Source organism: Paenibacillus oryzae (genome assembly GCF_001675045.1).
In the GTDB taxonomy this organism is placed as follows: domain Bacteria; phylum Bacillota; class Bacilli; order Paenibacillales; family Paenibacillaceae; genus Pristimantibacillus; species Pristimantibacillus oryzae.
In genome coordinates this window covers 1-115343 of the sequence record NZ_LYPA01000065.1, presented here as the reverse complement: position 1 = coordinate 115343, position 115343 = coordinate 1, and the positions used below count along the sequence as shown (strand labels likewise).

Sequence of the window (115343 nt, the reverse complement as noted above, 5' to 3'; positions counted from 1 at the left end):
TTTTTTCGCGTACCAATCGCCTACTTATTTGACCGCTTATTACAGCGCCGAAGGCAAATCCTTTACTCACCGGCAGGGTCAGCTGACCGCGCTAGGCTACGGAGTTGTTGTTCTTCTATTGACCGCCGCCTGCGTGCCTTATTGGAAATGGCTAGGACTCATCTCATAACCAATCGTTCAGCGGCGCCTGTCTGCCTTCTCCATCTGAGGGCCTGACAGGCGTCTTGAGCTTTCCGGCCAATGCTTCATTACAAGTTTAGGACAGCCTCTTTGTCGCTTTATGGCGCACTGCCTGCCATCCGGTAAAGATTGACATCATAGCTAAAGCTATTTTATAATTTACATACCAACCGTCGGTATATATTTAAAAAAGGATGGAGATATTATGGCCCGAAATAAATATCCCGAGCAAACGCTGGAGCAAATCCTGAAGGTTTCAACCTTGATTTTTACGGAAAAAGGCTATGAGAAAACAAGCATTCAAGACATTATAGATGCATTGGGCATGTCCAAGGGGGCTGTTTACCATCACTTCCGGTCAAAGGAGGATATCCTGAAGGCTGTCATGGACAAGGAGCTGGGCCGTGCGGAGCAGTTGCTTGCCAGACTCATTGCAGAGACGGAAGCCCCTAACGCCCGGGAGAAGCTGATTCGGATTCTGGAGCAGATGATTCTCGATTCCGGCTTGCAGCAGCAATCTATGGACCATATTTTAAGCGCACAAATCAAAAACCCGCAGTTTGTGCTGGAGGGGTTAAAAAAAGGAGTGCAGAGGGACGCCATAATTATTGCCGAGCTGATGCTGCAAGGAAAACAGGACGGCTCGCTCCAGGTTGAGCAGCCTCTGGAATGCGCCGAGGTTTTTCTTCTGTTGACCAACATCTGGATCAACCCGTTGCTTTTTGAGCGAAATCGAGAGGAAACGGTCAGCCGTCTTCATTTTGTACAGCACATGATGAAGGGACTGGGAGCGGACATTGTTAGCGATCTTCTGATCCAAAGCATTACAGAGCGGCATGCGCAGGCCGACAGCTACCGGAACACTAATCAGCAAATAAATCTGTGAAATTGAAACATAAACAATTCAAAATGACGGGAGCGAGATGGAATGACAACAACAGCCCGGAATGGACTTTTCAAGGAAATGGTAATTAAAGAGCCTGTAACAGACCTCAATCTGAACTGGTTGACGGGAAATGTGGCGTTGCTGCCAAGCGAGGATGAAAACATCTGCGTGCGCCAGTGGGCGGATACTCTTTTGGGAGAGCAAAAGCTTATGAGGCTGTCTGTAGCCGGTAACCGCTTGACTATTGCAGACGGAAGGAAAAAGGGCTTCCCGCTTGGTTTTAATGTGGGCCGCACCCGATTGGAAATCACGCTGCCCGCCAGGCAGCTCCATTCAATAACGATTGTGTTGACAGGAAGCAAGCTGCTTGCGGAGCATCTAAACGTCCTTCATTGCCAATGCACCCTCACAACTGGAAGCGCGGTATTATCCGGTAAGGCTGATGAGCTGGAGCTTTCTGCTACAGGCTCCACTATTAGCGGCAGCCAACTGGAGGCAACTAAGCTAAACTACCGTTCAGTTTCAACCAAAACAGATCTGTCGGGGCAGTTCCGCCATTTCGATGCAGGCGTAACGGGAAGAAGCCTGCACCTGACATGCCTGACAATGCCGGAAAGCGCCAAGCTACATTCGACCGCCGCCAAATCGGTGATTGCATTACCAGACGATGCTGGTTTTGAAGCGCTGATTGCTGCCTATTCGGGGAGATTTACGCATGCTTATGCTTCTGATGGGATCAAACAGGACAAAAAACGTGTGCTTTATCAAAGCGGAGGCAGCCCGATCCGTATAGGAATTCGCGGCGGCCATGTCCATTTACAGCCTTTAGGGCGTGTCTGAATCCTCTGAGAGTCGGTACGAGTTGACCACGAACGGCTTTTGAGACACGTCCTAGCTTAAGCGGTTTTGCCAATGCAAACAAATCGTAAACAGGGGAGCGGTGTATTGGGCAGAGACGTCATAGCCCATCTGCTGTACCAAGCCTTTGACTACGGCAAGGCCTAGTCCTGTATTCTGGCCGCTGCGTTCCCTGTTGGATGTGTAGGCGCGCTCAAACAAATAAGGAACGTCCTCCGGCTGAAGGACGGCGGTTTCGTTAGAAATCACCGTCACCCAAACGCCGTCCTTCATCCCCTGAAACACATGCAATTTATTTTGACCGTGCTTCACTACATTTTGCAGAAGGTTCATATAGATACGCGTTACGACTTCTTCATCCGCCATTATATAATGACTGGTTTCCTGAAGGTCAACCTTGACATTAAACCCCCCGGCTACAAAATCGGTATAAAAATCAGCCAAAACGCGCTTCAGCAAAAGCTGCAGGTCTACTCGCTGCATCAGCACGGGATAATCTCCCGTTTCAATCCGCGACAAATCATAGAAGCCGGCAATCAACGCGCGCAAAGCCTCGCAGCGTTTTTTCACCACGTTCAAATAATCAGCAGACTCCTCGGCATGTATCCCTTCCTCACGCAGAAGCTCGATATAGCCCAGCATCGATGTCAGCGGCGTTCTCAAGTCATGCGTAATGTCGGCGATTTGCTTGCGAATTTGCTCTTCCTTCCGTTCGTGCAAGATCCGTTCCGATTGTCTGGAAGCAAGCAGTCGGTTCACTTCCTCCAGCAATTCCTCCAGATGTTTGTCCGGGTAATGGAAACGAAGCTGTCGATTGGTCTGAGGATCAGGCTGAAGCTCGCGAAGCTGCTTGACTGCATGCTTAAGCGATCTTCGGAGCATGAAGTATAAAGCGGCGAACAGGAGCGCCGCTCCGGCGAATAAGGCGGCAGCCATTCCTGTCACGCCCCTTTCTGGAATCATTTGAATTCTTTAACCTCTACCTGTCTATAGCTGAGCAAAAACGCTGCAAACATATACACAAGCCCTAACGCCCAGCAGAGGAGGTATCCGTTCTGCTGCTGCCAAAGCTTATCATTAAGAGCGGCAAAAGGAAACAACGGGACTTTGTTAACAAAAGCTATTAAAACGGGCTCGATATTGGCATACATATAATAAAATTCGGGCAATAGCACCATAAGAAAAATATAAACGAGGGCATGCATCATGATTTTCCCTGACAAGAAGCAAATACAATGTGATACCGTTACAGCTGCCAGCACAAGCGGCAGCACACCGAGCATTGAAGCATTAAACGACGCGTAGCTGCCGCTTCCGGTATTAGGCAGCAACGTAAATACGCTAATCGTCAGTGTAAGATAAGTCAATAACCCGGCTACAATTAAAAACAACACCGACAATAGCCATTTGCTTATAAAAATAGTTTTACGCGATAATCCAAATGAAATCATATTTTTAAAAGTACCGTCTGAAAAATCGTCCATTTGAATTAAACTTACCATGATGGGAGTAATAAAAATGAGGATGCTCCAGGCGTTTTGCGCAAATCTGAATACAAATTGAGTATTTGTATAATTCTCCGAGTTAGCTGACAAGGTCATAATGGTCATCATTAATGGCACGAGCAGACAAAGGCTTAAAAAGAGATACATTGATTTTTTTCGCGATAGACGGTACAATTCGCTTTTCAAATAATTCATCATTTTGAGCTCCCTCCAATCAGAGTTAAAAAATAATCCTCCAGACTGGATCGCTTAGATTCTAAGCCATGAACAGAAATTGAATGGTCGGCAAGCACTCGCACAATTTCATCCGCTCTGCCGTGCATATTGAAAATATGAATAGATTTATCGGGCTGGACACTGAAGGAAATCCCTTTGATTTGCCGCTCTAGTACAACAACCGCACGCGCTTCCTCATCAGCCACAAGACGCAGAAACGGACTACAGGCCTCCTCAAGCTGCTTGGCCGTCATTTTTTTTACAATTTTCCCCTCATCGATAAAGGCATACGTTGTCGCCAGATGCTGAAGCTCCGCCAGCACGTGGCAGGATATTAACATAGTGATGTGTTTCTCCCGGTTTAATTTCAATAGCAGCTCCCGAATTTCCACTATTCCCACAGGGTCGAGACCGTTAAGCGGCTCATCCAGCACCAGAAAATCGGGATGATTCATTAAAGCAAGAGCAAGGCCAAGCCGCTGCTTCATCCCTAACGAAAAGTCCTTAAATTTTTTTGCGCCGGTTTGCTCCAAACCAACCTCCAGCAAAGCGTTTTGAGGCGCTTCCTTGCCGGGAATGCCTCGCTGAATCCGGTAATATTCCAGATTTTGCAATGCGGTCATATCCCGATAAAAACAAGGCGTTTCCACGATTGCGCCGATTCGCTGCCTGGCCTGACGCAATCCCTGCGCCGTTGTTGCCGAAAACAGCTTTAATTCCCCCGCATCAGTCAAAGCTTGCCCGGTAATTAATTTCAGCAATGTCGTTTTACCTGCGCCGTTTTTTCCGACAAGACCCAAAATTTCGCCTCTGGCGATGGACAGGTCGGCTGGATGAAGCGCGGTAAAGGAGCGATACGATTTGGACAATGCTTTTGCAGCCATAATTTCAATAGTTGACATAATAGAATCACCTCTTGCCTTCACTTTATCGGATCGGCCGGCAGGAAGTCTTTAACAAAGCGTAAGGAAACTTAAAGAAAGTGTAAAGTGCGTATGCAAAACCAGCTTTTTAAGCTACGTCATTTTAAAAGCTATGCCATTTTAAAACCGATTCCCCATACTGTATCAATATAGGCTCGCTCCGGCTCCAATCTGGAAAGCTTGTTTCTCAGATTGCTAATATGTACATTAATGGTGTTGTCCTCCACCGCATATCTTTCGTTCCAGACTGCCTGATATAAATCCTCGCGTGTAAACACTTTTCCCGGCGAGCGTACCAGAATAGCAAGCAGCTCAAACTCCTTGGCCGTTAATTGCAGCGGCTTCCCATTAACGGCGGCGCTGCGGGCAGCGAGGTCGAGGGATAAATGATGATAGCTTAGCTGTTCTCCGGCATTGGAAAAGCCGCCGTTATTGCGCCGTCTAAGCTGAGCCTCAACACGTGCCAGCACTTCTTCTTTATCAAAAGGCTTCGTTATGTAATCATCGGCCCCGCTTTTGATGATATCAACTTTTTCCTTCACAGCCGTTTTGGCAGAAATAACGATAACAGGCACAAAGGAGCGCTCGCGAATCTCCTTGATTAATTGCTCACCCGACATTCCGGGCAGCATCAAATCCAGAAGAACCAAATCATAAGCTTTCATGTTCAAAAGCAAGCGGGCCTCGCTGCCGGAATACGCTGGTTCAGCCTCATAGCCTTGTTTGTGGAGCAGCTTGCACAACAGCCTGCTAATGTCCTGGTCGTCTTCAACGACCAACAGATTAAACGCCATCCTTATCGCCCTCCTGGTCGATAACATTTTAAGAAAAACGAAAGCTATTCATCCAACTATTTTGCATGTATCATATGTTATATAATTTAGCAGTCTATGAAAAGGGATATGTGCAATGAAAATACAGCATGATCGTTACAAAAGAAAAATTGCATTATTTTTAATCGTTGCTTGTTTGGCGCTTTTGGCGCTTACGTTTATCAAGCTTTTTCTGACCTATATCTCTACTCAGCAAGCCACGCAAATTACAATTGCAAAGCAATATACCGCTATTGCCGAAAATATCGCCAAGGAACTGGACAAGGAAGCCTACGCGCAGTTTATGCAAGACCCCGACTCAGGTCAAAACCGGGAAGAAATCAAGCGATATTTGGAAACCTATCGTCATTCCATCAACGCCCTGTACGTCTATACGCTAGAGCTGGATGAAACCGACGTAGCCAAAATTACTATAGCCTCCTTGCCGGAAGGCGTAGCCGATCTCCCCTATGGCTACCCCTGCACGGTGCCAGGCAAGCAAGTGATTCAAGCCAAAAAAGGCGGCTCTTATTATACGGAAGTGCTGGTCGACGAGACGCATGGCATTTATATGTCGGTAGGCGTGCCCTTTTCCGATAACACCGGGCAGCCGATGGGCGTTTTGGGAATCGACATTGATGTCAGTGAATTAGACAATATTTCCAAGCAAGTTGTAAAAAGCAATAAAGAGGTATTTTTCCTGGACGTCATCTTTATTATCCTCCTATTGCTCATTATTTTCATGCTTCACAGATGGTATAAATCCAGCCTCAAGCGAGACCTGAAGGAATCCGAAACGATGTATATATCCGAGCTGGAAAAGGTGATCTCCGCCATCAAGTCCGGCCGGCATGATTTGATGAACCATTTTCAAGTCGTAAACGGGTTAATTAGCCTGAAAATGTATGACAAAGCAGCCGATTATATGTCGCAGCTGAAATATGACGCGAAAACGCTGGACCTTTCCTTGCGCGTTGGAAATCCTGTTTTGCTTATTCTCTTCAACAGCAAGTGGCAGCTGGCCCAATCCAAAAATATCGAGCTCTTATTCGAAACGGAGCCTAATGATTATAACCGGATTGAAACGATGGATTTGGTCAAAATATTTTCCAATTTGCTGGATAACGCAATTGAAGCTACGGAGCATTATATGGGTGATCAACCCAAGCAAATCAAAGTGATTTGTAAAAAGCTAGGCTCCAAATACAGGCTTGCTGTTGAAAATCCGGCTTTTATTTCGGCAAAGGACCAAAAAAGTATTTTCCAGCAGGGATATACGACGAAGGAAAACCAACACGCGCTGCGCGGCAACGGCTTAACCATCGTCACCAGAACGGTGGAAAAATACCGGGGCGAAATCCATTTCAGCTACAATGATGAAATGGTAACGGTTAAGATCACACTGTAGTGTAGTATACGATAAAAGGGAATGCATCCGTAAAAAGGGGCTATCCGAAAAGAGAGCCCCTACTTGCTTAACGGATGACTGCCTTAACACATCATCTTGTCTATCATGAACTACTGAGTTATGCTATTCTCACCGCGTTTCTTCCGCAATACGTTTTGACATGACATGCTCTATGGCTGCGTTTAACCATTCCTCTTCTTCCGGTGTGAAAGGAGATGCCTCTGCAAATCCTTGCTCCTCATAATAATGCAAAGTTCGAATGGATAGTCCCGTTTTCTGCGATAATTGTCCTACTGACAATTTTTCTTCATTGTTCACGAATAACATCCTCCCAAGCGAAAAAATTAAGGAAATGGTTTCCTTTTTCTATTTTATTGCCTAACGCTGCGTGAGGCGCAAGCACTAATAAGAAGAAGTGAGCTAAACAAGACAATCTTACTTCATTTCATATATAATAAATTACCAAAGACCAAAACTTTGGACATGCCCAACCCACTTACACATGCGAGGTGCACACATTATTATGGCAACCATCTACGATTTTACAGTGACCAAACCCGGAGGGGAGCGTTTTCCTCTCTATCAATTTGAAGGAAAACCCGTCCTGATCGTCAATACGGCAAGCAAATGCAAATATACCCATCAATTTGATGATCTGCAAAAGCTGTATGATCGCTACAAGGAGCAAGGATTGCACGTTATCGGATTTCCTTGCAACCAATTTGCAAAGCAGGAGCCTGGAAGCAGCGAAGAAGCCGCTGCCTTTTGCCAGCTCAATTACGGCGTCAAGTTCCCGATGTTTGCCAAAATTGATGTAAACGGCAATACCGCACATCCGTTGTTTGATTTTCTGAAGCAGGCCGGCCCCTTTGCCGGTTTCGATGAATCCGATGTACAGGCCAAGCTGCTCAAGCTGATGATCTCCGATAACACGCCGGAATGGCTGCATGGCGATGCGATTAAATGGAATTTCACCAAATTTCTTATTGATGGCGAAGGACGTGTTGTCCAACGCTTTGAGCCGATTGCATCAATAGACGAAATTCAGTCCGGTATCGAAGCGCTTCTATAACAGAACATGTAAAATTTTATACGAAAGAACAAAAAAACAGCCGCAAAATCTGACTTACAATCAGAACGCGGCTGCTTTTATTTGCTCCTTGACGGGAATTATCCCGTTCGCACAAGCAACTTTATTTGCGAAATTTATCTCTTTGGTAGAGTTTACCTCATTGGAACTGTTACCTCATTGGTACTGTTTACCTCATCGGCGCAAAGTGGCTAATTTTGGAGAGAATAGCCTCCGTCCGCTCCAGTGTCTCTGGCGAGAGAACCAAATCAATGGCTTTGCTGTTTTCTTCAACTTGAGCCGGACGGCTGGACCCGATAATGGCAGAGCTTACAGCAGGCTGACGCAGGATCCAGGCCAGCGCAAACTGGGACAAGGTTGTTCCAAGCTCCGCCGCCAGCTCCGACAGCTCCGCCGTGCAGTTCAGCACATCCTCGCGCAAATAGCTGTTAATGACCCAATTGGTTTGGTCATTGGCTGCCCGCGTGCCTGCCGGAATGCCTTGACCCGGCTTATATTTCCCGGTCAATACCCCCTGAGCCAACGGAGAAAATACAACCAGCCCTAGCCCCTCCTGCTGGCATTGTCCAATAACGCCTTCTTTTTCAATGTAACGCTCAAACATATTGTAAATCGGCTGATTGGAAACAAGCGGACGCAAATTCAAGCGTTGGCTGATTCCCGATGCTTCTGCAATTTGCGCCGCGGACCACTCGCTGACGCCGCTATACAAAATTTTACCTTGCGCCTGCAAATCATCCAACGCCCGCAAGGTTTCGTCGATTGGCGTTTCGTTATCAAACCGGTGGCATTGGTAAAGGTCGATATAATCCGTGCCAAGCCGCTTCAAGCTGGCTTCGCATTGCTCCATAATGTGCTTGCGCGACAGCCCGCGATCATTAGGCCCTGGTCCCTGCGGGAAAAACAGCTTTGTTGCCAGCACATAGCTGCTGCGTGGGTATTCTTTGAGCGCGCCCCCCATCACCGCTTCGGCTCCTGGATAGGAGTTGGACGTATCAAAAAAATTTATGCCCAAATCATACGCCTTGACGATGCAAGCCTTCGCATCCTCCTCGGACGTTGCCGAGCCGTAGGTCAGCCAGCTCCCCAATCCAATTTCGCTCACCTTAAGTCCGCTTTTGCCCAATTTTCTGTATTTCAAATCCTTCACTCCTTTAGAGGTTGTTCAAAAAGTCCACTTCCCATTACGGAACATGCCTAGCGGCATGGCCGGCGGCGAATATGGCATTCAGCCGAAACTTCCGTTGCTCACTTAGCTCCCACTAAGCTCCGCTACTCAGTTTCTAGCTTCATCCCATCTTCTTGGTACTGGAAAGCGAACTTTTTGAACTTCATTTTGATGAGGTTGTTCAAAAAGTACGCTTCCCATTACGGAGCATGACTAGCGTCTTGGCCGGCGGCGAATATGGCATTCAGCCGAAATCTCCGGTCCTCTCGTAGCTTCCACTACGCTCCGGTCCTCGATTTCTAGCTTCATGCCATTTTCTTGGTACTGGAAAGCGAACTTTTTGAACTTCATTTTGATGTGGTGGTTCAAAAAGTGAAAACGCTCTATTGCTCCCTTTAAGCATAATTGTTAAAGTTAACTTTAAGTCAAGCTTCAGGGGCCAATTATTTTTAAAGCAGCGCTTTTCATTAAGAAAGGGAGTTACTCATGGACTATTCAATCAAGCAAGTTGCGGCACGGACGAATTTGCCGGCTTCCACGCTGCGCTATTATGATAAAAGCGGTTTAATGCCTCTCTTGAAAAAAACGGAATACGGCACGCGCAAATATTCGGAAATGGACATCTGCTGGCTGGAGCTGGTCTGTTGCCTCAAGGACAGCGGCATGTCGCTGGATGACATTAAAGCCTTTATGCTGTTATGCCTGGAAGGCTCGTCAACCAGCGAGCAGCGAAGAGAGATGCTTGAGCAGCACCGCAGCAGCATTCTGAAGCAAATTGAAGTACTGAATTGCAGTCTAGGCACCATCAACTACAAGCTGGAGCATTACAATGAAATTGGCATCTTTCATATTGATACCAAGTAATTGATACCAAGTAATGAACCGCTGTCAGCCTGCTATGCACGCTTCATTGTAAGCCTTTGTTATGGGGTGTAGGTCAGGAAGACACCTCGGTCGCCAACAATGTAATATTGTTTTCCGTCCCACAAAACGCCGTTTAAGTTCTGGTAAGTTCCGGACTCTAGCCGTGTCCAGCTTTTGCCGTCCTTGGACTGTATGATTAAGCCGCCCGAGCCTACAGCCACAAACTCCTTGTTGCCATATATCAAGGCATTGATTCTAAAGTTGCCGGAGTGTACGTGATCCATCTGCAAGACGTATTTGCCCCGGGCCAGCTCATAAGCGGAATACAGCGTATATTGGGCTTCCTTCCACTTGTTTTTCCCATCCAGATAGCTCAAGCCGATTAACCAATTCGACTTCACGAGTTCCTCCTTGCTTAAATCGGTTGAGCTGGCTGTATTGCTGCCGCTTAATTCTTTCGATTTGACGGTAATTCCGTTTCCGCTTGCCTTTAAAACAGAGTTATCCAGCCGTTGGCCTTTGCTTGTGCCGGATGTGCTCCATTTGCCGGTTGCCGTATCAAAAGTATGGACATTCCCATCCTTGAATCGGGCAACTATGCTGCCCCCCTTCCATTTGACATCATACGGGACGTTAAACGCCTCCAGTGGAGAATGTTGGAGGCTGCCCGACTCCGGATAATAAACGGCTTCTGCCGAAAAATTGATGGCATTGTACTTATAGAAGGTAATCAGCGCAAAATCCTTGCCGTTAAAAGCGGCATCTTCAATCGTATCACTGCTTGAAATCCGGTTGACTGCTCCGTCTGTATCTGTAGATTGAAAAGAACTCCATTTGGTTCCATCACTCGACACAAACAAATTCCCATTGGTTCCATAAGTAAAATAAAGACCCTTTTCATACTTGATGCCCTTCAGATTGCCTCCCGCAATCATAGCCACATCTTTAATGCTGGCCTTATCAAAATCCTTCAGGTCCGATGAATACAGGATAGTGCCATAATCCCCGACCGTGATGTACTGCTTTCCATCCCAAATCGTTTTGTTCAGCTTCGTTCGATTGGAGGTTTGAGAAAGAGCTAGTTGAGAGTCTGAATCTCCCGAGCCTGCAAAAGGATATGAAAGCGTCCAGGCCGTGCCATTAGACGATACAGCAATGGCTCCATCAAACATCGACATCACATAGGAGCCATTCATATAATCAACGGAGCGAACTCCATCTATGCCAAAATCTATCACTTTTTTCGCTTTGCCAATGTCGACGTTGGACTGAATTCCCGTAACAAGCATGCTGCCTGCATGAGGATATGGGCCTTCGCGCATTGCGATGCCAAGCACGTATCCTTTGGGCCCAATTGCTGCGTCCTGAACGCTTTCTAGCGGCAGTTCAGTCCAACTTTTCAGATTTTTGCTAGTAAAAATCGTCTCATCCGAAAATAAATAATATACTCCCTTTATGTATTTCAATTTTCTTGCGGAGTCAAACAAGTAATCGCTGATTTGAGCAGTCGACCAAGTGACGCCATCGAGAGAGGTCGAAATGAGAGGAAGCTTTGTTTGAGAAATTCTATTAGAATCCTCCAGGTAATAATTAGAAAATTCCGTATGCATCACAAATTGTTTGCCATCCCAGATGATGCTTGTGCTGGTTGTTATATAATCCTGGTCAAATTCCGGAACATAGCTGCTGCCTTTTAAAATAGATACCGTTTTGCTGCTTAGCGTAAACTTCTGCTTTTTCCAGGCCACTCCGTCCTTCGAGGTTAGAACCGTCTGATCATCGCCAACTGCAACAAAAAGGCCATTGCCATAGGCAATAGCTTGCAGCATCCCTTTTACCCCGCTTTTTGCGAATGCCCAATCCATGCCATTTTTTGAATGAAGAATAGTCCCGTCTTCGCCGACCGCAACATATTGGCCATTGGCGTAAATAACATCCTGCAAATGACTTCCGAAAAATGTGGATTTACTTTGGAAGGAAATTTTATTTTGCTGCTTTGCCTGCAAGGTCTGAAAAGGAACTGCGATCATTAAACATAAAGCTGCAACGAGCATAATCGTAATTTTTCTGTACATGAAGTTCAACCTTTCCTAGCATGTTTTTCTGAAGGGTTTTCCTAATTAGTCCGATAGATCAATAGATTCATATACGAGCCTATTCTTCAATTTCAACAATGATATTAACAATAGAAGCATCGTGATTTTTAATGCGAAGCGGTGCTGTAAAAGCAGAAATAAGCTTTTTCCCAATCAATGGAGCCGGGTTTATATCCTCATATATGAGCATTGTCGGTTCTTCGTACCTTTCATGATCCAAAAATGCATGATGGACAAAATATCCATTGCTTTTGGCTTCAGTCAAATTTTCTATGCTTAACGTGTCGATGGCTACTGCTTTGCATTTGGGCAGCTTTTTACGGATAAATTCTGCAGCTTCTGGTGAAACGGCTGGAAAATGATTTCCGTATTTTTCGAAATCCGTTTCCCGGTATTGCCAATAACCTGTATTGAATATCAAAATATCCGCATCATGCAAGTCCTTATATTCCATCAGTTTTTCAACCGTGATGAAGCCGTTTGGGCCAAGCGGACAATCAATTAATAATGGCCTTTTATAGATAAAATCCTCAATCGGGATGGCATCGATTCCTTTACCATTGTTCATATGATGCCATGGAGCATCAACATGAGTGCCGGCATGGAGATAGATGCTCAATACGCTTCCGTTCCAGTCATCTCCCTTGTCCAATCTCTCTCTTGGCTCCAGCTTCACTTCTGGCAATCCTGGATACACAGGCATTCCTTCATAAATCGGATAAGCAATTTCAACGTATTTTTTCATAAATGTGCTCCTAAATTTTAGAGATCAAAAGATATCCTTTTTCCATACTTGTTTAGTCCTCTCTGGAATATGGTACCAGATAGCTTAAGCATTTAATAGAGCTGCTACCTTTCTGAGTTGTAGAAGCTGTACGTATCAGGCGTCACTTTTAATTCTCCTTCCCCTCCAGTATACAGATCGCATGATGTGTATCCGGAATAGGGAATAGGCGAACAGAACGATAAAAAACAAAAACAACAGCGGATGAACCGCAAAAATGCACCCGTTGAAATTGCCGCAGCGGCTGGCAAACCGCAGCGTTTGCACCGTGTAGAGCCCGTACAATGCCGAACTTACAAGAATGGGAAAAATAGCCCCGCCAATGCTGGCAGCGACCAATGAGTTTAAGCTGGCGAAGCTGCCGGAAATCCACAGGATGCTCATTAGCATGACTAGAGGATGAGTTGCCTTGGAGCCAAGCGCAAAGCTTTTGCACCAGCCCTGAACAAGAGTGCGCAGTCCCTCCGGATACATACGAAAGCAAATAATGGACTTCCCGCCAAAACAGCGAACCGGCAGGCCCTCGGCCAAAAAGGCTTGCCCAAGAGCCAAATCGTCCATAATAGCCTCCTGAATCAAGCCATGCCCGCCCGCGAGCATATAGTCATCCCGATTGCATAACAGGCAAGGACCGAATGAACCGGCAGGCCTCAAGCGTTGGCCAGCGGGCGTAAATACGTTCATCCCCGCAATAACAATAATGTTGAAAATGGCTGACAGCTGCTCATATGCCTGTCCGACGATATGGTAGGGCTGCAGGGAAAAAATACCGCGGGCCCCTTCCTTTTGATAAGCATTAAGCAGACGCAGCAAACTGTCAGGCTCGACAAAAAAGGTATCAGCATCCAGGAAGAGCAGCCACTCCCCCTTTGCATGCTGGGCGCCTTGCCAGCATGCTGCGGATTTTCCGAAGCCGTTGCGGCCAGGCATGGGGGAGAGGACCTCCGCGCCATACGCTCGGGCGATGTCTGCTGTCCGATCGGTGGAATGGTCGTCTACGACAATAACCTCGAAATCGCGTACATGCCGATACTGCAGCTGCAAGGAATCCAGCAGCGGCTTGATTCTCCCTTCCTCGTTGCGCGCCGGAATAACGATTGATAGCAATGGCAACTCCTCGCCCCTGTGCGACAGCCGCGAAGGCACGGGCAAGGACCAGAACATCATCGTGCCTGCAGCCAGACCGATAAGGCCAACAATAACCTGTATCATGGGTAAATAAGCTTATTCTTCATGGCAGTTAGCTCCCCTTTAGCCTTTATTGTCCGTTTCAGAATTCGTTCAATACGCGCGCGATTATAGCGTTGCGCTACGATGAAGGGCAGGTTAAACAGCACAGCATACAGCACCATTACCCAGCCAGCCCATGCCGGGTTCCACAGAAAAAACAGCGGCGCTGGCAGGATAGAAAGCCAATGCGTCAGCTCTGCACGCTTGGTCTCCGCAGCAAAAATCCCCAATTCCTCCATGCTTGTACCAGGCAGCGTCCGCTTGGCATAACCTCTCTTCAGAATCAGGCTTCCATCAAGCAGCCGCCCCTTCCATCCCTTGACGAGAAACCACCGGCTCCATAGTTCTCCCTGCCGCTCCCAGCCCCAGATACGGAACCATGAGTAGGTCTTAACAAAAAAAGCCAATGGAATGGCAAAACAAAGCAGCGCAATTAATACATGAAAAAAAGCCCAGGCTGCAATATTCAATAAAACGGGCTCTATTACAGACTTCAGAATCGCAACTGATATGAAGCCGTCATGCGCGTTCACGGGCTTGATCCCTTTGCACAATTTTGTCACGTACCAGTTGGCCGCTCAGAACAACCATAGGCATGCCTGCACCCGGATTAACCGTCCCCCCGACAAAATACAAATTATCGTACCGCTCGCTTTGCTTCGGATGCTTGAAGCCCTTGTTTTTCTTGCGGTCGGACAAGGTTCCGTAGATTGCGCCACGATCCGAGCCATAAACGCGTCTAATATCCTCAGGCGTCCATACGTCCTTGTAGACCAGATTGGCGCGCAAATCCTTCATCCCCATCCTCTCCAGCTTTACGAGGACGCGTTCAGCAAATGCCGCATAGTCCCGCTCCTCCAGAGGCGTATCCTGAATATAAGGAATATGTGGTAGCACTTTTATATTTTCGCAGCCCGGAGGCGCTTGCTCCGGATCTGTCTTATTCACATTCACCAGATAAATGACCGGGTCCTCCGGAAGCTCGTAGCGGTGAAAGATGCTGTCCATCGACTGCTTCAACTGAGCGCCAAAGAAAAAATTATGATGCGCCAGCTGCGGATAGCTCTTTTTTACGCCCAAATGCATGACCAGGCCGGAGCTTGCAGGCTCGTACCGGCGCTTTAATTTGCGAATATATGCTTCTTCCTCCCCTAGCAATTGCTCATAGAACGGAATGACCTCCATATTGGAGACGTAATAATCGGCAGACAAGATGGTTCCGTCCTCTAGCACAGCCTCCTTGATAACGCGATTCTCCTTGCGTATACATACAATGCGCTGCCCTTTATGGATGGAGACGCCCGCTTCGCGCGCAAGCCGCTCCAGCGCCAGCGCAAGGCGATGCAAACCTCCGGGCACGTACCATAAGCCCTGGTCGTGCTGCATATAAACAAGCATATTTAGCAACGCAGGAGCATCATACGGCGAAGAACCGACGTATTTGACAAAATAGGACAACATGTCACGAAACTGCGGGTCGCTGATCCGCTTTTCGATGGCGCGATGTACGGTCGAAAACAAGTCGAAACCTCTGATAACGCCTAACAGCCCATTATATCTGGTTATCTCTCTCGTATTGTCAGCTCCATGCCGAAAGTAGCCTATCTCTGTCGCCTCATATTGCCTTCTGGCATATTGCAGCAGGCTTTTGTATTGTTGAATATCGCGCTCATTCAAAGAAGAATTGCGCGCTTGCATATCTGTCAGGTTCTCATACAGATCAATATGTGTACCGCAGGGAAAGAAAGAACGCCATTGATGCGACAGCCTTTGGATGGATACGTAATCCGCCATATTTTTGCCGCTGCCGGCAAATAATTTTTCGAACAGGAAAGGCATCGTCAGAATGGACGGGCCCAGGTCAAAGCCGAATCCGTTCTCCTCCAGCCGATTAAGCTTTCCTCCCAAATGCTGGTTCCTTTCATACAAGGAAACGCTGTATCCGCTTTGAGCCAGAGAGATCGCCGCCGACAATCCTCCCAATCCGCCTCCAATGACAATGACACGTTTAGTAGTTCGCAAGCTTTACACCGCCTTTTAAAAAATGGAAATTTTCATAGCTATATAAGCTCAACTAATGATTATAGGCAGGAGTCCGCCGTGGGAATGGTTCTTTTTCTGCCTCCAGCCTATTTGTATAGCAACTGAGCATCCCAGAGTGCAGTTATAATACAGCTTGTCTATGAATCCTCTTTTTTATACCCGCGAATAAAATAGAATGAAAATAGTAACTGCTGCTGTTAAATACAAAAACCCCGCACTTGCAATAATCAGTTTCATCAACCGATTATTGCAAATACGGGGTGTTATTTTGAAGACGGGCTTCAAGCTTCAAGCTTTACGGACTTCAAGCTTTGTGGTTTTAGTTATTGAAAGAAGCAATGGTTTATTGCTTCAACTCGCGCTCGATCTTGCGGAATACCTCGTAGCTGCGGCGCGCCGCCTCCGATATCGCCATCGGATGGAAGCCGTGCACCTCGGCATACAGCGTGTCGTGCAGCGGCTCCGTCCAGGATTTCGGCAGCGCCGCCGCGCCTAGCTTGGCGCCCATAATAGAGCCTACTGTCGCGCCGTTGCAGTCGGTATCCATGCCGCCGTAGACGGATGTAACGACCGCTTTTTCAAAATCGTCGCCGCCGTAAATGAGGGATGCGGCAACCAAAGCTGCGTTGTTGTTGGTATGCACAGCATCATAATGCTTGTACGTATCCCAAATCGCACTCACCAGCTCGCGCTGGCTTCCGGCCTTTTCCGCAATGTCCACGGCCCTGCGAACATCAGCAGCTAGGCGGCTGGTGGACGGAATTTCGCTGAGCCCTATTTCTACGATTTTGCGAGTGTCAGTCTCAACGAAGGCAGCTGCAATCATTGCCGCAACAAACATTTCTCCATAAATGCCGTTTTTGACATGGGAGAAGGAGGCGTCCCGCCAGCCAAGCTCTGCCGCAAGTTCCGGCCGGCCAGCAACGCCATACGCCAGACCGTCCGCCCGGATTTGTGCGCCGATCCACTCGCGATACGGGTTCATATGCATACGCACACGTTCCTGGCGGGTTGGCCAATCAGCAGGCTTTTCTCCGTTCAGATGGGAGGTTTCATGAGCAAAATTGAGATAGGATTGCGTTTCAGCGGTACACACCTGGCTGTAAGTCAGATGCTTATGCCACAGCTTGCCAATATCCCAGGAATCAAAATTCAGCCCCTTCTGCTCCAGCAGAAGCAGACCCAGCACGGTATAGCGGATATCGTCATCGCTTTCCATGTACTGGATGGTTTCGCTTGTGCTCATAGGGGACCAATCATTCAGTCCAAGACCATATTGCTCTCTTGCCGTGGATTCGCCAGGCGTATAGCCCTTGATCGGCCATGCTCCCGCGCCGCGAAACCAAAGCTCGATGTTTTCCCAGCCAGGGCGGCCGTCCTGCCCGTACAGATAAGGCTGGAACTCCAGCGGCTTGCCAAGCGCGCAGCCCACGGAGCGGCCAAGCCAAGCGCCGTAAAACTTATCCTTCCACTGCTCGTCGGTCCAATCTGCCGCCAGCGTTCTCGGGCCCTCGGGACGCAGCTCCCGAATAGCTTCCAAATCAGAAGGCTCCCGATAAGGGAAGTCTGCTCTAACCTCCAGCGAACACAATTCGTTATAGATATCCAGCAGCGCAGTCTCATCGTCCCCTGCCGCCGCCAGCTTTTGTGAAAAACCTTCTGTATTGCAGCCCTCTTCGCCCCGTTGAATGATTTCAAAACGGATAATTTCAGATAGCTTGTCCCAACCCGCCATTGTCAAACCTTCGCTTTCCGGGCCGCCGCATTACGGTCGTGGAAGTCGAGCGCGTCGAAGATCAGCTCCATAAAAGCATCCCGATTAACGTCCGTCAGCACCCTTACATTGTTAACCCCTTCCGTTACCTTGCGGCGGTCGGCTACCGTCATGCCTCTTGTTGCTCTGCCGCTTGTTTCAATCTCGACATGATAGCATTGACCCGTGAACAAATCCGGGCGCAGCAGCCAGCCGATCGCGCAAGGGTCGTGCAGGGAGCTTCCCTCGTAGCCCAGCTTGCGGCTGTAAATGGAATAGAAGTCCAGCAGCTCGCCCACCATATGCGATACCTCGCCGCGCTCCTTTAGCGCCTTGATTTCATCCTGGAAAATAGGCGCTTTATCCGTTACGTCCAGTCCGCTCATCGTAATGGGAATACCGGATTCATAAACGATGCGCGCCGCCTCGGGATCGACATAAATGTTAAATTCGGCTGTGGACGTTACATTTCCATAGCCGATTCCTCCGCCCATCAGCGATATCTCCTCAATATTGGCTGCAACATCCGGAAAAGCTCTAAGCAGCAATGCGATATTAGTCAGGGGGCCAATCGGCACAAGCGTAATTTTTTTGTCCGACGACCGGATAATGTCCGCCATTAATTCAATCGCATGTTTTTCCACCGGCTTAAACCGTGAAGGCGGGAGGTCCGGGCCGTCCATGCCGGAATCGCCATGTGCTTCCTCACCTGTAACAAGCTGTCCCAGAAGCGGACCGGCGGCGCCTTTGGCGACCGGAATGTCGGCATCGATAAAGCTAAGCAGCTTCAGCGCATTGTCCGTAATTTTGTCCAGCACCTGGTTGCCGCCAACCGTCGTGATGGCTTTAACCTCCAAATGCTGAGGATTGGCCAGCGCCAGCAAAATGGCAATGGCGTCGTCATGTCCGGGATCGCAGTCTATAATAATTGGTTTAGTCATATCCCTCTATCATCCCTTCTCCTTGAGCTTTTTGCCCCGCATGCGTGATTCGCTTACCGCATAGATAACAAGACCAATGACGGTCGTTACATATGGCAAGGTGCCGATCAGCTCAGCCGGAATTTTGAGCACTTGCAGCGCATTGGCCAAGGCATCCGCCGTGCCGAATAAAAGCGAGGTGAGCGTTGTGCCAACCGTTGTGCTTCGTCCCATGGATTCCGCGGCTATGGCGATCCAGCCCCGTCCCGCAATCATGTCCCGCGTAAAGAGCGACAGGTATCCCATCGACATATAAGCTCCGCCAAGCCCTGCAAAAAAGCCGCTCAGCAGGAGCGCCGTATACTGCACCTTCACAACGCTTACGCCAACGGACTGGGCAGCTTGCGGATTTTCTCCGACCGAGCGGATGCGCAGGCCAAGCGGCGTTCTTTTTAGAAGATAATAAACAACAAACACGGCCAGGATGGACATATAGGTCAAAACGTTATGGCCGGACAAAATAGGACCCAGCACCGGGATATCCTTAAGCAGCGGGATATCGAGCGTCGGCAAAACCTTGCTGGGGAGAGAGGTTGAGGAACCTTTGTCTCCTGACAGCAAATAAAGGATAAATACCGTTCCGCCGGAGGCGAACATATTGATGGCCACGCCGCCGAGAATGATATGGGTTTTGAATTTCAGCGTAAAAAAAGCGAGGACGCCCGCTATCAGCGTGCCAGCCATAACCGCACCGGTCAAACCGAGCCACGCGCTGCCCGTATAGGCGCTGGCGATAACGCCCGTAAGCGCGGCTACCAGCATGATGCCCTCCAGGCCGATGTTGATAATGCCCGCCCGGTTGGAGATGAGCGCGCCCAATGCAGCGAACAGAATCGGTGTCGTAACCCGTAGCACCGAAAAAGCAAACTCCGTTGTAAAAATAACATCGAATAAGCTAGACATTGCGCTGTGCCTCCTTCAGCAGCATCCGGTTTTTCCAGAACTTCAGGAACTGCTCCGCCGAAATGAGCAAAATGATGATGGCCTGAACGATCGAAATCATTTCGGCAGGCACATCGGAGAAACGAGCCATCTGGTCGGCTCCGATCCGGATGTAAGCCAGGAATAAAGCGGCTCCGATGACGGAGAAGGGATTATTTTTGGCCAGCATCGCCACTAAAGCGCCGTCCAGGCCGTAGCCGGGAAGCGCAGACCATTGAAAGCGGCTGTACATGCCAAGCACCTCAACAGAGCCGCCCATGCCTGCGATAAAGCCGGCGATCAAATGAACGAGGATAATGACCTTGGCCGTTTTCATGCCGGAATATTGGGCAAACTCCCGATTGGCTCCCGTCATGCGGATTTCATAACCCCATTTTGTCTTGTACAAAAAGAAATGGGCGGCCACAATAAGGACCAGCACGATAATCAGCCCCGTATGAATCCGGGTGCCGGGAAGCAGCTTGGTCAGCATCGCCGTCTGCTCGAACTTGAAGGAAACGGCCGCAAACGCCTGAGCGTCGCGAAGCTTGTAATTGAGAATATACAATCCGATGCCGAACAAAATATTGTTGAACATAAGCGAGCTGACCAGCTCGTTGACATTCCACTTCGCCTTCAATATGCCGGGTATGGCGGAGAGCAAGGCCCCGACCAGCGAGCCGGCCAAAATAGCGACAAAGGGATGCATAAAGCTGTTCAGCGTCAGGTGGATAGCCAGCGTTGCCGCTATAACGCCCGAGAAATAAAACAACCCTTCCGCGCCCAGGTTAAACAAATTCGCCTTAAACAAAAGAGAAACGGCCAGACCGGTAAACATAAGCGGAATCGCCATTTCGATCACATTGCCGATATGGCCTTTGGTGTTAAGCGGCTCCCACAAAAAAATGCGGATGCTTTCCAGCGGCTGCTCGCTGACCAGGGAAATAATAATAAAGGCTAGAAACAGGGCAATCAAAATGACCGCTGCCGTTCGCACAACTTCAAAATATTTTACCTTCATGACTCTACGGCCCTCCTGATCTGTCCGTCGTCCTGACGCTGAAGCCCCAGCATGTACAAACCGAGCTCTTCCTCGGTAACCTTCGACGGCTCCTCCAGATATGCAACGATTTGGCCTTCATACATAACGAGCAAGCTGTCGCTTAACTCCAGAATCTCGTTTAAATCCGCCGAAATCAGCAAAACGCCGCTTCCGTTATCGCGCAGCTCAATAAGCTTCTGGTGGATGAATTGGGCAGCGCCAACATCAACGCCGCGCGTCGGCTGCTCAGCGATAAGCAGGTCCGGCGAGGTTGAGCACTCCCGGGCTACAACAACCTTCTGCATATTGCCGCCCGACAGCATGCCGATCGGCTGGGCCGGACCGGAGCAGCGAACGCGGAAATCCTCAATCAGCTTTGCCGCCAGCTTGCCGATGGTTTTTCCTTTAAGGAAGAGGCCGCTGTTCATTTCCTTTGAACGGTATTGCGTCGAAATCAGATTGTCGGAAATGCTGGCTTCCTTGGCAGCTCCCTGGCGCATCCGGTCCTCCGGTATATAGGAAACGCCAAGTGATCGAATCCTCCCGATATCATACCCTTGAATAACTGTTCCTTTAACCGCGATGCTTCCCCTGCGTACAGACAGACGGCCCGTCAAGGCTTCAACAAGCTGGGTTTGTCCGTTCCCCTCTACGCCGGCGATCCCTACGATTTCTCCGCTCCGCACCTTGAAGGCCACGTTTTCCAGCAGCGCCTTGCCCGTTTCATCCGACAGTGAAAGTTCGTTGACGGACAAAATATCAGATCCGTACGGCTTGCTTATTTTATCGTATTTGAGCACAACGTCGCGGCCCACCATCAGCTTGGAAATGTCCTGCTCCGACACATCCCTGGTCAAGAAAACGCCTTCGCTTTTGCCTGCGCGCATAATCGTGATCCGGTCGCAAATGGCTTTGACTTCCTTGAGCTTATGGGAAATAAATACGATGGTATGCCCCTGCTCCTTCAGCTGCTTCAGCTCCCGGAACAGCTCTTCGGTTTCCTGCGGCGTCAAAACAGCGGTTGGCTCGTCCAAAATAAGAATTTTGGCGCCGCGAAGCAATGCCTTCAAAATTTCGATTTTTTGCTTCATGCCGACGCTAAGGTCCTCAACCTTGGCTTTTGGATTCACATGGAGGTTGTATTTTTTGCTCATTTCCTCGGTCATGCGCACCGCTTCGCTATAATTGATGCCAACACCTTTTTTCGGCTCCATGCCAAGCACCATATTTTCAGCAACCGTAAAAGAGGGCACCAGCATAAAGTGCTGATGGACCATCCCGATGCCCTTGTCAATCGCATCCTGCGGCGACGTCAGCTTCAGAGGTTCGCCTCGCAAAAAAATCTCGCCTTCGCTTGGCGCTTCCATGCCAAACATCATTTTCATCAGCGTTGATTTTCCAGCCCCGTTTTCGCCTACGATAGCATGAATTTCACCCTCCGAAAGTGAAAATTGCACCTTTTGATTGGCCACAACCCCGTTAGGATACACCTTCGTTATATTTTTCATTTCGAGCAGCTGACTGGTCATCTCATTCCAGCTCCTTACCTTTTATCGCCTGCAGCAGCCTCAAGACAGAGACAGTTGGCACTCCCCCCGGAGAGCCGGGGGGAAGGAGCCAACTGTAAGTGGTTGTTCAAAAAGTCTGCTTTTAATGTGAGTCTTAATGGCAGCTTAAGGCTTAACCGCGTTGCGGATCGCTTCAACCTGCGACGTTTCCATGCCCATAGCGTTATCTACTTTGATTTCTTTTTTGGCAAGCTTTTGCTTGATATCCTCGATTTGCTTCTGCATATCTTCGGAGAAGGTGGATTTGTAGATATCATTTTCAGCAATGCCCACGCCGTCTTGATCGAAGCTCATGACTTGGCGAGTTCCGAACTGAAGCGTGCCTTCTTGTGTTTTTTTGACAGCGCCAAGAATGGCCGTGTCGATCTTTTTAATGGCGGATGTGATGATCAGATTAGCTTTGTCTTTATCCGTTTCCTGAATGAGAGCGCCTTGGTCGGAGTCAACGCCGATTGCATAACGCGTTTTTTCCTTCGCCGCTTCAAAGATGCCAAGTCCGGTTGCGCCAGCTACGTTAAAAATAACGTCTACGCCAGAGTTGTATTGAATAAGGGACAGCTCCTTGCCTTTAGCCGGGTTCACAAAGTCGCCCGCATACGAAACAGCTACCTTGATATTAGGATCAACATATTGCGCGCCTTGGATGTAGCCTACGAGGAACGCGTTAATGCCGGGAATGTCCATGCCGCCCACAAAGCCGATGACGTTTTCCGGATTTGCGTTAGGCAGATCCGATTGGGTCGCCAGCGCCGCTACCGCGCCTGCAAGGAAGGAAACCTCGTTAGTGGAATACGTCATTGCGTAAACATTGGCAGGCGCTTCCTCGATATCGGTATCGTAGTTGATGAACTTTTTGTCCGGGTACATTTCAGCCGTTGCGTTGAAAATTTCCGTAATTTCCGAACCGCCGGAAATAATGATGTCCCAATCCTGAGCCGCGATATCCTGGTAGGTTGGCTCCCATTTGGTTTTGTCGGTTCCCATCTCGATAACTTTTGTTTCTGCATTCAGTTCCGTTTTCACCAGGTTCAGGCCTTTGTTTGCCGCGTCGAAAAAGGACTTGTCGCCAAGCGTTCCCGCGATCAGAAGAACAACCTTAAGCTTGTCCCCGCCGTCAGTACCGCCGCCCGTGTTTTCGTTTTTAGTACCCGTGCCGGAGTTGCTTCCGCAAGCTGCCAGTACCAGCAGCATTGCCGTCATAAGGACAGCCAACATGCTTTTTTTCATTGTGTGAATCCCCCGTTCGTTTGATGTTTTTCTGCTTGTGCGCCCGTTGCCGCTTCGTTGATGGATTACGTCCCTTGTCCGGTATGTCCTGTTGTCCAGATTATTGGAATTTTTGGATATCTGACCAGAGGCACTTCCATACCGTTACTTGAGATGATACGATCATATCAAATAACCTATCAAAAAATTATCTCAATTCGGCCATCTTTTTATACGATTCGGCTACAGGAGGATTAACGTGAACCGGTTACTGTATCTGTCTAATGACATACATGAGATCCATACGAACATCCCCCCTCATCAGCACGAGTGTTACGAGCTGGTCTATTATGTCCGGGGCGGCGGCTCAACCGTCATTGCCGGCCGCAAATATCTATTTAGCGAACGCACCTTCGCCGTTATTCCATCACGGCATATTCATAGTGAGATTCACCAGCTCGAAAGCGAAGTATTGTTCATCGGTTTTTTGACCCATGAGGTTTCCTTAAACGGTCTCGGAGGCGTCTACAACGACGATGAAGACAAAACAATTCTGAAGCAGCTGCTGCGGATCAAGGAGCTTTTTTACCTGCGGCGGAATATCGAGCCTTCCCTGCTGGATGCTTCGCTGGGCGAGCTGCTCCCTTGCGTTCAGGAGTTGGTTGGAAGACGCAAGACTCCGCATCCTTCGGAGGATCGCATCAGCTACGTGCGGCAATATATGGACGATCACTACAGGCAAAAGCTGACCGTAGACATGCTGGCAGGCATGTCAGGTTACAGCTATGACCGTTTTCGCCACTTGTTTAAGGAGCGCTACGATATTGCTCCTCTTCAGTATATTTTGCTAAAAAGGTTAAAATATGCAAAGCTGCTGCTTGCCAACACGCAAATGCATATCTCTGAAATCGCAGCCAGCTCGGGCTTTGCAACCGATGCCCAGTTCTGCAGCATCTTCAAGCGCGAGATCGGCTGCACGCCCAGAGCATACCGGAAGGGCAGCCGGCTGTAAGACGTGCTCGAACGACTTCGAGATAAAAAGAAGGGGCCGCCCAATAGTCAATCTGCACTCTCTATACGATAATTTTCGTCTTTTTTGCATTTTCGGACGAGCGCTTGATGATGCCGCTAAGCGGCCGCTTGAGCACGAGGGAAATAAAAAAACTGATGGCGATAAAGCCGAGCAGAACCAGCACATCCTTAAGCGCTGTTGTCCACAAAATGCCGCCGACTGCTTCGCGCAGCAAGCTGATTGCATACGTAAAGGGCATAAACGGATTCAGCGCCTGGAAAAACGGCGAAGTCATGCTGATTGGAAAGGTGCCTCCCGAGCTGGAAAATTGAAACACCATAAAAATAATCGCTATCCCCTTGCCGGCGTTGCCAAATACGGAAAGCAGCATGTACATCAGGGAAACAAATACGATGCTGACGAGCATCGCAAACCCTACAAACCACAGCTTGTCCGCAACATAGGTTCCTACTATAAAAAAATCACCCAGCGTTACACATAATGCCTGCAACAGGCCAATTGTTATAAAGGTGGCAAGACGCCCCAAATACATCTGATAGCCTCGATACCTTTCATCTGAATTGTCCACTTCTGAACGCAGCATTGAAATAAGCAGAGTTGCCCCAACCCAAAGCGACAACACGCCGTAAAATGGCGACATCGCCGAGCCATAGTTTGGTATGGGATACAGTTGATTTTCTTTAATAAGCACGGGGCTGGCTAAAAACTGACTTTCCTTCTCAATATCGCTGCGCAGCAGCTTGCCGAGCTCGGCAAAGGTGTTGTCAGCCTTCACCTCGCGCAGCTTATCCGCCGCTTTATGAATGGCTGCTTCCAGCTGCGGCAGGTCATTGCGGACAAGTCCTGCCACATGCTGCACGTTGTCCATAAGTTCCGGGAGGTGATACTGGATGAAATCCGCAAGCTTCCCCAGCTCTTTTTCCGCTTCTGGCCAATCGTTTCGAATATAAGCTGCCGCCGCATCGATTTTTTTGCCGATATCCGGCAGTTCATTGCGAACAAATGGCGCCGCCCTGTTAATGGCATTTACGAATGATTCCGTTTTGCTTTGCAAAACAGTCGCTATTTCATGCACGTTAGTGCGAATGCCTGGCAGCTCTGACTGAATGCGTATCAGTTCCTGCTGCCCAAAGGCCAGCCCTTCTTGTGCGCCCTTTAGCAGCTCTGCTATATCCGGAAGCTTGCTCTTGGCTGACTGCAGAGCATCGGAGGAAGCCGCTCCAAGCTGCAGCAGCTTGCCCAAGCCTTCAGTGATTGCAGGGGCAAAATCGCTATCGTAATGCTCCAGAACGTAACCAAGCTCGCTGCTTACCCGCATGGTTAAAGAATGGAGCCGCGCTGCAATTTCTTCTGGCGGAGCAGTTTCACGACTTCTTGTCTCCTTAACGATGCCAAGCAATTGAATTTGATCATTCACCGCTTCGGAAAGTCCATTTAGCCGTTGAATCATTTTGGCCAGCCACTCGTCCTGCACATGCTTATTGATCGTCTGCAGCACATTCGACGTATTGCCCAGAATTCCCGCTGCCGTGCCAAGCCGCTCGGAGAGCGCTTGAATTTCCGCCACCGTCGGAAGTTTGCTAAGGTCCGTTTCCTGCAGCCTTGCTGTCACCAGTTTGACAGCATCAACCATTTGCTTGACCAGAAGCAGGTTTTGCTTCAATGTCGGGCTAATATTGTAGAATGCATCCTGACTCGACGCTAAAAAATCGTTTAGCCCATCCGCAAATTCAATTGCGCCTTTGCCCAAGGCATCAAGTTTAGGCAGCTGCTCCTCAGCCGTCGCCACAATGCCAAGAGCCGTATTACTTTTCTCTAGCGCGTCGTCGATTATCTCTCCAACATGGTCAAAATTGGCATCGACCTCTTGAATGAGCTGTGCTGCCTTTTGGATTTCGGGAAGCTTCTCCTGAATGACTATTATTTCCATCGCAACATCGCTAATTTTCGGCCAATGTTGCTGCAGCTTTAATACATATCCCGCAGCATTATTAATTTCTGAAAGCTTCTGCTGGAGCTGTAGTATTTTTTGCGCCTTCTCGTTTATTTCCGGCAGCTTGCTTTGTATTTCAAGCACCTTTTGTCCAGCCGCTTCGATTTGGGGCAGATGGCCCTCCAGACTAAAAATACCGTTTTCTACCTTGCGGATGGTCGGCAGCTCTGCTTCAATGGCTATGTCCGCTTCTTTCAGCTTGGTCAACACGGCTTCGCTGACCGCTTCTATGAAGCCTTCATTAATTTGCTTCGTGATCGCAGAAACGCCCGAGCCGGTAATTTTGGGCGCTATGGCATTCACCTTTTCATTAACGGTATAGATGACCTCCGGCCGCTCGATTTTACCTTCGATAATTCCGGCTATTTTGACGGAGAAGTCGGCTGGTATAAGCAAGCTGGCATAATAGCTCCCTTTTTGAACACCCTCCCGCGCTTTTTCTTCACTTACAAACGTCCAGCCCAGCTTATTGTTTTTATGAAGGCTTACTTCCAATTCCTCACCGATGTTAATTGTTTTGTCCTGAACGGCCGCTCCTGTATCAAGACTCGTGACCGCAATTTTAATTCCTTGCGTGTTTTTGTAAGGGTCCCATACCGACTTAATATTGACCCAATCGTACACGCCCGGAAGCAAAATGATCGCTGCTATAAGAAAAATGCCGGTAGGCACTCGTAAAATATGGAACCAATCCGCTTTATAAATGTTCCAGATGTTAATCATGTGAAGGCCGCCTTTGCTGTTTCATAGGTTAGCTTTCGGCCTCTAAACACTAGCATAGCGCTAATCAGACCGTAGTTTAGCATGAACAGGAAACAGAAGAAATATTACGGCCCTGATCCAAAAAAAAGATGACCCCCTCATCGAGAGTCATCCAGTTTGCTAGCTATTCTTCAATTTTTCTGACAGGCGTCCTCCCGGCGGGAGTATTTTATCTGTCCTGTATTGCTCTATTCTTTGATTTTGAGCCAAATTTCCATGCTGGATGCCTCAGGAGTTGTCTCTGCATACAATTCGATCATCATTGGCTCTGTAGCAATGCCGTGGCTTTGGAGCCATACGCCAAACATGTAATCGCGAGCCTTCATCAATGCGCTTGTCGCCAATTGATGAAAATTTTCGGCCTCGAAGCTGCAAATGATATAACGGCCGCTCGGCATCTCCCATTTTTCCAATGGCTCAACTATTCCCGCTGCGCTTTGAATTAGCATTTCAGCCCCGACAAAATAGGTAAAACAACCGTCCGTTTTCCCCGGCAAAGACACTCCGGCTTCCCGCCCGTCCATTTCCAGACTAGTCAATGATGGTTTTAGCTTATGAAATTGCTGCCATAACTCACCTAACAAATCTACGCCTTGTCCGTCTCCTACCGGATGCTGAATGCTCAGACCGCAGAAAATGCGGGCTGCTTCCAGATGATTTTGGCTTACCTCCAATGTGATTCCGTCGGCTATTAACGGCATGTTTTCGTCAACAATCTGGTAGGTCATCGAAAGATTCGGCTTATGAAAATGAGCCAGCTGACGCGGATTGGAGCGGTAACTCTCCGGCGTCATGCCGTAGACCGACTTAAACGCCCGGGTAAAGGTTTCGTGATTTTCAAATCCGAATCGATAGGCCGCATCCTTGATCCGACTCTCCCGGTTATGGATCAAGTAATCGGCAGCATTGGCAAGCCGCCTTAGTTTTATATATTCCATGACGGTTTTGCCGACAAGACGATTAAACAATCTCTGAAAATAAAATGGCGATAAATAAGCGATTCCGGCTAATTCCTCCATTTCAATTTTGTCCGTTAAATGCTCCTCCATATACTGGATTGAACGTTGTACGGATTCCCATGCTCTCATAGGTCAGCACCTCCATGCCTCCTATTCTACTAAGTAATGGCAACAAGAGCTTTGACGCACAGTGCCTTTTTCTCATAAAAAGTGACCATTTTTTGTATTTTAATAGTTTGACATCCAAAAAAAAATGGGACTGCCTGAAAAGTCTGTTACGGTGAATAATGATTGGGAAATGCCGGTACCTTCAGAAAAAGGGCCCTCAACACACCCTTTCCCATCCGATCCTCTCTATTGAATCATTAATCGTTCCGCTTGACTTTTCGGACAGCCCCGCCGTTTTTTATGACTATCATGTTATTGGTTAAAGCTCCGGCAACTCGCTTGTCACACGAATGCCTGCAACCCGGCCGGCGCAGCCCATCTCGCCTTTGGCCTGGAAAGCAACCGTTACTTTCCCCTTGCCTTCCGTCAACTCAAGCGGAATGGCGTAAGCAACGTAGAAAACCCCGCCGCTTTTGTTAAAATGAATCGTTTGCTCCGCAATCTCCACACCGTCTACCGAGATGCCAAACCTGCGGTTATAGTGCTTATGGTCATGCCAGAAGCCGGAATGGTCTCCGCCCCAATAGGCAACACACAAGTAGTTGCTTCCTGCTTTGTTCACCGCCATCCGATAGCTGAAATACGCATCCTCCACGCCAAAGGCTTGCCGCCACATGACCATCCGGTTGCTGCTGTCGGCAAAGTGTCCGTTGTACATTTCCTCCAAACAATTGCCTTGAAGTTCATGCCCGATTTCGTCCTGCTGGCCGTCCGGCTCCACGCTGTCGATCGTTATATCGTTGAGCAGCTTGAGGAAGGGATCTCCTTCGTCGTTCAGCTTCCAATAGATGTTGTAGAATTCGTGGTGAATGGCATAAAACGGAACAAGCTCCACTGCCTGCCCATGCGAAGCCACTTCTTTCGCTATTTCAAACGTAAGCGTTGCTTCGTCCTTGGCGGAAATCCAGCTTTGGATGTCCTCAATGTCCGTCCACAATACCGGCACATCAGCCGTTGCCGGATTCAGCTTCGTTTCATCGACGATGGTATCCTCCGGCAGTCCCTCCTTGCCGAAGCGGCCCGCCAGCAGGACGGGGCCATAGAAAAAGGCGATGTTGCTTGCGTTATCCCGCGCCGTATATTTACGGAGCTTCATCGGAAGCGTGATGTCGAGCCGGTCTCCTGCCTTCCATTCCCGCTCGATGGTCAAATAACCCGGCTCCGCCGACGCATACCGGCTTCCGTCGCTTGCTTCTACCGTCATTTCTCCCGCCAGCCAGGACGGTACACGCAGCTTAAGCACAGCTTTGCCCTCTCCGCTGACAATGGTTAGTGTCGAAGAAGCGGAATAAGGGAAGTTTGTTTCCTGCTTCAGCGTGAAGCCTTGCGTCTTCCATTCCACCTGCGAAGGCATATACAAATTCACATAAAGGCTGCTGCCATCCTCCATGTAAATGCCCTCGCCGTATTTAGCCGGGTTTTCCATTCCCGTTCCCGTGCAGCACCACCATGCGGTGTCATGCGTACCGTAAATCCGGTAATGGCCTTGCAGCGTAGACGTAAAATACGTCTTGTGGCCCGTACAAGGGTCTTGCGTGCCCAAAATGTGGTTATATAGCGCATTTTCGAAATAGTCCATATATTTGCTGTCCGGCTTCCATAGAAACAGCTTTTGGGTCAAGTCCAGCATATTGTAGGTAAAGCAGGCCTCCGCCGTTTTGATACCTAGACTTTCCATGCCCGGCGCTTCGAAATGCTCCGAGATGCTGCTTCCGCCAAAAGCATAAGAGCGCTTCTCCACGACCGTATTCCAGAAAAAACGCGCCGCCGTCTGATATTCGCTCCTGGCAGGGTCTGCGTTGTAAATTTCAGCCGCTCCCGTTACCTTCGGGATTTGCGTATTGGCATGGAAGCCTTGCAGCTCATCCCGCTCCTGCTCCAGCGGATTCAGAACAAGCTTGTGGGTGAAGCGAACCGCAGTCCTCAAATAATCGGCTTTGCCTGTTATCGTATAGAGCTGGGCAAAAACCTCATTCATACCGCCATGCTCGCATTGCAGCATGGCTTGCAGCACATCGTCCGTCATGGAATCCAGCCCCGCAACTGCCCAGGCGGCAAACCGGTCCACCGTTTCCAGCGCTTCCTGATTGCCAGTTAAGCGATAGGCGTCGATCAGCCCTTTATATATTTTATGCACGCTGTACCACGGCACCCAATAGTCGCCCATATTAAAGCCGCCAATGCCCGCTTTCCCGGCAAAAGCATCACTAAACGCTTTTTCCTTCAAGCCGCCAATATAACCTCTGCCGGTTTTGCGCTGAATCGCTGCAAGCTCGCCAACCGCATATTGAAGTGTGTTTTTCAGTGTTTCATTGCCTGATGCCGCATACGCCGCGGCAAGAGCCGACATGTAATGGCCCAAGGAATGGCCGCTGATGCTTCTGGCCTCCCAGCCTTCGTACCGCGCTTTTTTGCCCAATAACCCGTGGGCTTCCCAGCATGGCGCAAGAAACCGATCGATATCGAGCGACAGCAAATATTGCTCTCCAATTGCTTGAGAATCCTTGAACATCCCCGCAGTTAAGCTCACATCGCCAAGCGGCACAAAACGTCTAAGCTCGTTTTCCATCCTCTGCTCCCCTTCACTGTGGACCATTTTGAGCGGTTGATGTCCTATCGGCACATCCCGCCCTTGTCTACCTTCATCCTATCAGATATGATAAAAAATAATCAGACGTATAATCCTACAAAAGGTGGATAAATCGGTCTATATGAATAAGCAGCCGGAGCATTACCTGTGCGGAAAATTTATATCGGAGGGCAACTGGAGCCATATGAGGCGCAGCGGCATGCCTTACGAAATCATTGTTATGCTTGAAGGGGAAATGTTTATTGCCGAGGACAACGAGCGCTATCATGTAAAAGCTGATGATATGCTGCTGCTGCGCTCTGGGCGTACGCATTACGGCTATGAAAAAAGCTATAGGCGCGTCAGCTTTTTTTGGGTGCACTTCAACATGGAGGAGGGGCCCTTCATAGACCTGCCCTCCCATGCCACGCTGAAGCTGCCATCCAGCGTTAATCAGCTGTTCAAGCAGCTGCTGCATGTATCAACCTTTTCCGGAGATGAAGCGGATGCGGCTTTGCTATTACTTCTGTCCGAGCTGAAGCGCCAAGCGGGAGGAGCCTACAGGCCCCATAGCGCCACCGTCGATCAAATTTGCAGATGGGTGGATATCCACCTGAACCAGGACATCAATGTACAAAAGGTTGCTGAAGAATTCAACTTCAACAAGGAATACATCTCCAAAATGGTCAAACGCGAAAAAGGCGTTGGCCTCAAAACCTACATTCTAAACGGCCGTATGGACCGCGCCAGACAGCTGCTGCTGAACACGCATAGAAGCGTGAAGGAAATCGCCGTAGAATGCGGCTTTTCAGACTACAAGCTGTTTCTGCGCCGCTTCAGGCAATACGAAGGCGTTACGCCTTCCCAATACCGCAACCGTTTATACTCGGTTCCGCTGAATAATTGAAGCTTCAGCGGCCGACGATTCGGGTAATTTGCTAAACGAGATGCCCTACCAGATGCGCATCCAGATGCACTTCCAGATGCACAACCAGGCTACACAGGCGGAATAAATGACAAGCTGAACTCACTGATTACACAGGCGGGGTTAAACATACACAACATGTAGAAGTTGTACGATTAATCGTACAAAATCAACGGCTACTGCGCCCATGGATGCCGCTTTGTACGATTAATCGTACAACCCCATTATACCGGCAAATGTCTTATGGGTTATTGCGTTTCCTTTTGGGCCTTGTGAATGACAAACGAAACCGAGGTGCCATTGCCCGGGCTGCTTTTGATGAGCAGCCCGACTCCAAACTGGCGTTTCAGACGGAGGTCCGTGTTGAGCAATCCCACGCCGGAGCCTTCTCCAAAGCCGCCGGAAGGCAGCGGACCGGATAAGCTTTTGCTCATCCCAACGCCGTCATCCTCCACTGTAATTCGAACCAGTTTCCCTTCTTCGGCCCCTTCTTCGGCAACCCGAATCGTAACCGTTCCGCCTCTTCCGCGTTCCATAATTCCGTGCTTAATCGCGTTTTCGACCAGCGGCTGAATAGTAAGAGGCGGCACATGCAGCCCGAGGCAATCCTCTGCCTCCACCTCCCACTCCACTGAAAGCCTGTCCTCAAAGCGTTCCTGCTCAATATAGAGGTAAGACCGGACTATGCCAAGCTCCTCCTCAATCGGCACCAGCTCATTTACATGATACGTCCTGAATTTATGCCTCAGCACCTGACTCAGCTCATCCAGCATACGGCGCATGCGCTCTGTATCAATTTCGCTAAGAGCGGATATTGCATTTAAGGCATTAAACAGAAAGTGAGGCTGGATTTGCGCTTGCAGCCAGGCGGCTTCCATTCCAAGCTTTTCTCTGACAGACTGCTTCACCTCTGTTAACATACGAACTCTGGACCGAAGCTCTGTCGCCTCCACAGGCTTGCTTACATAATCGTTGGCTCCCGACCGGAATCCCTCCTGTATATCCTCGGGCCGGGTTCTTGCGGTGAGCAGGAGTACGGGAAGCTCTGCCAGCGAGTAACGCTCCCTTATTTTCCGAGTCAGCTCGTAACCCGACATTTGGGGCATCATCACATCTGAAATAACCAAATCCCACTCCTGCTTCTCCAAAGCCTCAAGCGCCTGATCCGCGCTCCCGACTGAATCTACCTCGTAGCACTCCCCTGACAGCAGCGTTTCCAAAACGCTCCGATTAACCGGATCATCGTCAACAACCAGAACCCGCGGCTGATTGAAAAGCAAAGCTTTATCCGATTCAGGTGAAAAAACTACGGGCTGAGCCATAGCATCTGCCTCATGCGGGAGAACGGCTTCGTTCGTTGACGTCACAGCAGCCTCTGCCATAGCTGCCTCTGTAGCGGCCAGCATCCACAAGTCAGCTTCTTCCCGCTTCTCCGGATTAGCCATCGGCAAGGAAAAGCGGAAGTTGGAGCCTTTTCCGGCCGTTGATGACGCCTCAAGCCTGCCTCCATGCAGCTCTGCCAGCTGCTTGCTGATGCTTAAACCCAAACCAAATCCGCCCTCCACCATGGATTGACCGGAAGCCCCTTGCTCGTAGGGCTCAAAAATCCGTCGAACCGTTTCTTCATTCATGCCGATACCGGTATCCGTGACTTCAATATATACACGGCCCTGGCGCAAATCGGCTTGTATCGCTATTTCACCAGCACCTGTAAATTTGGCTGCATTATGTACGAGATTAAAAATAATCTGAACAACACGGTTTTCATCCCCCCAGACCTGCGGCATATGATCAGGTATACGATTTTCAAGACGAACCTCCTTGCTTTCTGTCATATACCGGACCATATCAAAAATACCTGCGGCGAGAGATTGAATATAAAAGGCCTTCATATGCAGCTTGGGCATGCCTTCCTTCAGTTGCATAGCGTCCAGCAGATCATTCAGCATAAAGGACATGCGGCGTCCAACGGTCAGAACAGTACCCAGATCCTTGACGCTTTTATCGCCAAGCTTCCCCCTTTCCCGCTCCAAAACCGCTTGGGATATATTCAAAATACCATGCAGCGGATTGCGAAGCTCATGCGACGTATTAGCCAGGAACTCGTCCTTTTGTTTGTCGGCTCGCTGCAGCTTGACGGCCAGCCGGCGTGTTTCGAAGTGAATGTTCAAATATTTTTTGAACCAGACCGTAACAAACCCGCCTATCGCAAAAATGAGGTCAAACGGATAATAGATCACCTTGATGCCCGTCAGCAGCATAATCGTCCACCAAATCAAATGGCTGGCTACGGCAAGCACGGAAAACAATACAGGAAGATTATCCATCATTTCCCGCTTAGCGCTTTTAAAAATCGTTTTTATAATCAGAGCAAAAGATAAAATCACCAATGGAGAGCTTATTGCCTGCAGCAGTATGTTTTCGCGGACCGATGCAAAAAGACTCAGTCCGGCACCAGCTATGCATAAGCCGTACAGAATCGGCAGCCGCTTTCGCAATGGCGGGGCCAACTGGTCGGCAAAGCAGACAAAGGATAAGGCAACAGCCGCAAAAGTAAAGAGGAGAAGCAGCTTAAAGCTCAAATCATAGGGAACAAGAAACCATGCCTGCGCCAGCTTTTCTTCACTGGAGAGTACAAGTATCGCCATTAAAAGCAGGGAAAGCATAGAATAATAGAGCAGTCGTTTTTCCCGATTGCCTAACAGATAAAGCAAAAAGGCATAGGCGCCATGCATTAGCAGCGCAAAAGAAACGATCAGCTGCATGGATACAGACAGCTGAACCTCTCTTGCAATCGCCGGCTCCAATCCAAACTTGATAGAGCGAATAATGCCGCTCGAGCGGGGATCGCGATAATTCGCCGCTTGAATGACGATTTCGATTTCGCTTTTTCCCTCAGCCGTAAAAGAAGCGGTATATGGAATATTCCATGGATGATACAATTGTTCATCCGTTGCGGGTTTTCCGGATTGCATGAGCATCTGACCGTTGACATAGAGCTCGGAGGAGCTGCGCACGCTGGGAACGAGCAAGCTGTAATTCATAGGATTTTCTTCGTTCAACAGCACACGCAAGCGATAGGTTCCGTATCCATACGCTTGGTTAGCTTTTTTAGCCTCCTCATTCATCACATCGTTCCACCCGCCAGGTACCTGGAGCAGATGCGGTCCGGTATTCGGGACATCTTTATATTCGCCATACTTGAAGGATTGCGGATAAAATTCCCATTCGCCGTCCAACGACACTGTGTGGAAAGAGGTAATTTCCTCATCGCGCAAATCCAGCACGCCGTTTATCGCCAATGGCTGCTCCGTGCTGGAAAAAGCGGCAATCCAAAGAAGGCGCAAGGCAATAAGAAGCGCGCTAAAAATAACAACGGCCGCCAGCACCGTCCACGTTTTTTTTCGAGATGTCCCGGGCATATCAATCAGACCTTTCAACAGTCATAAAAAGATTCAAAGAGCTAAGGAAAATAGTGTTAAGACAATATTTACTCCTTCTATTATATAAAGGATAAAACAAAAAAAAGCCAGCACAGTTATGAATAGCGCATCGGTCAAAAAGCCGATGCAAATGATAATTTGTATCAAATAGAAATTATTCCAAAATTATCCCCTTTGTGATATACTGATATCAAAATCAATTTAAAACTTAATTATTGCGGTTTAACATGCTGTTTCCTGAATCCAGGAAGCAGCATGTTGCATTTTAAGGGCCGTAATAGTAAAAGTCATTCTCATTCAGAAGGAAGTGCATGATCATGTTCACCAGTCATCAGGATGTGTCGTCTTCGAATGACAAAGCCAGCTTAGAAACAACCTTTCATAGCTGGAAAGCACGCTACGGCGAGCTCGCCGCAGCACTGATTGGAGGCGGGTTAACGGCTATAGGGTGGCTGTTGGAGCAACGGCTGTATAGCGTGGCCGTCAGCTTCTTCATCCTCTCTTATGCGGTTGGCGGATACGCTAAAGCCAAGGAAGGCCTGAATACCCTCGTTCATGAAAGGGACTTGGATGTCAATCTGCTGATGTTTGCAGCAGCCATCGGAGCCGCGGCCATAGGATATTGGACGGAAGGAGCCATACTCATTTTTATCTTTTCGCTTAGCGGCGCATTAGAAACGTTGACTATTGAACGGAGCTCGAGAGATATCTCGGCATTGATGGATATGAAGCCGGAGAAGGCTATCCGCTGCCTGGAGGGCGCCCAAGAGACCGTGCCCATTCAGGAATTGCGTATTGACGATATCATAATCATCAAAAATGGCGAGCGGATTCCCGCCGATGGAATAGTAATGGAAGGGACGTCTTCAGTGAATCAAGCCTCCATTACAGGAGAAAGCATCCCCGTCGATAAGGCTGCCGGCGATCCTGTTTTTGCGGGCACTTTAAACGGTGAAGGCGCTTTGTATGTTAAAGTAACGGCCTCAAGCGAGTCTACTTTATTTGCCAAAATTATTCGGCTGGTACAGGATGCGCAAAGCGAAATGCCGAAGGCAGAGCGCTTTATGCAGCGCTTTGAACGTATATATGCCCGTGCGGTTATAGGGATAACCTCTTCCTTAATTGTACTCCCCCCCTGGCTTCTCGGCTGGAGCTGGACAGATGCCTTGTACAAGGCGATGGTATTTCTTGTGGTGGCATCTCCCTGTGCATTAGTCGCATCCATTATGCCCGTTATGCTTTCCGCAATATCCAATGGAGCGCGTAAAGGGCTTTTATTCAAAGGAGGAGCGCATCTCGAAAGCATAAGCTCGGTCAAGGCCATTGCACTCGACAAGACAGGCACGTTGACAATAGGAAAACCGGCAGTCACTGACATTATAGCGTTTGCACCGCTTAACAAGGATGAGCTTTTGAAAATAGCGGCTTCTATTGAAACGATGTCTACACATCCGCTGGCGCGCGCTATTGTAGATGAAGCGGAAAGCAAAGGGATTAGGCTGGAGCGCTGCTTGGACTTTCAGGCCATGACAGGGCGAGGCGTCCAAGGAAATGTTCTGGAACAAACTTGGACGATTGGCAAACCGTCTTTATTCGAAAAAGAAGCCAGACAGCAAGGCATATTTGAAGAAATTGAGAAGCTTCAGCAAGGCAATACGGTTGTTGTTATTGGGCAGGCCGGAACAGTGATTGGCGCTATTGCTCTGCAAGACCGGATACGGCCTGAGGCAGCTCCTATGGTTGAAAAGCTAAAAACACTGGGAGTTTCTGTTGTAATGCTGACTGGAGATCAGAAGCTGACGGCAGACTTAATAGCTTCTCAAGCAGGAATTGGAAGGATTTACGCAGAATTGCTACCCGAGGAAAAATTAAGAATTGTAAAGCAGCTTAAAAACGATTACGGAAGCGTAGCAATGATCGGAGATGGAGTGAATGATGCTCCAGCATTGGCAACTGCCACTGTAGGGATTGCAATGGGAGGCGCGGGGTCTGACGCTGCGCTTGAGACAGCGGATCTTGTTTTAATGAACGATGATTTACTGAAGATAAGCTTTGCGATTGAATTGGGCAGGCGCATGAAGAAAGTTATTAAGCAAAATATCATTTTTGCGGCAGTAGTCATCCTGTTCTTAATTGCCTCGAACTTTATTTCCGGTATTCCGCTGCCGCTGGGAGTGTTAGGACATGAAGGAAGTACGATACTGGTCATTTTAAACGGCTTGCGGTTATTGCGTTAAACAAAAATGTCAAAATACGGGGCATTACCTGGGATGGCGGAGGGCATCTCGCGTCGAGCCGTGCAAGGAGGAAGGCAAGTGGTTCGCTGGGGAAAATGGAACACGCTGCGCAATCAAATTTTTTTGGGCCTAGTGCTTGTTATGTATATTATTTTGGCGTTAATCAGCATTTTCATGTTTGACCGGGTATCCATCATGCTCCAGCGCAATGCGGAAAAACATATCCAGCAAACAGCCGCCCAAGCCTCCGGGCAGCTAGCCGTCCTGCTCAAGCAGGTGGATATGCTGACAACGCAGGTTGCGACTGACGCAACCGTACAGTCCTTGCTGTACAGCGAGGTGCAGGGCGAACGAATCAGCTTTAATACCAGGCAGTCCCTCCAGCAGGTAGTGCGCAAATATGAAGCCTACATAACGGGGGTCCGTTCAATGGAGCTTTATACGGCAGATTACCGGAGCCTGGTTCCGTTGTTTGACGTAGACTCGACCGAGCGTGTATCCGGCGGCTGGATCGGAAAAGTGAATCAGGCGCAAGGCCGGCTCGTCTGGCTTGGCATTGACCCTCTCGATGCGGATACGGTCATTGCCATGAGACAGGTCAGGCTTATGGATCACTCCTTTGCCCACGGCGGCTATGTGTTTGTACGAATGGAACGAAGCTATTTTTCGCTATCGGAGCAGGCAATAAATGCCGAAGGCGGCCCTCAGGAAAAAATGGGACTGTTTGATCAGGCCAATCAAAGCATTTTTTCCACGTTTGATGCCTCCATCCAGCCTCAGCGGGTGCTTAACCATGAAGGGGAAGGCATCGAGCTTAACGGAGAGCAATATATTGTGATCAAAAACCGTTCCGCATTAACAGGCTGGTCCCTCGTTATGTTGACGCCTGTAAATTATGCAAAGGAAGGCATTCCTGTATTGCGCACTATTATTGTTGCGGCAGGGCTGGCGGGCGGCCTTCTTGCGCTTGTATTGAGCTTTGCGTTGTCTACCATGATTACGCGCCCTGTCCTGAACCTGATTCGGGTGATGCGGGGAGCGAAATTAGGAAATCTGAAGCACAATGATGTAAAACCTGCCACTGTTGAGCTGCAGGAGCTCCATTATACCTACAACGGACTCATCGATTATTTGAATGAGCTGATCGAGGTGGTATACCAGAAGGAAATTATTCAAAGCCGAACAGAGCTGAAAGCACTGCAGGCGCAGATCAACCCCCACTTTCTTTTTAATACGCTGGAAGCCTTTTATTGGGCATTGGAGGAGAAGGGCGAGGAGGAATTGGCGCAAACAGTCATTGCCATGTCGGATTTATTCCGCTATGTGATCCATAAAAGCGAAGGCGATGAATGGGTTACGATTGAAGATGAGTTCGAGCATGCCGCCCGCTACTTAAAAATAATGAAAATGCGCTTGCTGGACCGTTTGCTATGGAGCATTCAGCTTGATGAAACCTGCCGCCATGTTCCGCTTCCAAAGCTGCTGGTTCAGCCTTTAGTCGAAAATGCCATTTTGCACGGCGTGGAGCAGCGGCATGGGGACGGAATGGTGAGGCTGGAGGCCCGCCCTTCCTCCAGCCCCGGCTGCGTTATCATTACGATAGCCGATAATGGACCAGGCATGTCCTCCGACAAGCTGGAGAGGCTCCATTTTGCATTGAAGAATGGCCGAATGTCCTCACCAAAGGGCAATGGGGTTGGCATAGCCAATGTGGAGCGCAGATTGCATCTTTATTTTGGCGGCGAATCAAAAGGGCTGAATATTCAAAGCCAGGAAGGAAAGGGCGCAACCATCTCATTTGAAATTCAGGATACCTCTGAAGCATCGGATATCAAGAAGGAGGCTGGAGCATGAAGCATATTCTAGTTGTTGACGATGAGCCGCGAACCCGCGAAGGGGTTTCAAAAACGTTACGAATGTGGGCGTCGGGAGAATACGAGATTACAACGGCGCAAAGCGGCAAGGAAGCGCTCTTGTGGCTGGATCAGCATGACGCATGCTTGCTGCTCACCGATATACGCATGCCCGAAATGAACGGCCTTGAGCTGGCCGAGCAGATTACCAAGCTTCCCCATCCGCCCGTCATTATTATTTTGTCGGGATATTCCGATTTCGAATATGCGCGAAGCGCCTTAAAGTTTGGCGTAGTTGATTATTTACTGAAGCCAATTGAAAAAAACAAGCTGATTCAGGCGGTTGAGCATGCGCTCGAAAAGGAAGCCCGGAATGAACAAATTGATAAAATGCAAAAGCTGATTGATTTCCGGCTGCTTCAAGCTTCCCAGCATAACAACCTGTACAATCCCCATGTGAAAAAGGCGCTGGCCTACATTGAAGAGCACTTCCACAAGCAAATCTCCCTGCAGCAGGTTGCCGACCATTTACCGATTAATGCAAGCTATTTCAGCGTGTTGTTTAAGGAGCAGACGGGTATGACGTTTAGCGATTATTTAACCCGGCATCGAATCCAGCATGCCAAGGGACTGCTGACATCAACAAGCCTGACGGTTACGGAAATTGCCGAGCAGGTCGGCTATCAGACCGCAAAATATTTTATTAAAGTATTTCGCATGCTTGAACAAACAAGTCCCAGTCAATACAGACAGCAATGGCTGCAGGATGGGCAAAAAATCCAATAAAAGTGGTATCACTTCCAATGAGGATGACCTTATGGCAACGCGATTGCCTTGTTACACTTTCAGTAAGCGGTTTCAAATCCGTGATGCCTATACTGAAAGGGGATGTTTGAAGGGATGGCAAGTAAAAAACGGAGTATACTGCTCGCGGCAATGTGCCTGGCCTTATTAGCGGCCGGCTGCGCCAAAGGCGAAAATGAAGGCGGAACCAAAGGAGGTTCCGGAGATTCCGGCGGCAAGGTCACCATCAATTTTATGCATCTGTGGCCTGAAGGCGTATCGGCGGGACAAAACAAAATTGTCAATCAGATCATCAACGACTATCAAAACGAACATTCCAATATTACGATCAAGCAGCAGGTGCTGGACAATGAGCAATATAAAAACAAGCTGAAGGTGCTCTCCTCCTCCAATGAATTGCCCGATGTAGGCGTTACATGGGCAGCCGGCTTTTTGCAGCCCTATGTAGAGGGCAATTTGTTTATGCCGCTTGACGAATTGCTTGGCGGCGAACTCAAGGACAAGTTTGTAGCCGGAACAACCGAGGCTTACGCGATTGACGGCAAAACCTATGCGCTGCCGCTTGAATTCAACATTGCTCCTATTTATTACAATAAAGCTATTTTTGAAAAGTATGACTTAAAGGCGCCTCAAACCTACGAGGAGCTCAAAGCCGTTATCAAAACCTTGTCCGAAAATGACATAGCGCCAATTGCGCTGGGCAATAAGGATCGCTGGACCGGCTCGTTATGGTATATGTATTTGGCGGATCGCATTGCCGGACAACAAACGCTGGCTGATGCAATCAGCGGCTCCGGCTCCTTTCAGGATGAAGGACTGGTTCAGGCTGCAAGGGAAATGCAGTCGCTTGTAGACAGCAATGCCTTTATTAAAGGCTTTAACGGCTTATCCAATGAAGAAGGAAAAGCTGAATTTCTGAATGGCAAAGCGGCCATGTATTTAATGGGCACTTGGGAGCTGCCTAACTTCACGACCAACGACGACATTCCCAAGGAGTTCCGGGATAATGTCGGGTTTTTCAAATTCCCTACCGTCGAAGGCGGGAAAGGCGATATCAACAGCTGGGTTGGCGGACCCGGGGTTGGCTTGTTCGTCGCTCAAAACTCGGAGGTTCAACAGGAGGCCAAAGCCTTTGTCGAATATTTTGTAAACAAATGGGGAGAGCAATCCGTAACGGGAGCAGGCGTCATACCGGCTACCAAGGTAGATACATCGTCGCTTGGTTTGCCTCCGCTTTATATCGACCTGTTCACCGAAATGAACAAAGCCAGCAGCGTCACGCTATTTGCTGATGTGCAGATGGCAGCCAGCGCGGCGGAAACCCATTTGAACATGATCCAGGCCTTATTCGAAAAAGCTGTCACGCCGGAGGAATTTTCGGAGAAGCACAGCCAGGCCGTTGCCGACTCCAAATAGCCTTTGCATACACGACCTGACGAGAGGAGCCGAAAAAAGTGGACAAAGTGATGTCCAATAAAGGAATCATTGCCTTGTACGTGCTGCCTGCCCTGCTTGTTGTTTTAACGATTATTTATATTCCGATCGCTTTGACAGCCTATTACGGGTTAAACAAATGGAACGGAATCGGGCAGCCTTCATTTATCGGATTGGACAATTATACAAAATTGCTTGGAGACGCAGCTTTCTGGGGGAGTGCCTGGCACTCCCTCCTGCTTGCTGTTTTTTCAACATTAAGCCTGCTTCTTTACCTTGCCGTAGCTATGGTGCTGGCATCAAAAATCAGGGGCGCCAATCTGTTTCGCAAAATCTACCTGATTCCGATGCTGCTCTCCTCTATTGCCATTGCACAGCTATGGCTGCGGATGTACCATCCTACCAACGGAATTGTAAATACGCTGCTGGAGACGCTTGGCTTTAGCGATCCGCCCGCCTGGCTGTCGGAGCCAAAGCTTGTGCTGTTTGCGCTGTTTGTCCCGATTCTGTGGCAATATGCGGGCTTTTACATTTTGATTTATTATGCCGCGATCAAAAACATTCCGGCCCAGATGGAGGAAGCAGCCAAAATCGATGGCGCAAGCAGTCTGCAAATCGCCTGGAAAATCAAGCTGCCTCTCATTATGGAGGTTGTTAAGGTAACGGTTGTGCTTGCCGTTGTTGGCTCTTTAAAATATTTCGACCTGATCTACGTCATGACCGATGGCGGTCCATTCGGCTCCAGCGAGGTTATGGCCTCTTACATGTATAAGATTGCGTTTCGCACCTTCGATTTCGGCTACGGCAGCGCGATCAGCTTTTTCCTGCTGATCATTTGTTTGGCCGCAACCTGGGTGATTCGCAGATTTACAGCAACAAAGGACCCGATTGAATATTCATAAGGGGGAAGCCTAGTGTTACCAAAAGCAGCAACGCCATCTGTCAAGCCAAGGCCGGCGGCAGGCTTCAGACCAATCGGCTTTAGTCTGCTTTATGCCGTCCTGATTCTGGTTGCCGCTCTTCAGCTGCTGCCGCTTGTATGGCTGTTCTTTTTTTCGCTTAAAAACAATCAGGAAGTTTTTAATTTGCCTCCCCTCTCCTTGCCCGTTCAATTCCGCTGGGAAAATTACCAGAAGGTTTGGGAGGCAGGCAACATTAATGTCTATTTTTTTAACAGCGTATGGATTACGCTAGCCGCAACCGCGCTGACGATCATGCTTGGCGGACTGGCTACTTTTGCAATTACCCGCATGAAGTGGAGGCTAAGCTCCTTTGTATTGGGGCTGTTTATGGTGGCTATTATGATTCCCGTTCATTCCACCTTGATCCAGCTCTTCAGCATGTTTAACAAAGCGGGCTTGACGGACCATCCCTTATCGCTGATCTTGTCCTATGTCGCCTTTAATTTGCCGATCACGATTATGATTATGCTCGGCTTTTATTATGCGCTGCCAAAGGAAGTCGAAGAAGCAGCCATTATGGATGGCTGCTCCATTCACCGGTTGTTTTTTCAAATCGTGCTGCCCATGACCAGCTCGGTTATTGCCACAACAGCCATCATCAATATGATTTATAACTGGAACGAATTTATATTCGTCAACACCTTTATCAGCTCGGATTCGCTAAAAACGCTGACGGTAGGCGTACAAAATTTCGTCGGTCAATATACGACGGATTGGGGCTCCATTGGAGCAACGCTGGTCATCAGCATTTTGCCTATCCTAGTTATGTTCCTGTTCCTGAGCAATCAGATTATGGAGGGCATTACAGCCGGCTCTGTAAAAGGGTGAATAAGCATCTACCCCTTTTCAGGATAAGCGGCTGCACTCCTCCTCCACGACCAGGCCACCACTGGAATAAGCAGCAAGGCCATCAAACCTCCGGCAAGGGAAAGCATGGAATAACCAACGCCTGCCATAACCATGCCGGACAAAGCGCCGCCAGATGCGCCTGCCAATGCAATCAGCACATCGACCGTGCCTTGCGTCTTCGCGCGAACCTTAGGCGTTGTGGCGTCGATAATGGCTGCCGTGCCGCTAATCAGGCCAAAGTTCCAGCCTAAGCCGAGCAGCGCCAGCGCCACAATGAGCAGGCCCATGGATTCGCCTGGCGCAATAGCTGCGGTCAAACCCGCCAGCAGCAGCGTTACGCCGGATGCGTAGGACATAAACGTACGGCCGAGCTTGTCCACCAGCACGCCGGTCAGCAGGGAAGGCAAATACATGCACGCAACATGAATGCCGATTACCAGACCCGCATCGCCAAGACCATGGCCATGCTGCTTCATATGGACGGGCGTCATAACCATAATACCGACCATAACGATTTGGGTAAGCACCATAACCGTTGCTCCCACAATAAGTCCTGTTCGGTTACGGACGCTCTCAGGATGGCTTGCCTCTTCCTTCGCCTGAGGATTTTTGCCGCCTTTCATCTGCGTGCTTTTAGTCAGGCTTTCCTCTTCGGCTATCGCCTTGGCGACTATAAAGGGATCAGGCTGCAGAAAAAGCAGCAGCACGAGGCCCGCTATCAAATAAGCGGCCGCAGCCAGAACAAACGGCCCCGACAAAGCAGGAAGACCGATGGAGGTCGCCATGCGGCCGGTCGGCTCCACCAGGTTGGGACCCGCCACCGCGCCAATCGTTGTAAAGACCATCGCTATGCTGATTGCTTTAGCCCGCTGGCTCGGCTTCGCCAGGTCCGTACCTGCGTACCGGGCTTGCAGATTGGTAGCTGTGCCCGCGCCATACACCAGCAGGGACGCAAACAGCAGCGCGATTTGCCCCCAAAGCGCAGCAAACACAACGCCAAGCGCTCCGGCTCCGCCCGCGATAAATCCGGCGGCCAGCCCGACCCTGCGTCCAAACCGCTGGGACAGCCTGCCCACAATAAGCGCCGCCGCCGCGGAGCCAAGCGTAAACAAGGCGGCGGGAAGGCCGGATAGGCTGTCGTTGCCCAGCATGTCCTGCGCCAGCAGCGCACCGACGGTAATCCCGGCAGCCAGCCCCGCTCCTCCGAAGATTTGCGAGGCGACAACAATCCATAACGTTTTTTTATACAGCCGGCGCTGCTTTTCTGGCGATTTTACGTACTCATTCACTCTATCAGAGCGGCTTTTTTGCCGTTGAGGAGAAAGTGATGGTTGATTATTCATATGCGTCCTCCTTCTCGGCACCCATGCCGCTGTCCAAATCATCTCCCATGCAATATCTGAATTATAGACATATACATCCTCACTCATCAATCCCTCAAATCAGGGATTCCTATTCCAATCCTTTAAGAGATTCGATCATATCGATTCGGGACACTTTGCGTCTGAGCATCAAGTTGGCAGCTATGGTAAGGCAGTACGCCGCCAGGGCAGCCATTAATACGATGCCAATGTTCAACTGGTCCGGAATTTGCTGATGCGTGCTCGATAATGCTTTGACAACCAGCTCATACACATAGCCGCAAATTGGAAACGCCACTAGCACTGCCAGCGTTGTTATGATTACATTTTCAGAAAAGATAAGCCGGTAGATTTTGCTCTTGTAATAGCCCAATACTTTGAGCGTTGCGAGCTCCCGGTTTCTCTCGAAGATGTTAATGGACGATATGGTGTAGATGGCGCCAAACGAAAGAATGACCGCACATATGATAAACATAATAAAAACGAAGCTGTTTTGCTGCAAAATGTAACGGGCTTCCTTTCGAAGATCATCCGTATCATAAATCGAAACAACATCTTGATTCTGCTGAAAATAGCTCCTGACGCTTTCCAATTGTGCCGAAGGATCGGCTTTGACCAGAAGCGTAGTTGGCTTGTAGGCCACTCCAAAGCTGGACAAATAATCCGGCGTGACATAAAAGGAAGGGGTGGAATATTGGGTAGAAATTTGCAGCACCTTCATCTCGACGGCCTTATCGCCCATTTCGGCCCCCGAAAACACAATTTGAATGGTGTCGCCTGCGGCAATATTATAATGATCGGCATAAGATTTCGGGACAAACACGCCCTGATCATTCAGATAAAGAGGATTATCTTTTTCATCATAAAAATGAACAAGGCCGTTATCCTTCTCTGTTACAACTAACGAGGCTTTTTCGGTTTGGTCTCCCGCTTTCAAAGCAATGGGCATTACAGACAGGGCGTAATGGCTCTTGATGCCGGCAGGCAGCTCCGCTTCATTCAGGGCTTCCTCCGTCTTGTAATCGACCCTCAAATCATAGGTATAAACCTGCTGAAATTGTCCCGCAACCTTTTGCAGCGACGCTTGAGTGCCAAATGCCGTAATTAACAAAATGGTACTGACCATTACGCCAACCGAGCTTGCCAGCACTTTACGTTTATTCAAAAAAATATTGCGAAAAACAAGCTTATAGCTATATGGCAAACGACTCCATAATCCCGGAATTCTTTCGATTATTATAGCCTTCATTGATTTTGGCGGTTTAGGACGCATAGCTTGAGCTGCTCGTTCCTTCAGCAATTTTCTGCCGCTTAAATAACATGCAAGCACCCCGAACAGACTGGATACGATAATGGGCGGCACTATTAAATGATAGGTCAAGGCAAACTGAATGCCTGGCAGCGAATAAGACCTGGCATTCGACATCTCGATGTAGGGAACAAAAACCAAAGCGGAAACAACATAACCCGCGATTGCCCCCACGATGCCGACCAACACGGGATAACCCATATAGTGAAGCATGATGCTGCTATTTTTTACGCCTAACGCCTTCATAATGCCAACCTGATTTCGCTGGGATTCAATCATTCGGGACATCGCTAAAAACAAGATAATGGCTTCTATCAAAAAGAGAACAAGCGGAATCACTTTACTCATTAGCCCATTGTTATGAAGCGTCTCCTTCAGAAGCGAATAACTGAACAAGCTTTCCTTACTCTCCTGCCCCAGATAGGAAAGCCCCGCAGACTGCTCCTCAATGGACCGCCCTAGCTGGTGTATATCGTAGCCTTCCTTGGCATCCACAACTAATTCATTGTAAAATAATCGCCCCGCAATCTCAGCGATGCTCTCTTCTGCAACATAAGCCACTCCATAGTTTTTATGATCCTGTGTACTATTTTTTTTAGTATGCTCCACATTTTCGCCCAAGCCGCTAATCGTAAACTTCAGTTCCTTGTTATTGACCTGGATGACGACTTTATCTCCGATTGTATAGTGATGCTCTTTAGCATAACGGGAATCCAATACAATCCCGTCTTTGCTTGCCGGAGGATTCCCTTCAATCATAGCCAGCGTATTAATGTCATTGTTAGCTGGAATGGAGTGGAGCTTCAAGGTAGTCTGGTAACCTTCAAAAGCCTCCGAAGCGTCGATGGTATACCGTCCTTCGAGCTTTTGAATCCCCTCCATATGACGTAGCTTTGCAATCTCCTCCAGAGAGATTTCACGATAGAAGATATTCAAATCGCTTAAATTATGCTCTTCAAAATAAGCCTCTGTATAAGTGCTCAAATTATTGCTTAGCGTAGCTAGTCCTGTGTAGAAAAAGGACCCTACGGCGATAACCAGCACAAAAGAAAGAAACTGTCCCGCCGATTGTTTAATATCCCGGAGTAATTTGTAAAAAAGCTTCATGCTTACCACTCAATCCTTTCAGCGCGTTGCCTGTTTTCATTGATTGTAATGCTTTCAATCTTACCGCTTTTAACTTTGATAATTTTGTCAGCCATTTCGGCGATTGCCGAATTGTGAGTGACCAGAACGATGCATTTATTCATCTCGGTATTCAAGTCCTCCAGAAGCTTCAGCACCGCCTTGCCTGTTACATAATCCAATGCCCCGGTTGGTTCGTCGCAGAGCAGCAGCAGCGGATTTTTGGCAACGGCTCTCGCAATCGCCACCCGCTGCTGCTCGCCCCCGGAGAGCTGGGAAGGAAAGTTTTTGATCCGGCTGTTTAAGCCTACCTTCTTCAAAATATCCCTGGCATCCAGATGATCCTTGCATACCTCGGCGGCAAACTCGACGTTTTCCAATGCGTTCAAGTTGGGAATCAAATTGTAGAACTGAAAGACGAAACCAATCTTTTCGCCGCGATAACGGGTTAATTTCCGCTCATTCAGCTTCGTGATGTCTTGCCTGCCAACAAATACTTGGCCCGTGGAGGCCGTATCCATTCCGCCCAGTATATTCAGAATCGTGCTTTTGCCCGCTCCGCTTGCTCCCAAAATGACAACGAATTCCCCCTCCGATATGGAGAAGTCGACGCCATCCAGCGCCTTAATCGATACCTCGCCCACTTTATACTCTTTTGTCACGTTTTTGAATTCAATCAGCTTATTCATGTTTTCCATCTCCTCATCCAAGTATGTCGGTATGTCACTCATGTAGCATACTGTAATACACATATTTCCCCCTGTCAATATTCTTTTCCGGTCTATATTTCTTGTATTAACTGCTATTGACAATTGATTTCTCATCTATTATGGTATGTTAGGTGAGTAACATACTAATAGGACGAATGGTGGAGCTATGACCATTACTTTCGATGAAAATATACCGATTTTTCAGCAGGTCGCTTATATAATCGAGGATGACATTCTGAACGGCACGTTCCGCGTGGACGAGCAGATTCTTTCCGTTGCCCAGTTTTCTCAGCTGTTTCAGATCAATCCGGCAACCGTCGTTAAAGGAATCGGCCTGCTTGTAAATGAAGGGATTGTATATAAAAAAAGAGGGCTTGGCATGTTTGTATCGGCCGATGCAAAGGTGAAAATCCAGCAGAAGCGGAAGGAACGCTTCCATAAGGAAATGCTGGCCGATCTGCTAAGCGAAGCCGACAAGCTTGGGCTGACAACCGATGAAATCATAAACATGATCAAACAGCTGAGAAAGGACTGAAACCCGTGAGTATAGCTTTGGCTTGCGACAATATAACCAAATCTTACGGTGCAACCACTGCATTGCGGAATTTGAGCTTACAGCTGGAGGAAGGTGCCATCTATGGCCTGCTCGGACGTAATGGCGCCGGTAAAACCACATTGCTTAACACCATCGCCGGTGGAATCGGAGCAGATTCTGGCACGATCGAGGTTTATGGGAGGAAGCTGAGCAAAAGAGAGCAGCCGAATGCCTGCTGTTATGTCCGCGCCGAGTTTTCCCATTTCGGGGGAGCGCGGGTTATTGAGGTTTTGCAGATAGCAGCCGCTGTTTATCCCCATTGGGATTGGGATTACGCAAGGGAGCTGCTCAAGCTATTTCTGATTGACCCTGGACAAAAAATACGCCAGCTTTCAAGCGGCACCCGCTCTCTGATTGGCAATATAATCGGATTGGCAAGCCGGGCGCCGCTAACCTTATATGATGAGCCGGTGCTGGGGCTGGACGTATTGATGAGAGAACGATTTTATAAAGCGCTGATGGAGGATTACGCCAATCATCCGCGCACGATTCTGTTATCTACACATTTAATTGATGAAATCGCCCCTATTGTTGAGAAAATCTGCATCCTGGAAGCAGGCTCCCTCCTTTTGCAGGAAAACATGGAGCAAATTCGCATGTCCGCCTATCTCATTCGGGGAAATTCGGAGGCTGTCGCTTCTTTTACAAGCGGCAAGCGTGTTATATATCAAGAGGCGTATGGACGGGGTATGCTTGCGGCCATCTATGAAAAGCTGGATGACCAAAAAACGCGGTTTGCCAAAGAGCAAGGGCTTTCGATTGAAACGTTAAGTCTTCAGAAGCTATTCCTGTATTTGATTGAAGGGGGGCTCTGAAATGAGGACTTTAGCCTTTCATTTAAAAGCCACGTACATGCAGCTCAAGATTTATATATGGTTTATTTTGGGCATTATTGTGCTAGGTACGATTACCGAGCTTTTTATTATCTTGTTTTCGGATATCCCCGATATTACCAATCTTTCAAAAGCCAATATGCTCATTATTCTGCTGCCGCTGACAGCCATCGTTTTGCCGCTTAGCTACTACAAACGAATCGCGCATTTGGGCGTAAACCGGGCTCAGTATTTTTTAGGCTTGCACGCCGTCTATGCTACCTGGGCGTTTGCCGTTGCATTAATCAACTCGATGTGGAATTTTGTGCAAATGAATGTATTTCAAAATAACGATCAGACCGTAGAGCTCGTCAAAGCCTTTCATTGGAACGACTTCGGTTTTGCAGGCTCGTTCCTTTATCAGTTCGTTTTTTACCTGATGGCGATGGCGCTTCTCAGTATGCTGGTTTCGGGATACGCCAACCCTGTAGGATGGCTGTTGTCCGCTCTGCTGATTGCAGCTATTCCCGTCGGAACTGCAATTCCTTCATTGCGCATCCATGTCGTCTCTTTTTTTCAACATTTGCTATTTAACGATTTGCTTCTGCTGGGGGTTTGGTTCAATATTTTGCTTTATTTTGCTTTTGTAGCAGGCGGCTGGCTGTTTACGAGGGTGCGTACGTATTAAAAAATGAACATTGAATTGTTTTTTGCAAAACCGGTACCTGCCGGAAAAGGGTGTCTTGGAAGCTCAAAACTCGCCTTCAAGACACCCTTTTCCCTACCATTTACAGACAAGTTGGATAATAGATTAACCCGGCAATGATGGCAGCAACATGGTTTTGCGGCTGTGCTTCATTTGATACATGGAATGATCCGCAAACTTGATCAGCTCTTCCGTTGTTTTACCGTCCAAGGGATAACGGCTGAGGCCTACGCTCATATTGATGGATAACTGCTCTCCCTCATACTCCAGCCTGTTGCATTCCGACATCTCTTCCAACTGATTGGCAAGCTCAGCAAAATCGTCCCCTTGAGATGCAGGCATAAACAAAACAAATTCATCCCCGCCAAGTCTTGCCGCAAGTCCGGATTCTCCGGCAAAATTGCAGATTAGGTTCGCAACATGCTGCAGCATTGTATCTCCAGCCTCATGACCGTAATAATCATTGATAAGCTTAAAATCATCCAGATCAATTAACAAAACAACGAGCTCATTGCCATTTTTACGACATTCGTCAGTTGCAAGATTAAGCCGTTCATAGAAATGGCGCCGGTTCGACAGTCCCGTCAACGGATCATGATAAGCCATAAATGCCATCTTCCTCAAATATTCCTTCTTAATTGTAATATCCCAAATCAGAAAGATCATATGGGGTTCGTTGTTAACCGTGACATAATCCCCATTAATCATTACATCTATTACGCTGTCGCCATTGGAAAGCACTATTTCCAGGTCACGGATTTCAGCCCGCTCCTGCAATTTCTCGGCAAGCGGTTGCCCGTGTAACAAAGCAAGATTTGCAGAATCAAGATTAACTTTGTCAAACATACGTCTGGCGCTTGGATTTGCTTCCTTAATATCGCCCGACATGGAAACCAGCAGGATAGGCTGAGGGCTCAGCTGAAATATTTTTTCGTAGCGATGACTCGGAAAATTCAGAAATTCATACCTTTGCATGGTCAATCGCAGGATGAAGCACCAGATTAAGCCGGCGTACAAATAGGAATAGGGAGGAATGACTTCGCCAAACCGGAAGTAACCGAATACAACTACCCATAAAAAAGTCAGGAAGCTGCCGTACTCCAGCCATCGGAATATGCCATAATGATCGTTAAGGGCGGCACGTCCTTTTCTCTTGCGTACAACACGAAGCCATACAATGGGAATCAAGCTCAAAATAAGGCTGGCTGTGAGGGTGCCATAATAGGCCTCATTGGCTACCGGCCACTTCCATAGACCGGTATCAACAAACTGTTGGGCGGAAATGAGCTTCCCGCTGCTGAGGAATCCTGCCGGAATTGCCAGCAGTAAAATGTGAAACAAATAAGGATACCACGGCTTTGGAAGCCGCTTATCCAAGCCCATCAATTTGGCAAGCAAATGAAACCCCAAACCGGGAATCGCAATCCCGATATTGGCAAACCAAAAGGCAGATAGCGCAGGGCTATACTCTATAGGCAGCAGATACCTAATATACTCCTCCATAAATAGAAGAAAATAGCAAAAAATCGTAAGACTGACCAAAATATGCTCGCTCTTCTTCGGATTTCGCAATAACACATCGGCGCCCATATAGAAAAAGACCAGCATAGGTATCCAATAAAAGACAACAGACATCCAAACTTCTGAGGGGCTCAAGGTTGTTATCTCCTTCGCAGCTTGCTCACATTTTGTCCATATCTGTTTTTATTTTAACATGTCCGCAATTTATGTCGAGAGCCGGATAAAAAGTCCTATAAAAAATGAAAAAATAATACATGTTCAATGAAGCTTTTGGCTTAATACAAAAGCAAGATGTGTTTCAGCCAGACGGGTATGCCGATAGAAGGTTGATCTGCTCATATGGAAAAAAGCAGCTAGTTCATTTTTATTCTGCTGCTTGCGTATGTAGCTTTCCAGCAACAGTTCTCTCTGTATTTGCGTCAATGGTTCAGCCAGAGAAGCATCATTCAGAATATCCAGCACCGCTGTCCTTACGTTTTTGGGGGGTATTCCTAGACGCTGAATAACTGGAAGCTTAGCCAGCAGCTCCGGTTCAAGCAGGTGTTCAAGAATGGACCTCATATCGTTTCTGTTAATTAGCCGATTCGGCTGATCCTCATATGGAAGAGATGTCTTCATAGCAGCACCCTCTTGACCAATGATTCGATAAACCCATTTGTTAAAGGTCGCTTGCCTGAAATCCAGCTCCCAAAGCGTCAATTCTCTCTTTCCGGATACCGTTATTTTTCCTAGCTCTATAAATCCAAGCTCCGACAATAAAACGTTTAGCTGTCCATCGCCCGATGCAACCAATCCACGCAGTCCGCTAGCCATATCAATCAGCCATTGCTGCATCAGCAGCGCTCCTAACTCCTCGGCGCGATATAACGATTGCTCCGGATCAACAGCAGACAACAGCACAAATAAGGTGTCTGACATTTCTTTTGGCAGCCGGGATAAAGCAGCATATTCCTGTCTTAAAATTGCCTTGCACTGCGGCACATAACGCTCCAGCAGCGGCAAGCTTTCAGTATGCAGCCATATCCCCGCGCTAAAGGCTAATGGATTCCCTAAATCATCCCGCACTACAAGAAGCCCTTCTGGAAAGGATTGTGCAATATCCTCCAGCAAAGCCGGATAGTCGGCTGCATTAACCAGTTCCGATTGCCAATCGTTCTTTTTTAAGGAAGCTATTAAAAAATGAAGCAGGCTGCTCAAGTCCCCGGGGCGAAACTCCTCTCGCTTGCCCGGTCTCAAAGCAGAGCCGAAGCTCGCATAGGCATGAGTCGTTGGCAAAAACTCACGGAAGAGCTCAAGAGTATGAGCAGCCAGCCTCATTTGCAATTCATGATCCGCGAGTTGGAAGCGCTCCGCAAGCAGATGAAGCACCTTGCTCCTGACAAGCTGGAATTGCACGGGATGCTTCCGGGCAAACTCTTCCCGCAATAGTCTTGCAACGACATGATGCAATGAAACACCGTGTTGCGTAGCTCTGATAAAAGACAAGGAGGCGAGTCTGTTAAAATCACACTCCTCAAGCGGATACTCCAATAAGGCATTCAGCATTCCCTGATCGGCTACGGGCAGCAGGGAAAGCATCGTTAAACCGTTGTATAGGGTTGGCGATGCGGTCTCGCGAAGAAACTCCGCGCTTAATAGTGACGGAAGCTCGCGCCACATCCCCTCGCTCTTTCCTTGAGAGGAAAGTAAAAGATCAACGGCTAACGCCAAGGCAAGCGGATGTCCCTCCGTCATATCCGCTATCTTCTTTTTCCTTTCCTCGGAAAATTCAGTTCCGGCCAAATAGTGATGAACCTGGGAACGTGTAAAACCATCCAGCGGCAGCTTTTTAATGCGTGACCAAGAGGGATTGGTCTGCCATTTTAGAGAAAGCTCCTTACGTGAGGCGCAGATCAGCAGCACATTGGCAGATTGAAGCTTCGGCAGAAAGCTTGAAAGAAGCCAGCCCTCCAGCAAATTCATATTTTCGCAATTATCAATCAGCAAAACGGTGCGTTGCCTGGATAATTCCGATAAAAGATAAGACAGCAGTACTGTCCCATCCTCTCTCTTTCTTCCGTATTCTGTCTCCAGACTCATTCCCAGAGTGGTCAAAAATGCCCCTGAGGTTGTTAATCCGACCTCCCCGTCAAGCCACAGCACACATGGCGCATAACCTCTGGCGACCTTGGCCATCTCAAGCAGCAATGTCGTTTTGCCGATTCCTCCGATGCCTGAAATGTAGAAAAGCTCCGTCTTCGATTCAGAATCTTTCAGCCAGTCGGCTACATCCTTTATTTCCGTCTCAAACCCTATTATCCGTCTTTTAAATTGTACATTCATCGGCAGTCTCTCACCTCATTACCAGTTGTACAATAGGCCGTTTCATATTGCAAGAAGAGAACTGAATGGCAAACGGCACAAAAAAGCTTTCAAAACCACCTGTAAGCGGTTTTGAAAGCTTCCTCTTGCTTAATCAATTGATGAATGTCAAGTGACGCAGCAGCCTTGCCAGCAAAACTGCGCTTTGCGCTCGCGTAGCATAGCTCCGCGGAGAAAAGCTCCCATCTCCCACACCCTCTATTATGCCCGCTGCCAGAAGCTGAGCCATTGCGGCTTTGGCCCATTCGGACATAGCTGCGTGGTCGCTAAACACCTCCAGCTCTGACAAATCCGGCTTCGAAAGCTCGCCAGCCGTATATTCAATGGCTCTTGCCAGCATGACCGCCATCTGCTCTCGTGTAACGATAACATGGGGTCTAAACGTACCGTCATCATAGCCTTGAATCAGGCCAGCCGCATTGGCCGCGTTGATTGCTCCCCCAAACTGTTTATATTCCGGAAACATTTCCGTATCTGAAAAGGAAGACAATGTCGGAAGTTCCTCGAGGCCCAGCGCACGTACAAGCATGGCGGCAAATTCGGCACGGGTTATTCCTCGGTCCGGTTGAAAATCAGGCATATCCCCCGCGTCTACAATAAGTTTGCTCCCCAGAAGCTCAATGTCGTTTCGCGCCCAATGCTCCTGAATATCTGTAAAGACAGGCTTGTAATGAAGCACGGTAAACCACCCGCTTGTTGCTGTATAGAGAGTTGCGCTGTCCGTTCCCCATAAGGAAGGTACAAAATACGGACGCCCGGCGTGGTCCACTCGTACAACAACGGAGAATTTTTTCCGAATATCGGCAGTTATCGGAATGCTCTGCTCCAGATAATGTCCGTTTTTCAATGTGATTGCTTTACCATCTCTATAGAAAGAGAAGCCTACGGGCTCCGTCAGCATAGTAAAGCCCTGCAGCGCCAATGCCGATTCCAGCTCGTTTCGAGCAGCCTCCGGTAACCGGCTTATAGCTGCCGTTATCGTCGAATGTTCTGAACTATCCTTCAGAGCAGGCATAGGCAAGCTGCTGCTTGCGCCATTGACGCTCACGCGAATGAGATGATCCGGCTTGAATTGATAAAAGACATAGAGCGCTTCTGCTGGAAAATCGACCTTTATAACGGGTGATTCCGTGCCAATGTTAATGATCAAGTCGCCCGGTACATCAAGCCTCGATTCAATCAGGTCCTTGTCCAGCAAAACCCGCAAAACCGACTGTCCGCCCTCTCTTTCGCTCAGGCTGGCAGCTTTGACAGGATGCCCGTTAATAGAAACGGATACCGTATCCTTATTAGTGTCAACAGCCGGCGGAGCAAGCCACACCGTCGTTGATCCGGGAGCCTGGACAGGGATCAGTTCAACACTATCCAGTTGGATTGTTTCACCAGCTTTGATCCCAATAGTTGCGGAATAAGGCTTATAGCCAGCAGCCTTCACAACCAGCTCATATTTTCCTGGCGCTACATTTGCCAGCTCGAATTTCCCCATATTGTCGGTTTCTGTATTAAGCGCTCCCAACTGTATTTCCGCACCTGAGAGCGGTTCCGCTCCTGCTCCAAGCACTGTTCCAGCAAGTCCCCCCACAATCGGGGGAGTTGTCTGCACCTTTATTGTTGCCGAGGCTGTATAACCTCCATCCTCCGAGACAGCCGTAACAACTGCCATCCCCTCCGACAGGGGCAAAATCTCTCCGTTCTGCATCACGGAGGCAATTTCCGGATGACTTGAGCTCCATATAACGTTCTGATTTGTAGCATCCTCAGGCTCCGCAACCACCGTTAGTCTTCCTGGCGGGCCGTCCTTGACAAGCAATAATTCAGCTGGTTCAAGCGATATTGAACTCACAAAACGAACCTGCTGTATATGCGATTCAACAAGCTGGATACTGCTCCACGACTGAACTTGTCCATTCTCATTGCTTACGAAGAGCTGTAAAAATTGTCCGGCTTTAACGCCAGTTATATCAGCGCCAGGCAAATACGGCCCGGCATCGGCAGGCAACTCATCTCCCAGCAGCGGTCTGCTCCCAGGACCTGCACCCAAGCAATAAGCAAAGGAATACGCTGGATTATCCATATCCGCTACGGCTTTTGTTGAACCAAACATGGTGCCGGGACCAATTGATAAGCCTGCAATATCCGGGGCTGCTTCATCAACATGAAGCTGTAAAGCAACGCTTGCCGTTTTAGCACCTGCATCCGTTGCTGTAAGCTCAACCTGATAAAGGCCGCCCTGCAAAGGAATGCCTTGTATTACGCCCTCGTCCATGAGCGCCAGCCCAGGAGGAAGCCCTTCGGCGCTCCAGCTCAAGCCCGATCCTGCTCCATCTCTTGCTTCCAGTGTAAACAAATAAGGAATATCCCTTATTGCGCGCGGTAGTTCACGCGTCAATAGATCAGGACGCAAATAGGGATAGCCATCATTTACGTCAGCATGAATTGCCCATATTTCAGAAAAACTCCAGTCGGCTCCATAATAGCTTTCCTCCTTCATTTCGGAGGATGTAAGCCCTGTCAGCCCTGGAAAGTCCCCGCTGTGCCCTGCACCGTTAAGTTGTCCCGTTGTTAGAAGATCAAAAAACGAAGATTTAATGGAGCCGCTGGCGCTTGTTCCACTAAATGCCATTATGCCAACAAGTCCTCCAAGACTGCTAGAAAAGGAAGCTCCCGCAGATGAAACAAAGCTTGTTGAATAACTATTGGCAATCGTTCCATAAACGACCTGTCCGGCCAAGCCGCCTGCATAATTAAACATATTGCTTTCAGGATAGGTGACATCGCCAGTTGAATATGAATTTTGAATCAGACCGGCGCCTTGAGAGCCAATTAACCCGCCCACATGCTGATTCGGCGATACGCCGCCCTTGACTGAAACGGATGAATAAGAACCGCTAATGAGCGAATCTGAAAGAGCTATACCGACCAGCCCGCCCGTTACACTTGCATCCATAGAGTCTCCGCCTGTTACGCTGCCTTGGACATTGGAGGAGATAACACTCCCGCCGTTTAAATAACCCACCAATGCTCCAGTATATTTTCCGCCTCTGTAGACCTGCGCTGTAACACTCAAATTTTGAATGACGCCGGTCACGACTCCGAAGAAGCCCACCGAGGTCAAGGACCCTGCAGTAATGGAGACGCCTGTAATTTGATGTCCCCGACCATCAAAAACACCGCTGAAGGGAGCGCTATCGCTACCTAGCGGCACCCATTGATAGCCCGATAAATCAATGTCGCCGGTCAACCGGATTTGCCGGTCCAGATAATCCTCACCATTCCGAGTCACATAATTTAACTCCTCGGCCGTTCCAACCAAAACCTGACCTTCCAGCTCTGCAGGACGAGCGCCCTCGGCTGCTTTTGCTACAAAAATGCCCGCAGGGAAGCAGCCCAGCATCATTGAAAATAAAAGCAGCGCCGCAAGCCTCCTTTTCACTGACCAACTACACATTCTGAATTTCTCCTTTGGACCGTTACCTTCATAACGGATGATGGACACTCCAGAATAGTGTAATATAGCGAGCGAGGAATGGGTGTCTCACATTTGTTTCAACCTTTGCATCATTCAGCCCCTTCTGATCCGCCCAACGTTTCGATTCATAAGATGCCGGACAATTGAGCTAAAAATGGCTCTTTTGAGCGGGCCCAAGCCTTGCCGGTGTTGATTGAAAAAGTCGTCGGCGCTATCGAACAGGCCAAAGTCGCGCTCGATGCCCTCCTTTTGCACATACGTATCGTTTTCGTTCCAAAAAATCGCCGGATTTTGAAAATTGTCCGTTGCAACGCCGTACCCGCAAAATGAACCCGTACACTGTTTAAATTTTTGCTGGAGCTTGTTCAGATAAGAAAGATCCAGAATAAACCCTTCAATATTCAGCCATTTGCCCTGGTACTTCACTTCCACCCAGCTATGCAATATTTCACGGGGCGACAGAAGATAATACCAGCCCGTCATCGCTCCCTTCTGCAAGCTTTTGTGGATCGTAAAGCCATGCATGCGGCAAGGCACGCCTACAGCTCTTAGCAAGGCCATAAACAATACGCCCTTGGTGTTGCATTGGCCATAACCATCCTTTAATACCTCTGATGCGGGAATATCGTCCGCCCTGTTGTATCCGAACAAAATTTCGTCGCGGACGTAGTTGTATATGCCAAGGATTTGCTCCTTAACGGGCAGGCGATCCCACCCCCGGCTTTTGATCAATATCTGAATAGCGGAATCAGAATAGTTCAGCAGGTTCGTTTCCTTTGTGTATGCTTTCATATCAAGCACCTCCTGCAATTATTGTACAATTTCATGCAGGCAGGAAACTTGCAAAAAGTCGCTGTCTTTACGAATATCCTTTGCGGTCATACCCAGCAGCCGTTTGCTTGCGTTGGCAAAATGGGATGGGCTGTCGAAGCCGGCCGACATCGCCGCATCGGTAATGCTGACCCCTCTAAAAATGAGGTAACAGGCCTTCTGAAGCTTGTGCAGCAAAATATAGCCGCTGAGCGATATACCCGTGTTTTCCTTGAAAAGATGGGATAAACGGCTGTCGGACAAGCCGATTTGCCCCGCATACAGGCCTACGGAATGCTCGGAGCCGGTACAATCTTTAATAAGCTGGATCAGCTCTCCGACTCGCTCATCCGCAATGACTGGTTGAATATAGTGTACATTCAGCTGCTCCAAAAGCTGCTCCAAAAATGTCAGATAGCTTGTTCCGTCCTCAATGTCTGACAGATGCTTTACAGCAAAACCGGCGGCGGCTTTTGCCAGCTCAGGCGGAATCAGTCCGTATTTGTTCGGCCCAATGATCTCCTTAAAGCTTGCCGCCAAATCAGAGGTGCTGTCCATCAGCAGCATCAGCAGCGGATGGCCCGCCCCGCCGAGGCGATGTACAACATTGGATTGAAGAACAATGCCGCAGCAGCTTATGGGCTGTCCCTCAACCTCTATTTGGAAAGCGGAGTCTAAGGATATAGCCGCCTGAACAAAAGAATGAGCATGCTCCTCCGCATCAATGACATCGGATACCACCATAAGGTGATGCTCCGCTCCGTATAGCTTCATCATATTTGCTCTGCCTCGTTTCTGCGTTTAAAAATGGGTCCAGGCCATCTCGTGCTGCACGACAAAAACCTCAAAGCCGGAAGCCGCCAAAAACGCGTTGGCCGCATGACAATCGGCGTCAACATTCAATATGCTGATTCTGGGCGCTTCCGTTGCGCCGGCCAGCCAATCAAGCAAGCTGTTGCCAATGCCACGGCGCCGGTAATCGGGATGTACAGCCATTTGGGGAATTTCTCCCGATCCCGGCGCCATAATGGCGTAACCAACAACGGCATCCCGATCAAAAACTGCGGCGTAACGGAAAATGCCGGGAATTGCGTTGATGGCTCCAGAATCATTTTGCCACGACGGCACAAAATCGCGAAAGGCCTTAAAGCGCTCCGGATCAAAGCGTTCCACCTCGCGGATTACCCAGGCATTAGACTCTGGTTCCTTTTTACTCCGCTCCTTCCGGTAACAGTTCAGCAGCCGTTTCTTGTGGAAGCCGTGCTTTGAATACAACGCAATTGCCGGGGAGTTGTCAGCCAGCACCTCCAGCAAATAACGGCTGATGGAATCGGCACGCAGCTTGGCGGTTACAAGGCGCAGCAGCTCGCTAGTCAGGCCTTGTCTGCGAAATTCTGGCACAACACCCGTACCCAGATTATAGGCTGTCCTTTCCCCGCTTCTGCTCCTCAGTCCGTTCAGCACGATTCCCGCCAGCTGCTCGCCGTTGAAGGCCCCGAACGAGATGTTTTCATCGTAGCCCCTTCTTATAAGCATTTCTTTAAATCTGTCCAGCGGCATATCCATCTTCACTTGATAATCGGCAAAAACGCCAAGAAAGGCTTCATGCAACGCCTCAATGCGGGTTCCCTTAAGCAAACGGTATGTAATCATGACTTCACTCTCCCTGACAGCGATAGATTTATTACTTTCATATTACACGACAAGCCGTCATAGAGCTGCAAAAAAACAATAAAGCCTCCGCTTCCCCACTTGGCTTACCTAAAAAAAGACAGCCTTGCGGCTGTCGGCTTTCCTTTATCGCTGCTCAAAGGTGAAGGAAGCAAAGCTTGCGCTCCCTTGCCCCGTAAAGGTAAAATACAAAGCATTTATTCCATCCGGTATGACGATATCGGCGGCATATGTCTTCCAGACATTGGAGAAGTGAATCGGGATTTTGCCAAGCGCTGGCCCATCCCAGGCCGTCCTCACCTCAAACTCCCCATGTGCGTAACCGCGCGATTTGATGCTGACTCTTGAAATACCGTTGCAGTCAAAATATTTGAAGCCGGCGGTCGCGGAATGCTTCATATTGGCAATATACCCGATCTCCTCGTCTCCGTCCTTGCCGTCCTGCGTTATTTTGGGGAACTGGTTGTTCATCCAGGAGGCGCTGAAGTCGGTATATACCGATTCCTCATCGCAGAACAAGTTGCATGCCAGATAAGCCGGATATTCGCCCAAGCCTTCAAGCGGGCCGTCATTAGGGCCGCATGAGGTCAATTCAACCTGCGGAATGGTTCCGTCCGGCAAAATTTCAATTTTCTCAAGGCAGCCTTGACGGCTGAAGTTGGTTCCATTGGTATGCCGATGATAGAAGATATACCATTGCCCCCCAATTTCAATGATGCTGCCGTGATTATTCCCCCCGTAAAACATTGGCTTCGCAGCAGGCTTATAGGAGTCGATATGCATATCGCAGTTGCTGACAATGACGCCGCCGTATTTAAAATCCCGGGTAGGATGCTTGCTGGTTGCGTAACATAGCTCATGCATCGAAATGGAGGAATAGATCAAATAATACGTATCTCCATGCTTCCTTATGGACGGCGCTTCAAAAAACTCGTAGCCCTCAAAGCCGCTTCCTTCGCTGTAAGGCTCGCTTGGCACAACAATAACGGGGGCTTCGATAATCGTCAGCATATCGGGACCAAGCACCGTTGCCATCGCCCCGCTGCGCGACCGGTCTCCTCTGGAGCAAAAGCCGGTATACAGATAGGTGCGATCCCCCTCGCGCAATACGCCAGGGTCAAATTGGGGCTCATCTCCTTCGCGATTGCCCAGGCGCGTTCCGTCCGGGTATTGAACGTAGCCATAAAACTGATAGTCTCCCGCAGGCGTATCGCATACCGCCACCGAAACAATGGAGCGTTTGCTGTCTACATAATACAAGTAGTATCGTCCATCCCCGCCTTGTGCCACATCCGGGGCATACAGGCAGCTATCCCGGTCCTCATTGTTTTCTACGTCCTCCGCCCTCAGAATAACTCCTTCATAGCGCCAATCCGCCAAATCATCAACCGGGGCCGACCAGCAGACATAGTCATTCAGGCAATACGCATAACCGTTAAAGCGATCATGGGAGCCGTATACGTAAACCCGATCGCCAAAAACATAAGGCTCTCCATCGGGAATGTATTCCCAGGAGGGCAAATAAGGATTTAAGCCTTGTTTTTTCATTTTCATTTCTCCTCGTCATTTTACTCGCGTTTTATCCAACCTCGACCTCAATGGACAATTCGCATAGCTCTGCTTTAAGGTCATATTCCCCGATTACGTCAAACACCGGCTCGCCCTTGGCATTAAAATGAACCCGGTGCATGGCGGTGCATCTCCTGCCGGATTTGACGAGCTCCTGTTCGCCGTGGTAAAGCATCATCACTTCACCGTCCGCATCCCGGAAAAAGGAGTTGTGTCCGGGACCGTACACTCCATTGGCGGAATAATACGAAAGCACTGGCGTACCTGCCTTCCTCCATGCGCCCGCGTCCAAAAAGTCGCCTCCGCGCGGAATGCTCAGCAGCCCGACCGCATAGGTGTAGCCGCCTGCAGCGCCGCCGGAATAGGCAATATAGACATGATCCTCCGTAATAAGCGGATACGGCCCTTCATTATTGATCGTGCCCTGAATATTTTCCCAGCCGAACAGCGGTCTTGTGAGCAGAACAGGCTCGCTGGTCAATACGGCGGGATTGTTTTCCTCTATTGTTGCGATATAAATCATGGACCCCGTATCCAATGGCGTGCCGATGCCTTTCCGATAAGACCATAGGACGCATGAAACGCCGTCCGCTTTAAAGTAGGTCATGTCCAGCGTAATGCCGTCTTCGGCCAGGAAAGAACCATCCCGCCGCTTGACGCGAACCGGCTCCTCCCAATCCGGAGGATTGCTGATCGCGCCCCCCTTTTTCAGCTTCATCATATGGCATTGAGGTCCCCATTGCCTGCCGCCTACCGCAAACAGGATGTATAGCTCGCCTCCGATCCAATGGAACTCCGGAGCCCAAAACGTTTGAATAAACCCTTTTTCCTCATTAATGTCCAAAATTAATGCTTCGTTGTATCCGGGCTCAAACAGCCCTTCAATAGAAGGGGACTCACGCACATAAAAGCCGATATTGTTATTGTTGTCGTTTGTAGCCAAATAGTAATAAGTATCCTCCCACAGCATAATAACGGGATCGGCAAACCCTGACGCCAGCGGAAAAGGGTATTTTTTGTGCAGCGCCCTTCCCTTTACCGTATACGTGCCGGGCGTTGAGAAGTCGACATGGCCGCTTTCCCATAATACTCGTTTTGCTGCTGTAGAGCCGTCGGAATAAACTGCGGTTGCCATCACCTCATCCACTTCCTGCTGCGATGCGGCTTTAACGGCAGCGGGCGCATAAAGCTCCGTATTGCGCAGCGGCGTCCAAAAAGCGCAAAACCTCTGCCAGCAGTCGCTTTCCACTGTTAAGCAATTACCGGGATAAATGCCCTCAAGATCGCTAACCGTTGGTGCAGCTTGAAGCTCCTCTGCCGGGACGGGCGCAGACATGCCCTCCGGCTGAAGCAAATCGGTTATACAGGACCTATAAGCCTGTCCGTCGCTGCCCCTCCACAGAATTTCGTAGAGCTGTTCGTCAGGTAAATAAGCGCAAGCTGCCTCCCGAACAAATAAATGGGGATGCAATCGCACCAAGCCGTGGCAGGTAAAATCAATTAAATCGTCTGAGGTCCACAAAATCAGGCATCCCTTGCTTTCCTCGTCATCCTTTCCTTCCGCCGCAACCCTAACCGCAATAATGCCAAACCCGCCGGATGATGTGCGGAACAGATAAGGGTGGGTTACGCCTTTTTCCAAGATAACGTTGCGCTCGTCCACCGTGGCTTCCGGAAACAAAATGCCGTAATTCCGGTTTACGGGAACAAACTGCCCATCCTTACCGCTATAGGCAAAATGAATGCTGTTGCTTAACGAAGACGTATAATCGCCGTTTGGTTTTCGGGTATAAACCAATATTCGTTGCTCGCTGCTCCTTGTCATAGCGCTTAATGCTCCTTTCATATATGTATACGTTTTCACCAACTAATTCCAAGTCTACCCCTCTGTATCGGCGTCCACAACCCTACATATTGCATAAAATCATTTGTTTATTTCAAACAATACTAGGGCAAAACAAAAAGCCCCAGGAATGCTCATGCAGCATCATTCCTGGGGCCTCTCGTTTAAAGTTACAAATAAACCTCCTTACCCGTTGCTGCCGATTCATAGAGGGCTTCCAAAATACGAGTCACTACGAAGGCTTGCTCCGGCTTGACCAGCGGCTCCGTATTATGAATAACGGCCTCCAGCCATTGCCGCGCCTCCTTCGCTCCGGGATCATTTGCTCCAGCTCCAAAATAAGCAATGCCAGGGCCGCCGGCCGCCTTGGTCTCCATTTGCTTTCCAAACTGGATGTTGTTAAATACCAGCTCGCCTGTATAGTCCGCCCCCTGCTTCATCTCTGCTCCGCCATTTGTGCCATAAAGCGATGCCTTTGCTTCCTTCACATCCGTCGTGTTTAACGCCCAAGAGCTTTCGAGGAAAATGGTTGCGCCATTCTCCATCTTGATGAGGCCAAACGCAGAATCCTCGACCTCCAGCTCCTCCGGCTTCCATGGACCAAACATATTGCCCTCCGGCTTATCCCTCAGCTTGGAGAAAACCGAACCGCTGACGGACCTGGGCTTGTAATTGTCCATAAACCATAATGTTAAATCCAGCGCATGGGTGCCGATATCAATCAGGCAGCCGCCGCCTTGCTGCTCTTTGTCCGCAAATACGCCCCATGTCGGCAGAGCCCGCCTTCTGATCGCATGGGCCTTCGCCATATACACCTCGCCCAAGGCGCCCTCCCGGCAAGCGCGATGCAGAGTCTGCGAATCGTCATTCCAGCGGTTTTGGTAGCCGATGGTCAGCTTTTTGCCTGTTCGCTCGGCGGCATCCAGCATTTTTTGGGCTTCCGCCGAGTTGATCGCCATCGGCTTTTCGCACATGACATGTTTGCCCGCCTCCAATGCGTCGACGGTTATGAAGGAGTGCTGCAAATTAGGCGTCAGCACATGAACAATATCAATGGAGCCATCCTCCAGCAGTTCCTTGTAGCTGGTATACGTTTTGGCGTTTTCTGCGCCAAACTGCTGCGCCGCCTTTTCCGCCTGCTCCGGGATAATGTCGCAGAACGCAACCATATCCACCAAATCGCTATTTTGTTTAAGGGACGGCATATGCTTCTGAAAAGCGATGCCTCCGCAGCCTATAATGCCTGCTTTTAATTTCTCCATGGTCGATAATCCCCCTAAATGAATTTTTGCAAATACGCTAGATCATTACGAACGCTGGCAAGCTTATCCGCAGAATCCCCTTCATTTTCAACCAGCGCATAGCTGACATGTCCAAGCTCCTTGATCCGCTCGTATATTGGGGCAAAATCAAAATCACCCGTTCCCAGATCAACAAAATCCGAAGGCGCAATATATTTTCGGTAAAGCTCCATGAAGCCAAGCCCCTCGTCGCCGTTTGCCTTAACGGCTTCAAATAAATTAAGCGAGCCGGATAATTGCTTGTTGTAATCCTTTTGATGAATCATATCGCAGCGGCCGCCTACCCGCTCCATAACCGAAACAGGATCAACGCCGGCCCGCATTACCCACACAAGGTCAAGCTCGAATTTCAGATGTTTGGGATCGGTATGCTGAGCAAGAAGCTCAAACAAGGTGGTATCGCCAACCGTTTTGAATTCATGGGCATGATTATGCAGATACAATTGGAAGCCGCGCCGCGCTAGCTTGCCGCCAAGCTGCTCCAGCTGCTCGGCCAGACGCAGCGTGCTGTCGCGGTCGTCCATCCATACCGACGGAAGCACAAGCGACATGCAGCCTAGCTGCTCGTAATAGTCCATTAGCCCATCCCAGGAGTGGGCAAGCAAATCTTCGCCCGGCATAGGCCCTTCGTGGGCAGCGACAGCCTTAAGGCCGGATGCCGCAAGCTCGGCGGCAACCTCCCTGGCGGGAAATTCATCGCTGAATCGCGACATTTTGACCATATTAAAACCAAGCATCTCCAGATGGGTGTAGCCCGCTTCCGCAAGCTGGCGCAGGGTCCCGTAATAATCCTGGGCCAGCTGCTTATAGACCGAATAAATATTAATGCCTGCCGTAATGCTCATGCGGGATCATCTCCTATAATTTTTATTTATTGGCTGCAGCCCACTCATCCAGCTGCTTCTGTTTCTCGGCCACTATTTTGTCCATACCTGCCGATTTAAGCTTTGCGATGTATTCAGGCAAATAGCTTTCGGGGTCAAGCGTGCCGTTTTCCAGCCCGATCTTGAATTGATCCTTCACGTTTTGAACAGCCGCCACCTCCGTTTTGACGGGGTCCGCCGTAAAGCTGAAGCCAAGCGCTTTCGATTTCACTGCTGAATTATTGAATTCATCCAGCTTTGTCCACAGGTCCGCGCTATCCCCCTCCCAAATATGGGAGAGCAATTGATTGCCCCACATCCAGCCATGAGTCGGGTTGTAGGTAGCGTTGGAGGAATCCACGCCTGCGGGGAAGCCGATAATATTGCCCTCCTTTACTTCGTAGTGCTTGCCTTTAATGCCGTAGTCGATCAGGTTAACAAGCTCGGCATCCGAATACAGCAGGTTCAGGAACATCATCGCGCGTTCGGGGTCCTTCGAGTTTCTGGCAATGCCAAACATGATGTTGGCAATAGATGATGTTGTCGAGATAGCCGGAGAAATACGCGCCGCAACTAGCGGCGTGCCAGCAAGCAGCGACTCCTTGCTCTCATAGCCGGGTTTCATATGAGCCATAAAGGCAAACGCCTTGTTCGCTTTGATCAATTGCTCGGAGGTTGTTTGATTCGTCGAAATATCTTTAGGGATAAAGCCCGCATTGTACCAGTCTCTCGCTTTTTTCACCAGGCTTGCATATTCCGGCGTTTCATACCAGTTGACTACCTTCAGCTCGCCGTCGAAGCCAACCAATACGCCGTTTTCGTCGCCCAGCGGGTCGATAACGCTGCCCACGATGGATTGAATAACCGAAAAGCTTGGTCCCTCCGGCAAAACAGCCGCCATTCCCGGCTCATTGTCTTTAATGGTCTGGAAAACTGCAGTCATATCATCCAGCGACTTGATAGCATCTACATCAATCTGGTATTTGTCTACAATATCCTTGCGCATCACCAGGCCATAATCCGCCGCCCAGTCCCGCACGCTTGGAACCGCATAAATTTTTCCGCCGGAGGAGCCAGCCTTAATAACGTCTCCGCCAACAACCTTCTGAATATCTGCTCCGTATTTCTCCAGCAGCTCGTCCAATTCCACCAATTGGCCTTTAGCCGCTTGCGTGCCAAAGTTAAGCCCCGTGCTGGTTACAAGAATATCCAGCGGCTCATTGCCGGCCAGCATCAGGTTCATCTGCTGCTGCCAGGCCCCGATATCAATCGGCAAAAATTTAACGGTTGCATTGATTTTGGCTTGCGTAATTTTGTTGACCTCGGCCTGAACCTCGGGCAAATCCTTGATTTGACCAATGCTCAGAAAAGCCACCGTCAATTCATAAGGCTTTAGCTCCGCCGTTTGACCCGCTGCTCCATCCGTATTGCCCGTCGAGCCGGCATTCGATGGTTGACCTTCGCTATTGCCGCCGCATGCCGCAAGGACCAGAATAACCGCCAGCAGCACCGCTATCATTCCGTTTGTCCGTTTATTCATCTCTGCAACCTCCCTGTTTTGTAAGCATCTATGCTAACCGGCTATATGCCGTGTATAGCAAACATTTGCAGTCATCAGCCTTTTACCGCGCCAATAACAAGCCCTTTGACAAAATACTTTTGGAAAAAAGGGTACGCGCATAACAGAGGCACAACGCCGATAACAGCCATGGCCATCCTAACCGTCTCCAAAGGTATGGACGCGTTTGATACTTCGCCCGCATTAAGCGTTGAGGCATTGTTCTGAATAAATTGAGCGTTGAGCAAAATCCGGTTGAGCAGGTTTTGCAAGCTGAACAGCTTGCTGTCCGTAATATAAATCAGTCCGTTAAACCAGTCATTCCAATAACCGATCGTTTGCATTAGGCCAATCGTTGCAAGAATCGGCAGCGACAGCGGCAATATCATTCTGAAGAAAATTTTAAATTCACCGGCGCCGTCTATGGAAGCGGATTCAATAATATCATGCGGTATGGAATTCTGAAAAAACGTTCGCATAATGAGGACAAAAAAACCATTTGTCAGCAATCCGGGAATGATAAGCGCCAGCAGTGAGTTTTTCATATCGAATACTTGGGTGTAAATGATATAGGTCGGCACAAGTCCGCCGTTGAACAGCATCGTAAAAAAGACGTAAAAGGCCAGCTGCTTGCGCATCGGCATATCCCTGCGCGACATGGGGTAAGAAAGCAGCGCCGAGATGGATAAACCAACAAAGGTTCCGATAAGCGTCACCAAAATCGTAATGCCATAAGAGCGGGCAATGTTATCAATATCGCTCCATAAAAAGCGGTAGGCTTCAAGGCTCCATTGGCTTGGCATCAAGGAGTAGCCCTCCTTGACGATGGAGGCCTCGCTTGTAAAGGAGGTTGTCAGCAGGAGCGCAAAAGGCATGAGGCACATCAGCGCAAGGATGATAAAAAAAGCATGAATGCAGATTTGAAATAGGTTGTCCTTTCTACTTGCCATGGCTATCCCCTCCTAAAACAACGCATTGTCGCGATTTCGCTTGCTTACTACATAGTTGGACAGCAGCACTAGCACAAACCCAACAATAGATTGGTACAAGCCGGCTGCAGAGGACATCCCGATATCGCCAAGATTGATAAGCGCGCGGTACACGTACGTATCAACCACATTTGTTGTTGATAGCAGCTCCCCCGTATTTAGCGGTACTTGATAGAATAAACCAAAATCCGAGTAGAAAATACGTCCGATTTGCAGCAGCGTCATAATGGTAATAACCGGCATAATGAGCGGAATCATAATATGGGTGATTTGACGCCATTTTCCCGCTCCATCAATGGTAGCGGCCTCGTAATATTCCGGATCAATGCCGATAATGGCGGCCAGATAGATGATGCAGAGATAACCGGCGTTTTTCCAAATGTTCACGATAACCAGAATGACCGGCCAATGCTTCGGCTCGCTGTACCAGGACACAGGGTCGATTCCAAGCATCGGAAGAATTTGCTTGTTGATAAAGCCCGTCTCGCCGCTCAGCATGGCAAGCGCCAAATAACCAACGATAACCATTGAAATCAAATAAGGAATGAGAACAATGCTTTGATAAAAACGTGCGGCTACTTTTTTCTTGACCTCGTTTAGCAAAATCGCAATGCCAACCGCAATAATCAAATTCAAAATAATAAAGGTGATGTTGTACAGAAGCGTATTGCGGGTAATGATCCACGCATCCTCCGTTTTGAACAGATATTCAAAGTTTTTAAAGCCGATCCAGTCGCTGGCCAAAATACCTTTTGCAAAGTTGACGTCCTTGAAGGCAATCATTAAACCCAGCATCGGCAAATAGTTGTTGATAAACAAATAGATGACTCCGGGTATGATCATGATGAATAATGGCGCAAACCGCTTCAGCTTTTTCAAAACCGGACTCCGTGCCTTCCTTGCTTCCCTGCTGCGCTCCACTTGCTTGGCGGCTGCTGCGCTTGCCGTTGTTTCCATTGCGCTTCCCCCTTTCGCCTCTTGTATCCTTATCTTAGTTTTTTGCGGGGAAACGCACTACCACTATACCGACTTCTTCGTTGTCATCTTCCGACATCTTGAAGGAGAGATGAAAAGAAAAATAAATAAATCGGGAGTAAAAATGAATTAATACTTACATTTTTATAGTATATATATTATAATTAGTTTATAGGGAATAGATTGAAAGGGGCTGGAACTATGAGCTTTCCAAAACAGGATGCTTTTGAATTTGGTATTTATACATTGGGAGACCACCTTCCCAACCCGATTAACGGAGAACGAATCAGCGCGCAGGAGCGAATTAAACAAATTATCGAAATGGCCAAGCTTGCCGAGCAAGCAGGCGTTGATTTTTTTAGCGTTGGCGAAAGCCATCAGGAATATTTTGCAACGCAGGCTCATACGGTTGTGCTCGCAGCAATCGCGCAGGCAACCAGCAAAATCAAAATAGGCAGCTCCTCGACCATTATCAGTACACTGGACCCGGTTCGGTTGTACGAGGATTTTGCGACAATAGATTTAATTTCCGAAGGGCGGGCCGAAATTATTGCTGGCCGTGCTTCGCGCGTCGGCTTGTACAAGCTGTTAGGCTATAACCTGAACAACTACGAGGAATTGTTTGACGAAAAGTTTGAATTGCTGCTCAAAATAAATGCGCAAGAGGTCGTCAACTGGAGCGGAGAATTCCGCAAGCCGTTAAAGGACGCCCACATCCTTCCACGTCCAGCTGCTGGGAAAATTCCAATTTGGCGCGCTGTTGGGGGAACGACAGCAAGCGCCATTCAAGCGGGAAAAACAGGAGTGCCCATGTTTATGGCTCATCTTGGGGGAGCGGCAACCAGCTTCAAACGGACGATTGACGCTTACCGGGAGGCTGCAGACGAAGCCGGCTTTGATTCGGCGAAGCTGCCGGTGGCAACAGCAGGCTTTTTCTATGGGGCAGAAACGACACAGCAGGCTTTGCAGGAATATTATCCCCATATCAATGAGGGAATGAAGCTGACCAATGGCCGGGGCTTTCCAAAGCAGCATTTTGCACAAGGCATGGATAACCGCGATATTCTGAATGTTGGCAGCCCGCAGCAAATTATTGAAAAGCTGCTCTACCAGCATGAGCTGTTTGGCAACCAGCGTTATACGGGTCAATTGGATTTTGGCGGGGTTCCTTTCGATAAAATTATGAAAAACATCGACATTATCGGTACAGAAATTATTCCCGCATTGCGGAAATACACTTCGGATAAGGAGCGCTAATTATGAAAATCACGTTGCTTGTTGGCACAACTATTGGCTCTAAAACAAATATTGCCTTGCAATTAATGAAACAATATGTGGAGAAGCAATTTGCAGAGGATGATGTTCAATTACTCTCTTTAGCTGATTATCAAATCCAATTTAGCGATGGACGCAATTATTTGGAATATGAAGGCGATACAGGCTATGTCGCGCAGGAATTGATGGACTCTGACGTCATCATCATTGGCACGCCTATTTTTCAGGCCTCCTTGCCTGGCACGCTCAAAAATATTTTTGATCTGTTGCCCCAGCAGGCCTTGCTTGGCAAAGTAGTCGGAATTATCGTAACCGCAGGCTCCGGCAAGCACTATCTGGTTGCCGAGCAGCAGCTTAAGCCCATCTTGTCATATATGAAGGCCCAGCTTGTGCAAACCTATGTATTCATTGAGGAAAAGGATTTTCAGCAAAAAACGATTGTGAACGACGACGTTTTATTCCGAATGGAGCGGCTTGCGGAGGATGTGAAAATGCAGGTTGACGCCCAGCTTGCTATTCAGGCCAAAAAGGATGCGGAATATGGCTTCTAACGGACAAGTCCGATCAAAGTCCGCCATGATGTGAAAAAGCCCCCTTTGGGCAAACAGGTGAAATTTCAAAGCCTGCTTGCTTGCAAAGGGGATCTTTTTACTCAGAGCAAAGAATTCCGGTGCTTCTTGGAAGCTTGGAAGCTAATATAAAATATCCAGTCCTTTGTAGATCAAGTTTTCATTTTCCGACTCTTTTCTCCAGGCTTGCAAATTTTCATTATTGCCCCACTTTTTTGGGGCAATATGAATAGCCCTCCGCTCAGCCTTAGCTTCGGAATTTGTGCCCTGGATATCGGAAACCATAATACGGTATATTGACTTACTGCTAAAACGTTTTTTGATGAAGCCGCCGGTATTCCTGCGGACCAACGGAGGTTGCTTTTTTGAACATTTTTGAAAAATGAGAATAGTTGCCGTAGCCCAGCTCATAAGCAATGGTTGTAATGGCCACCTCGGTCTTGGCAAGCATCTGCTTGGCAAGCGCCACCCGCTCCTGCAGCACGTATTCAGAAATCGTCAGCCCTGTATCCTTTTTGAATAGCCGCGCCAAATAATCGGGATGCAGGCAAACATGGCTTGCAATATCCTCGCGGGATAAATCCTCGCTCATATGTTTGGCAATATATTGCTTCGCCTTATCTACAACGGTCTGGGTTTCGTCCATGACGGACAGATTGCCGCTGACCTCCTTGATCAGCATCTCTATCCACTCCAGCAAGTCGGTAATGGACCGGGTAACCGCATCTCCCCGTTTCATCAGCATCGCCGCGGAAAAAACCTGATGCGCCCGCAGCCCCTTGGCATGCAGCACCTGATGCGTCATTTGTAAAAAATCTTCGTAGAAGCTTCGCATCCAGCGGGCGTCCGCCTGGCCCGTCTGCTTGACTTCTTCCAAATACGCTTCAATCTCCTGAAGCATTTCCTTGCCGCAGCCAAGCTTAAACATCTCTCCCCAGCCGCTCATTACGGGGAGAGGCGCCATATCCGGGCACTCGCCGCTATGGGTCAATGCTATCCGTTCATTGGTCCGCGTCACATTATGCGACTCCAGCTCGACAAGCTGCTCGTACATGCTGCATATTTCCTCAATCGGCGCTCCATTGCCCATATAGCAGCAGAGGTCGCAGAAAAAATACCGGTTGCATTCTTTAATATAATGATCAAGCTTTTCCTTCAGCTTTCCGCCTTCCCCCTCGTCACATGGGAGGAGCGCCAGCAGCGCCCCGCTTCGGACCTGAACCACTCTCCCGAGCCCGGACTTGTCGAGAATCATTTCCTCGAAGGAGTTGCGCAGCGCATACTCCATAATTTTCTCCTCGCGCAAGGTCAGCTCCTTATGCCAGCGCTGGACGCTAATAAGCACAGGCGTATATTGCGGCAGCTCCTCATAGGCAAGATTATGCTTCAATAACGCTTCACGAACAGCGGCTTTCGTAGAGGGGATGGAATGATTAAGCAAATCCTGCCAGAAACGCTCCATAAACATCGGCTGATACGCTTCCCACAGCCGATAATAATGCTCGTACGTATCCGCAAAATGCAGCTTCTCGCGCTCAAGCTCGGCCTTGGCCAGCTTATCCAACACGCGCTTGACCGTACTCTCCAGCTCGGAGTAACGAACGGGCTTGAGCATATAGTCGCAGCTGCCCAGTTGAATCGCCTTTTGAGCATAGGAAAAGTCGGCATGACAGGTCAGAAACATAGCTTCCGTATCGGGGCAGTGAATGTTAACCCAATGCAAAAGCTCGAAGCCATTCCCTTGCGGCATTTCAATATCGCAAATAAGGACATCGATTTTGCTGTCGCTCATAATCTCCTTGGCAGTGCGGATATTATACGCCTCATGCACAACCGAAATGCCAAGCGTTTCCCATTCGACGCCTGCCTTAATGCCTCTCACTGCGTGCCGCTCGTCATCTACAATCAACAGCTGTCTCATTGCTTTCGTCCCCCTGTCTCCTCTGCTTGCACCGGAAGCCACATTTCCACGACTGCGCCATGGCCGGAGCTGCCGCTAAACGTTATGCGGGCAGCATCATGATAAAGAAGACCAAGCCGCTGCTTTACATTCTGAATCCCGATTTGATCGCCGGTTTCATTGCTTAGCTCCATATCTCTGCGAAGGAGCGCCAGTACCTGCGGCGGGAAGCCTTGTCCCGTATCCTCTATGCGGATATACAGCGTATGCTCATTATCTGCTTGCGCAGTAACGGCAATATGAACCTGCGTATCCGTATTGACGGCATGCTTGATGGAATTTTCGACGAATGACTGAATGATTAACGGTGGAATCGGTATTTTGCCAAGACGTTCATCCGCATGAAAGGCAAAGGTCAGATCGCCGGGAAAACGCATTTCCTGAATGCGCAAATAATTCATCGTATGAGCAAGCTCATCGGATAAAGCAACAAAGGACAAGTTGCTGCGGAACATAAACCGGAAATATTGGACTAGACAATGCGTCATTTCCTGAATGAGGCGATAGTCCTTCACCTGCGCCAGGTTATATACAATGTTTAGTGAATTGAGAAAAAAATGCGGGTTGATTTGCAGCTGCAAATGCTTGAGCTGGGCCTTTTTGTAATTGAGCTGCTCCCGCAGCACATTAACCTTAAGCTCCTGAATTTGCGTAAGCATGCGGTTGAACGAAACATTCATCAGTTCAAATTCATAGGTGGAGGAAGATTTGGTAATCCGGATATCCAGATTGCCGTCTTCGGCCCGGCGCATCGCCATAATGATGCGGTTGACCGGAACAAGCACCAGCTTGCGCAGCAGCAATAAAATGACGGGCAAAATGATAATGGCCCCGAAGGATATGAGGGAAACGATTCTGCGCAAAAAAGGGAGCTTTTGCAGCACGACGCTATCGGGAATGAGGGCGACAAGGCCAAAGCGGCCGCGCGAGGATTGTTCGCCAACGGCGATAAACTGGTCGTTGCTTCCCGTTAGCTGATAGCCTTCGCTGCCGCTGCCCGGTTCAATGGATATATCGCTATTCATCGCCGTTTCAACAATCGGCTTCATCTGATCATCCGTCAAAAAAGCGCTCCCGTTTTCCCCGAGGTCGATTAAATGCAGCGGCACCATCAATTGCTCCACATTACCCATTGCGCCAATATAAATGTCCCCGTATTGAAGAACATAGGTCAAGTAATCGACGCCAGCCATTTGCCGAACGAACCATTCCTTCTGCAGCGGCTTGCCGGGAAGCTTGATCGTATGGACAATATCCTTCTCCAGCGCAGTTTGGATATTATAATCAGGGGCAACCCCGAACACGGTCATCAAATCATCGTTTTGGGGCGAATACATAAAAAACATATCCATCGACTTGTAATTGGGCAGTTCATTTCTCAATTGATTTCTTAGCTGGATTTTCTCAAAGGTATAGCGGTCGGCATTTTGCTCGCGCGGCAGCTCCAGCACCAGCAGCCCCGTCTCCGTCGCCGCAATATTGTACAGATATTTCTCCACTTCCTCCAGATTGCGGTCAATTTGACCCATATAAAGAATAATCAGATTTTTATTGGACTGGGCCACCTGGTTGCGGACGACATTAATCGCATATAAATTGTTATAAATCATAAAGGAGAAAATAGGAATAACAAGCAACATAAAACCAAAAATAAGCTTAAAGCGGAGTGTGCGATAAAAAGACGGATGTCTGAATCTCATGCCTGGCCCCTCTCCTCTGCCGCTTGCTTTATCAAAGTATATTATGTTCTGTAAGCGGTTTCAACTAGTTTGTCAGTTGTTGCTTTCAACTTATTCGACAGTTTTTGTTAGATTATAGGAACCTTATGACTATGGAAACCTGCTTGATGTTCTCTTAAAATGGAGCTATGTAAGTTGAACAAGTGGGCATGGCAGCAACACGTTTGTAAGCGCATCCATAGAATTCTGATTAGCGTGCCCATATACGCTAAATCCAGAGAGGAGAATTTGCATTGCTTAGAATGGTTACAGTGGAGCATGGACAAGTTCAGGGGCTGCCAGCTGCAGACCCGCGCATTACCAGCTTTAAGGGGATTCCTTTTGCCGCGCCGCCCACAGGCAAAAATCGTTGGCGCGCCCCGCAGCCGTTATCCAACTGGAGCGGAGTGTTGAAGGCGTTTGATTTTGCCCCAACCTCCATGCAGCCTAAAACGGTCATTGACGACAACAATATTTACACGCGGGAGTGGTCCGTTGATCCCGACCTTCCCATGAACGAGGATTGTCTGTATCTGAACGTTTGGACGCCGGCAAAACAAGCGGATGAGAAGCTGCCCGTTTTTGTCTGGTATTTTGGCGGAGGGCTGCAGGTCGGCCACACGGCCGAGATGGAATTTGACGGTGAACGGATTGCACGGAGAGGCATTGTAGTGGTGACAATTAACTATCGCCTGAATGCCTTTGGTTTTCTGTGTCATCCGGAGATCACAGCCGAAGCTCCGCATGCCCCAGCCAACTTCGGGCATCTTGATCAGCAGGCCGGCACCCGTTGGGTAAAAGAAAATATTGCCGCCTTTGGCGGCGACCCTGACCGCATCACGATTGGCGGCCAATCGGCTGGCGGAGGAAGCGTGCTTAGCCATCTGACCTCTCCCCAAAATAAAGCCTTGTTCCAGCGCGCCGTTATTATGAGCGGCATTGCAAACGAGCTATACCCGAAGGTATTCGTGCCAGCCGTACGCAAGGAATTGAAGGATGCCGAGCAGGAAGGGATGGAGTTTTTCCGTTTCTTAGGGGTATCCTCTCTTGACGAGGCCCGGGAGCTTGACGCCGAATATCTGCGCGACAAAGCGCTGGAATACAAGGGCTTCTGGGGGACGGTGATCGACGGTCAATTCTGTATAGGCGATCCCTTCACCCGCTTTATAGAAAGTAAACGAGAGCTTGTCCCCGTTATGCTGGGACATACCTCATCTGAATTTTGGACCCGGCCCGTTGCGGGAATGATGGAGGAGCTGCGAGAGATGGCGGGGGAGCTGTTTGGCGAGGATGCTCCTGCCTTCCTGAAGCTTTGCGAAGCCGATAAAGGGAATCTGGAGCACGCCTTGCAGCTGGCGTCCGTGCGTATGATTCAGCATGCCATCCTGTTAGCAATTACCGCCAACAGCAGCGCTCCCTCCCCGTCGCCGCTGTATTATTACAATTTTGACGCCGAAATTCCGGGATGGGACAATCCCGGTACCTTCCACTCCGTCGATTTGTGGTTTTTCTTTGAAACACTGGCCAAATGCTGGCGGCCCTTTGTGGGCAAGCATTACGATATTGCCCGCATCATGTGCAATTATTTGTCCAATTTTATTGCAACAGGCGATCCCAACGGGCAAGATGCCAACGGGAAAGCTATGCCGCATTGGATGCCCTGTACAACGGAGCAGCCGTATTTGATGGAATTCGGAGATCAGGCCGGGCTGCAGAGAGCAGACGGAAATCCGCTGCTGGCGTTTCTGGTACAGCACTACTTCGGGAAACCCGCTATCGCCGCTTCTCAAAGATGAGCAGCCGGGTTTAGCGGTACGTTCTATGGAAAGCCTCATATAGTCAGCCATACGTTTCTCTTTGCGCAAGATATGTTTGACCGGGACATATTGAGATAAGGAAGGGGGGAGAAACGGATGAATCAAATTTTCTATGTGGAATGCGATGCAACGCATGCCGGCAATTTTGTTTTTGACATTCCTCAAGGGCATCAATGCTGGCTGCTTGTCATAACCAAAACGCCGGCCCAATTTTGGGTCAACGGAGAGCTCAGGCTTTACCCTGCCCACAGCGCGGTCCTTTATCGGGCGCATCAGAAAATTTATTATCGGGCCTGCGGGGATGAATATATCAATAACTGGATTCGTTTTGAGTCCAACGAACCTTTTGTCGCCAAAACCACCCTGCCGTTTGGCATCCCCTTTGCCCTGGACGACCCGGATTATTGCCATGCCTTGTTCAAGCTGCTTATTATTGAGCATAACTTCAATCGGGACTACAAGGAGGCTTCCATTGATTATCTGCTGAATACGTTATTCAACAAGCTCCTTGAATCCTATTTTCATGAAGGCTTCAACGCTCAATACTACACCTTGCTTAAGCTTCGGGCAGCCATCCAGAGCAATCCGGTCGATGAATGGTCCGTAACAAAGATGGCGGACTTCCTTCGCATCAGTCCCGGCTATTTGCAAATTTTATACAAAAAAACGTTTGGCATCTCACCTATGGAGGATGTCATCAACTGCCGGATCAAGCTGGCAAAAGAATATTTGCTGCAGGGCTCCCACAGCATCGCTGAAATCGCTTTTCAATGCGGCTACCAGCATGTGGAGCATTTCTGCCGCCAATTTAAAAAGGTCACCGGCAGCACGCCGCGAAAATACCAGCTGCATACCGGAAACTTCATAGGCAAATGCTCCGGGCTGCAAGGCTAGAAGCTGCTCCTGCTTAAGGCATGGAGCAAAAGGCACAAGCAGCTTCGATGCCGCCATAGCTTACACTGCGCGACCGATTGCTAGCCCGCAGCAAAAAACAGGGGCTATCCGAAAAGTCACGTGAAACGAATAACTATTCAGCAGAGAGGACCGGAGGGGAAAGGGTGTCTTGAGGGCGAGTTTTTTTGTCGGCTTTTATCCACTAAAAAACAGGATCAAAATAAAGCCGACAAAAATGTTTGAGCTTCCAAGACACCTTTTCCTGCAGGTACCGGTTTTGCTGAATAGTTATTCACGGAAATAGACTTTTCGGACAGCCCCTGTTCGCCATCAAATTCGGCTTTGCTTATTCCTTTTTATTTGCTTGCAACGGCTTCAGCGCGCAATTTGATAATTTTTTGTGCTCGGCCCGAATCCGTTTCAAAGACGTCAGCCCAGCCTAAACCTTCAACGTCGCTTTTCATTTTTTCCCACAGCTGGTCAAACTCGTCTTGATTTTTGGCAAAAATCATTCTCCAGGACGTGTTTTTCACATAATCCGATATTTGACTGCGTTTGTTTTTAATTTCAGATGAATCGCTGCCCAAGCTGGTGTTAATGTTAGGCACGATGTCGATCATATTGTTTTTGATATAGTAGTCGGTTGGATTTGTTGCATTATAGGCCTTCTGCCAATCCGTTGTGAGGGTCGTCTTGTTCGCTTCTATTGTAGCGCTCCAATAGTTGTTGTTGTAGAACTCTCCCGTATCCGGGTCAAAGACAAAATCGCTCATGATCATGCTGTTGATTTTGCTTTGTCCGTCCTGGTAGCCGCCGCCCCCGTATTCATCCGGCACCGGCGTATTGTTCTGGAAGGCCGTTTGCCCGACCTCGGTCAGCCTGAATTTGCCATCCTCCGTCTTTTCATAGTTGAAGCCCTCAAAGCCGTTTGTATAATAGCGCATCCCTTCCGGAGAGACGATCCAGTCCAGAAACTCGATAATCCGATCAGGGTCCTTAGCCTTGGAGCCGATGGCGAACACTCTTCCGCTTCCGTAATAGGCATCGCTGTTCTGAAGAATTCGCGTATCCGCTATTGGCACAGCAACGTTGCCATCGCCGTTCCGCCCTCTTTCAATCGTGTTATAAAACCCTCTTTGCCATGAATACCACAGCAGCAAAACCTGCTTGTTGGTCAATTTCTCCGCTACCTTGTTCCAATCCTGCGAAGGAGAATCGGGATCCACCAGGCCCATCTGGTTGGCCTTGAAGTAGAACTGCAAAATCTTTTTGTACATGCTGTTGTCATCAATGAGCGGAACAATATCGCCCTTGGCGTTAAGCTGGATCGTCGTTGTGCCCGTCGGATGCTCAAAGCCGTACCAGTTGCCCAGCCAGCGCACATTTTCCATGCTCCCGCCGTCCCAGTCCTTCCACAGCGTAATCGGAACAATCGGCTTGCCGTCCGGCGTTGCGGGATATTTCTCCTGCATTTGCTTCAGCGCGTCCAGCAGATCATCGAGATTGTTAAGCTTGGGAGCCCCGATGCCTGAATAATAGTCCCATGGCATGATCGGACTTGAATACGGAATTTCCTCTGAAAAGGTTGTTGGAGACGTATCGGCCGTAAATGTCGGCAAGGCATAAATTTTCCCGTCCGGATTGATGGCTTCAAACGCCGCATTAAAGGGCTTGAAGTGATTATCCACGTATTGGGACAAATACTTCGTATTTTTAATCCGGTCCGTAAGATCCATTATCATCCCTGCGGGAAGCAGCTCCTCCAGCTGGCTGTTGTCGATGATGAGGAGATCGCCCAGATCGCCTGCCGCCGTTCTCGTTTTGTACAGCTGATCGCCGGCGACCTGCGGGGCCAGAATGTTCAGCGTAAGATTAAACTTGTCCTTCACAAGCTTCCCGTACCAGCCCGTCTGCTCTCCCTGATAGTTCGCGGCATTGTTGAACACGGTAATGCTAAGCGGCTTGCGCTCTTCCGTACCGCTAGTCCCAGGCGACTCGCTTTGTCCGGTCGGCGGGGGGTCATTTTTGGAGCCGGTCGTACAACTGCTAAGCACCGCGGCAATCCCCAGATAACAAGCCAACACGAGCAACAACGGCTTCTTTATTGCTTTTCTGCTCATTCTCAATCCCCCAGTTTTCGTTAATGTATTATAACGACGCGCCTTAGGGCATGTCTTCACACCCTAGCCTTTGACTGCGCCGATCATAATCCCTTTGACAAAAAAGCGCTGAAATATCGGGTACACCAGCAAAATAGGCGCTACCACAATAATGGTGACCGTCATGCGAATCGAGGTTGTTGTTTGCTTGGTCGCCAAGCTTGCCATAGCGGTTGAGCCGGCATTTTGCAAATTGACCATAGTTGATAACGAGCTGGCCTGATTGATGTAGTTGTACAGAATAAACTGCAAGCTGTACAAATTACTGTCCGTCACGAGCAGGAGCGTGTCCTGAAAGGCATTCCACTGGTCTACCGCCGCAAAGATAGCAACCGTTGCCAGTATCGGCTTGCAGATCGGCAGCATAACCTTGAAAAATAACGTCAAAAGCCCGGCCCCGTCGATGCTTGCCGCATGCTGGAGCTCCTTGGGCGTGGATTCAACAAACGTTTTGACCAAAATGATAAAAAACGGTGCAACGATTGTTGGGAGCACATAGGCCAAAAAGTTGTTCGTCAAATTCAGGGTTCTCATGGTGAGGTACCACGGGATGATGCCCGCATTAAAAAACATCGTAATAACGGTAAAGCGATACCAGAATTTTCGCCTCCACATATCCTCCTGCGTAAACATAAAGCCGAGAAAGGCGGAGGCTCCCACCGTCAGCGATGTGCCGATTACAGTTCTGCCGACGGATATGACGGCCGCATTGAGCAAGCCCGGTATTTTGAACACATCCAGATAATTTTGAAAATGAATGCCTTTGGGGTAAAAGATGATGTCCCCTCTGGCGCTAATATCATTGGCGCTTATTGTATTGATGATGATGGAGTAAAACGGAAAGACGCAGATGAAGGCAAACAGGGAAAACATCATATAGATCAGTACGGAAATCATTTTGTCGGTCATGCTGGTCTGAAATTTGGCCTCCCTGGCCGGCCGCCCGGTGCGAATCGTTTCAGTTGGCGCCAGCTCCGTTGATTTATCGCTCATACGATGCTCTCCCCTCTTAACAATTTGGACAGCCCGTTTACGGAAAAGAGCAGCACAACGCTAATCAGGCTTTTGAGCATGCTGATCGCCACGGAAACGGAGTAGCTTCCGCCGCTCATCGCAAGGTTGAACACATACAAATCAAGAACCTGGATCGTCTCCTTGTTAAAGGCATTCTGAAACACGAAATATTGCTCCAGACCGTTATTCAGGAAGCTGGCAATTTGAAGCATCAGCAGGACAAAATAGGTCGGAAGCATGCTTGGAAGCACAACATGGCGTATGATTTGCATGCGCGTTGCACCGTCAACATGCGCCGCTTCATATAAGGAATCGTCAATTCCCATAATTGCCGCGATGTACAGGATCGCCGCCCAGCCGAGCGTCTTCCAGGTAATCCACATCCACATCGTAATCCACACATGATCGGACTTCTGAAGGAACAGAATCGGAGAGTCGGTAGCACCCAGCTGACTCAACAAACCGTTAATGATGCCTTCGCTGGAGAACATGGTAAATGCCAGAGAATAAACAAGCACCCAGCTAATAAAGTTCGGCAAGGTTGTAACCGTCTGAATAAATTTCCGGAAGCGCACCGCCTTGATCTCCGTCAAAAAGATGGCAAAAATCATCGGAAGCCAGGAAAACAGCAGACTTAAACCGCTCATTCCAAACGTATTTTTGATGACTTGCAGCAATTGATCAATTTTCACCTTATTTTCAACCAGGGAATGAAACCACTTGAAACCAACAAACGGCGACTGGGACAGAGGAATGGGGGGCGTGTAGTCGAAGAAGGCATAAATCCACCCATACAGCGGGAAATAAGCAAAAACAGCCAATGACAACATAAAGGGAGCAATATAGAGAAATTTTACGAAAGACGAGCTTTTTATGCCGTGTTTTTGAGGGCGCACCTTATCACTCCTCCGTTATTTGATAGCGCTTTCAGTAGCATGAAGCTATCATAAGGCATCAAAAATCGCAAAACAATGACCTATCCGCATGTCTTATTGATCTATTCTTATTTCTATGCAGCGACCAAAATAAAAAATGTCCGAGAATGCGTGAAAGCGCATTTTCGGACATAAGCAAAACGGTAAATCCACAGCCTTTACCTCATTTTCAACACAAAAAAATAATCTCTATAGCGTGCGCTGCCTATCAAGCATCCTCCTCGGGCACCCCCAACGCTTTGTTCCTTTCCTTGAAGATACTGTTATGCGAGGAGACGCGCGCCGTCTCCCAGGCCTCGGGGTCCGTATACTTCTTGGCACTGTTGACAGCCAGCACCGCATCATTAAATGCGCCTGCGATCAGATGGATCCGTTGCTCAATTCGCCTTTGCCAGCAAATAGAGAAAATAAGGCACGCTAATGACCGTAATAACGATTCCTGTTGGCACATCTCCGCCCAGACTGATCGTACGCGTAATCGTGTCTGCTGCAATTACAATCAAGCCTCCTGCCAGGCTGGACGCAGGTACGAGCAGCCTATGGTCGGGACCAACAAGCTTCCGAGCCATATGAGGTGCGATCAGACCAACAAAAAAGAAGCTTCCGCCCACGGCAACGGTTCCCGAAGACAACGCCACTGCCGCGATAGACAAGCCAAGAAATGCAGGTTTTATCGCAAGTCCAAGTCCTTTTGCTATCTGATTTCCGAGATGAAGCAGATTCAATTTGCGCGCGTTGTAATAAATATAACCCAGCAGCGCCGCTACCCATGGAGACAATACAGACAGATAGCGCCAGTCGTCCCCCCACAAGCTTCCTGCCATCCAGCGCAGCATAAAGTTTAACTGCGTTTCATCAAGCCTGAGTGTTAAATAGGTCGTGAGAGCACTATAGCCGCTTCCAAGCGCCACGCCGGTCAATATTAGCCCGATTGGCGACATCTCTCGTCCACGTCGATACGAGAACAGAAAAATAAGGGCTGCAGCGATAATGCCACCAGTAAAGGCAAGCAGCGGAAGCATAATATAGGAGCGTGCGCCAAGCGAAGCGATATAAACAACAAAAATTAATACAAACAACCCTGACCCGGAGCTAATCCCGAGCGTACCGGGACTTGCCATATCATTGCGCAGCAGGCTTTGCATGACCACACCGACCGCTCCCATGCCTAGCCCAACCAATATTGCCAGCAAAATGCGAGGCAATCGAAAATTAAACACAATCAGGTTTTGGTTATCCGTTCCTTTGCCCAAAAAAACATGAAAAACCTCCAACGGGCTGAGATTCATTTTGCCCGAATTAAGACTGATGATGGAAATAATGATAATAAGTGCAGACAATACGGAAATAATCGTTATGCCTCTTCGCAAGGTATAGCATTTTCCGTTCATTCAAACTCCCTCCTTTGCTTGCGCGCCAGAAGGAGGAAGTAAGGCACACCGATGATAGATAAAACAATACCAATTGGAGTTTCATATGGCTTATTGATTATACGACCTATCAGGTCGGCCGAAACAGTCAGCAATGCGCCGTATACTGCAGAGGCAGGAATAATGTAGCGATAATCGACCCCAACCATATAACGAACAATATGAGGCGTAATCAATCCGATAAAGCCAAGGGGTCCGGCGATTACAACGGCAAGTCCTGTCAGTACAAGCACTACAAGCGTAGACAACCCCTTAACCAAGCCGGTGCGAATGCCAAGTCCGTCGGCCACATCATTGCCCAGACTTAGAACTGTAATGGAGGGGGACAATGCCAGCGCCAGAAACAAACCGCCAACAAATATGGGAGATACCAGAAGCAGTTCCATCCATTGAGCGCCTGTCGTGCTGCCCGCCGTCCAATAGGCAAGCGCTTTGCCCAGATCATAGTTAATCGCCAAATATTGACTGAGCGCGCCAAACAACATGGAAATGGACAAACCTGCAAGCACAAGCCGCTGCGGTGTCATCCCCCGTCTGCCAAGTGAAGCAATAAAATAGGTCATTCCCGTTGCAATCGCTGCGCCAAAGCAAGCAAAAATCATAACCTTCCAATAGTCGGAGCCCGGAAAAAAGGCTAGACTAAAAGCAATAGCGAATGCTGCGCCGGAGCTCACACCCATCAAGCCGGAATCTGCCAGAGGATTGCGCGTTGTTCCCTGCATAATTGCCCCGCATACAGCGAGACTGCAGCCAACGACCAAATCGGCTGCTGTACGCGGGAGGCGAAGTGTATGAATGATTTGATGTTCCATTAGAGCAGGATTATATCGAGCAATAGCCTCCCATACGGTAGCCAATTGCATATCGGCAGCACCGAAGCTGATCGATGCTACCGAAACCAAAACCGTTAATCCAAGCCCAATCGCCATGTATAGAATAAAGAGGTTTGCGCCATGGCGTTTTTGCACTGGCTCAATTCCCATTATCGCTTCCTTCCCTCTTGTTCATAAAGATTGATTATTGTGCAAGCAAGGAGCGGAGCAGTCTATTCAACTGCGCGCAATAATGCTTCTGTTACATATTTGATTTGAGCCGCCGCAGAATAAATGTCACTGTAATAGCTAAAGCCAAAATCGATGTCAATGATTCGATTATTTTGTACAGCCGGAAGTGCATTCCAGATCGCATCTCCGGATAAGTCCGGCATGTCGTCGAAGACATTTCGGATAATAAAATCTCCGGTATATTGATTCAATATTTCAAAGGAAATTAATTCACTATAGGAGTCCTTGTCTATAATATATTTTTGTATAGCCTCGGTAGGCTTTAAGCCCAGTGAAGCATAAACGATGCCTCCCGTGCCGTATTTACCGCCGTGAACATCCATCGCCCGATCTGCCCCGCCTTCAAACACAGATACGGTATAATTCTCGAAGCCGGCCTGAGATAGCTTAGCCTTTGCCTCTTCCAGAGTAACATCCTACGATTTAATGGCTTCAGCAGCCTCCTCCTGACGATTAAGCACTTCCCCGATAAAGGTAAGCCTCTCATCCTGGGTCAATTCCCCTTGTGGAATATAAACCGTAGGTGCAATACCTGAAAACTTCTCTACATGATCCTCGTCAATTACAAGTATTAAGTCAGGCTCCAGCAGCATAATGCTTTCGCCCTCCCACTCAGGAAACCACCCCAGGCCAGTAGATTCCTCTACCAGTTCTGAAAAAGCAGCACCCTCGTAAACATCCGATATTCCAACCGGCATAATCCCCATTGCAACGACATCGCCCATCAAATATTGAACAACAACACGCTGTGGCTTCGCCGGAACCTCAACATCTCCCTTTGTTGTTTTGACAATTCTCGTTTGAGACTCAACAACATCCGTCCCTTGGGTTTGCTGAGTCAACGCAGGCGAATTTGCCGGAGAAGGACTTGCCGTCCCTCCAGTATTAACCGAAGCGTTTGACGTACACGCTGATAATATCAGCATCAAACTTATTGCTGCCGCTACGATCATTTCCTTGCCTCTTATCTGTCCAAACATGCCTAACTCCCCGTCTCTGTGAGTTTTCGCCGGATTTTCCAGCTCCCTCTCATTGTAGGGATATCGATAATCATTATCAATATCACAACCGTGCATGGAAGATATCTTTTTGTTCCGGAACTCACTCGGGGTTATACGATAATACTTTTTAAACGATCGAATCAGATTTAACTCCTCGGTCATGCCGCACCCCAATGCAACCTCCTTAATCGTTGCATTGGTATAAAGCAAAAGGCGGCGTGCCGCTTCAAGCCGCTTTATTGTAAGATACTCCTGCAGGCTCATACCCACCCGCTTCTTGAATAGCCTTGTTAATTGCCCTCGACTAATGGCAAATCTTTCGGCAATCTCCTCAAACAGCATAGGCTTCATGTAATAGTCATCCAGATAACGTCTGGTGGAGACCACAGGATCGGGCTGAAGAAAAATATTGTCGCCCTTTTTCAGATCCTTATACACCTCACGAATCAGCAGATAAAATAAGCCTTTAGCATGCAGGTGTTCCAGCGACGTCCTGTGCTGCCAGCTGTTCACCATTTGCTGAAACATATCAAGGAGCCTGAGCGGGTTGCCGGGTGTATATGCAAACAGCTGCACAAAAGGATTGGCCAGCTCCAGCCGCTGCTGCAATTCCTTGTTCCATAAGGAGGGGCGCTCCGCTTTATAAAACACCATAAAAACCTTTGCTACCGCTTCAGAAGGGGAAATGCTCAGGTTTGTCCCTTTCCCGCCATGAAGCACACCGAAACGCCCCATTATCATAACAGTCCCATTTAGCTCCACTTGGGCCTGCACGCCACAGAAGAAAATCAGCATACTGCTGGGCATGCGATAATTGGTTAGGGTCTGCCCCGGCTCGTAATGCTGATACCGAACATCTGTTAATTTAATTGCAGAACGTGTCCATAAATAAGACAGCTCGTCTATCCGGTCTGGTGTAAACGTATACGCAGGATCATTTTCCTGAAACACCTGCCATCCACTCCTTCACAATCGGTTTACTTTGTATGATAAATACATTGCTTATGATTATCAATATCATTTACATCCAAAGTTCCGCACAGTGATTCCCGATTTAGCCGATATCGCCAGTTTGTCTGCAATACGCCAGCGTCCAGATTGTATAGTTTGGCATTAAGCGTACCTAGCATAAATGGCGAGTGGCTCGCTATAATAAACTGGCTGTCCAAATAACGTGCAAGCTCGTTAATTTGCTCTGCCAGCCTGATTTGGTTTTGCGGAGAAAGCGACGTTTCCGGTTCGTCCAATAAATACAATCGGCCGGGAAGCAAAGGATTGCTCCAGCTTCTCCGCCTCGGCTCTGCCCATCCCTTGCTTCATCTCCTCATAGCGTAAGCCCTCGCGAAGCACATCTGCCTGCTGGATTTTTTTTGATTTCGTACAAAATATCCTCAGACTTGATATACTGGCTGCCTTCCGGCAGCTTTCTGATATCATGCTCCCTTTCATCTCGCCCCAGCGCATAGCTGCTTTCATCCAGGAAAAGCTGCACATAAGGGCTGTGACCAATAGCCGTCATTTTTTCAGCCCCTGTTATGTCCAGCTTGTTGGCAATCAAGTTCAGCAACGTTGATTTGCCAGAGCCATTGCTGCCGTACAATACCGTAATCTTGTCAAAAAATAAATAGTCTCTTATTGGGTTTATTCATTAACCGTCCAAATGTCCAGAGCCAACAGGCGAACCGCCTCATGCTCATGCTTGCGATACGCCCGTAAGCGTTCGGCGCAAGCCGGATTCCATAATAACAGCTTTCCTGCCGCCTGCAGTAAAGGAAGGGCTACATACTGAGCCTCAAAAGGCGTCTGGGCCTTCAGATGATCAACGATGCCCAGAAGCTCCTCAGGCTTCCACAATCCCTTGCTCGCATCTATAGCTTGAATAATAAATTTATAGGCATAATTCAATAAATGCGGTTTCCCTTGTACGATCTGTATCACTTGCTCTAAAGGGTCAATTGCCGTATCAGCTCTATTCCAGTCAATCATGGCCAGATGCAATTTAATAACAGCCGGCTTCATCGATTCCCTCCGGGCCAACGCACCAATCATGCCTTCATATAAAGGCAGCAGTCTTTGCCTTGTATGCTGCGGCAATGAAACCGCCTTGTCTATTACTTCTAATAACCGCTGACGATACGGAAGATCCCTCTCGCCGCACGCGTTCCATTGCAAGTCCTCTTCCTTTTCGGCCAAGCTTTTGCATAAACCAATTAACGCCTCATTTATCGCGCCGTCTCGGCAAGCAAACATCAGGGTATACAGTGCCGCCTTCCAACTGACGCTGTTGCCCATATCCATAATGGCTTTGCCCGCAGAGCCGGCAAGCAAAGCTTCATTTCCATCCGCCCATAGCTGCAATGCCTGGAAAGCTTCTACAGCGACTTCCCCGTCGGCACGGCCCGCTATTTCTGCAATCCATTGCGCATAGCGCGGCCGATCCTTAACAGGAAGCTCGCCCGGCTTCTGGTAAAGCAAGCTTTTTACAATATCCCGCTCCGGCGACAAAGCCATTTCCTTTAAAATATCCCAGCTTCGCTCATCATCAAGCCATTGCCTGGCTGCATGACCTATCGCAATGGCAACATCCTTGTGGACGTTTGGTTTCTTAGATTCACGCAGCAGAAGTCCCATGCCCTCACTACTTTTAAAAGCACCCAGCAGACGAATGGCTTCTTTTCTGACGGTTATTTTCAGCTTGTCCCTGTCCAGAAGGCTTTCAAGCATAGAGGCCGCTTGATCCGGCTTCACTCGGCGCAAGCACCGGGGAATGGCATACATCGCTACGCGAGCACGGTCGCTATCCAGATTGTTCAGCAGGATAGGCAGTGCCTTTTCCGGCTGTTCCCCTAAGGAGCAGGCATGCAGCGCCGCCTCGGCAATCTGCACCTCCCCATCTTTTGTCAGCTTCGTCAACTGATCAGAAAGATAGTCCGGCATTTTTGCCAGGCTTTTCATTGCCGCAGAACGCTCATAAACATTACGTTTGACATCCAGTGCGACTTTTTCCAGCAGGACGGCCAGCGCTTTTTGCTGGCGGGGCAGCCAGCGGTAAAAGCCATCCGATGCAGGAACAAGATAAATGGTTTTCCCTGAAAGATGCCGTCCTTTAATAATGGCCCCTGAAATGAACGGGTCCAGCCATTCCTGACGCTTTTGATGCAAATGCGTAAATACCTCATGAAAAAAAATGAAGGAGGGGTCTTTGTCCAGCAGCTCCTTTACCCGTTCATCGCGTGTTTTGCGCGGAGCAAGCCAATAATGAACGGCCTGCGACGGCACCGTTTTTGCTTGCAGCAGCTCCTTTAACAACTCTTGAAGCTTGGGGAGCCGTTCTATGGATTTGCCAAACGATCCCGCCATCCGCAGGATGTAGGTGTAGCTCTCCCGTTTGTTGGCTTCCATGCCCAGAGCATAAAGCTCATCCGCCAGAAGATTCAGCGCATGATCCGGCACGCTTTCCCAGTCCATGGTGCGCAGCATAAACTGTCCATCCCGCATTGCCATTCGGGTAAATGTCCGCAGCGCAAATTGAAATAGACGGCCCTCTGGCTGCATGGCATGATAACGAAGCAGGATAAAGGCCAGATTCTCGATAGATGTTCGGGTCCCGTAGGAGGTATCCCTTGCTTCAATGACACTGTCCGCAAGCAAGGTCAACTTATCAATATGTTCTTCCGTAAATAGCGGAGCAGGGCAATTTGCAAGCTCGGCCATAACCGTATTGCGCACGGGGTCCTGATCGTTTTTAATCCGCGTCAAAAAATGTAACGTTTCATCCATTCCGCTTCGGGATAAAATAGTGCTTCGAATAAGTAGGGCATAAGCCGCTGCGCGCTCCTCCGCCCCGGATACCGCTGCAGCGCCCTCCAACGTAGCACGGACATGAGCAATTCCTCGTCTCGCTGTTATTTCCAGCTTGCTTTCCCGACGTTCCTGTATCTCCCGCAAACCCAGCATTCGCTCGGCCTCCCGATCGCGCAAGCCATGCGGCAAAACATCCAGCAGAAGCGTCGGGAATATCCGCTTACTACGGTCTTCCTCCTTGTAGGCCGCTTCAAAAACCGCTCCGCGCCAGGACGGCGCTAGAGTATCCAGCACCTTTGCAACATGGGAAGGCTGCTGAGCCATCAAGGAAGTTAAATCAGCCCATTGCTGTATGGAAAATAGCTTCCTTCTTTTCAAGACGCCTGCCGGCACGCCATGATTCAGCAAATCGCCTCGTGCTTCCTCAATCGTGAGCAGCATCAAGACTTCATCGGGGCTGGTTTCCATCAGAATGCCCAGACGAGATCTCAAGACAGGATGAAGCTGGTTGGTTGGACCAAGCTTCAATGCACACTCCAAAACAATCCTTGGCCTTAGTGTGCATAATATCTCTATCGCGGTTGCAAATCTCCACCATACATCAGCCTTTTCCCGATGCGATGCCTGTTGCAATGTATCCTGAAAATGAGCCGCTACGATATCCGGATAACGCTGCGTAATCATTTTCCAATTATGTAGCGCATAGCTCAGCTCTGGAAGGCGAAGACGAACCGTTTCCTCCCTGCATGCGGGGAGCAGTGTTGCGGCCTCATGTCCTCCATAGCGTGCAAGCACAAGCGGCAGCAGCCGCTCGGCCCAGTCCTGCCGGTGGACGATTACAATGCTCCGCAGCAATTGACGGCGGCATTCATGGGACAGAGAATCAAGCTGTGCTTCAATGGGGAAATCAGAACCGCCGTCACCGATAACCTCCGGCAGAAGTCTGGCTGCCCGGCTCCTTACCCCAGCCTTCTCATGACTCAAAGCTAACAAAATAGCTTGAGCATCACTGGTTACACTCGCGCCGGTTAAAGCCAAATGCCCCTCATAGGCGCTACCGCTATCCAGAAGGAGTACCAGCAGGTTCCGATACGCTTTATCTCCCTTATGCTCACGACCCCAAGCCGCCATTTGTTTCATTCTGTCAGAATATCCTATCGAGTCAAGAACCGCCAATATCCGTTTAATATCCAATGAATCTTTGCGAAATAGCACGTTTCCCTCTCCTCTCCCTTCATGAAGGACGACTCCATCCTGCACGAGCCTTATCTCTTTGAGGTAAAGTCCCCCTGTTCAGGCATGATTCTATCAAAATTAAACCCTTCAATCGTGCTGGACGCTTCATCCAGCATATCCAGTATAGCTTCGATTTCAGTCTGGTCTTCGGCCCCGGGAGCTGTGACGGACTCATAACGAATCATAACGGGCAATTCGATCCAGCCCTCCAGCATATCCCATAAAGCATCCAGATTATTCCCGTACCATGCCGGAAAAGCCAACTGCTTCGCTAGCTGCTGATGCAGCTGCTCTGCATTAGCTATCGCTGCACCATAAATCGCAATCTCTTTCATGATATGCCTCCGCCTCCGTCCCGATCCACTCTTGTAAAGGTTTTATAATGATCCCTTGTCATATAAATCAATCCATCATTGGAGTAAAGAATACGGTCTGCGCCTCTTGTTCCTCCGTCATAATGGATATCCGCTTCATACCATATTCGCCGCTCTGCCTTGGGCAATCGCCCTTCACGGTTCTGAAATACATCTCCGCCAATGGATGCGCCTGGAGCCACGTCATGCAAATTGCCCTTTTGCGCAATCCATCCCCGTTTTCGGGCCTCGGACTTCGTTAAATAATGGTCAGGCAAACGCTGGTGCTCCATAAGAAACAACGCGACTTCTCTAAACTCCCGAAGATCATTCCCCGCCTGCTCCAATGTCTGAAACTCATCGCTAAATAAATCAGCATCCGCTGTAGACGTGTCTATAGACGGAGAAGCTTGCGGGCTCAACAGGTCGCTGCAGCCTGCCAAAGCAACCGAGATGACAAGCAGTCCAATCCAGATGAAGCTCAACCATCTTCTTTTGGTATGTCTCATGCTTCTAAACCAACCCTCTTTCAGCTATCCAAATGAGGCATATCTTGTTATCCGCCCCTCAAATCATCATCTTAATAAACTAATCTCTCACTACCCAGCACTGTCTTGTTTTGCACGGGGTTTCCGGTGAGGTATACCCTCTTTAAATTCGCCAGCGAAACTAGAGGATCAACGCTCGCAATCGCGTTATTTTCCACATGCAGCACCTCCAGCTTTTGAAAGCCGCTCGTAAAATCCAGACTTTGTATGGAGCTGTCCTGCAGCGTAAAGGAACGCAAACCCGTCAGGCCGGCAAGGTAAGGCGTCACTCGATCGAGGTTTTGCACACTTTCGTTGTTCACCAAATAATACGATGCATCTATCGTCAAATGCTCAAGCGTATCATTTTTAAACGGCTTTTCGTCTTGCATGGAAAACGTGCATTTCAAGCAGCTCAAGGCTGTCACGTTCTTCAATTGGAATAAAGCATAGGTATCCTCGTAAAATGATGTTTCACTAGCATGGATAGTTCGTAAAGCTGGAAGCTGATTTAACGCCTCAACCTGAACCATCGAACCGCTGCCGACTAAAGAAAGCTCCGTAAGCTTTGGAAATTTCGTCAGCTCCATGCCATCTACCCCGCCGCTACCCAGATGCAGGGTCAGCGAATGTACCGCAGGCCCTTGAAAGGCAGAAACAAATGCGCCCGGCAGCTCGGCCACTCGAACAAGAGGAAGCGTAAGCGCAGGCACATTTTCGTAGTAACCCGAAATAAACAATTGCGACAACGAGGTCAAGCTATTGATGGCATCCAATGATTCCAGCGAACCGACGCTTGACAGCCTTAATGTGGTGAGTGAAGCCTTATCCCTCAACGCCTCAAGACTAACGATATCAACGCGGGTCATATCCAGCGTGTTCAGGTTGGGCATGTTTTTAACAAAATCAATCGACTTCAGGTTGGAAACTCCGTCAAAAGTCAGCTCGCGCAGCCCGCTAAGCGCAAAAAGGCTGCTGAAATCTGTTGCTTCACTGCTCATAATAGCCAGCGATTCCAGTGAATTAAACGAAGATACCCACTTCAAATCATCCACCGTACCAATGGAGAGCGATCGCAAAGGAAGCTGCTGCAGCAGATGAAAATCCGTTACGTCCTCTCCGACATACGTAATCGCCAAGGAGCGCAAATTTGAAAACTTCAACAGCATATTAAGCTCCGCGTTGCTGCGAATTTGTGTCGTCAGCTCCAGCAGCTTGGACGGATCTCCAAAATAGTTGGAAAAAGAGGAAAACGATTCGTTAAATCCCGCCGAATACCCCTTCAAGCCTTCCATATGGCTGAAGCTGACATTTTGGGCTTGGGATATATCGTATTCACCCTTCAAATCCAGCATCGTTAATCCGCGAAACGCTTCAAAGTCTTTTTGCTCGATTTTCTGCGTATTAAGCAGCTTGTCTTCAATGGTATAATTCAGCATTTGGGCTTGCTCATTTGTGAATGGATCATCAAAGCTATAGGTAAAATGCCATTGGTAATCCCTTTTATCTGCGGACAGATAACGAATGCTGGCCAGCTCTTCCTCCGTCGGCGCGGCTTCAACTTTTCCGAAAATATCCTTCAGAAAAAATTGCAGCACCTCGCTTTCAGGCTCCGAACGGACTGAATAGGCAACGCCGGGCTTTGACGTATTGCCCGATTGATTCGCCAGCCATAAGAAACAAAACAGTGCAGCAAATACAATTAAAAGATATATGGTTACAGATCCTTTCGGCTTTGGTCTTGCTGGCGCTGCTGCCCTGGCCGGGGCAGTCCCATGATAATGATGAACCGACTGATCGACATAATACACATTGTTTTCCTTCAACAAAAGCTCCGTTTCGCAAAATGGACATTTAAACATTTTTTCATTTTTATGCTGTATTTGCCCGTTGCAATTGGGACAGATCAATTTTATAAAAGCCACTGGACACCCTCCGCATCTATCCGGTTGTTTGACATGATATACGTATCGTTAATATAAAAGGTAGCATTTTAAAATGGGGACGGCAACAGCAGAACGGCCTATCAGTTATTGAGGCAGTAGCCGCATTAGCCCTGCGTTTAACCGATGTTAACAAGCTGCAACAAGATTTAACAAGCGGCATCAAGCGGCATCAAGCGGTATCAAGCAAAACAAGCTCAAGCGCTGGTCAGGAAAGCCTGCGCTTGAGCTTGTTTTGTTTTTTCGGGGCTTTTGTGGCTCTGTGGTTCTGTTGTTCTGTTGTTCTGTTGTTCTGTTGTTCTGTGGTTTTGGGCTTTTGTGGTTCTGTGGTTCTGTAATTCTGGTTTTGTGATTCTGGTTCTGTGATTCTGTGGTTTTGTCGTTTTGTGGTTTTGTGGTTTTGTGGTTTTGGGCTTTTGTGTTTTTGGGTTGGGTCTTTGGGCTTTTGTGGTTTTGTAATAAAAGAGGCTTTGACGTGATCCGTCTTTTGCCGGACATCCATGACCGTTACAGCGCGAAATAGTTGACTTTTCCTTGAGCAACGGTCATCCGTGTCCTTTACAGTACCAAAATGGTGTATACGGACGCGATTTTGAGGGAGGACGGACGCCAATGTCCGTTACAAATTGAATTTCAGCCAAAAGTAGCTTCTAAAGGTCATTTTTGTCCGTAAGAATGAAGCCCCGCAGTGTTCCTGCGTGGTTACAGTGTTCCTGCGTGGTTAATGGTTGGCGCATGCGAAACAAGCCTGCCGCCTACCCCTTGAAAAAATCCCGCCAAGGGTCGTTGCCGCCAAGTCTGCGCAGCGCGTCCGCCATATTTATGCCGTCGGGGGGAATCGTGTCGAGCTCCTCCCATGCAATAGGCATGGACACGCTGGCTCCCTCCCTTGCCCGGACGGAATAAGGTGCAATGCTTGTAGCGCCTCTGCCGTTCCGTATCCAGTCGATAAATATTTTATCGACGCGTTTGGCTTTTCTGACATTGCTGGTGTAACGGTCGGGCCACTTCTGCTCCATCACCTGCGCCACGGTTTTGGCAAAATCGTTAAAGGCCTCCCACTCCATAACCGGCCTAAACGGAACGACGACATGGTATCCCTTGCCCCCGCTTGTTTTCAGATAGGACTTCAGCGACAGCTCCGACAGGATACTTTTTATATCCTTTGCGCCTTGTCTTATTCTGTCCAGCTCCATCCCTTCATCCGGGTCCAGATCAAACACCATAATATCCGGCTTTTCCAGCTCGTCGATGGTACTGCCCCAGGTATGAAATTCTAGCGTTCCCATCTGCGCTTCATGAATTAAACCGGCAGTATCCTCAATATAAAAATAATCCTCCATTTTTCCGCTGCTGTTCGTCACAGGAAAGGGGATAACGCCTTTACTGCCCGGCCCGGGATGTTTTTTGTAAAAGCAGTTCTCTGACACGCCTTTGGGACAACGAACGCTTGTAACAATTCTGCGGCTTACATAAGGCAGCATCCGTTCGGAAATCGCCGCATAATAGCGGATAACCTCCTCTTTTGTCACTAGAGGGCTCTGGAAAAGTACCTTGCCGGGATTGCTGATTTTCACTCCTTCGATGACCACGCTTGCTGCCTTGGCTGACGTTTTGGTCGTTGTGGCCGGGTTAGCTATTGATGCGGCTGGCTTGCCCAATGCCTTGACTGTTCCTGATGTTGGTCTGGTTGTTGCTGATTGCGAATGGACTGTTTCTGGCGATGGTTTCACTGTTTCTGACAGTAGCTTGGCTGTTGTCGAAGCTTTCCCGCTCGTCGTGGTTGGCCCGCTCGTCGTCGTTGTCATGGGCATCTCCGCTCCTTCGTCAAACTCGGGCTGCCAATCACCCTCTGCGCTTTCCCGTTTTATAGTCTTAGGGTTTTTATCCCCTCTTAGCCCTTTGAAGCTGGCTTGCCTCAAATGGCCGTCCCTGGTCCATTCGGCAAATTTGATTTCCGCCACGAGATTGGGTTCAAGCCAGGTGAGTTTTTCCTTTGGCGCCGGCTTTGGCGCGGTGCCAAAGGGAGAAGCCTCTCTGCTGAGGCTCGCAAACTTACTTTCCAGCGCTCTCATCCCCGCTTCGCTTATGCCGGTTCCTGCACGTCCCGCATAGATCAGCTCGTCGCCCTCATAGACGCCTAGAAGGAGCGAGCTGACCCCGCTCTTTTTTTTGTCCGTCAGAACATAGCCGCCTAACAAATTCCTGTCTTCTCTCGCATTTCAGCTTGATCCAGTTTTGGTTGCGGCTGCCGCTATATTCCGAGTCGGCTTTTTGCCAATAATCCCTTCCATTCCCGCTTCACAGGCTGCGGCAAAGCTTTCCTTTCCGTTTCCCGCTATATGGCGGCTATAGTGGAGATTGCCCGGAGCATGCTCCAGCAGCTTCTCCAGCATTTCCTTACGCTCGATCAAGCGGCGGCCCCGAAGATCAATGCCGTCCAGCGCAAGCAGATCAAAAACAATATAGGTCAAGCTTTGCTTGCCGGATTTTTTCATATAGCTCTGCAAAGCCTGGAAATCCGTCCTGCCCAGCTCGTCCGTAATGGCAACCTCTCCATCCAGTATCATGGCCCTGCCTTCGGCAAGCTCCGCAAGAGAGGCGGCGACGGCGTGAAATCTTTCTGTTAAATCGTTGCCGTTTCTGGTTACCAGCCGGACATTGTTTCCTTCCACAAACGCCACGATCCGATAGCCGTCGTATTTCAGCTCGTAAAGCCACTCCCCGTTGACCGGAACCGAATGCACAAGCCTGGCGAGCTGTACCTCCACTTTGCTGAAGGGATTCCTTGTTATTTTGTCACTTTCGCCCCGTGCGATTTCATCCATAGATCGTCCGCTTCTGATGCTGGTGCTATACGCCGATATCCCGTCTTCATCTTTTATATACTCGTCCCTTTCCTTGATCAGGAGCCAATTATCCTTGTCCTCGCCGGGCTTTGGCTTCAAGCGGATCAATACCCAACGCCCCTTCAGCCGCCGTCCCATCAAAACAAACTTCAGCTCGCCCTTATAAAGCCCCTTCTCCACATTGCCCTGCGGCTCCCAAAAGCCCTCATCCCATAACATTACGACTCCGCCGCCGTATTGTCCTTTTGGAATCGTGCCTTCAAAATTGCGGTATTCCAGAGGATGATCCTCCACCATAACGGCAAGGCGCTTATCGCGTGTATTGTAGGAGGGACCCTTGGGCACTGCCCAGCTTAACAGCACGCCTCTCCACTCCAGCCGCAAATCGTAGTGCTCTCTTCTTGCCATATGGTGCTGAACAACAAATCTCAGCGCTTCCCCCGAAAGCTCTCCATTGCCTTCAGGCTCCAACGTTTTGTCAAAATTTCTTTTTTGATTGTACGCCTTCAGTTTTTCAGCCATGCCACCACGCCGTTTCTTTGTTCATGTTATCAAGCCGACAATTGCTCCTGACAGGAATTCTTGCATGGTTATTGTTTCCAAGTCCGGCAGTATTGTATTCCGGAATGGCTGATCGCCGGCTTTATAGCTTGGCTTGCTGCGGCTGGACAGGCTTAAGCTCCTTTCTCCTCCATTTCCCATGAATAAGCAGATGCGCGGCCAAACCCGCCACCAGACCCCAGAAGGCGCCGCCAACGCCAAGCAGGGTGACATTTGCGGCAGTTGCCAAAAAAGTGATCAATGCCGTCTCGCGTCCCTTCGGCTCGGTCAAGGCATTTGCAAGACTGCCGCCAATGGCGCCAATCAGCGCCAGCCCCGCCAGCGTGGCGACAAAGGCGGACGGCAGAACTAAAAACAGAGCTGCCAGCGTCACTCCAAAAATACCAACAATCATATAAAATACGCCGCAGGCAATCCCTGCAATATAACGCTTGGAGCTATCCTCATGCGCGTCCTTGCCGGTGCAAATCGCCGCTGTAATTGCCGCTACATTAAAAGCATGCGAGCCAAAAGGCGCCATCAGAAGCGAGCCTAAGCCTGTTACGGTCAAAATGGGATTGGCGCTCGTTTTGAAGCCGTCATTGCGCAAAACAAGCATGCCCGGCATATATTGGCCGGTAAGCGTAATGATGAACAGCGGCAGCGCTACGCCCAATAGCGCATGCAGCGTAAACTCCGGAACAACAAGCTGAGGCGATGCCAAAGCCAGGTTGATAGAGCTGAAGTCCGCTTCGCCCATAACGAGCAAATAAAGGATCCCAATAACCAAAATACCTACAATCGCATAACGGGATGTAAAGCGTCTCAGCACGATATAGGCTCCAAACAAAACAAGAACAAGCAGAGGTTCTACTTTTGCTCCTTCAAAAGCTGATATGCCAAACTGCAACAATATGCCGCCCAATAATCCCGAAGCAATGCCCGATGGAATAAGGCGTACCAGCCGCTCGAACATGCCGGATAATCCCAACGCTATAAAAGCGGCGGCGGAAATCATGTAAGCGCCAATTGCTTCGGGGTAAGGCGTAACAGCCAGCGCCGATACCAGAAAGGCTACACCCGGCGTTGACCATGCCGTAATAATCGGCTCGCGATATCGCATGCTCAGCCAAATCCCGGTTATGCCAACTCCGATGGAAATCGACCAAATCCACGAGGCTGTCATTTCCGGGCTTAAGCCGGCAACCTTCGCAGCTTGAAATACAAGAATAAACGTGCCTCCATAATTGACTATGACCGATATTAAGGCGGCTATTGTGGGGGATATAAGATCGCGCCCGCGTATTGAAAAAGCTCTGTTCTTCATTGCTGTTCTCCCTTTCTCGTAAATTAAACATGACCAGAACAGCATATCAAGCATTGGATTGTTTATATACATCCATAATTTAAATTTCGAACAATCCAAAAATCGTACAGCAAAAAGCCCGGATACCAAACGGCATCGGGCTCTCTGCTGAATCATTATTCGTACCGCTTGACTTTTCGGACAGCACCTTTACCTACTTCTTACTCCATTCAGTAGCGCCTGGGATTCTTGCGGCGGCTTTATTCCTGCGGACATGGATGACCATTAGGAGCTGTTTTCGACGGAAAATCAATGTGTAGTGGACATTGACGTCCGTAACCCCTCAAAATCCCGCTCGTTTGCGCCACATTGGAGCGCTAAAGGACACGGGTGACCGTCTCTCAAGGGAAATCCAGCATTTTCACCCTGTAACGGTCATAAATGCCCGACAGAAGACAGACAACATCGTCAAGCGCCGATTTATTAGGTTAAGCCTATTGATTCCCTTCAGTTTCCTGTTCCCTCTAGTTACCCGTTTCTTCTCTCACTCATCTTTTCTGGGCCTTGATGACAAAGGTGACGGGAAGCATTCGGGCTTTCCGGGCAAAGCTGCTGTCACTTGACCCCGTCATTTCCTCATCCGATTCCTCAACCATTTGCTCGATAACAAATCCGGCTTTAGCCAAAGCGTTTACATATGTCGATAGCTTGCGGTCAGATAATGACAAAACCCCGCCGTCAATAGATACCGAATACCAGGATTCATCAAAATAGCTTTTTTTGAAAACAAGTGTATCCTCTTCTGCGGCAACACATTTATGTATGGGATGGGACCAGCTGAATATAAATACGCCATCCTTTTTGAGATAAGAAGCGATCCTGCGGAAGGTGCCGTCAAGATCGGTGGTCCAGCCAATTCCATAGACCGAATAAACAACATCGAAATAGTCAGCCGGCAAGCCGCATTCTTCCTCCATCGGGGCGCAGATCAAATGTGCCGAAAGACTATGCACTTGCAAATATTGCCTTGCCTTTTCCAGCTGTTCAGCGGACAGATCAATACCCCATAGCTCTGACGCTTTGCGTTCGCTCATATAGTGCAAGGAATGTCCTGTTCCACAGCCTATTTCCAGCACCTTTTTCCCTGATAAATCGGGAAAGAGCCGGCATTTTTCTTCGGATACATACGCGCCATAATGCGGAAGCGCCGTTGTTCCTACGACTTCATTCCCCTTAACGCTCCAGAAAAGGCCGTTAGTCTGATGAACAGCTGCCTGGTTCATTTCCACCGAAACCGCGTATCCAACCTCCCCGGCTCCCATAATATTGGTTCGTTGATTGTGATCCTTTTCCACGACAATACCCTCCATTAATACCAGTTTAAAGGTCAGCTTTGGAAAAGGGTTCAGCGTTACCCCCTTGTTTCGGGCCAAGGAAGGCGCTATACCATGCAATTGACTAAAAGCTCTGGAAAAAGCAGCCGGAGACTCATACCCGTAACGCTGTGCGATATCAATGATTTTATTTCCTTGTTGAACATCGGAAGCCGCCTTCGTTAACCGCCTGCGGCGAACATATTCGGATAAAGGGATTTGAACAAGAAAAGAAAAAAGCCGCCGAAACTCCCACTCCGAGCAATTCAAAAACTGTGACACGGTAGAATAGTCAATCTGCTCAGGCAGATTGTTTTCAATATAGTCCATTGCCTGATTCATCCGCTTCTGCCAATCCATAACTTCACCTCCTACTAGATTATAGGAAAGGATCAGGCAACTTTCTTTGCAGCAGGTGTATTTAATTGCAAAGGCTATCATCCAGGGTCATCCTCCGCCGTAATATGGCAGAAAAGGGACTGTCCGAAAAGCCTGTTACGGTGAATGATGATTCAGCAAAACGGGTACCTGCTGAATCATTATTCATTCCGCTTGACTTTTCGGACAGTCCCATCATTCCTGTAGCATCTATTATTACTTAACCGCCGATTCTTCTTCAGCCTCAACTGCCTGCAGCTTTGGAGTAACAATCGAAAGAAGCAATTCATTTTCGGACGAAATCATGGCAACCCCCGGCGGCAGCTGGATATCTCCAGCCAAAAGGGTGTCGCCAATATCCATCTCGCTAATATCAACGTTGATAAAGGACACGAGCTGGTGAGGCAATGCTTTGACCTCGATGAATGAGCTTTGCGTCTGCAAAATCGCGCCCATCTTTGTCCCTTTCGGAATGCCAATGTAATTAAGCGCTATCTTTGTAACAACAGGCTCATCCGTCTTGACGCGAAGCAAATCCACATGAATATAGTCGCCCGTTACCGCATCCCGCTGCACGCCTTCCAGCAATACGGGAATTGTTTCCGAGTCTTTGATTTGAAGCTCCAGCACTCCTGATCCTGATCTTCTCATCCAGCGCTTGAAATCTGGCATTGAAAGATGGACCATCGTGCTTTCCTTGTTCAATCCCATCACTACACCCGGTAGACGGCCGCTTTTCCGCAGCTGCTTCAGACTTGACTTATTCATAGATGATCGTTGTTCCGCTGTCAAACATGCACTCAACATATACAACACTCCTCATTACTCTGTTAATTTTGTGCTCTCAAAATCTATATCCGTCAATGAACATTGATTTCGTCCCCCTGCCCGGGGGATATATAGAGCACCATGACATCACCGCCCTTAATTATTGTCGTGGCAATCACTCCATTGTGATAAAGGCATTTCGCCAAAAATAGCGAAATGCCTTATTCATTACCATAGCACAAGCCGCATGCTTTGTCGACATGCATCATCGCAGCACATGCCGCTGCTTTATCCAAATGCATCTCCTGGGGTTTGCTGATTGCTGAAAGACTCTCAACGAGCCTATAATAGTACTACCCTATCATACAAATAGTGGAAAAATTATTAGTTCCCCCGTCTAAAGGCTAGGATGTTGAATAGACCAAGGACGGTTACGGCATCAAATCTCGTTTTGTAAGATATATACATAGTTGGTCTGCAAGACAGGAAAAGATCGCCGGGGATGAACGGGAGGAAGCAAAGGAAATGGCAAGTGTCATGCTGGTGGACGATGATCCCGATATCCTGGAGCTCATGCATGCGCAGCTGAGCAACGAAGGATTTCAGACGATAAAAGCAGGCCATGGCAAGGAAGCGATACGTCTGCTACGCAAGCATAAAGCGGATTTGGTTGTGCTGGATGTTATGATGCCGGTTATGGACGGCTGGGACCTCTGTAAATATTTGAAGGAGGAGTTTCCCAATATCCCGGTTCTCATGGTAACGGCAAAACGCGAAATCAATCAGAAGATCAAAGCGTTTGGACTCGGGACGGATGATTACATGGTAAAGCCCTTCGAGCCTTACGAGCTGGTGCTGCGCGTCCGGGTGCTGCTGAAGCGATACCGGATTGAGGCGTCGATGCAGCTTCAACTGGAGGATTTTGTGCTTGACCGGCATACGTTCGAAATTATTAAAGACGAGAGAAGGCTTGCCCTGCCGCTAAAGGAGTTTGAGCTGCTGTTTAAGCTGGCGGGAAGTCCGGGGAAAATTTTTACTCGAAACGAGCTGATTCATCTCATTTGGGGGCCGCAATTTCTGGGCGACGAACGAACGGTAGATGTACATATTAAACGCTTGCGGGAGCGGCTTGCGGAGATGGAAGCCCCCTTTGCCATTGCAACCAAAAGAGGGCTTGGCTACCGGCTTGAAATGGTGGACAAATGCTAAAAACATTGTATGTGAGGGTCATTATTACGTTTATTGTGGCGGTGCTGGTTGGACTAATCAGCGCCCTTTTTATTGCGATTATGATGTACAGGGATCAGTTGGCAGCAGAAGTGAACCGCGAGGCGGTAAAATACGGGCAGGCCTATGTCGATCTTTATGAGCAATACGGAATTAATGAAGCGGACAAGATCATCAAAATTTTGGAGCCTGCTGAAAGCTATACCTATGAGCTTATGAATGAAAAAGGCTGGCTCAAGGACAACGTTCACGAGCTGTTCGCAGCTTACGGAGCCATACCGGGCAGCAGCATGGCAAACACCGTGCTGGCTGGCGAGCCTGTCGCCTCGATAGAATTCAATATTTGGGGAAACGCAGGCATCATGCTGGGTACGCCGCTCACCATCGACAATAACAGGTACGCTTTATTTATGATCCCTCAATCATCGAATCAGCTAATCATCCTCAACAAGATGATAGTTGTTGCCCTGATCCTGGTGCTGGCGATAGGCGGATTGTGCATCGTCATTGCGGCGAGATATTTGGTGCGTCCCTTGAAGGAAATGAAGCAAGCGGTCGAGGTGATGGCAAGCGGCCGCTTCGATATTCAGCTGAGATCGGTCAAACGAAAGGATGAGCTTGGTCAGCTGGCAAAAAGCTTCAGTGTCATGGCTAAGGAAATTGGTCAAATGGATGAAATGCGGGGGCAGTTTGTCAGCAGCGTCTCGCATGAAATCCAGTCTCCGCTTACATCTATCGCCGGCTTTTCACGCATGCTGATGCTCGATAAGGTCGAGGATGCCGAGCAAAAAAAACGGTATTTGCAAATTATCTATAACGAAAGCCAGCGGCTATCCCGCCTTAGCGATAACTTGCTTAAGGTTGCAGAGCTGGATTCCGCCGCCCCCGCCTTTGAGCCGGTTACTTATGATCTGGATGAGCAGCTTCGGCAGGTCATCGTTTCCTTCGAGCCGCAGTGGTCGGCAAAATCAATTGAAATCGAACTGGATTTGCCGCATGTCAAAATAAACGCCGATGAGGATCAATTGAGCCAGGTATGGATCAACATTATCGGCAATGCCATTAAATTTACGCCGGATGGCGGCTGCATCAACATTGACATCAGCTTTGACGCCGTCGATATTAAGGTGTCGGTCTCGGATACTGGCTGCGGCTTCCCCCCGGATGAGGGGTACAAGCTTTTTGAACGTTTTTATAAAGCGGATAAATCCCGGAACAAAGAACTCGGCGGAAGCGGCCTCGGCTTATCCATTGCCCAAAAGATCGTTAATCTGCATAAAGGCAAGATAGGGATTTCCAACCGCGAAGAAGGCGGAGCGCGCGTGGACGTCACGCTGCCAAGCAGGGCAGCCAAACGAAAAGCGCTATCGCAGCCTGAAAAAAGCACATAGCCGTTAAAGCTCTTTTTGCATGGTTCACATTATGTTCATACTGAGCGTTTAACATAGAGTTACACACGCGAGCAGGGGGGATTTTGGTTGAATGGGTTAATCCGTTTTTCGATGAATAAAGTGGCTGCAATGGTTATTTTGATTGTTCTGCTTACAGGAGGGGGGCTGTACGCCACGGCGACGTTGAAGATGGAAACGTTGCCCGATATTTCATATCCGGTCGTTATGATTCAAACCTCTTATCCTGCACCGCCCAAGGATGTTATGGAAAAGGTGACGAAGCCGATCGAGGATAAAATCGCCAACGTGCAAGGCATTGATACGCTCAGCTCTGTATCAAGCGATAACGTTTCAAGCATCACCGTCCAGTTCAAGCAAGGCACAAATACGAAGGAAAAAAAGCAGGAGCTTGAAGGCTTGCTGCAGGATGTTGCGCTTCCGGCCGATTCAACAACGCCAAAGGTGCTGACGTTTGGTTTTTCCTCCCAGCCGGCTTATTACTTAACGTTGTACGCCAGCGATGAAATGTCCCAGACGGAACTGAACAAGCTGTATGAGGACAGCATCAAGCCGTCGCTGGAGAGTGTAAACGGGATCGACCACATTGATTCGATCGGGGTCAGCCATGCCTCGCTTGATATTTTGCTTAATGCGGATGCTATGTCGGTTTTCGGCCTCTCGTCGATGGAGGTTACGGGCGCCATTCAGGCAGCGCTGACGGACGGAGCGGTTGGCTCCGTCGAATTTGATGGAAAGACGCAGATGGCACGTGTATCCGGCGATCTTAACAGCATTTACGGGCTCCAAAACCTAGAGCTCGTTACAAGCTCGGGACAGACCGTTCTGCTCAAGGACTTTGCCGAGGTCGAGGCTGTCAACGAGGCCAAATTTATCGCCCGCTTCAACAGCCAGCCCGCGCTGGGCATTCGGCTCTACAAAACGAGCAGCGCAAACGCGGTAGACTTTTCCAATGAAATCAATACGGTCCTTGGCGATTGGGAGGCGCGCCAGCCCGCCATTACGTTCCAGAAAATTTTTGATATGGCCGACGAGGTTAAAAAGTCGATCAGCGGTATTTTGAAGGAAGGCTTTATCGGAATTGTACTTGCGGCTTTAATGATTTTGCTCTTCCTTCGCAATGTGCGGATGACCGCCATCGTTCTTATCTCCATTCCGCTATCCATTCTGATCACGCTGGTTATGATGTCGACGCTGGATATTACGTTAAACGTCATGACGCTAGGCGGCATGTTTATCGCCATTGGGCGAATCGTAGACGACAGCATCGTGGTCATCGAAAATATTTTCAGCCGTCTGGAAAAAGCTCAAGAGCGCGGCGAATCCGTTATTCTTCTGGCAACGCGCCAGGTTGCGATGGCGATTACGTCCTCTACTCTCGTGACGGCAGGCGTGTTTTTGCCAATGGTTTTTGTCGGCGGCATCGTTGGCGAGCTTTTCCGCCCCTTCGCTCTGACCGTCTCCTGCGCCCTGCTTGCTTCGCTTCTGGTCGCGCTCACGGTTATTCCGATGACGACGAAGCTGCTCGTTTTGCGCAGCGGCAAGCAAATGAAACATCAGGAAGAGGGCAAGGACGGCAAAATAACGCAATTTTATGAACGGGTGCTTCTCTGGTCCTTGTCTCACAAAATAAAAACATTGCTTCTATCGCTCGTTATCCTGATTGTCACTATAGCAGTCACACTGCCCAATCTGGCGATCAACTTTATGCCGGCAAGCGATGAGGACAAGCAGGTCTATTTTGATGTGAAATACCCTTATGAAACGTCGCTGGATAGCAATAATCGGCAGACTGCGGAAATCGAGCAAATGCTGCTGGACGCAACGGACAGCGATGGCGGACGTTTGTTCACCTATGTGGAGTCGTTGATCGGCTATGCAAGCAGCGAGGACCCTGTTCCATACAGAACGGCCATTACAGCTGAGGTCAATAAAACAAGCGATACTAAAGACGTGTTGAATACCTATACGGAAATGATTAAAAACCAGCTTCCGCAAGGCACGGAGGTTACCGGGCAATCCGCCAGCTCGGGAATTAGCAATGCCAGCTTCTCCTATATGCTGAAAGGAGACGATCAGCAGCTGCTGGAGCAAGGAGCAAAGCTCGTCAAGGAAAAAATGAAAGAATTCCCCGAGCTGACCCATATAACCGATACGCTGAGCGATGCGAAGATGGAGGTAAGCATTGCCGTGTCGCAAACGAAGGCGAGAGAGCTTGGCTTGACGCCAGCCGGAGTTAGAGATGCCGTTCATATGTGGATTGCCGAGCAGCGCTTGGGCGATCTCCGGCTGGATAATGTCAGGTATTCAACTGTCGTTAAGCTGCGCGACGAGGATAAGGGATCGCTGGAGAAGCTGGGCAGAATGCCTCTTCAATCCCCAACAGCAGGGATTGTTTATTTGCAAGAGGTAGCCAAGGTGAAGGAAATACAGTCGCCTGCAGCCTTAAGCCGGCAGTCGCGTTCACAGGTGGTATCGATAACGGCAACCATTGATGCGGCCAATCAGACGGCTGTTAGCACAAAAGCAGCCGCGGCGCTTGATGCGCTGGAGCTTCCGCCTGGCGTAACGACGGAAATCAAGGGCGTATCGGAGGATATTGCGGAGAGCTTTGGCCAGTTATTTGCTGCAATGGCGATTTCGATAGCTATCGTTTATTTCATTCTAGTGCTTTGCTTCGGCAACGCCGGTACGCCGTTTGCCATCCTGTTCTCTCTGCCGCTCGCGATTATCGGCGGCTTGCTCGGTCTGCTGATTATGAGAGAGTCGATTAATGTCACCACGCTTATCGGCTTTATGATGCTGATCGGAATCGTCGTCACCAATGCGATTGTGCTGCTTGACCGCGCGCAGCAGCTTCGGGAAGAAGGCTTTTCGGTTCGCCACGCGCTGGTCGAGGCGGGAAGAGTCCGGCTTCGCCCCATTATTATGACGGCGGGGGCAACCATTATGGCCATGGTTCCGCTGGCATTGGGCGCGGGCGGAAGCACGCTCATCTCCAAAGGCTTGGCAATCGTCGTTATTGGCGGTTTGATTACGTCAACCCTGCTTACGCTGGTCGTTGTACCGGTCGTATACGAGATGCTCGAAGCCATTAGCAACAAGCTTTTCCGCAGAGGCAAAGGAAAAAAGAACTCTACACCCGTTAATATAGGGAAACCCGCTCAAATAGAAGGCTAATGCATAAATAGATGACTGAGCTTAAGGACATACAGCAGTAAATAACGCAATGAATACCGAGGGGAGCTGGACTTATATGTTTTTTCGTATCATGAAGCGGCGGAATCAGCGAAGCAAGGTGACAGCTATAGCTGTGCTTTCGCTTGCGCTGGCAGCGGCAGGCTGTTCATCTGCGTCGCCATCGGCCGAGGAACCGGCAGCGGCGCAGCATGTAACAGTCATTAAAACGGAGAAGGTCGCCAAACACAGTATGGGCGATCCGCGAGAGCAGGTAGCTGAGGTTAGTGCTTCCGTTCGTCTGGACATTCCTTCACTGGCATCCGGCAAAATCTCCAAGGTGCTCAAGCAAAACGGCGATGAAGTAAAAAAAGGCGAAGTGATCATACAGCTCGAATCGACGTTGGCCGAGCTTGACCGCAAGCGCGCCGAGTCGGGGCTGGCAAGCGCCGAACAGGCTTTATCTAGCGCCAAGCAGGACATCGCGATAAACCGGGCAACCTTGATGAATAATATCGACACCTTGAAGGAGCAATATATTGAGGCTAACAATAACGAAGACCAAAAGCTGATTGATTCGGTTCAACGGAGTCTGGATGCGGCAAGGAAGCAGCTTGCGGATTTCGATAACGGAAACTCGCTGATCGGGCTGCAATCGCAGCTCGATGTAGCCAAGCTTGCTGTCGAGCAGGCGGACGTGCAGCTGGACAGCTATCACATTGCGGCTCCCGCTGACGGCACGATAACCGACTTTGCGGTAAGCGAAGGCATGACCATCTCGGCTGGCAGCATAGTTGCGGTTGTGCAAAACGTCAATCAGCTTTTGATCAAAACCGAGCTGAGCGAACCGGCAGCCGAGCTTGCCCGGGGCAAGCAAGAGCTTGTTTATTATGATGCAGACAACGCATTGGCAAAGAAAAAAGCAAAGGTCGTCTATTTAGCAGCCGTGCCTAATGCCAAAACGAGAATGTACGCGCTTGAGTTAACGGCGGATAATTCGGATGGTTCGCTGAAGCCCGGTACACGCGTACAGGTGGAGCTGACAACGGCAGCGGAGGAGGAAGTCATTGCCGTGCCTTCGCTCAGCATCGTGCGAGAAGGAAGCGACACATTCGTCATGCTATCGAACGCCGGCACGGCGGTGAAGCGCGCGGTGAAGCTTGGGCGGATTAACGGCAGCTATCAGGAGGTGCTGGAGGGGCTTAACTCCGGGGAAACCGTAGTTGTTTCCGGCCAGCATTCGCTGAGTGATGGACAAAAGATAGAAAACGAAGTCGCCGCTCTGCCATCTCAATAGAACAGCAGCCGGCGCGAACCGGGAATTGATTTAACAAGATGATACGGCTGTCGCCGGCTTCGGTCGGCGCAGCACATTTTTTTCAAGGAAATAGAATTCGGAGCTAGCGCTGAAAGGAGCCGTTAGTACGATCATGAACGAATCGGAGTTCCGGCAAGTCTATCTTGCCTACAAATCAGAGATCACAAGATATCTTGCCCGATTGACCAATAATGCGGAGGATGCGGAGGATTTGTCACAGGAATGCTTCATTCGGCTTCTTAATGCCAAAGTCGAGATTCAGGAGGACAAGCTCTGGTATTATTTGCGAAAAACGGCGCGCAATCTGGCCATAGACGAATACCGGAAACACAGCCGCAGGCCAAAGCGTGAGTGGATGGCGGAAATCGTCGTTCTTCATCGCGATACGCCAGAATTTGAAATGAAGGAGAGCATTAACGAAATCGTGTCGCTAGTCAAAAACGGGGAGCATCGGCGAATACTGGAGCTTCGATTGATTCACGGCTATTCCACCAAGGAGACGGCCCGGCTGGTCAATCAAAGCGAAGGAAAAATTCGCATTTCACTTTTTCATGCCATGAATAGAATTCGCCGGACCGCTGTTATTTCATAAATCGAGTGACTAAACCGTACTCAATCTTAGCTCATAAAAATATTGCACGCTTGGATGCTTTAGCTTAATGGCTTCAGCCATATTCAGAATCCGCTTTTTGCCAACCCGCCTGTCCACCAAAGCCAGAATATTCAATAGAATATCGCCGCTCTCCAGACTTTTCTCGATAGGAGCGGATAAAAACGTAGTAGCGGCAACGGTAAAATTGGATTTGCTTAACGCGGCTTGCGCCAACATAAGCTCCTTTGCATATCCCGTTATTTTCCTGCCTCGGGCGATTACCTTCAGGCGTTCCTCCGGAACGGCGCCTTTGGTTTCTATTCTGATCGCCTCTATCTCTTCAAGGCTGATTGGAATTTGGATACCGGGGTCGTTTTTTATTTCAAGCTCCGACTGGTACCATGTAATTCCGCTTGCGGCATCGTTCATATTAAGGATGTTCTTTTTATCGACTGCAATATAACAAAGCCCGGCCTTATCGGGCAAATAACGGTAGCTCGTTGAGCGGTATTCCACCCTGCCCTCTAACGCCGGACTAAGAAAACCCTCCAGTTGTTGCTTCAGCTTGCTCCAGGACATATCTCTTCTCCTATACTTTCTTTACTTCTATTATCCATCATACTTGAGTGTCGAGCAAATAACAGCAGAAAATATCATGTAAACCTCCCCTTTTATCCTTAAACTGTAGAAAAAGGAGGGAACAACATGTTAACAATACCTGTTCATACAATAGAACTAAAAGGAACAAACTTCGAGATTGGCTATAAGCTGGGCCGCATTATTTCTGAAAATACAGCGCATAAGCTGGCTTACCTTCGTACTCTTGAAGGATTTGGCCAATCCCAATATAAGGATGCGGTCAAGCTATTCGATGAGTGGTGCCCGGGCATTTCGGAAGAAATTGCCGGCTTTGCCGATGCCTTAAACGTAAATGCCGAACAAATAGCTTATTACGCCATGACGTATCTGATTCCGCGCTGCAGCCAAATTGCCGTGCTGCCAGGGCTGACCGCACAAAATAAACCATTGCTGGCCCGCAACTATGAATTTAATCATCAGATGGAGGATTTTGTGCTAGCCAGAACCTCCGTGACAGGCAAATATACGCATATGGGTACAAGCACCATGAGCTTTGGGCGAGACGACGGCTTTAATGAGCATGGACTCGCTGTTACGATGAGCGCTTGCGGCTTTCCCGTTGGAGCCGCTCCTTTTCTGCGTGCTCCAAAGATCAAGGGTTTGCATTTCTGGGCGGCCATTCGGGCGGTTTTGGAAAACTGCAAAAACGTCGAAGAAGCGCTGCATTACTTAAAAGAAATGCCTATCGCCAGCAATATCAATTTGATGCTTATGGATAAAAACGGAAATGCCGCCTTGTTTGAAACGATGGACGGCATTCAAGAAACAAAACAAATCAACCCGGCTTCGCAGGAGCAATTCCTCTGGGCTACCAATCATCCCGTGCTTCCTTCACTCCTTCAATACGAGCCTGAGGCCTCTATTCATTCCTTGCGGCGGGGAGAGTGGATTGCGTCCCAGTTGGAAGGCTCTTCGGAGATAACCAGTGAGCAGCTAAAAAATATGCTATTGTCCAACTACCCGGACGGGCTGTGCTGTCATTATTTTCAGGACTATTTTGGTACAACCAAAAGCATGCTCTTCTCTCCGGCGGACGGTATAATGGAGCTATGCTGGGGCGGCAGAGCGGAAAATGGCTGGCAAACGTATAACATTAAGCAGGTCATGCCAGACTCCTCAACGACAATCCAGATTTGCATGGAGAATGCGGACAAGACGATGTTTGGCTATCAATCCTTGCGCAACAGCTGACTAACGGAGGGATTCATTTTGGACTACCGGCACGCGTTAGAGCAGGCAATTATCTACATCGAGGACAGGCTTGGCGATGACCTCAAAGTCGAGGAGGTTGCTCGGGCCGCAGGGTATTCCTATTACCATTTGAACCGCCAGTTCAGCGCTATTTTAGGAGAAAGCATCGGCAGCTATATAAAGAAACGACGCTTGGCCAATGCTGCAAAAGCTTTGCTTTACAGCAATAACAAAATTATAGATATTGCGGTGGCAAATGGATTTGAGACCTCAGAGTCTTTTAGCCGCGCATTTAAATTCGTATATAAGGTCAGCCCGCAGGAATATCGGATCAATCGACTGGATACGTTTATAGCTTCCAAAACCCAGTTGCATGCAAGTTTATTAGAGCATCTGACGTGCAATGTGACCGTGCATCCAGCCATTGTAGAGCTGGCCGAAACAAAGGTTGCCGGGATTAGAGGACAAACCACTCTCAAGGATAATAAGCTGGCCGAGCTCTGGCAGCAATTCAACAGCCTCTCCCCTCAAATCCCTAATCGCTCCCTTCCCGGACGAGGCTTGGGTATTTGCGAGGCTTGCCATGAAAACAGCTTGTACTCCATGAGCGATGAGGTGTTATTTACGGAGGTTGCCGGTATCGAGGTCGATTCCTTTGAAGGGCTGCCGGCACATTTTGTGCAAAAGGTTATTCCCGAGGGACGATTCGCCGTATTTACTCATACAGGCTCGTTGCGCATGCTTCCTCAAACCTTCCATTACATTTGGGGAACATGGTGCCTCAACACAAAAGAGGAAATGGATGATCGAGAGGATTTCGAGCTATACGATCAACGATTTTTGGGATACGAGCACCCTGAATCCAAAATAGATTTGTATATTCCGATTAAGTAAAAAAGATGCATTAGGCAGCTGACGCGTCATAAATAGGGATTGCCTTCAAACGGCAATCCCCCCCATTTCCTTATTCTTTTTCAGATACAATCATAATTTCAATTGCGTCCAGGTCGATGCTTTGCCGCTTATTCCAGCTTCCTAATGTGCCGCCCCAAATGTTCTCGGCCTTAAGTCCCGCCTGAGCAAACATTTGCTTTAATTCGAACGGGAGGTATCTGCGCTCCTTAACTTCAACCTGTCTTTTCCCTTCAGGCAAATCCCATTCAGCTATACAATTCTCTACCATTGTTAAAGGATTAAATCGTCCGGAATCTACCTCCTCCTGAGCAAGGCTCCGAATCCGGGAATAGGCGTTTAGTGTGGTCAGTATAAATCTCCCTTTTGGCTCCAATGCGTCAGAGATATTTTTAAGAATTGCCATGTCATGCTCCAGCGGCTCCTCATCTCTGCCAACCAAACCAAATGCACCCTCACAAAGACAAATTGCCGCATCAAATGTTTCGGTCGGGGTATATTGCACAGCATCACAATGAATCCACTCAATATCAACGTTTGCTGCCGAAGCCAGCTTCTTCGCTTCCGCCAGCATCCCTGACGATAGATCAATTCCTGTGACTTTGAATCCGCGCTTGGCTAGCTCAACGGCATGTCTTCCTGCCCCGCAGCCAACATCAAGAATTCGGCTTCCCTCTGCAAGTCTCAATTCCTCAATAACAAAATCAACTTCCGAAAGAGTGTTTTTTGTAAAGTCATTATTCATATAATGCGGTGCATGCTGATCAAAAAAGGATTCCCAATTATTTATACTCATCGCGTTATACCTCCGTGTTTTGTGAACCACAGAAGCCCATCAATACCTCATCGCATACATGCAGCTTCTATATGTTCCGTTTTGTTTACCTTCTTCTTGAAGACATACGAACAGACTTTTCATACTGCATCTCTCCTTTTATAAGATATCTAAAACATACCATCCACTTCCATTTTTCACAATACACCACTTAGTTATAATTGAGATTTCCCAACTCTCCAGAAAACACGCACTTGTGCGCGAAAGTTGAACCTTTTATAATAAACATAGCTTACAATATTTAGTCATTTTTAGGAGGGAGAAGCCGTATGGAAATAAACAAAACCGGCAAGCAGGTTTTTATAATTCATGGCTATGGGGCTACGCCAGATAATCATTGGTTCCCATGGCTAAAGGAAAAGCTGACAGCGGATGGCGCAGCTGCGGATATTTTGGAATTGCCCGCCCCGCTATCTCCTAACTTAAACGAATGGCTTCACTATCTCTCTCAACATGCCGCACCGCTAACCAAAGACACCTATCTGGTTGCCCATAGCTTAGGCTGTGTTGCATTGTTGAAGCATCTGCTGCAGATAACGCCGAAAGAACAAATCGGAGGATTAATTTTGGTATCCGGCTTCACAAAATCATTACCCGGTTTGGAATTACTTGATGAATTTACTCAGGAACAGCTTGATTATAGCCAAGTGATAGCTATGACAACGAACCGTGCCGTGATTGCTTCGAAAGATGATTCCATTGTGCCTTATTCCTTTAGCAAGGAGTTGGCCGAAGAGGTCGATGCAGCCCTCTACCCTGTTGAAAGCGGCGGCCACTTTCTGGATAGCGACGGGTTTACCGAGCTTCCTTTTGTCTATGATGTTTTACGTGATATGATGAACTAGGGCGTGTGTGAAAACCCGCTTGAGGTCATCTTGCACCGCCTTTTCGCCCCCTGCTGCGTCAGTTTTGTTTGACTTACCCCCGGTAAGCCTGCACAAAACTTCCTTGCTTGGGACAAAAAATCGGCACTACCCCTCGGAGTATTCAGACACGCCCTAATTGACGCAGCCTATTTATTAATAAATACGGAATGAGTGGTTACTATGAACCCGCATCTCAATTGGAGAGGTACCATCACCATCTTCAAAAAAACACTGAAAGGAGGATGATAAACAAAAAAGAATAAGGAGCGGAATAAATGATGCAAAACAGAAAAGCCAACGTTAATGACTACGAGGCAATTATAAATCTTTGGGAAAGATCGGTAATGGCTACTCATCATTTTTTGAGCTTAAAGGATAAAGAGGATATCAAAAAAGAGCTGCCTTTATATTTTCCTCATCTGGATGTGCGTCTCTGGCATGACGAAGACTTTATCATTGGTTTTACCGCAATCAATGAAAACCACCTGGAGGCACTGTTTCTTGATCCCGAACAAATTGGCAAGGGGTACGGGAAACAGATTATGAGGACATTAATCAATGATTTCGGGATCACATCCGTTGATGTAAATAAACAAAATGAAAAGGCAACAGGCTTTTACTTACGATGCGGTTTTGAAATTATCAGTGAAGATTCGACGGACGGGGCAGGACGCCCTTACCCCATCCTGCATTTGAAATACATTGAACAGCCGAAGTAAATCTTCGGTCGGGCTGTCGAGAAATCGGCAGCCTTGTTCATTTCTTGAAGTTTTCTATCAGATGCTCAACCGCTGCCCCCTCAATGGGCAGCCCTTTTGCATACCGCTCCAAAAACAGGCTGAACCCCTTCACATCTGCGTTGTCAGGAGCTACCTCTTGTCCTGCTTCATCGCCGAACACTTTAGTTGCAAGGAAGTTGGCCAAAGGCTGGCCCGGCTCCTTATTCACTAGATAAGAGGCCAAAACCGCCATCCCCCAAGCGCCGCCCTCGCCGGCTGTAGGCATCACGGAAACAGGCACGTTTAATGCTGCAGCACACATTTTTTGGCCAACCAGCGGTGTCTTGAACAAACCGCCATGCGCCAAGATACGTTCAACCCTGACATGCTCCTGCTGTGTCAAAATATCCATTCCCAGCCTTAGTGCGGCAAATGCGGCAAACAGATGCGTTCTCATAAAATTAGCCAAATTAAAGCGGCTTTCCGGAGAACGTACAAACAGCGGACGCCCCTTTGCAAACCCGGTTATGTTTTCGCCCGAATAGTAGCCGTAGCTCAGCAAGCCGCCGCCATCAGCATCCGCATCCAGCGCTTTATTGAACAAAACGCTGAATAACTGGCTCGTATCGGCTTTTAGCCCCATGGCTTCATAAAACTCCCGGAACAAACCAAGCCATGCGTTAATATCGCTGGAGCAGTTATTGGCAAGAACCATGGCGACAGGGCTTCCGTCAGGCGTTGCCACGATATCAATTTCAGGGTAAACCGCGGATAAATCCTCCTCCAGCACAAACATGGCAAAAATCGACGTGCCTACGGAAAGGTTGCCGGTACGCTGCTTGACACTATTCGTAGCGACCATGCCCGTTCCGGCATCGCCTTCCGGGGGGCACAACGGAATACCCGCTTGCAGACTTCCCGACGGATCTATAAGCCGCGCGCCAGCCTCAGTAAGATAGCCCGCATATTCGCCTGCTGCATAAGTTTTAGGCAAAATAGATTTCAGACTCCAACGGTAGCCCCTGTCGGCGATTAATTCGTCGAACTGCCCCATCATTTCCTCATTATATTGCCGTGCGGATTGATCAACCGGGAACATGCCTGAGGCATCCCCTAAACCGAGAGACCTGCTTCCGGTCAGCAGCCAATGAACATAACCGGATAACGTCGTTATGTAATCTATATTCGCGACATGCTCTTCATCATTTAATATCGCCTGGTACAAATGCGCTATGCTCCAGCGTTGAGGAATCTTAAACCGGAATTTCTCCGTTAAAACGGCCGCGGCCGTCTCCGTTGTGGCATTCCGCCATGTACGGAATGGTACCAGCAGCTCTCCGGCCTGATCAAGCGCAATATACCCCTGCATCATGGCTGAACAGCCAATCGAGCTTATTTTTTGCAAGGTTACGCCATATTGATTTTGAACCGCTTGCTTTAGTTCACGATAGGTTTCTTGCAGGCCTTTAACCGCTTCCTTGAGATCGTAGGTCCAATACCCGTCAATCAATTGGTTTTCCCACTCATAGCTGCTGGAAGCAATGGTTTTGAAATGCTTGTCTATTAAAACAGCCTTGATCCTCGTAGATCCAAATTCAATGCCTAACGAGGCTTCTCCCTTAATGATATTTTGCTTGCTATTGTGGTCCATTATGGCTGTTCTCCTTTCAGGCTTGAAATTCGGATAAGCGGAACGTGAGGAAAATGATACCATTTTTTTAGTTTAACTTAGAGTCTATCCGTTGACAACATGTGTAGCAACGGGTAAAACGACAGCATCCGCCCACATTGTGAGGGCTTCAATGAAGAATTAGTTCAACCCATCAAAAAAGAATCGTCTGGAATAAAAATTGTTAATCGTTACCGTTAGGCCAGATGAATGACGAACGATCAGTCTGGAGACCGTGCCGATTCGCCCCGGACTCCTGTATCCTTTAACATTTCTGTCATACTCGGCGAGCTGCTTCGTAATGCCAGAGGCAAAAGGCTGCTCCTGTCCGCCTCTTTCCATGCGCTAATTAATCTTGGCCTGCTGGTTTGGTTTAATGAAGAGAGCGGCAGTCTTCTGGCGATAGGCACGTTAGCTATTGCATGTACAATTTTAGCTGTGTATGCTTCCAAAATAAGGAAATAAACAACTTGTATGCCTTGTCTTTTATGAATTATTATGGAATCAACAGTTTGGAATGGTATGATTGTAAACTTGATCTGTTGCCTACCGGTCATTAATGTCCGTCAAAGGCTGAAATTACTTGATTTGTCTTGAGCAACGGACACCCATGTCCTTTATCGCTCCAAATTTGCTTATATAGCAGGATTTTTGGGGTTTTACGGACACCAATGTCCATTACAAGCGGACATTCAGCAAAAACAGGCTTCTAAAGGTCATCGATGTCTACGCTTGACCCATAACGCTTCCTTAAATTTACAGTAAAAAGCGATAGCTGCTCAAGACGTTTTGGAACACTTGGAG

90 protein-coding genes and 3 pseudogenes (1 of these 93 running past the window's edge) are annotated in these 115343 nt (G+C 48.8%); 31 read left to right on the top strand and 62 right to left on the bottom strand.

Going from position 1 to position 115343, the window contains the following annotated elements:
- The 3 genes from A7K91_RS16545 to A7K91_RS16535 form a co-directional block, all read left to right on the top strand.
- Positions 1-169, top strand: partial view of an SLC13 family permease gene (locus A7K91_RS16545; protein ID WP_068684703.1) — the final stretch only. It extends 2531 nt beyond the left edge of the window; the window shows 169 of its 2700 coding nt (coding positions 2532-2700); its start codon lies beyond the left edge, outside the window; its stop codon occupies positions 167-169.
- A 216-nt stretch (positions 170-385) separates the two neighbouring features.
- Complete coding sequence (locus A7K91_RS16540; protein ID WP_068684701.1) at positions 386-1066, top strand: TetR/AcrR family transcriptional regulator; 681 nt, start codon at positions 386-388, stop codon at positions 1064-1066.
- Between the two features lie 42 nt (positions 1067-1108).
- Complete coding sequence (locus A7K91_RS16535) at positions 1109-1906, top strand: DUF4097 family beta strand repeat-containing protein (RefSeq protein WP_068684699.1); 798 nt, start codon at positions 1109-1111, stop codon at positions 1904-1906.
- Positions 1907-1957: 51 nt separating this feature from the next.
- Here A7K91_RS16535 and A7K91_RS16530 read toward each other — a convergent pair whose 3' ends face one another.
- From A7K91_RS16530 to A7K91_RS16515, 4 genes are all read right to left on the bottom strand, one after another.
- Positions 1958-2887: a sensor histidine kinase gene (locus A7K91_RS16530; protein ID WP_068684697.1), complete on the bottom strand. Its 930-nt coding sequence runs from the start codon at positions 2885-2887 to the stop codon at positions 1958-1960.
- Positions 2884-3627: an ABC transporter permease gene (locus A7K91_RS16525; RefSeq protein ID WP_068684695.1), complete on the bottom strand. Its 744-nt coding sequence runs from the start codon at positions 3625-3627 to the stop codon at positions 2884-2886. The genes A7K91_RS16530 and A7K91_RS16525 overlap by 4 nt, the downstream gene beginning before the upstream one ends.
- A complete protein-coding gene (locus tag A7K91_RS16520; RefSeq protein ID WP_068684693.1) occupies positions 3624-4547 on the bottom strand; it encodes an ABC transporter ATP-binding protein in 924 nt (307 codons plus the stop codon). Before A7K91_RS16520 ends, A7K91_RS16525 begins: the two co-directional genes overlap by 4 nt.
- Before the next feature lie 131 nt (positions 4548-4678).
- Positions 4679-5362 carry a response regulator transcription factor gene (locus A7K91_RS16515; RefSeq protein ID WP_068684691.1) on the bottom strand — a complete coding sequence of 228 codons (684 nt, stop codon included), beginning with the start codon at positions 5360-5362 and terminating at the stop codon, positions 4679-4681.
- A gap of 115 nt (positions 5363-5477) precedes the next feature.
- Between A7K91_RS16515 and A7K91_RS16510 the strand changes: the two genes are divergently transcribed.
- Complete coding sequence (locus tag A7K91_RS16510; protein ID WP_068684690.1) at positions 5478-6788, top strand: GHKL domain-containing protein; 1311 nt, start codon at positions 5478-5480, stop codon at positions 6786-6788.
- A gap of 129 nt (positions 6789-6917) precedes the next feature.
- On the opposite strand, the gene A7K91_RS16505 is transcribed toward A7K91_RS16510, so the two are convergent.
- Positions 6918-7106, bottom strand: a complete 189-nt coding sequence (locus A7K91_RS16505) for a MerR family DNA-binding transcriptional regulator (RefSeq protein ID WP_068684688.1) — start codon at positions 7104-7106, stop codon at positions 6918-6920.
- Positions 7107-7311: 205 nt separating this feature from the next.
- Here A7K91_RS16505 and A7K91_RS16500 point away from each other — a divergent pair, with 205 nt between their 5' ends.
- On the top strand, positions 7312-7860 hold the full coding sequence (locus tag A7K91_RS16500) for a glutathione peroxidase (protein ID WP_068684686.1): 549 nt from the start codon (positions 7312-7314) through the stop codon (positions 7858-7860).
- Between the two features lie 187 nt (positions 7861-8047).
- On the opposite strand, the gene A7K91_RS16495 is transcribed toward A7K91_RS16500, so the two are convergent.
- Complete coding sequence (locus tag A7K91_RS16495) at positions 8048-9019, bottom strand: aldo/keto reductase family protein (protein WP_068684684.1); 972 nt, start codon at positions 9017-9019, stop codon at positions 8048-8050.
- A 513-nt stretch (positions 9020-9532) separates the two neighbouring features.
- On the opposite strand from A7K91_RS16495, the gene A7K91_RS16490 reads away from it, so the two are divergent.
- Positions 9533-9910 (top strand): MerR family transcriptional regulator, encoded by a 378-nt coding sequence (locus tag A7K91_RS16490; protein ID WP_068684682.1) that lies wholly within the window; start codon positions 9533-9535, stop codon positions 9908-9910.
- Positions 9911-9969: 59 nt separating this feature from the next.
- On the opposite strand, the gene A7K91_RS16485 is transcribed toward A7K91_RS16490, so the two are convergent.
- The 11 genes from A7K91_RS16485 to A7K91_RS16435 all read right to left on the bottom strand — a co-directional run bounded on the left by A7K91_RS16485 (position 9970) and on the right by A7K91_RS16435 (position 23554).
- Entirely contained in the window at positions 9970-11985 is a 2016-nt protein-coding gene (locus A7K91_RS16485; protein WP_068684680.1) for a beta propeller repeat protein, read from the bottom strand.
- Positions 11986-12064: 79 nt separating this feature from the next.
- Positions 12065-12751 (bottom strand): cyclase family protein, encoded by a 687-nt coding sequence (locus tag A7K91_RS16480; RefSeq protein ID WP_068684679.1) that lies wholly within the window; start codon positions 12749-12751, stop codon positions 12065-12067.
- Positions 12752-12886: 135 nt separating this feature from the next.
- On the bottom strand, positions 12887-14002 hold the full coding sequence (locus A7K91_RS16475) for a glycosyltransferase family 2 protein (protein WP_068684677.1): 1116 nt from the start codon (positions 14000-14002) through the stop codon (positions 12887-12889).
- A complete protein-coding gene (locus A7K91_RS16470) occupies positions 13999-14553 on the bottom strand; it encodes a glycosyl-4,4'-diaponeurosporenoate acyltransferase CrtO family protein (RefSeq protein WP_245697574.1) in 555 nt (184 codons plus the stop codon). Before A7K91_RS16470 ends, A7K91_RS16475 begins: the two co-directional genes overlap by 4 nt.
- Positions 14540-16042: a phytoene desaturase family protein gene (locus tag A7K91_RS16465; protein ID WP_068684675.1), complete on the bottom strand. Its 1503-nt coding sequence runs from the start codon at positions 16040-16042 to the stop codon at positions 14540-14542. Before A7K91_RS16465 ends, A7K91_RS16470 begins: the two co-directional genes overlap by 14 nt.
- Positions 16043-16406: 364 nt before the next feature.
- Positions 16407-17798, bottom strand: coding sequence for an ADP-ribosylglycohydrolase family protein (locus A7K91_RS16460; protein ID WP_068684672.1), 1392 nt, complete (start codon positions 17796-17798; stop codon positions 16407-16409).
- A 2-nt stretch (positions 17799-17800) separates the two neighbouring features.
- Positions 17801-18757 (bottom strand): nucleoside hydrolase, encoded by a 957-nt coding sequence (locus A7K91_RS16455; protein WP_068684670.1) that lies wholly within the window; start codon positions 18755-18757, stop codon positions 17801-17803.
- Positions 18758-18766: 9 nt separating this feature from the next.
- A complete protein-coding gene (locus A7K91_RS16450) occupies positions 18767-19699 on the bottom strand; it encodes an ABC transporter permease (RefSeq protein ID WP_068684668.1) in 933 nt (310 codons plus the stop codon).
- Positions 19692-20738, bottom strand: coding sequence for an ABC transporter permease (locus tag A7K91_RS16445; protein WP_068684665.1), 1047 nt, complete (start codon positions 20736-20738; stop codon positions 19692-19694). The genes A7K91_RS16450 and A7K91_RS16445 overlap by 8 nt, the downstream gene beginning before the upstream one ends.
- Positions 20735-22288, bottom strand: a complete 1554-nt coding sequence (locus A7K91_RS16440; RefSeq protein ID WP_068684663.1) for an ABC transporter ATP-binding protein — start codon at positions 22286-22288, stop codon at positions 20735-20737. The genes A7K91_RS16445 and A7K91_RS16440 overlap by 4 nt, the downstream gene beginning before the upstream one ends.
- 144 nt (positions 22289-22432) lie before the next feature.
- The gene (locus A7K91_RS16435; protein WP_068684661.1) at positions 22433-23554 is read right to left on the bottom strand and encodes a BMP family ABC transporter substrate-binding protein; all 1122 of its coding nucleotides are present in this window, start codon (positions 23552-23554) and stop codon (positions 22433-22435) included.
- A 238-nt stretch (positions 23555-23792) separates the two neighbouring features.
- Between A7K91_RS16435 and A7K91_RS16430 the strand changes: the two genes are divergently transcribed.
- A complete protein-coding gene (locus A7K91_RS16430; RefSeq protein ID WP_068684660.1) occupies positions 23793-24545 on the top strand; it encodes a helix-turn-helix domain-containing protein in 753 nt (250 codons plus the stop codon).
- Positions 24546-24606: 61 nt separating this feature from the next.
- On the opposite strand, the gene A7K91_RS16425 is transcribed toward A7K91_RS16430, so the two are convergent.
- From A7K91_RS16425 to A7K91_RS16415, 3 genes are all read right to left on the bottom strand, one after another.
- Positions 24607-27282: a YhgE/Pip domain-containing protein gene (locus A7K91_RS16425; RefSeq protein ID WP_068684658.1), complete on the bottom strand. Its 2676-nt coding sequence runs from the start codon at positions 27280-27282 to the stop codon at positions 24607-24609.
- Between the two features lie 227 nt (positions 27283-27509).
- Positions 27510-28409, bottom strand: a complete 900-nt coding sequence (locus A7K91_RS16420) for an AraC family transcriptional regulator (protein ID WP_068684657.1) — start codon at positions 28407-28409, stop codon at positions 27510-27512.
- Positions 28410-28707: 298 nt separating this feature from the next.
- On the bottom strand, positions 28708-31017 hold the full coding sequence (locus tag A7K91_RS16415; protein WP_068684656.1) for a beta-L-arabinofuranosidase domain-containing protein: 2310 nt from the start codon (positions 31015-31017) through the stop codon (positions 28708-28710).
- Positions 31018-31159: 142 nt separating this feature from the next.
- Between A7K91_RS16415 and A7K91_RS16410 the strand changes: the two genes are divergently transcribed.
- The gene (locus A7K91_RS16410) at positions 31160-31924 is read left to right on the top strand and encodes a helix-turn-helix transcriptional regulator (protein WP_068684655.1); all 765 of its coding nucleotides are present in this window, start codon (positions 31160-31162) and stop codon (positions 31922-31924) included.
- Between the two features lie 266 nt (positions 31925-32190).
- Here the strand turns inward: A7K91_RS16410 and A7K91_RS16405 are convergent, their stop codons facing one another.
- A complete protein-coding gene (locus A7K91_RS16405; RefSeq protein WP_068684654.1) occupies positions 32191-35364 on the bottom strand; it encodes an ATP-binding protein in 3174 nt (1057 codons plus the stop codon).
- A gap of 338 nt (positions 35365-35702) precedes the next feature.
- Here A7K91_RS16405 and A7K91_RS16400 point away from each other — a divergent pair, with 338 nt between their 5' ends.
- The 6 genes from A7K91_RS16400 to A7K91_RS16375 all read left to right on the top strand — a co-directional run bounded on the left by A7K91_RS16400 (position 35703) and on the right by A7K91_RS16375 (position 43503).
- Entirely contained in the window at positions 35703-37622 is a 1920-nt protein-coding gene (locus A7K91_RS16400) for a heavy metal translocating P-type ATPase (RefSeq protein WP_082967547.1), read from the top strand.
- Between the two features lie 78 nt (positions 37623-37700).
- Complete coding sequence (locus tag A7K91_RS16395; RefSeq protein ID WP_068684652.1) at positions 37701-39476, top strand: cache domain-containing sensor histidine kinase; 1776 nt, start codon at positions 37701-37703, stop codon at positions 39474-39476.
- Positions 39473-40261 carry a response regulator transcription factor gene (locus A7K91_RS16390; protein ID WP_068684648.1) on the top strand — a complete coding sequence of 263 codons (789 nt, stop codon included), beginning with the start codon at positions 39473-39475 and terminating at the stop codon, positions 40259-40261. The genes A7K91_RS16395 and A7K91_RS16390 overlap by 4 nt, the downstream gene beginning before the upstream one ends.
- A gap of 114 nt (positions 40262-40375) precedes the next feature.
- Positions 40376-41695, top strand: coding sequence for an extracellular solute-binding protein (locus A7K91_RS16385; protein WP_068684646.1), 1320 nt, complete (start codon positions 40376-40378; stop codon positions 41693-41695).
- A 38-nt stretch (positions 41696-41733) separates the two neighbouring features.
- Positions 41734-42615 carry a carbohydrate ABC transporter permease gene (locus tag A7K91_RS16380; protein WP_068684644.1) on the top strand — a complete coding sequence of 294 codons (882 nt, stop codon included), beginning with the start codon at positions 41734-41736 and terminating at the stop codon, positions 42613-42615.
- A 12-nt stretch (positions 42616-42627) separates the two neighbouring features.
- Positions 42628-43503, top strand: coding sequence for a carbohydrate ABC transporter permease (locus A7K91_RS16375; RefSeq protein WP_068684642.1), 876 nt, complete (start codon positions 42628-42630; stop codon positions 43501-43503).
- An 8-nt stretch (positions 43504-43511) separates the two neighbouring features.
- On the opposite strand, the gene A7K91_RS16370 is transcribed toward A7K91_RS16375, so the two are convergent.
- From A7K91_RS16370 to A7K91_RS16360, 3 genes are all read right to left on the bottom strand, one after another.
- Complete coding sequence (locus tag A7K91_RS16370) at positions 43512-44867, bottom strand: MFS transporter (protein ID WP_068684640.1); 1356 nt, start codon at positions 44865-44867, stop codon at positions 43512-43514.
- A gap of 109 nt (positions 44868-44976) precedes the next feature.
- Positions 44977-47301, bottom strand: a complete 2325-nt coding sequence (locus A7K91_RS16365) for an ABC transporter permease (RefSeq protein ID WP_068684638.1) — start codon at positions 47299-47301, stop codon at positions 44977-44979.
- 2 nt (positions 47302-47303) lie between these two features.
- The gene (locus A7K91_RS16360) at positions 47304-48008 is read right to left on the bottom strand and encodes an ABC transporter ATP-binding protein (RefSeq protein ID WP_068684636.1); all 705 of its coding nucleotides are present in this window, start codon (positions 48006-48008) and stop codon (positions 47304-47306) included.
- 187 nt (positions 48009-48195) lie between these two features.
- Between A7K91_RS16360 and A7K91_RS16355 the strand changes: the two genes are divergently transcribed.
- The 3 genes from A7K91_RS16355 to A7K91_RS16345 are packed head-to-tail and all read left to right on the top strand — an operon-like array spanning position 48196 to position 50124.
- Positions 48196-48564 carry a GntR family transcriptional regulator gene (locus A7K91_RS16355; RefSeq protein WP_068684634.1) on the top strand — a complete coding sequence of 123 codons (369 nt, stop codon included), beginning with the start codon at positions 48196-48198 and terminating at the stop codon, positions 48562-48564.
- A 5-nt stretch (positions 48565-48569) separates the two neighbouring features.
- Positions 48570-49439: an ATP-binding cassette domain-containing protein gene (locus A7K91_RS16350; RefSeq protein WP_068684632.1), complete on the top strand. Its 870-nt coding sequence runs from the start codon at positions 48570-48572 to the stop codon at positions 49437-49439.
- A gap of 1 nt (position 49440) precedes the next feature.
- The gene (locus tag A7K91_RS16345) at positions 49441-50124 is read left to right on the top strand and encodes a hypothetical protein (protein WP_068684630.1); all 684 of its coding nucleotides are present in this window, start codon (positions 49441-49443) and stop codon (positions 50122-50124) included.
- A 123-nt stretch (positions 50125-50247) separates the two neighbouring features.
- Here A7K91_RS16345 and A7K91_RS16340 read toward each other — a convergent pair whose 3' ends face one another.
- The 13 genes from A7K91_RS16340 to A7K91_RS16280 all read right to left on the bottom strand — a co-directional run bounded on the left by A7K91_RS16340 (position 50248) and on the right by A7K91_RS16280 (position 69054).
- Positions 50248-51798: a sensor domain-containing diguanylate cyclase gene (locus A7K91_RS16340; protein ID WP_156739602.1), complete on the bottom strand. Its 1551-nt coding sequence runs from the start codon at positions 51796-51798 to the stop codon at positions 50248-50250.
- Between the two features lie 123 nt (positions 51799-51921).
- Complete coding sequence (locus A7K91_RS16335) at positions 51922-53985, bottom strand: NB-ARC domain-containing protein (protein WP_068684626.1); 2064 nt, start codon at positions 53983-53985, stop codon at positions 51922-51924.
- 133 nt (positions 53986-54118) lie between these two features.
- Positions 54119-57472 carry an S-layer homology domain-containing protein gene (locus A7K91_RS16330; protein ID WP_068684624.1) on the bottom strand — a complete coding sequence of 1118 codons (3354 nt, stop codon included), beginning with the start codon at positions 57470-57472 and terminating at the stop codon, positions 54119-54121.
- A gap of 114 nt (positions 57473-57586) precedes the next feature.
- Positions 57587-58285 carry a transglutaminase-like domain-containing protein gene (locus tag A7K91_RS16325; protein WP_068684621.1) on the bottom strand — a complete coding sequence of 233 codons (699 nt, stop codon included), beginning with the start codon at positions 58283-58285 and terminating at the stop codon, positions 57587-57589.
- An 18-nt stretch (positions 58286-58303) separates the two neighbouring features.
- A complete protein-coding gene (locus A7K91_RS16320; RefSeq protein WP_068684619.1) occupies positions 58304-59080 on the bottom strand; it encodes a helix-turn-helix domain-containing protein in 777 nt (258 codons plus the stop codon).
- Between the two features lie 24 nt (positions 59081-59104).
- Positions 59105-59956 carry a GNAT family N-acetyltransferase gene (locus A7K91_RS16315; protein WP_068684617.1) on the bottom strand — a complete coding sequence of 284 codons (852 nt, stop codon included), beginning with the start codon at positions 59954-59956 and terminating at the stop codon, positions 59105-59107.
- A gap of 144 nt (positions 59957-60100) precedes the next feature.
- Complete coding sequence (locus A7K91_RS16310; RefSeq protein WP_068684615.1) at positions 60101-61522, bottom strand: family 43 glycosylhydrolase; 1422 nt, start codon at positions 61520-61522, stop codon at positions 60101-60103.
- 31 nt (positions 61523-61553) lie between these two features.
- Entirely contained in the window at positions 61554-63368 is a 1815-nt protein-coding gene (locus A7K91_RS16305; protein WP_068684613.1) for a family 43 glycosylhydrolase, read from the bottom strand.
- 188 nt (positions 63369-63556) lie between these two features.
- Positions 63557-64648: a Gfo/Idh/MocA family protein gene (locus A7K91_RS16300; protein ID WP_068684611.1), complete on the bottom strand. Its 1092-nt coding sequence runs from the start codon at positions 64646-64648 to the stop codon at positions 63557-63559.
- Between the two features lie 14 nt (positions 64649-64662).
- A complete protein-coding gene (locus A7K91_RS16295) occupies positions 64663-65532 on the bottom strand; it encodes a sugar phosphate isomerase/epimerase family protein (RefSeq protein ID WP_068684609.1) in 870 nt (289 codons plus the stop codon).
- Between the two features lie 22 nt (positions 65533-65554).
- Entirely contained in the window at positions 65555-67090 is a 1536-nt protein-coding gene (locus A7K91_RS16290; RefSeq protein ID WP_068684607.1) for an ABC transporter substrate-binding protein, read from the bottom strand.
- A gap of 74 nt (positions 67091-67164) precedes the next feature.
- Positions 67165-68058, bottom strand: coding sequence for a carbohydrate ABC transporter permease (locus tag A7K91_RS16285; protein ID WP_068684605.1), 894 nt, complete (start codon positions 68056-68058; stop codon positions 67165-67167).
- A 12-nt stretch (positions 68059-68070) separates the two neighbouring features.
- A complete protein-coding gene (locus A7K91_RS16280) occupies positions 68071-69054 on the bottom strand; it encodes an ABC transporter permease (protein WP_082967502.1) in 984 nt (327 codons plus the stop codon).
- Between the two features lie 219 nt (positions 69055-69273).
- Here A7K91_RS16280 and A7K91_RS16275 point away from each other — a divergent pair, with 219 nt between their 5' ends.
- A complete protein-coding gene (locus A7K91_RS16275) occupies positions 69274-70329 on the top strand; it encodes an LLM class flavin-dependent oxidoreductase (RefSeq protein WP_068684603.1) in 1056 nt (351 codons plus the stop codon).
- Positions 70330-70331: 2 nt separating this feature from the next.
- On the top strand, positions 70332-70898 hold the full coding sequence (locus A7K91_RS16270; protein ID WP_068684601.1) for an NADPH-dependent FMN reductase: 567 nt from the start codon (positions 70332-70334) through the stop codon (positions 70896-70898).
- Between the two features lie 325 nt (positions 70899-71223).
- Here A7K91_RS16270 and A7K91_RS16265 read toward each other — a convergent pair whose 3' ends face one another.
- Positions 71224-72837 (bottom strand): response regulator transcription factor, encoded by a 1614-nt coding sequence (locus A7K91_RS16265; protein ID WP_068684599.1) that lies wholly within the window; start codon positions 72835-72837, stop codon positions 71224-71226.
- Positions 72834-74576, bottom strand: a complete 1743-nt coding sequence (locus A7K91_RS16260) for a sensor histidine kinase (protein WP_068684597.1) — start codon at positions 74574-74576, stop codon at positions 72834-72836. The genes A7K91_RS16265 and A7K91_RS16260 overlap by 4 nt, the downstream gene beginning before the upstream one ends.
- A 281-nt stretch (positions 74577-74857) precedes the next feature.
- Here A7K91_RS16260 and A7K91_RS16255 point away from each other — a divergent pair, with 281 nt between their 5' ends.
- Both A7K91_RS16255 and A7K91_RS16250 read left to right on the top strand, forming a co-directional pair.
- Entirely contained in the window at positions 74858-76390 is a 1533-nt protein-coding gene (locus tag A7K91_RS16255; protein WP_245697604.1) for a carboxylesterase/lipase family protein, read from the top strand.
- A gap of 117 nt (positions 76391-76507) precedes the next feature.
- Positions 76508-77305 (top strand): helix-turn-helix transcriptional regulator, encoded by a 798-nt coding sequence (locus tag A7K91_RS16250; protein WP_068684593.1) that lies wholly within the window; start codon positions 76508-76510, stop codon positions 77303-77305.
- Between the two features lie 356 nt (positions 77306-77661).
- On the opposite strand, the gene A7K91_RS16245 is transcribed toward A7K91_RS16250, so the two are convergent.
- The 20 genes and pseudogenes from A7K91_RS16245 to A7K91_RS16160 all read right to left on the bottom strand — a co-directional run bounded on the left by A7K91_RS16245 (position 77662) and on the right by A7K91_RS16160 (position 100024).
- On the bottom strand, positions 77662-79425 hold the full coding sequence (locus A7K91_RS16245) for a type 2 periplasmic-binding domain-containing protein (RefSeq protein ID WP_068684591.1): 1764 nt from the start codon (positions 79423-79425) through the stop codon (positions 77662-77664).
- Between the two features lie 63 nt (positions 79426-79488).
- The gene (locus A7K91_RS16240) at positions 79489-80457 is read right to left on the bottom strand and encodes a carbohydrate ABC transporter permease (RefSeq protein WP_068684589.1); all 969 of its coding nucleotides are present in this window, start codon (positions 80455-80457) and stop codon (positions 79489-79491) included.
- A complete protein-coding gene (locus tag A7K91_RS16235) occupies positions 80454-81374 on the bottom strand; it encodes an ABC transporter permease subunit (protein WP_068684587.1) in 921 nt (306 codons plus the stop codon). Before A7K91_RS16235 ends, A7K91_RS16240 begins: the two co-directional genes overlap by 4 nt.
- Before the next feature lie 247 nt (positions 81375-81621).
- Positions 81622-81792, bottom strand: a pseudogene (locus tag A7K91_RS27110) (thioredoxin reductase); the annotation flags it as partial.
- The gene (locus tag A7K91_RS16230) at positions 81791-82804 is read right to left on the bottom strand and encodes a FecCD family ABC transporter permease (protein WP_068684585.1); all 1014 of its coding nucleotides are present in this window, start codon (positions 82802-82804) and stop codon (positions 81791-81793) included. The gene A7K91_RS16230 and the pseudogene A7K91_RS27110, both read right to left, overlap by 2 nt.
- Positions 82801-83826, bottom strand: a complete 1026-nt coding sequence (locus A7K91_RS16225; RefSeq protein ID WP_068684583.1) for a FecCD family ABC transporter permease — start codon at positions 83824-83826, stop codon at positions 82801-82803. Before A7K91_RS16225 ends, A7K91_RS16230 begins: the two co-directional genes overlap by 4 nt.
- 62 nt (positions 83827-83888) lie before the next feature.
- Complete coding sequence (locus A7K91_RS16220) at positions 83889-84314, bottom strand: ABC transporter substrate-binding protein (protein WP_082967500.1); 426 nt, start codon at positions 84312-84314, stop codon at positions 83889-83891.
- Between the two features lie 9 nt (positions 84315-84323).
- Positions 84324-85859 carry a helix-turn-helix domain-containing protein gene (locus A7K91_RS16215; protein WP_068684580.1) on the bottom strand — a complete coding sequence of 512 codons (1536 nt, stop codon included), beginning with the start codon at positions 85857-85859 and terminating at the stop codon, positions 84324-84326.
- Positions 85860-85885: 26 nt separating this feature from the next.
- A complete protein-coding gene (locus A7K91_RS27105; RefSeq protein WP_245697570.1) occupies positions 85886-86179 on the bottom strand; it encodes an AAA family ATPase in 294 nt (97 codons plus the stop codon).
- Positions 86180-86232: 53 nt separating this feature from the next.
- Entirely contained in the window at positions 86233-86508 is a 276-nt protein-coding gene (locus tag A7K91_RS27100; RefSeq protein WP_068684579.1) for a hypothetical protein, read from the bottom strand.
- A 41-nt stretch (positions 86509-86549) separates the two neighbouring features.
- A complete protein-coding gene (locus tag A7K91_RS16205) occupies positions 86550-89927 on the bottom strand; it encodes a HEAT repeat domain-containing protein (protein WP_068685185.1) in 3378 nt (1125 codons plus the stop codon).
- 50 nt (positions 89928-89977) lie between these two features.
- Positions 89978-90283, bottom strand: coding sequence for a barstar family protein (locus A7K91_RS16200; RefSeq protein WP_068684577.1), 306 nt, complete (start codon positions 90281-90283; stop codon positions 89978-89980).
- Positions 90280-90810, bottom strand: coding sequence for a ribonuclease domain-containing protein (locus tag A7K91_RS16195; RefSeq protein ID WP_068684574.1), 531 nt, complete (start codon positions 90808-90810; stop codon positions 90280-90282). Before A7K91_RS16195 ends, A7K91_RS16200 begins: the two co-directional genes overlap by 4 nt.
- Positions 90811-90881: 71 nt before the next feature.
- Positions 90882-92753, bottom strand: coding sequence for a leucine-rich repeat domain-containing protein (locus A7K91_RS16190; RefSeq protein ID WP_068684572.1), 1872 nt, complete (start codon positions 92751-92753; stop codon positions 90882-90884).
- Between the two features lie 773 nt (positions 92754-93526).
- A pseudogene (gene ligD / locus A7K91_RS26125) lies at positions 93527-94975 on the bottom strand (DNA ligase D); the annotation flags it as partial.
- A gap of 18 nt (positions 94976-94993) precedes the next feature.
- Positions 94994-96142 (bottom strand): DNA polymerase ligase N-terminal domain-containing protein, encoded by a 1149-nt coding sequence (locus A7K91_RS16175; protein WP_082967498.1) that lies wholly within the window; start codon positions 96140-96142, stop codon positions 94994-94996.
- A gap of 121 nt (positions 96143-96263) precedes the next feature.
- Entirely contained in the window at positions 96264-97487 is a 1224-nt protein-coding gene (locus A7K91_RS16170) for a benzoate/H(+) symporter BenE family transporter (RefSeq protein WP_068684568.1), read from the bottom strand.
- A 527-nt stretch (positions 97488-98014) separates the two neighbouring features.
- The gene (locus A7K91_RS16165) at positions 98015-98788 is read right to left on the bottom strand and encodes a class I SAM-dependent methyltransferase (protein ID WP_425415664.1); all 774 of its coding nucleotides are present in this window, start codon (positions 98786-98788) and stop codon (positions 98015-98017) included.
- 111 nt (positions 98789-98899) lie between these two features.
- Positions 98900-99169: pseudogene (locus A7K91_RS27095) on the bottom strand (helix-turn-helix transcriptional regulator); the annotation flags it as partial.
- A gap of 264 nt (positions 99170-99433) precedes the next feature.
- Positions 99434-100024, bottom strand: a complete 591-nt coding sequence (locus A7K91_RS16160; RefSeq protein WP_068684564.1) for a 50S ribosomal protein L25 — start codon at positions 100022-100024, stop codon at positions 99434-99436.
- A gap of 486 nt (positions 100025-100510) precedes the next feature.
- Here A7K91_RS16160 and A7K91_RS16155 point away from each other — a divergent pair, with 486 nt between their 5' ends.
- From A7K91_RS16155 to A7K91_RS16135, 5 genes are all read left to right on the top strand, one after another.
- Positions 100511-101194: a response regulator transcription factor gene (locus A7K91_RS16155; protein ID WP_068684562.1), complete on the top strand. Its 684-nt coding sequence runs from the start codon at positions 100511-100513 to the stop codon at positions 101192-101194.
- On the top strand, positions 101188-102603 hold the full coding sequence (locus A7K91_RS16150) for a sensor histidine kinase (protein ID WP_068684560.1): 1416 nt from the start codon (positions 101188-101190) through the stop codon (positions 102601-102603). The genes A7K91_RS16155 and A7K91_RS16150 overlap by 7 nt, the downstream gene beginning before the upstream one ends.
- A gap of 87 nt (positions 102604-102690) precedes the next feature.
- Positions 102691-105801, top strand: a complete 3111-nt coding sequence (locus tag A7K91_RS16145; RefSeq protein WP_068684558.1) for an efflux RND transporter permease subunit — start codon at positions 102691-102693, stop codon at positions 105799-105801.
- Positions 105802-105877: 76 nt separating this feature from the next.
- Positions 105878-107095, top strand: a complete 1218-nt coding sequence (locus A7K91_RS16140) for an efflux RND transporter periplasmic adaptor subunit (protein ID WP_068684556.1) — start codon at positions 105878-105880, stop codon at positions 107093-107095.
- A gap of 133 nt (positions 107096-107228) precedes the next feature.
- Positions 107229-107708, top strand: a complete 480-nt coding sequence (locus A7K91_RS16135; RefSeq protein WP_068684554.1) for an RNA polymerase sigma factor — start codon at positions 107229-107231, stop codon at positions 107706-107708.
- Positions 107709-107717: 9 nt separating this feature from the next.
- Here the strand turns inward: A7K91_RS16135 and A7K91_RS16130 are convergent, their stop codons facing one another.
- Entirely contained in the window at positions 107718-108287 is a 570-nt protein-coding gene (locus A7K91_RS16130) for an SF0329 family protein (RefSeq protein ID WP_068684552.1), read from the bottom strand.
- A 126-nt stretch (positions 108288-108413) separates the two neighbouring features.
- On the opposite strand from A7K91_RS16130, the gene A7K91_RS16125 reads away from it, so the two are divergent.
- Together A7K91_RS16125 and A7K91_RS16120 are read left to right on the top strand one after the other, a co-directional pair.
- A complete protein-coding gene (locus tag A7K91_RS16125; RefSeq protein ID WP_068684550.1) occupies positions 108414-109538 on the top strand; it encodes a C45 family autoproteolytic acyltransferase/hydrolase in 1125 nt (374 codons plus the stop codon).
- Positions 109539-109556: 18 nt separating this feature from the next.
- Entirely contained in the window at positions 109557-110432 is an 876-nt protein-coding gene (locus A7K91_RS16120; protein ID WP_068684548.1) for an AraC family transcriptional regulator, read from the top strand.
- 70 nt (positions 110433-110502) lie between these two features.
- Here the strand turns inward: A7K91_RS16120 and A7K91_RS16115 are convergent, their stop codons facing one another.
- A complete protein-coding gene (locus A7K91_RS16115) occupies positions 110503-111246 on the bottom strand; it encodes a class I SAM-dependent methyltransferase (RefSeq protein ID WP_068684546.1) in 744 nt (247 codons plus the stop codon).
- Positions 111247-111554: 308 nt separating this feature from the next.
- Here A7K91_RS16115 and A7K91_RS16110 point away from each other — a divergent pair, with 308 nt between their 5' ends.
- Positions 111555-112130: an RBBP9/YdeN family alpha/beta hydrolase gene (locus A7K91_RS16110; protein WP_068684544.1), complete on the top strand. Its 576-nt coding sequence runs from the start codon at positions 111555-111557 to the stop codon at positions 112128-112130.
- A 296-nt stretch (positions 112131-112426) separates the two neighbouring features.
- On the top strand, positions 112427-112870 hold the full coding sequence (locus A7K91_RS16105; RefSeq protein WP_245697569.1) for a GNAT family N-acetyltransferase: 444 nt from the start codon (positions 112427-112429) through the stop codon (positions 112868-112870).
- Between the two features lie 37 nt (positions 112871-112907).
- On the opposite strand, the gene A7K91_RS16100 is transcribed toward A7K91_RS16105, so the two are convergent.
- Complete coding sequence (locus tag A7K91_RS16100; protein ID WP_068684542.1) at positions 112908-114521, bottom strand: xylulokinase; 1614 nt, start codon at positions 114519-114521, stop codon at positions 112908-112910.
- A 228-nt stretch (positions 114522-114749) separates the two neighbouring features.
- On the opposite strand from A7K91_RS16100, the gene A7K91_RS26475 reads away from it, so the two are divergent.
- Positions 114750-115004 carry a hypothetical protein gene (locus A7K91_RS26475; RefSeq protein ID WP_156739597.1) on the top strand — a complete coding sequence of 85 codons (255 nt, stop codon included), beginning with the start codon at positions 114750-114752 and terminating at the stop codon, positions 115002-115004.
- Positions 115005-115343: the final 339 nt, after the last annotated feature.

Coding starts and splice junctions, on each gene's coding strand:
- A7K91_RS16240 (WP_068684589.1), bottom strand. CDS start 80,457: ATGAGCGATAAATCAACGGAGCTGGCGCCAACTGAAACGATTCGCACC.
- A7K91_RS16170 (WP_068684568.1), bottom strand. CDS start 97,487: ATGAAGAACAGAGCTTTTTCAATACGCGGGCGCGATCTTATATCCCCC.
- A7K91_RS16435 (WP_068684661.1), bottom strand. CDS start 23,554: ATGAAAAAAAGCATGTTGGCTGTCCTTATGACGGCAATGCTGCTGGTA.
- A7K91_RS16165 (WP_425415664.1), bottom strand. CDS start 98,788: ATGGGAGCCGGGGAGGTTGGATACGCGGTTTCGGTGGAAATGAACCAG.
- A7K91_RS16335 (WP_068684626.1), bottom strand. CDS start 53,985: ATGAATGTACAATTTAAAAGACGGATAATAGGGTTTGAGACGGAAATA.
- A7K91_RS16250 (WP_068684593.1), top strand. CDS start 76,508: ATGAATCAAATTTTCTATGTGGAATGCGATGCAACGCATGCCGGCAAT.
- A7K91_RS16450 (WP_068684668.1), bottom strand. CDS start 19,699: ATGTCTAGCTTATTCGATGTTATTTTTACAACGGAGTTTGCTTTTTCG.
- A7K91_RS16460 (WP_068684672.1), bottom strand. CDS start 17,798: ATGGCGGGTTGGGACAAGCTATCTGAAATTATCCGTTTTGAAATCATT.
- A7K91_RS16195 (WP_068684574.1), bottom strand. CDS start 90,810: ATGAGACATACCAAAAGAAGATGGTTGAGCTTCATCTGGATTGGACTG.
- A7K91_RS16275 (WP_068684603.1), top strand. CDS start 69,274: ATGAGCTTTCCAAAACAGGATGCTTTTGAATTTGGTATTTATACATTG.
- A7K91_RS16490 (WP_068684682.1), top strand. CDS start 9,533: ATGGACTATTCAATCAAGCAAGTTGCGGCACGGACGAATTTGCCGGCT.
- A7K91_RS16265 (WP_068684599.1), bottom strand. CDS start 72,837: ATGAGACAGCTGTTGATTGTAGATGACGAGCGGCACGCAGTGAGAGGC.
- A7K91_RS16115 (WP_068684546.1), bottom strand. CDS start 111,246: ATGAGTATAAATAATTGGGAATCCTTTTTTGATCAGCATGCACCGCAT.
- A7K91_RS16445 (WP_068684665.1), bottom strand. CDS start 20,738: ATGAAGGTAAAATATTTTGAAGTTGTGCGAACGGCAGCGGTCATTTTG.
- A7K91_RS16225 (WP_068684583.1), bottom strand. CDS start 83,826: ATGGGAATTGAGCCAGTGCAAAAACGCCATGGCGCAAACCTCTTTATT.
- A7K91_RS16480 (WP_068684679.1), bottom strand. CDS start 12,751: ATGAAAAAATACGTTGAAATTGCTTATCCGATTTATGAAGGAATGCCT.
- A7K91_RS16390 (WP_068684648.1), top strand. CDS start 39,473: ATGAAGCATATTCTAGTTGTTGACGATGAGCCGCGAACCCGCGAAGGG.
- A7K91_RS16330 (WP_068684624.1), bottom strand. CDS start 57,472: ATGTGTAGTTGGTCAGTGAAAAGGAGGCTTGCGGCGCTGCTTTTATTT.
- A7K91_RS16100 (WP_068684542.1), bottom strand. CDS start 114,521: ATGGACCACAATAGCAAGCAAAATATCATTAAGGGAGAAGCCTCGTTA.
- A7K91_RS16400 (WP_082967547.1), top strand. CDS start 35,703: ATGTTCACCAGTCATCAGGATGTGTCGTCTTCGAATGACAAAGCCAGC.
- A7K91_RS16325 (WP_068684621.1), bottom strand. CDS start 58,285: ATGAAAGCATACACAAAGGAAACGAACCTGCTGAACTATTCTGATTCC.
- A7K91_RS16425 (WP_068684658.1), bottom strand. CDS start 27,282: ATGATTAACATCTGGAACATTTATAAAGCGGATTGGTTCCATATTTTA.
- A7K91_RS16360 (WP_068684636.1), bottom strand. CDS start 48,008: ATGAATAAGCTGATTGAATTCAAAAACGTGACAAAAGAGTATAAAGTG.
- A7K91_RS16125 (WP_068684550.1), top strand. CDS start 108,414: ATGTTAACAATACCTGTTCATACAATAGAACTAAAAGGAACAAACTTC.
- A7K91_RS16310 (WP_068684615.1), bottom strand. CDS start 61,522: ATGAAAAAACAAGGCTTAAATCCTTATTTGCCCTCCTGGGAATACATT.
- A7K91_RS16515 (WP_068684691.1), bottom strand. CDS start 5,362: ATGGCGTTTAATCTGTTGGTCGTTGAAGACGACCAGGACATTAGCAGG.
- A7K91_RS16365 (WP_068684638.1), bottom strand. CDS start 47,301: ATGAAGCTTTTTTACAAATTACTCCGGGATATTAAACAATCGGCGGGA.
- A7K91_RS16200 (WP_068684577.1), bottom strand. CDS start 90,283: ATGAAAGAGATTGCGATTTATGGTGCAGCGATAGCTAATGCAGAGCAG.
- A7K91_RS16385 (WP_068684646.1), top strand. CDS start 40,376: ATGGCAAGTAAAAAACGGAGTATACTGCTCGCGGCAATGTGCCTGGCC.
- A7K91_RS16455 (WP_068684670.1), bottom strand. CDS start 18,757: ATGACTAAACCAATTATTATAGACTGCGATCCCGGACATGACGACGCC.
- A7K91_RS16370 (WP_068684640.1), bottom strand. CDS start 44,867: ATGAATAATCAACCATCACTTTCTCCTCAACGGCAAAAAAGCCGCTCT.
- A7K91_RS16230 (WP_068684585.1), bottom strand. CDS start 82,804: ATGAACGGAAAATGCTATACCTTGCGAAGAGGCATAACGATTATTTCC.
- A7K91_RS16500 (WP_068684686.1), top strand. CDS start 7,312: ATGGCAACCATCTACGATTTTACAGTGACCAAACCCGGAGGGGAGCGT.
- A7K91_RS16270 (WP_068684601.1), top strand. CDS start 70,332: ATGAAAATCACGTTGCTTGTTGGCACAACTATTGGCTCTAAAACAAAT.
- A7K91_RS16405 (WP_068684654.1), bottom strand. CDS start 35,364: ATGCCCGGGACATCTCGAAAAAAAACGTGGACGGTGCTGGCGGCCGTT.
- A7K91_RS16415 (WP_068684656.1), bottom strand. CDS start 31,017: ATGGAAAACGAGCTTAGACGTTTTGTGCCGCTTGGCGATGTGAGCTTA.
- A7K91_RS16305 (WP_068684613.1), bottom strand. CDS start 63,368: ATGACAAGGAGCAGCGAGCAACGAATATTGGTTTATACCCGAAAACCA.
- A7K91_RS16535 (WP_068684699.1), top strand. CDS start 1,109: ATGACAACAACAGCCCGGAATGGACTTTTCAAGGAAATGGTAATTAAA.
- A7K91_RS16280 (WP_082967502.1), bottom strand. CDS start 69,054: ATGGAAACAACGGCAAGCGCAGCAGCCGCCAAGCAAGTGGAGCGCAGC.
- A7K91_RS16110 (WP_068684544.1), top strand. CDS start 111,555: ATGGAAATAAACAAAACCGGCAAGCAGGTTTTTATAATTCATGGCTAT.
- A7K91_RS16510 (WP_068684690.1), top strand. CDS start 5,478: ATGAAAATACAGCATGATCGTTACAAAAGAAAAATTGCATTATTTTTA.
- A7K91_RS16155 (WP_068684562.1), top strand. CDS start 100,511: ATGGCAAGTGTCATGCTGGTGGACGATGATCCCGATATCCTGGAGCTC.
- A7K91_RS16320 (WP_068684619.1), bottom strand. CDS start 59,080: ATGATGAAGCTATACGGAGCGGAGCATCACCTTATGGTGGTATCCGAT.
- A7K91_RS16245 (WP_068684591.1), bottom strand. CDS start 79,425: ATGAGCAGAAAAGCAATAAAGAAGCCGTTGTTGCTCGTGTTGGCTTGT.
- A7K91_RS16150 (WP_068684560.1), top strand. CDS start 101,188: ATGCTAAAAACATTGTATGTGAGGGTCATTATTACGTTTATTGTGGCG.
- A7K91_RS16315 (WP_068684617.1), bottom strand. CDS start 59,956: ATGATTACATACCGTTTGCTTAAGGGAACCCGCATTGAGGCGTTGCAT.
- A7K91_RS16440 (WP_068684663.1), bottom strand. CDS start 22,288: ATGACCAGTCAGCTGCTCGAAATGAAAAATATAACGAAGGTGTATCCT.
- A7K91_RS16355 (WP_068684634.1), top strand. CDS start 48,196: ATGACCATTACTTTCGATGAAAATATACCGATTTTTCAGCAGGTCGCT.
- A7K91_RS16290 (WP_068684607.1), bottom strand. CDS start 67,090: ATGAATAAACGGACAAACGGAATGATAGCGGTGCTGCTGGCGGTTATT.
- A7K91_RS16135 (WP_068684554.1), top strand. CDS start 107,229: ATGAACGAATCGGAGTTCCGGCAAGTCTATCTTGCCTACAAATCAGAG.
- A7K91_RS16160 (WP_068684564.1), bottom strand. CDS start 100,024: ATGTTGAGTGCATGTTTGACAGCGGAACAACGATCATCTATGAATAAG.
- A7K91_RS16530 (WP_068684697.1), bottom strand. CDS start 2,887: ATGATTCCAGAAAGGGGCGTGACAGGAATGGCTGCCGCCTTATTCGCC.
- A7K91_RS16130 (WP_068684552.1), bottom strand. CDS start 108,287: ATGTCCTGGAGCAAGCTGAAGCAACAACTGGAGGGTTTTCTTAGTCCG.
- A7K91_RS16295 (WP_068684609.1), bottom strand. CDS start 65,532: ATGAGCATTACGGCAGGCATTAATATTTATTCGGTCTATAAGCAGCTG.
- A7K91_RS16285 (WP_068684605.1), bottom strand. CDS start 68,058: ATGGCAAGTAGAAAGGACAACCTATTTCAAATCTGCATTCATGCTTTT.
- A7K91_RS16520 (WP_068684693.1), bottom strand. CDS start 4,547: ATGTCAACTATTGAAATTATGGCTGCAAAAGCATTGTCCAAATCGTAT.
- A7K91_RS16525 (WP_068684695.1), bottom strand. CDS start 3,627: ATGATGAATTATTTGAAAAGCGAATTGTACCGTCTATCGCGAAAAAAA.
- A7K91_RS16140 (WP_068684556.1), top strand. CDS start 105,878: ATGTTTTTTCGTATCATGAAGCGGCGGAATCAGCGAAGCAAGGTGACA.
- A7K91_RS16475 (WP_068684677.1), bottom strand. CDS start 14,002: ATGATACAGGTTATTGTTGGCCTTATCGGTCTGGCTGCAGGCACGATG.
- A7K91_RS16260 (WP_068684597.1), bottom strand. CDS start 74,576: ATGAGATTCAGACATCCGTCTTTTTATCGCACACTCCGCTTTAAGCTT.
- A7K91_RS16105 (WP_245697569.1), top strand. CDS start 112,427: ATGATGCAAAACAGAAAAGCCAACGTTAATGACTACGAGGCAATTATA.
- A7K91_RS16300 (WP_068684611.1), bottom strand. CDS start 64,648: ATGGAGAAATTAAAAGCAGGCATTATAGGCTGCGGAGGCATCGCTTTT.
- A7K91_RS16175 (WP_082967498.1), bottom strand. CDS start 96,142: ATGGCTGAAAAACTGAAGGCGTACAATCAAAAAAGAAATTTTGACAAA.
- A7K91_RS16255 (WP_245697604.1), top strand. CDS start 74,858: ATGGTTACAGTGGAGCATGGACAAGTTCAGGGGCTGCCAGCTGCAGAC.
- A7K91_RS16420 (WP_068684657.1), bottom strand. CDS start 28,409: ATGAGAGCATGGGAATCCGTACAACGTTCAATCCAGTATATGGAGGAG.
- A7K91_RS16410 (WP_068684655.1), top strand. CDS start 31,160: ATGAATAAGCAGCCGGAGCATTACCTGTGCGGAAAATTTATATCGGAG.
- A7K91_RS16540 (WP_068684701.1), top strand. CDS start 386: ATGGCCCGAAATAAATATCCCGAGCAAACGCTGGAGCAAATCCTGAAG.
- A7K91_RS16345 (WP_068684630.1), top strand. CDS start 49,441: ATGAGGACTTTAGCCTTTCATTTAAAAGCCACGTACATGCAGCTCAAG.
- A7K91_RS26475 (WP_156739597.1), top strand. CDS start 114,750: ATGACGAACGATCAGTCTGGAGACCGTGCCGATTCGCCCCGGACTCCT.
- A7K91_RS16485 (WP_068684680.1), bottom strand. CDS start 11,985: ATGTACAGAAAAATTACGATTATGCTCGTTGCAGCTTTATGTTTAATG.